Origin of the sequence: Microbispora rosea (assembly GCF_044460045.1) — a bacterium.
In the GTDB taxonomy this organism is placed as follows: Bacteria; Actinomycetota; Actinomycetes; order Streptosporangiales; family Streptosporangiaceae; genus Microbispora; species Microbispora rosea.
The window spans coordinates 1-107112 of sequence record NZ_JBITJO010000015.1 but is presented as its reverse complement, the minus strand read 5'-3'; the positions used below and the strand labels follow the sequence as shown (position 1 = coordinate 107112).

Annotated in this window: 122 protein-coding genes, 2 tRNA genes and 1 pseudogene (1 of these 125 only partly in view); 48 read left to right on the top strand and 77 right to left on the bottom strand. The window is 69.6% G+C overall.

Annotated features, from left to right (window positions below; translation table 11 throughout):
* The 3 genes in view from ACIBK1_RS37855 to ACIBK1_RS37845 are tightly spaced (at most 53 nt apart) and all read right to left on the bottom strand, a layout consistent with a single transcriptional unit that may run on beyond the window.
* A protein-coding gene (locus tag ACIBK1_RS37855; protein WP_030510334.1) for an MFS transporter crosses the window boundary here: on the bottom strand, positions 1-192 show its 5' portion. Its footprint begins 1044 nt before the window's first position; the window shows 192 of its 1236 coding nt (coding positions 1-192); it begins with the start codon at positions 190-192; its stop codon lies beyond the left edge, outside the window.
* A gap of 23 nt (positions 193-215) precedes the next feature.
* On the bottom strand, positions 216-1202 hold the full coding sequence (locus ACIBK1_RS37850) for a hypothetical protein (protein ID WP_396740472.1): 987 nt from the start codon (positions 1200-1202) through the stop codon (positions 216-218).
* A 53-nt stretch (positions 1203-1255) separates the two neighbouring features.
* Positions 1256-4567, bottom strand: coding sequence for a BTAD domain-containing putative transcriptional regulator (locus ACIBK1_RS37845; RefSeq protein WP_396740470.1), 3312 nt, complete (start codon positions 4565-4567; stop codon positions 1256-1258).
* 124 nt (positions 4568-4691) lie between these two features.
* Here ACIBK1_RS37845 and ACIBK1_RS37840 point away from each other — a divergent pair, with 124 nt between their 5' ends.
* Both ACIBK1_RS37840 and ACIBK1_RS37835 read left to right on the top strand, forming a co-directional pair.
* Positions 4692-5231 (top strand): GNAT family N-acetyltransferase, encoded by a 540-nt coding sequence (locus tag ACIBK1_RS37840; RefSeq protein ID WP_357314714.1) that lies wholly within the window; start codon positions 4692-4694, stop codon positions 5229-5231.
* 105 nt (positions 5232-5336) lie between these two features.
* Positions 5337-7184 (top strand): FAD-dependent oxidoreductase, encoded by a 1848-nt coding sequence (locus tag ACIBK1_RS37835; protein WP_396740468.1) that lies wholly within the window; start codon positions 5337-5339, stop codon positions 7182-7184.
* A gap of 64 nt (positions 7185-7248) precedes the next feature.
* On the opposite strand, the gene ACIBK1_RS37830 is transcribed toward ACIBK1_RS37835, so the two are convergent.
* The 3 genes from ACIBK1_RS37830 to ACIBK1_RS37820 form a co-directional block, all read right to left on the bottom strand.
* Complete coding sequence (locus ACIBK1_RS37830) at positions 7249-7638, bottom strand: nuclear transport factor 2-like protein (RefSeq protein WP_030510339.1); 390 nt, start codon at positions 7636-7638, stop codon at positions 7249-7251.
* Complete coding sequence (locus tag ACIBK1_RS37825; protein WP_030510340.1) at positions 7635-8192, bottom strand: MarR family winged helix-turn-helix transcriptional regulator; 558 nt, start codon at positions 8190-8192, stop codon at positions 7635-7637. The genes ACIBK1_RS37830 and ACIBK1_RS37825 overlap by 4 nt, the downstream gene beginning before the upstream one ends.
* A gap of 75 nt (positions 8193-8267) precedes the next feature.
* Positions 8268-8777, bottom strand: a complete 510-nt coding sequence (locus ACIBK1_RS37820; RefSeq protein WP_051762171.1) for a MarR family winged helix-turn-helix transcriptional regulator — start codon at positions 8775-8777, stop codon at positions 8268-8270.
* An 83-nt stretch (positions 8778-8860) separates the two neighbouring features.
* On the opposite strand from ACIBK1_RS37820, the gene ACIBK1_RS37815 reads away from it, so the two are divergent.
* Complete coding sequence (locus tag ACIBK1_RS37815) at positions 8861-9505, top strand: FMN-dependent NADH-azoreductase (RefSeq protein WP_030510342.1); 645 nt, start codon at positions 8861-8863, stop codon at positions 9503-9505.
* A gap of 90 nt (positions 9506-9595) precedes the next feature.
* On the opposite strand, the gene ACIBK1_RS37810 is transcribed toward ACIBK1_RS37815, so the two are convergent.
* Entirely contained in the window at positions 9596-9985 is a 390-nt protein-coding gene (locus ACIBK1_RS37810) for a nuclear transport factor 2 family protein (protein ID WP_076438548.1), read from the bottom strand.
* Between the two features lie 58 nt (positions 9986-10043).
* Here ACIBK1_RS37810 and ACIBK1_RS37805 point away from each other — a divergent pair, with 58 nt between their 5' ends.
* The 3 genes from ACIBK1_RS37805 to ACIBK1_RS37795 all read left to right on the top strand — a co-directional run bounded on the left by ACIBK1_RS37805 (position 10044) and on the right by ACIBK1_RS37795 (position 11842).
* Positions 10044-10991: an RNA polymerase subunit sigma-70 gene (locus tag ACIBK1_RS37805; RefSeq protein WP_396740465.1), complete on the top strand. Its 948-nt coding sequence runs from the start codon at positions 10044-10046 to the stop codon at positions 10989-10991.
* Positions 10992-11008: 17 nt separating this feature from the next.
* Positions 11009-11641, top strand: coding sequence for a DUF1707 SHOCT-like domain-containing protein (locus tag ACIBK1_RS37800; RefSeq protein ID WP_396740463.1), 633 nt, complete (start codon positions 11009-11011; stop codon positions 11639-11641).
* Positions 11642-11707: 66 nt separating this feature from the next.
* Entirely contained in the window at positions 11708-11842 is a 135-nt protein-coding gene (locus ACIBK1_RS37795) for a hypothetical protein (RefSeq protein ID WP_269321810.1), read from the top strand.
* A gap of 141 nt (positions 11843-11983) precedes the next feature.
* On the opposite strand, the gene ACIBK1_RS37790 is transcribed toward ACIBK1_RS37795, so the two are convergent.
* On the bottom strand, positions 11984-12613 hold the full coding sequence (locus tag ACIBK1_RS37790) for a TetR/AcrR family transcriptional regulator (RefSeq protein WP_396740461.1): 630 nt from the start codon (positions 12611-12613) through the stop codon (positions 11984-11986).
* Positions 12614-12790: 177 nt separating this feature from the next.
* On the opposite strand from ACIBK1_RS37790, the gene ACIBK1_RS37785 reads away from it, so the two are divergent.
* The gene (locus tag ACIBK1_RS37785) at positions 12791-13831 is read left to right on the top strand and encodes an aldo/keto reductase (protein WP_396740459.1); all 1041 of its coding nucleotides are present in this window, start codon (positions 12791-12793) and stop codon (positions 13829-13831) included.
* Positions 13832-13940: 109 nt separating this feature from the next.
* Here the strand turns inward: ACIBK1_RS37785 and arsM are convergent, their stop codons facing one another.
* Both arsM and ACIBK1_RS37775 read right to left on the bottom strand, forming a co-directional pair.
* Positions 13941-15188, bottom strand: a complete 1248-nt coding sequence (gene arsM, locus ACIBK1_RS37780) for an arsenite methyltransferase (protein ID WP_081903817.1) — start codon at positions 15186-15188, stop codon at positions 13941-13943.
* Between the two features lie 107 nt (positions 15189-15295).
* A complete protein-coding gene (locus ACIBK1_RS37775) occupies positions 15296-15661 on the bottom strand; it encodes an ArsR/SmtB family transcription factor (protein WP_396740510.1) in 366 nt (121 codons plus the stop codon).
* A 155-nt stretch (positions 15662-15816) separates the two neighbouring features.
* Here ACIBK1_RS37775 and ACIBK1_RS37770 point away from each other — a divergent pair, with 155 nt between their 5' ends.
* Positions 15817-16272: an ArsI/CadI family heavy metal resistance metalloenzyme gene (locus ACIBK1_RS37770; protein WP_030510350.1), complete on the top strand. Its 456-nt coding sequence runs from the start codon at positions 15817-15819 to the stop codon at positions 16270-16272.
* Positions 16273-16398: 126 nt separating this feature from the next.
* On the opposite strand, the gene ACIBK1_RS37765 is transcribed toward ACIBK1_RS37770, so the two are convergent.
* A complete protein-coding gene (locus ACIBK1_RS37765) occupies positions 16399-17064 on the bottom strand; it encodes a DsbA family protein (RefSeq protein WP_396740456.1) in 666 nt (221 codons plus the stop codon).
* 156 nt (positions 17065-17220) lie between these two features.
* On the bottom strand, positions 17221-17760 hold the full coding sequence (locus tag ACIBK1_RS37760) for a GNAT family N-acetyltransferase (RefSeq protein ID WP_030510352.1): 540 nt from the start codon (positions 17758-17760) through the stop codon (positions 17221-17223).
* A gap of 243 nt (positions 17761-18003) precedes the next feature.
* Here ACIBK1_RS37760 and ACIBK1_RS37755 point away from each other — a divergent pair, with 243 nt between their 5' ends.
* The gene (locus ACIBK1_RS37755; protein ID WP_030510353.1) at positions 18004-18222 is read left to right on the top strand and encodes a hypothetical protein; all 219 of its coding nucleotides are present in this window, start codon (positions 18004-18006) and stop codon (positions 18220-18222) included.
* A gap of 257 nt (positions 18223-18479) precedes the next feature.
* On the opposite strand, the gene ACIBK1_RS37750 is transcribed toward ACIBK1_RS37755, so the two are convergent.
* The gene (locus ACIBK1_RS37750; protein ID WP_396740454.1) at positions 18480-19109 is read right to left on the bottom strand and encodes a TetR/AcrR family transcriptional regulator; all 630 of its coding nucleotides are present in this window, start codon (positions 19107-19109) and stop codon (positions 18480-18482) included.
* 171 nt (positions 19110-19280) lie between these two features.
* Here ACIBK1_RS37750 and ACIBK1_RS37745 point away from each other — a divergent pair, with 171 nt between their 5' ends.
* The gene (locus ACIBK1_RS37745; RefSeq protein WP_396740452.1) at positions 19281-20159 is read left to right on the top strand and encodes an epoxide hydrolase family protein; all 879 of its coding nucleotides are present in this window, start codon (positions 19281-19283) and stop codon (positions 20157-20159) included.
* On the top strand, positions 20111-20431 hold the full coding sequence (locus tag ACIBK1_RS37740) for an alpha/beta fold hydrolase (protein WP_396740450.1): 321 nt from the start codon (positions 20111-20113) through the stop codon (positions 20429-20431). Before ACIBK1_RS37745 ends, ACIBK1_RS37740 begins: the two co-directional genes overlap by 49 nt.
* A gap of 736 nt (positions 20432-21167) precedes the next feature.
* On the opposite strand, the gene ACIBK1_RS37735 is transcribed toward ACIBK1_RS37740, so the two are convergent.
* The 4 genes from ACIBK1_RS37735 to cysS form a co-directional block, all read right to left on the bottom strand.
* Positions 21168-21392, bottom strand: a complete 225-nt coding sequence (locus tag ACIBK1_RS37735) for a DUF2283 domain-containing protein (RefSeq protein ID WP_396740448.1) — start codon at positions 21390-21392, stop codon at positions 21168-21170.
* 102 nt (positions 21393-21494) lie between these two features.
* Positions 21495-21567 (bottom strand) — tRNA-Thr (locus ACIBK1_RS37730).
* Between the two features lie 50 nt (positions 21568-21617).
* On the bottom strand, positions 21618-22577 hold the full coding sequence (gene rlmB / locus ACIBK1_RS37725; RefSeq protein WP_030510360.1) for a 23S rRNA (guanosine(2251)-2'-O)-methyltransferase RlmB: 960 nt from the start codon (positions 22575-22577) through the stop codon (positions 21618-21620).
* Positions 22578-22599: 22 nt separating this feature from the next.
* Positions 22600-23994, bottom strand: a complete 1395-nt coding sequence (gene cysS / locus ACIBK1_RS37720) for a cysteine--tRNA ligase (protein WP_030510361.1) — start codon at positions 23992-23994, stop codon at positions 22600-22602.
* 476 nt (positions 23995-24470) lie between these two features.
* On the opposite strand from cysS, the gene ACIBK1_RS37715 reads away from it, so the two are divergent.
* Complete coding sequence (locus ACIBK1_RS37715) at positions 24471-26057, top strand: DUF2637 domain-containing protein (protein WP_081903819.1); 1587 nt, start codon at positions 24471-24473, stop codon at positions 26055-26057.
* A 263-nt stretch (positions 26058-26320) separates the two neighbouring features.
* Here ACIBK1_RS37715 and ACIBK1_RS37710 read toward each other — a convergent pair whose 3' ends face one another.
* The 3 genes from ACIBK1_RS37710 to ACIBK1_RS37700 form a co-directional block, all read right to left on the bottom strand.
* Positions 26321-26590, bottom strand: coding sequence for a GlsB/YeaQ/YmgE family stress response membrane protein (locus ACIBK1_RS37710; protein WP_030510362.1), 270 nt, complete (start codon positions 26588-26590; stop codon positions 26321-26323).
* A 190-nt stretch (positions 26591-26780) separates the two neighbouring features.
* Positions 26781-27239 carry a 2-C-methyl-D-erythritol 2,4-cyclodiphosphate synthase gene (ispF, locus tag ACIBK1_RS37705; protein WP_030510363.1) on the bottom strand — a complete coding sequence of 153 codons (459 nt, stop codon included), beginning with the start codon at positions 27237-27239 and terminating at the stop codon, positions 26781-26783.
* Positions 27240-27256: 17 nt separating this feature from the next.
* Complete coding sequence (locus tag ACIBK1_RS37700) at positions 27257-27739, bottom strand: CarD family transcriptional regulator (RefSeq protein ID WP_030510364.1); 483 nt, start codon at positions 27737-27739, stop codon at positions 27257-27259.
* A gap of 257 nt (positions 27740-27996) precedes the next feature.
* On the opposite strand from ACIBK1_RS37700, the gene ACIBK1_RS37695 reads away from it, so the two are divergent.
* Entirely contained in the window at positions 27997-28665 is a 669-nt protein-coding gene (locus ACIBK1_RS37695) for a copper chaperone PCu(A)C (RefSeq protein WP_396740445.1), read from the top strand.
* Positions 28666-28757: 92 nt separating this feature from the next.
* Here ACIBK1_RS37695 and ACIBK1_RS37690 read toward each other — a convergent pair whose 3' ends face one another.
* Together ACIBK1_RS37690 and ACIBK1_RS37685 are read right to left on the bottom strand one after the other, a co-directional pair.
* On the bottom strand, positions 28758-29447 hold the full coding sequence (locus ACIBK1_RS37690; RefSeq protein ID WP_030510366.1) for a response regulator transcription factor: 690 nt from the start codon (positions 29445-29447) through the stop codon (positions 28758-28760).
* Positions 29444-30634: a sensor histidine kinase gene (locus ACIBK1_RS37685; RefSeq protein ID WP_051762175.1), complete on the bottom strand. Its 1191-nt coding sequence runs from the start codon at positions 30632-30634 to the stop codon at positions 29444-29446. The genes ACIBK1_RS37690 and ACIBK1_RS37685 overlap by 4 nt, the downstream gene beginning before the upstream one ends.
* 104 nt (positions 30635-30738) lie before the next feature.
* On the opposite strand from ACIBK1_RS37685, the gene phoU reads away from it, so the two are divergent.
* Together phoU and ACIBK1_RS37675 are read left to right on the top strand one after the other, a co-directional pair.
* Positions 30739-31398 carry a phosphate signaling complex protein PhoU gene (gene phoU / locus ACIBK1_RS37680; RefSeq protein WP_030510368.1) on the top strand — a complete coding sequence of 220 codons (660 nt, stop codon included), beginning with the start codon at positions 30739-30741 and terminating at the stop codon, positions 31396-31398.
* 117 nt (positions 31399-31515) lie between these two features.
* Complete coding sequence (locus ACIBK1_RS37675; RefSeq protein ID WP_396740443.1) at positions 31516-32961, top strand: hypothetical protein; 1446 nt, start codon at positions 31516-31518, stop codon at positions 32959-32961.
* 53 nt (positions 32962-33014) lie between these two features.
* On the opposite strand, the gene ACIBK1_RS37670 is transcribed toward ACIBK1_RS37675, so the two are convergent.
* The 3 genes from ACIBK1_RS37670 to mshA are packed head-to-tail and all read right to left on the bottom strand — an operon-like array spanning position 33015 to position 35577.
* The gene (locus ACIBK1_RS37670) at positions 33015-33758 is read right to left on the bottom strand and encodes a phosphoglyceromutase (protein WP_396740442.1); all 744 of its coding nucleotides are present in this window, start codon (positions 33756-33758) and stop codon (positions 33015-33017) included.
* A gap of 39 nt (positions 33759-33797) precedes the next feature.
* On the bottom strand, positions 33798-34283 hold the full coding sequence (locus tag ACIBK1_RS37665; RefSeq protein ID WP_396740440.1) for a YbjN domain-containing protein: 486 nt from the start codon (positions 34281-34283) through the stop codon (positions 33798-33800).
* 10 nt (positions 34284-34293) lie between these two features.
* Positions 34294-35577 carry a D-inositol-3-phosphate glycosyltransferase gene (gene mshA / locus ACIBK1_RS37660; protein ID WP_030510372.1) on the bottom strand — a complete coding sequence of 428 codons (1284 nt, stop codon included), beginning with the start codon at positions 35575-35577 and terminating at the stop codon, positions 34294-34296.
* A gap of 130 nt (positions 35578-35707) precedes the next feature.
* On the opposite strand from mshA, the gene ACIBK1_RS37655 reads away from it, so the two are divergent.
* The 3 genes from ACIBK1_RS37655 to ACIBK1_RS37645 are packed head-to-tail and all read left to right on the top strand — an operon-like array spanning position 35708 to position 37871.
* Positions 35708-36508 (top strand): SDR family NAD(P)-dependent oxidoreductase, encoded by an 801-nt coding sequence (locus ACIBK1_RS37655; RefSeq protein ID WP_396740508.1) that lies wholly within the window; start codon positions 35708-35710, stop codon positions 36506-36508.
* Positions 36505-37314 (top strand): class I SAM-dependent methyltransferase, encoded by an 810-nt coding sequence (locus tag ACIBK1_RS37650; RefSeq protein ID WP_030510374.1) that lies wholly within the window; start codon positions 36505-36507, stop codon positions 37312-37314. The genes ACIBK1_RS37655 and ACIBK1_RS37650 overlap by 4 nt, the downstream gene beginning before the upstream one ends.
* A gap of 29 nt (positions 37315-37343) precedes the next feature.
* A complete protein-coding gene (locus tag ACIBK1_RS37645) occupies positions 37344-37871 on the top strand; it encodes a GNAT family N-acetyltransferase (RefSeq protein ID WP_030510375.1) in 528 nt (175 codons plus the stop codon).
* Between the two features lie 17 nt (positions 37872-37888).
* On the opposite strand, the gene ACIBK1_RS37640 is transcribed toward ACIBK1_RS37645, so the two are convergent.
* On the bottom strand, positions 37889-38407 hold the full coding sequence (locus ACIBK1_RS37640; protein ID WP_030510376.1) for an O-acetyl-ADP-ribose deacetylase: 519 nt from the start codon (positions 38405-38407) through the stop codon (positions 37889-37891).
* Between the two features lie 51 nt (positions 38408-38458).
* Here ACIBK1_RS37640 and ACIBK1_RS37635 point away from each other — a divergent pair, with 51 nt between their 5' ends.
* From ACIBK1_RS37635 to ACIBK1_RS37615, 5 genes are all read left to right on the top strand, one after another.
* On the top strand, positions 38459-38815 hold the full coding sequence (locus tag ACIBK1_RS37635) for a BlaI/MecI/CopY family transcriptional regulator (RefSeq protein WP_076438399.1): 357 nt from the start codon (positions 38459-38461) through the stop codon (positions 38813-38815).
* Positions 38812-39726: a M56 family metallopeptidase gene (locus tag ACIBK1_RS37630; protein ID WP_030510378.1), complete on the top strand. Its 915-nt coding sequence runs from the start codon at positions 38812-38814 to the stop codon at positions 39724-39726. The genes ACIBK1_RS37635 and ACIBK1_RS37630 overlap by 4 nt, the downstream gene beginning before the upstream one ends.
* 68 nt (positions 39727-39794) lie before the next feature.
* Positions 39795-40229, top strand: a complete 435-nt coding sequence (locus ACIBK1_RS37625) for a helix-turn-helix domain-containing protein (protein ID WP_076438396.1) — start codon at positions 39795-39797, stop codon at positions 40227-40229.
* A 3-nt stretch (positions 40230-40232) separates the two neighbouring features.
* A complete protein-coding gene (locus ACIBK1_RS37620) occupies positions 40233-40592 on the top strand; it encodes a hypothetical protein (RefSeq protein WP_396740438.1) in 360 nt (119 codons plus the stop codon).
* A 251-nt stretch (positions 40593-40843) separates the two neighbouring features.
* Entirely contained in the window at positions 40844-41182 is a 339-nt protein-coding gene (locus tag ACIBK1_RS37615) for a DUF2516 family protein (protein ID WP_030510381.1), read from the top strand.
* Between the two features lie 22 nt (positions 41183-41204).
* Here ACIBK1_RS37615 and ACIBK1_RS37610 read toward each other — a convergent pair whose 3' ends face one another.
* Both ACIBK1_RS37610 and ACIBK1_RS37605 read right to left on the bottom strand, forming a co-directional pair.
* A complete protein-coding gene (locus tag ACIBK1_RS37610; protein WP_357315656.1) occupies positions 41205-42176 on the bottom strand; it encodes a magnesium transporter CorA family protein in 972 nt (323 codons plus the stop codon).
* A 68-nt stretch (positions 42177-42244) separates the two neighbouring features.
* Positions 42245-42661 (bottom strand): VOC family protein, encoded by a 417-nt coding sequence (locus ACIBK1_RS37605; protein WP_030510383.1) that lies wholly within the window; start codon positions 42659-42661, stop codon positions 42245-42247.
* 112 nt (positions 42662-42773) lie between these two features.
* On the opposite strand from ACIBK1_RS37605, the gene ACIBK1_RS37600 reads away from it, so the two are divergent.
* Positions 42774-44378 carry a DUF2207 domain-containing protein gene (locus ACIBK1_RS37600; protein ID WP_030510384.1) on the top strand — a complete coding sequence of 535 codons (1605 nt, stop codon included), beginning with the start codon at positions 42774-42776 and terminating at the stop codon, positions 44376-44378.
* Positions 44379-44398: 20 nt separating this feature from the next.
* Here the strand turns inward: ACIBK1_RS37600 and ACIBK1_RS37595 are convergent, their stop codons facing one another.
* A complete protein-coding gene (locus ACIBK1_RS37595; RefSeq protein WP_030510385.1) occupies positions 44399-45001 on the bottom strand; it encodes a CGNR zinc finger domain-containing protein in 603 nt (200 codons plus the stop codon).
* Positions 45002-45085: 84 nt separating this feature from the next.
* On the opposite strand from ACIBK1_RS37595, the gene ACIBK1_RS37590 reads away from it, so the two are divergent.
* Positions 45086-45967, top strand: coding sequence for an alpha/beta fold hydrolase (locus ACIBK1_RS37590; protein ID WP_396740435.1), 882 nt, complete (start codon positions 45086-45088; stop codon positions 45965-45967).
* A gap of 11 nt (positions 45968-45978) precedes the next feature.
* Here the strand turns inward: ACIBK1_RS37590 and ACIBK1_RS37585 are convergent, their stop codons facing one another.
* Positions 45979-46920: an asparaginase gene (locus tag ACIBK1_RS37585; RefSeq protein ID WP_396740433.1), complete on the bottom strand. Its 942-nt coding sequence runs from the start codon at positions 46918-46920 to the stop codon at positions 45979-45981.
* 45 nt (positions 46921-46965) lie between these two features.
* On the opposite strand from ACIBK1_RS37585, the gene dtd reads away from it, so the two are divergent.
* Complete coding sequence (gene dtd, locus ACIBK1_RS37580) at positions 46966-47391, top strand: D-aminoacyl-tRNA deacylase (RefSeq protein ID WP_030510388.1); 426 nt, start codon at positions 46966-46968, stop codon at positions 47389-47391.
* 53 nt (positions 47392-47444) lie between these two features.
* Entirely contained in the window at positions 47445-47963 is a 519-nt protein-coding gene (locus tag ACIBK1_RS37575; RefSeq protein WP_363423542.1) for a VanZ family protein, read from the top strand.
* A gap of 4 nt (positions 47964-47967) precedes the next feature.
* On the opposite strand, the gene ygfZ is transcribed toward ACIBK1_RS37575, so the two are convergent.
* From ygfZ to ACIBK1_RS37530, 9 genes are all read right to left on the bottom strand, one after another.
* The gene (gene ygfZ / locus ACIBK1_RS37570) at positions 47968-49035 is read right to left on the bottom strand and encodes a CAF17-like 4Fe-4S cluster assembly/insertion protein YgfZ (protein WP_396740431.1); all 1068 of its coding nucleotides are present in this window, start codon (positions 49033-49035) and stop codon (positions 47968-47970) included.
* Positions 49036-49100: 65 nt separating this feature from the next.
* A complete protein-coding gene (locus tag ACIBK1_RS37565) occupies positions 49101-50684 on the bottom strand; it encodes a fused response regulator/phosphatase (protein WP_030510391.1) in 1584 nt (527 codons plus the stop codon).
* A complete protein-coding gene (locus tag ACIBK1_RS37560) occupies positions 50668-52374 on the bottom strand; it encodes an ATP-binding response regulator (RefSeq protein WP_030510392.1) in 1707 nt (568 codons plus the stop codon). Before ACIBK1_RS37560 ends, ACIBK1_RS37565 begins: the two co-directional genes overlap by 17 nt.
* Entirely contained in the window at positions 52371-53366 is a 996-nt protein-coding gene (locus ACIBK1_RS37555; protein WP_030510393.1) for an ATP-binding protein, read from the bottom strand. The genes ACIBK1_RS37560 and ACIBK1_RS37555 overlap by 4 nt, the downstream gene beginning before the upstream one ends.
* A gap of 7 nt (positions 53367-53373) precedes the next feature.
* Positions 53374-53775, bottom strand: a complete 402-nt coding sequence (locus ACIBK1_RS37550) for an anti-sigma regulatory factor (RefSeq protein WP_030510394.1) — start codon at positions 53773-53775, stop codon at positions 53374-53376.
* Positions 53772-54137 (bottom strand): STAS domain-containing protein, encoded by a 366-nt coding sequence (locus tag ACIBK1_RS37545; protein ID WP_030510395.1) that lies wholly within the window; start codon positions 54135-54137, stop codon positions 53772-53774. The genes ACIBK1_RS37550 and ACIBK1_RS37545 overlap by 4 nt, the downstream gene beginning before the upstream one ends.
* On the bottom strand, positions 54137-54973 hold the full coding sequence (locus ACIBK1_RS37540) for an STAS domain-containing protein (RefSeq protein WP_051762194.1): 837 nt from the start codon (positions 54971-54973) through the stop codon (positions 54137-54139). Before ACIBK1_RS37540 ends, ACIBK1_RS37545 begins: the two co-directional genes overlap by 1 nt.
* Before the next feature lie 81 nt (positions 54974-55054).
* Entirely contained in the window at positions 55055-55468 is a 414-nt protein-coding gene (locus ACIBK1_RS37535) for a Fur family transcriptional regulator (RefSeq protein WP_396740428.1), read from the bottom strand.
* Positions 55469-55853: 385 nt separating this feature from the next.
* Positions 55854-56351, bottom strand: coding sequence for an FABP family protein (locus ACIBK1_RS37530; RefSeq protein ID WP_030510398.1), 498 nt, complete (start codon positions 56349-56351; stop codon positions 55854-55856).
* Positions 56352-56469: 118 nt separating this feature from the next.
* On the opposite strand from ACIBK1_RS37530, the gene ACIBK1_RS37525 reads away from it, so the two are divergent.
* Positions 56470-56832, top strand: a complete 363-nt coding sequence (locus tag ACIBK1_RS37525) for a DsrE family protein (RefSeq protein WP_183534071.1) — start codon at positions 56470-56472, stop codon at positions 56830-56832.
* A 21-nt stretch (positions 56833-56853) separates the two neighbouring features.
* On the opposite strand, the gene ACIBK1_RS37520 is transcribed toward ACIBK1_RS37525, so the two are convergent.
* The 5 genes from ACIBK1_RS37520 to ACIBK1_RS37500 all read right to left on the bottom strand — a co-directional run bounded on the left by ACIBK1_RS37520 (position 56854) and on the right by ACIBK1_RS37500 (position 64661).
* Positions 56854-57561: a type 1 glutamine amidotransferase gene (locus ACIBK1_RS37520; RefSeq protein ID WP_030510400.1), complete on the bottom strand. Its 708-nt coding sequence runs from the start codon at positions 57559-57561 to the stop codon at positions 56854-56856.
* The gene (locus tag ACIBK1_RS37515) at positions 57551-58825 is read right to left on the bottom strand and encodes a MurT ligase domain-containing protein (RefSeq protein WP_030510401.1); all 1275 of its coding nucleotides are present in this window, start codon (positions 58823-58825) and stop codon (positions 57551-57553) included. The genes ACIBK1_RS37520 and ACIBK1_RS37515 overlap by 11 nt, the downstream gene beginning before the upstream one ends.
* Before the next feature lie 93 nt (positions 58826-58918).
* Positions 58919-59473: a DinB family protein gene (locus tag ACIBK1_RS37510; RefSeq protein WP_396740425.1), complete on the bottom strand. Its 555-nt coding sequence runs from the start codon at positions 59471-59473 to the stop codon at positions 58919-58921.
* A gap of 37 nt (positions 59474-59510) precedes the next feature.
* The gene (locus ACIBK1_RS37505) at positions 59511-62600 is read right to left on the bottom strand and encodes an ATP-binding protein (RefSeq protein WP_036408064.1); all 3090 of its coding nucleotides are present in this window, start codon (positions 62598-62600) and stop codon (positions 59511-59513) included.
* 126 nt (positions 62601-62726) lie between these two features.
* A complete protein-coding gene (locus ACIBK1_RS37500; protein ID WP_357313035.1) occupies positions 62727-64661 on the bottom strand; it encodes a hypothetical protein in 1935 nt (644 codons plus the stop codon).
* A 145-nt stretch (positions 64662-64806) separates the two neighbouring features.
* Here ACIBK1_RS37500 and ACIBK1_RS37495 point away from each other — a divergent pair, with 145 nt between their 5' ends.
* Genes ACIBK1_RS37495 through ACIBK1_RS37485 form a run of 3 tightly spaced genes read left to right on the top strand, consistent with a single transcriptional unit; the run spans position 64807 to position 67051 of the window.
* The gene (locus tag ACIBK1_RS37495) at positions 64807-65463 is read left to right on the top strand and encodes a hypothetical protein (protein WP_396740423.1); all 657 of its coding nucleotides are present in this window, start codon (positions 64807-64809) and stop codon (positions 65461-65463) included.
* Positions 65463-66140, top strand: coding sequence for a DUF4352 domain-containing protein (locus ACIBK1_RS37490; protein ID WP_030510406.1), 678 nt, complete (start codon positions 65463-65465; stop codon positions 66138-66140). Before ACIBK1_RS37495 ends, ACIBK1_RS37490 begins: the two co-directional genes overlap by 1 nt.
* On the top strand, positions 66137-67051 hold the full coding sequence (locus tag ACIBK1_RS37485) for a hypothetical protein (protein ID WP_396740420.1): 915 nt from the start codon (positions 66137-66139) through the stop codon (positions 67049-67051). The genes ACIBK1_RS37490 and ACIBK1_RS37485 overlap by 4 nt, the downstream gene beginning before the upstream one ends.
* Here ACIBK1_RS37485 and ACIBK1_RS37480 read toward each other — a convergent pair.
* The 11 genes from ACIBK1_RS37480 to ACIBK1_RS37430 all read right to left on the bottom strand — a co-directional run bounded on the left by ACIBK1_RS37480 (position 67005) and on the right by ACIBK1_RS37430 (position 73812).
* Complete coding sequence (locus ACIBK1_RS37480; RefSeq protein WP_156081088.1) at positions 67005-68306, bottom strand: hypothetical protein; 1302 nt, start codon at positions 68304-68306, stop codon at positions 67005-67007. The genes ACIBK1_RS37485 and ACIBK1_RS37480 overlap by 47 nt on opposite strands.
* Positions 68307-68336: 30 nt before the next feature.
* Entirely contained in the window at positions 68337-68771 is a 435-nt protein-coding gene (locus ACIBK1_RS37475; RefSeq protein WP_396740418.1) for a type II toxin-antitoxin system VapC family toxin, read from the bottom strand.
* Positions 68761-68988 (bottom strand): AbrB/MazE/SpoVT family DNA-binding domain-containing protein, encoded by a 228-nt coding sequence (locus ACIBK1_RS37470; RefSeq protein ID WP_030510410.1) that lies wholly within the window; start codon positions 68986-68988, stop codon positions 68761-68763. Before ACIBK1_RS37470 ends, ACIBK1_RS37475 begins: the two co-directional genes overlap by 11 nt.
* Before the next feature lie 113 nt (positions 68989-69101).
* Complete coding sequence (locus ACIBK1_RS37465; RefSeq protein WP_030510411.1) at positions 69102-69401, bottom strand: DUF1416 domain-containing protein; 300 nt, start codon at positions 69399-69401, stop codon at positions 69102-69104.
* Positions 69401-70240, bottom strand: a complete 840-nt coding sequence (locus ACIBK1_RS37460; RefSeq protein WP_357313020.1) for a sulfurtransferase — start codon at positions 70238-70240, stop codon at positions 69401-69403. Before ACIBK1_RS37460 ends, ACIBK1_RS37465 begins: the two co-directional genes overlap by 1 nt.
* Positions 70237-70647: a DUF4395 domain-containing protein gene (locus ACIBK1_RS37455; RefSeq protein ID WP_076438341.1), complete on the bottom strand. Its 411-nt coding sequence runs from the start codon at positions 70645-70647 to the stop codon at positions 70237-70239. Before ACIBK1_RS37455 ends, ACIBK1_RS37460 begins: the two co-directional genes overlap by 4 nt.
* A gap of 173 nt (positions 70648-70820) precedes the next feature.
* Entirely contained in the window at positions 70821-71186 is a 366-nt protein-coding gene (locus tag ACIBK1_RS37450) for a TlpA family protein disulfide reductase (protein WP_231514065.1), read from the bottom strand.
* 138 nt (positions 71187-71324) lie between these two features.
* A complete protein-coding gene (locus ACIBK1_RS37445; RefSeq protein ID WP_396740416.1) occupies positions 71325-72272 on the bottom strand; it encodes an anti-sigma factor family protein in 948 nt (315 codons plus the stop codon).
* Positions 72269-72781, bottom strand: coding sequence for a sigma-70 family RNA polymerase sigma factor (locus ACIBK1_RS37440; protein WP_030510416.1), 513 nt, complete (start codon positions 72779-72781; stop codon positions 72269-72271). Before ACIBK1_RS37440 ends, ACIBK1_RS37445 begins: the two co-directional genes overlap by 4 nt.
* A gap of 61 nt (positions 72782-72842) precedes the next feature.
* Complete coding sequence (locus ACIBK1_RS37435; protein WP_030510417.1) at positions 72843-73523, bottom strand: LmeA family phospholipid-binding protein; 681 nt, start codon at positions 73521-73523, stop codon at positions 72843-72845.
* A 40-nt stretch (positions 73524-73563) separates the two neighbouring features.
* On the bottom strand, positions 73564-73812 hold the full coding sequence (locus ACIBK1_RS37430; protein ID WP_030510418.1) for a MoaD/ThiS family protein: 249 nt from the start codon (positions 73810-73812) through the stop codon (positions 73564-73566).
* Positions 73813-74059: 247 nt separating this feature from the next.
* Here ACIBK1_RS37430 and ACIBK1_RS37425 point away from each other — a divergent pair, with 247 nt between their 5' ends.
* On the top strand, positions 74060-74767 hold the full coding sequence (locus tag ACIBK1_RS37425) for a winged helix-turn-helix transcriptional regulator (RefSeq protein WP_030510419.1): 708 nt from the start codon (positions 74060-74062) through the stop codon (positions 74765-74767).
* Between the two features lie 54 nt (positions 74768-74821).
* On the opposite strand, the gene ACIBK1_RS37420 is transcribed toward ACIBK1_RS37425, so the two are convergent.
* Positions 74822-76606, bottom strand: coding sequence for a bifunctional metallophosphatase/5'-nucleotidase (locus tag ACIBK1_RS37420; protein ID WP_363524340.1), 1785 nt, complete (start codon positions 76604-76606; stop codon positions 74822-74824).
* A 130-nt stretch (positions 76607-76736) separates the two neighbouring features.
* Between ACIBK1_RS37420 and mshD the strand changes: the two genes are divergently transcribed.
* Positions 76737-77627: a mycothiol synthase gene (gene mshD / locus ACIBK1_RS37415; protein WP_357313010.1), complete on the top strand. Its 891-nt coding sequence runs from the start codon at positions 76737-76739 to the stop codon at positions 77625-77627.
* Between the two features lie 58 nt (positions 77628-77685).
* Here mshD and ACIBK1_RS37410 read toward each other — a convergent pair whose 3' ends face one another.
* The 3 genes from ACIBK1_RS37410 to dcd form a co-directional block, all read right to left on the bottom strand.
* Complete coding sequence (locus ACIBK1_RS37410; protein WP_030510422.1) at positions 77686-78684, bottom strand: inorganic phosphate transporter; 999 nt, start codon at positions 78682-78684, stop codon at positions 77686-77688.
* Positions 78685-79302, bottom strand: a complete 618-nt coding sequence (locus tag ACIBK1_RS37405; protein ID WP_030510423.1) for a DUF47 domain-containing protein — start codon at positions 79300-79302, stop codon at positions 78685-78687.
* A 156-nt stretch (positions 79303-79458) separates the two neighbouring features.
* Positions 79459-80034 (bottom strand): dCTP deaminase, encoded by a 576-nt coding sequence (dcd, locus tag ACIBK1_RS37400; RefSeq protein ID WP_030510424.1) that lies wholly within the window; start codon positions 80032-80034, stop codon positions 79459-79461.
* Positions 80035-80152: 118 nt separating this feature from the next.
* On the opposite strand from dcd, the gene ACIBK1_RS37395 reads away from it, so the two are divergent.
* Positions 80153-80226, top strand: a tRNA-Gly gene (locus ACIBK1_RS37395).
* A gap of 223 nt (positions 80227-80449) precedes the next feature.
* Here the strand turns inward: ACIBK1_RS37395 and ACIBK1_RS37390 are convergent.
* The 5 genes from ACIBK1_RS37390 to ACIBK1_RS37370 form a co-directional block, all read right to left on the bottom strand.
* Positions 80450-81124 (bottom strand): HAD family hydrolase, encoded by a 675-nt coding sequence (locus ACIBK1_RS37390; protein WP_396740413.1) that lies wholly within the window; start codon positions 81122-81124, stop codon positions 80450-80452.
* A 693-nt stretch (positions 81125-81817) separates the two neighbouring features.
* Positions 81818-82282: a hypothetical protein gene (locus ACIBK1_RS37385; RefSeq protein WP_396740412.1), complete on the bottom strand. Its 465-nt coding sequence runs from the start codon at positions 82280-82282 to the stop codon at positions 81818-81820.
* A 482-nt stretch (positions 82283-82764) separates the two neighbouring features.
* Positions 82765-83385, bottom strand: a complete 621-nt coding sequence (locus tag ACIBK1_RS37380; RefSeq protein ID WP_396740410.1) for an SMI1/KNR4 family protein — start codon at positions 83383-83385, stop codon at positions 82765-82767.
* Positions 83386-83758: 373 nt separating this feature from the next.
* On the bottom strand, positions 83759-83980 hold the full coding sequence (locus ACIBK1_RS37375; protein WP_396740408.1) for a hypothetical protein: 222 nt from the start codon (positions 83978-83980) through the stop codon (positions 83759-83761).
* Between the two features lie 227 nt (positions 83981-84207).
* Entirely contained in the window at positions 84208-84384 is a 177-nt protein-coding gene (locus ACIBK1_RS37370) for a hypothetical protein (RefSeq protein WP_396740406.1), read from the bottom strand.
* Positions 84385-84849: 465 nt separating this feature from the next.
* On the opposite strand from ACIBK1_RS37370, the gene ACIBK1_RS37365 reads away from it, so the two are divergent.
* From ACIBK1_RS37365 to ACIBK1_RS37345, 5 genes are all read left to right on the top strand, one after another.
* On the top strand, positions 84850-85350 hold the full coding sequence (locus ACIBK1_RS37365) for a hypothetical protein (protein WP_396740404.1): 501 nt from the start codon (positions 84850-84852) through the stop codon (positions 85348-85350).
* Between the two features lie 57 nt (positions 85351-85407).
* The gene (locus ACIBK1_RS37360) at positions 85408-87006 is read left to right on the top strand and encodes a carboxylesterase/lipase family protein (protein WP_156081090.1); all 1599 of its coding nucleotides are present in this window, start codon (positions 85408-85410) and stop codon (positions 87004-87006) included.
* A gap of 21 nt (positions 87007-87027) precedes the next feature.
* Entirely contained in the window at positions 87028-87606 is a 579-nt protein-coding gene (locus ACIBK1_RS37355) for a hypothetical protein (protein WP_231514058.1), read from the top strand.
* A 136-nt stretch (positions 87607-87742) separates the two neighbouring features.
* On the top strand, positions 87743-88159 hold the full coding sequence (locus ACIBK1_RS37350; RefSeq protein ID WP_396740402.1) for a hypothetical protein: 417 nt from the start codon (positions 87743-87745) through the stop codon (positions 88157-88159).
* Positions 88160-88233: 74 nt separating this feature from the next.
* Entirely contained in the window at positions 88234-88473 is a 240-nt protein-coding gene (locus ACIBK1_RS37345) for a hypothetical protein (protein WP_030510428.1), read from the top strand.
* Positions 88474-88759: 286 nt separating this feature from the next.
* On the opposite strand, the gene ACIBK1_RS37340 is transcribed toward ACIBK1_RS37345, so the two are convergent.
* On the bottom strand, positions 88760-89470 hold the full coding sequence (locus ACIBK1_RS37340) for an SDR family oxidoreductase (RefSeq protein ID WP_030510429.1): 711 nt from the start codon (positions 89468-89470) through the stop codon (positions 88760-88762).
* 58 nt (positions 89471-89528) lie between these two features.
* On the opposite strand from ACIBK1_RS37340, the gene ACIBK1_RS37335 reads away from it, so the two are divergent.
* Positions 89529-89891, top strand: a complete 363-nt coding sequence (locus tag ACIBK1_RS37335) for a MerR family transcriptional regulator (RefSeq protein ID WP_030510430.1) — start codon at positions 89529-89531, stop codon at positions 89889-89891.
* Positions 89892-90894: 1003 nt separating this feature from the next.
* Here the strand turns inward: ACIBK1_RS37335 and ACIBK1_RS37330 are convergent.
* Positions 90895-91353: a MarR family winged helix-turn-helix transcriptional regulator gene (locus ACIBK1_RS37330; protein WP_346021249.1), complete on the bottom strand. Its 459-nt coding sequence runs from the start codon at positions 91351-91353 to the stop codon at positions 90895-90897.
* Positions 91354-91413: 60 nt separating this feature from the next.
* On the opposite strand from ACIBK1_RS37330, the gene ACIBK1_RS37325 reads away from it, so the two are divergent.
* From ACIBK1_RS37325 to ACIBK1_RS37310, 4 genes and pseudogenes are all read left to right on the top strand, one after another.
* The gene (locus ACIBK1_RS37325) at positions 91414-91782 is read left to right on the top strand and encodes a VOC family protein (protein WP_030510433.1); all 369 of its coding nucleotides are present in this window, start codon (positions 91414-91416) and stop codon (positions 91780-91782) included.
* A gap of 103 nt (positions 91783-91885) precedes the next feature.
* Positions 91886-92518, top strand: a pseudogene (locus tag ACIBK1_RS37320) (transposase); the annotation flags it as partial.
* A 110-nt stretch (positions 92519-92628) separates the two neighbouring features.
* Complete coding sequence (locus ACIBK1_RS37315) at positions 92629-93090, top strand: hypothetical protein (protein WP_396740398.1); 462 nt, start codon at positions 92629-92631, stop codon at positions 93088-93090.
* A 250-nt stretch (positions 93091-93340) separates the two neighbouring features.
* Positions 93341-93805, top strand: coding sequence for a hypothetical protein (locus ACIBK1_RS37310; RefSeq protein ID WP_396740396.1), 465 nt, complete (start codon positions 93341-93343; stop codon positions 93803-93805).
* A gap of 410 nt (positions 93806-94215) precedes the next feature.
* Here the strand turns inward: ACIBK1_RS37310 and ACIBK1_RS37305 are convergent, their stop codons facing one another.
* Positions 94216-95004, bottom strand: coding sequence for a hypothetical protein (locus ACIBK1_RS37305; RefSeq protein WP_396740394.1), 789 nt, complete (start codon positions 95002-95004; stop codon positions 94216-94218).
* Positions 95005-95079: 75 nt separating this feature from the next.
* On the opposite strand from ACIBK1_RS37305, the gene ACIBK1_RS37300 reads away from it, so the two are divergent.
* Positions 95080-95316 (top strand): hypothetical protein, encoded by a 237-nt coding sequence (locus tag ACIBK1_RS37300; protein ID WP_396740392.1) that lies wholly within the window; start codon positions 95080-95082, stop codon positions 95314-95316.
* Positions 95300-95974: an HAD family hydrolase gene (locus ACIBK1_RS37295; RefSeq protein ID WP_396740390.1), complete on the top strand. Its 675-nt coding sequence runs from the start codon at positions 95300-95302 to the stop codon at positions 95972-95974. The genes ACIBK1_RS37300 and ACIBK1_RS37295 overlap by 17 nt, the downstream gene beginning before the upstream one ends.
* Before the next feature lie 243 nt (positions 95975-96217).
* On the opposite strand, the gene ACIBK1_RS37290 is transcribed toward ACIBK1_RS37295, so the two are convergent.
* The 4 genes from ACIBK1_RS37290 to ACIBK1_RS37275 all read right to left on the bottom strand — a co-directional run bounded on the left by ACIBK1_RS37290 (position 96218) and on the right by ACIBK1_RS37275 (position 98956).
* Positions 96218-96697 (bottom strand): hypothetical protein, encoded by a 480-nt coding sequence (locus tag ACIBK1_RS37290; protein WP_396740388.1) that lies wholly within the window; start codon positions 96695-96697, stop codon positions 96218-96220.
* Positions 96698-97385: 688 nt separating this feature from the next.
* Complete coding sequence (locus ACIBK1_RS37285) at positions 97386-97811, bottom strand: type II toxin-antitoxin system VapC family toxin (RefSeq protein WP_396740386.1); 426 nt, start codon at positions 97809-97811, stop codon at positions 97386-97388.
* Positions 97808-98053, bottom strand: coding sequence for a hypothetical protein (locus ACIBK1_RS37280; RefSeq protein WP_030510442.1), 246 nt, complete (start codon positions 98051-98053; stop codon positions 97808-97810). The genes ACIBK1_RS37285 and ACIBK1_RS37280 overlap by 4 nt, the downstream gene beginning before the upstream one ends.
* 279 nt (positions 98054-98332) lie before the next feature.
* Positions 98333-98956 carry a DinB family protein gene (locus tag ACIBK1_RS37275; RefSeq protein ID WP_363524291.1) on the bottom strand — a complete coding sequence of 208 codons (624 nt, stop codon included), beginning with the start codon at positions 98954-98956 and terminating at the stop codon, positions 98333-98335.
* A gap of 328 nt (positions 98957-99284) precedes the next feature.
* Here ACIBK1_RS37275 and ACIBK1_RS37270 point away from each other — a divergent pair, with 328 nt between their 5' ends.
* Complete coding sequence (locus ACIBK1_RS37270; protein ID WP_156081092.1) at positions 99285-99965, top strand: MBL fold metallo-hydrolase; 681 nt, start codon at positions 99285-99287, stop codon at positions 99963-99965.
* 99 nt (positions 99966-100064) lie between these two features.
* Here ACIBK1_RS37270 and ACIBK1_RS37265 read toward each other — a convergent pair whose 3' ends face one another.
* Positions 100065-100445 (bottom strand): YccF domain-containing protein, encoded by a 381-nt coding sequence (locus tag ACIBK1_RS37265; RefSeq protein WP_030510445.1) that lies wholly within the window; start codon positions 100443-100445, stop codon positions 100065-100067.
* Positions 100446-100571: 126 nt separating this feature from the next.
* Between ACIBK1_RS37265 and ACIBK1_RS37260 the strand changes: the two genes are divergently transcribed.
* Positions 100572-101399: a class I SAM-dependent methyltransferase gene (locus ACIBK1_RS37260; protein ID WP_396740383.1), complete on the top strand. Its 828-nt coding sequence runs from the start codon at positions 100572-100574 to the stop codon at positions 101397-101399.
* A gap of 4 nt (positions 101400-101403) precedes the next feature.
* Here the strand turns inward: ACIBK1_RS37260 and ACIBK1_RS37255 are convergent, their stop codons facing one another.
* From ACIBK1_RS37255 to ACIBK1_RS37235, 5 genes are all read right to left on the bottom strand, one after another.
* Positions 101404-103131, bottom strand: a complete 1728-nt coding sequence (locus tag ACIBK1_RS37255) for an IlvD/Edd family dehydratase (protein WP_396740381.1) — start codon at positions 103129-103131, stop codon at positions 101404-101406.
* 50 nt (positions 103132-103181) lie between these two features.
* The gene (locus ACIBK1_RS37250; protein WP_030510448.1) at positions 103182-104057 is read right to left on the bottom strand and encodes a carbohydrate ABC transporter permease; all 876 of its coding nucleotides are present in this window, start codon (positions 104055-104057) and stop codon (positions 103182-103184) included.
* Positions 104057-104998, bottom strand: coding sequence for a carbohydrate ABC transporter permease (locus tag ACIBK1_RS37245; RefSeq protein ID WP_036408069.1), 942 nt, complete (start codon positions 104996-104998; stop codon positions 104057-104059). Before ACIBK1_RS37245 ends, ACIBK1_RS37250 begins: the two co-directional genes overlap by 1 nt.
* Positions 104999-105077: 79 nt before the next feature.
* Positions 105078-106478: an extracellular solute-binding protein gene (locus ACIBK1_RS37240; protein ID WP_030510450.1), complete on the bottom strand. Its 1401-nt coding sequence runs from the start codon at positions 106476-106478 to the stop codon at positions 105078-105080.
* Positions 106479-106674: 196 nt separating this feature from the next.
* On the bottom strand, positions 106675-107112 hold a 438-nt coding region (locus ACIBK1_RS37235; RefSeq protein ID WP_396740378.1), incomplete at its 5' end, for an alpha/beta hydrolase.

The window sequence follows — 107112 nt, the reverse complement described above, 5'->3', positions numbered from 1 at the left end:
GACCCCCGCCGCCACCGACGCGGCGCTCGCCAGGCCGGTCAGCAGGCCCATCTGCGCGACCGACCCCGTCACGTGCAGCACGAGCAACGGGACAGCGATGAGGGCGAACGAGTCCCCCGCGACCGACAGCGTCTGGGACGCCCAGAACACGGTGAAGTTCCGGTCACGCCACAGCGATGATCCTTCCGTCACCCCATCATGCTGCCGTATGTCGATCAGGTGCGGGGACGGCGGACGACGGGCACGGGCTGACCACGGCGCCCGGCCTCGGCGCGCAGGCGCCTCCTGAGCGTCCTGCCCTGCCCGGCGAACGACCGGAACCGATCGCGGCCGCTCCCCGCGAGGCTCCAGTCGTTCAGTGCCCGCTCGACCCGTACGCCGAGCCGGTCGCCCGCCCCCGTCGCGGTCCCGACGAGCACCACGTTCTCCTGCCACTCCATCTGCGGGCCGTGCCGATGGAAGGTGAGGCACACCGGCCCTGCGACGGCGTCGACCCCCGCGGGCAGCAGCAGGTCGAAGCCCGCCTCGGTGCGTGCGGCCGATCGGGTGCGCACGGCCAGCGGCATGCCGCCGTCGCCGACCATGGTGACGACGGGCTCGCCGAGGCGGGCCGCACGGTCGGCGAAGGGCCGCCAGTCGGCCGGCGCGGCGGACCGGCTCGGCAGCCGGGGGCCGTTCGGGGCGGGGTCGGAGACGGGCGCGGCCGCCGCACCGGGCCGGGTCCACACCTCCGGTGTCCCGGACAGGTCGCCCTCGGGCCACCAGACGATCCGCTCCGGGGTGACCTCCACATAAATGCGGGCGAAATACCACCCCAGCCGCTTCGTCAGGAACCACGGCATCCCGGCGAAACCGGAGCCCGCCTTGGCCAGGGACTCCCGGACGTACCTGTCGGTGTTGGCCTGCAGATCGGCGTCGCGTACGGCGGCCAGGCCCTGCACGAGGACGACGGGCGGCCGGTCGAGTCCGGTGCCCTCCGCGGAGGAGTACAGGAGCGCGACGCGCGGGTCGCGGCGGGCGCGCTCCGCCTTGTCGGGATAGGTGAGGCCGGTGCTCACGTCGAGCGTGCCGCCCGCGCCGACGTACGGCGTGACCGGCCAGGTGACGGGCCGCCCGTCGCGGGTGAGCGAGGCGTACTCGCAGACGACGGCGCGGTCGAACAGCTCGGCCGCCTCGCGCGGCCAGGTGGTCAGGGTGGACATCATGTCTCCAGGGGTGTGGGCGGCGATGTGGAGACAGCGTGCGTTTCCCGCCCTTATGAGCACTTGTCGAGGGCTTGCCGTGCCCTGAACAGCCAGTAGCCCGCACCCGCCTCCTCCAGGACGCGCACCGCCTCGCGCAGATGGGCCCGTGCTCCCGCGCGGTCCCCCAGCGCCAGCAGCGCCTCGCCCAGGTGGCCGTCGTACGCCCCGTCGACGGTGGTGCAGGTGCCGTTCACGTGCAGCAGGCCGGCGAAGGGAAGGAGCGCCTCGTAGACCTCCCGCACGACGTCGAGCTCGCCCAGCCGGATCGCCGCGTGCAGCCGGCACATGGTGGCCATCGCCCAGTTGTAGTCGCGCCCCGGGAGAGGGGTCTCCCGCAGCAGCCGCAGGGCACGGTCACGCTCGCCCAGGTCCGCCAGCGCGTACGCCAGGACGTAGGCGAGCCCCGCCAGGCCCGTGCGCCGGAACATCTCCTCGATCCATGCCACCTCCGCGCCGAGGCGGTCCTCCTGAAGGAGCGTCTCGGCCCGTATGGCGAGCATGCCCACCTCGTAGTACGCGAGGTCGGAGAAGGACAACGACGCCCTGACCGGCTCGAAGTGGCGGGTCGGCTCCGGCACGCCCTGGAACAGGTCGAGCCCCGCGTGCGCGATCGCCGCCTGCAGCGCCAGCGTCGGGTTGTGCAGGTCGCGCAGCAGCGCGTCGGTCTCCGTCAGCAGCTCGCGCGCCTGCGCCACCCGGCCGTGCTCGACGAGATGAGCGACGAGGTGGAGCTGTGCGATCACCCTGAGCTGGGACGACAGATCCGGCTCCGCCAGCAGGCGCCGCGCGGTCCCGGCCAGCCGGTCGATGAAGTCCGGCCCCTGCATGGCGAGCAGCCGCAGGTGGAGCACGCGCCGCAGCAGCAGGGGGTCGCCCAGGCGCTCCGCCGCCGCCACGGCCTGTGACGAGACCCGGTCGACCAGGTCCTCGCCGCCGGTCTGGGCCAGCACAACGGCCCGCACGGCCTGCGCGGACGCCCAGGCGGGCACGTCTCGCGGCAGCTCGCGCACCGCGCGGTCCATCGACTCCGCAAGGACGCGCACGTCGAGATCATGCCGGAAGGGGACCCAGACACCGTGCCCCATCGCGATGTCGGCGGCCCTGACGGCCCGCTCCAGGTCGTCTCCGGCGAGGGCCAGCGCCTGTTCGATCGCCCTGTAGCCCTCGTCGTATCGCCCGGCGGCGTAGCGGCTGTCGGCCAGGCCGACCGCGAGCTCGAACCGCTCGGCCGCATCCGCCCCGGCGAGCTCGGCCGCCGCCAGCGCCTCCTGCCACGAGGTGGCCGCGTCGTCGGGCGCGTGCCTGCGCATGGCCGCGCGCGCGGCACGTGCGGCGTAGTCCATCGCCATTCGGGCCTGCTCCTGGCCCAGCTCGGCCGCCGCCAGCCAGTGCCGCGCGATGGCCGCCGCCTGGTCGTCCCGGTCCCCGTGCACACGGGTGAGCACGCCGGCGAGCCGCGCGTGCACGCCCGCCCGCCAGAGGCGGGAGCGGCGCGACAGCAACGCGTCGGTCACCAGGGCGTGCGCGAAGGCGTACCCGCCCAGCCTGGCGCCCGACTCGCGGATCAGACCGGCCGCCAGTGCCGCCTCCAGCGACGGCACCAGGTCGCCCAGGTCACGCCCGGCGGCCTCGGCCACGACCCGCGCCTCGAACTCGTCGCCCGCGACCGCGGCCAGCTCCAGCAGGGCGGCCGTCTCCTCCCCCAGCCCGGTCACCCGGTGCAGCACGACGTCGAGCACGCCACGCGGCAGCTCCTCGCCCGCCCGGGCCAGCTCGGCGAGGAAGAACGGGTTCCCCCCGGTGCGGCCGCGCAGCTCCCCGGCCTTCCGGCTGCCCGGGTCGCGGCCGGACAGCTCCCGCACGAGCGCGCGCACCTCCTCGGTCGCGAGCCCGTCGAGCCCCAGCCTGCGCGCGCCGAGCCGGGACAGCGCCGACAGGGTGGCGGTCAGCGCCGACGTCTCGTGCCGCCGGAAGCTGGCCACGACCAGCAGGCCCGGTCGCGCGGTGGACGCGATGTGGACCAGCAGGCGCAGCGTCGCGTCGTCGGCCGCGTGGACGTCCTCAAGGACGACGGCCACCGGGCCGAGATCGGCAAGGAACGTCCCGACCGCCTCGAAGAACCGCAGCCGCGCCCCCTGCGCGTCGTACGCCGGGATCGCCTCCACCCCGCCCGACAGGAACGTGCGGACCTCCTCGGGCAGGACGGCCCCGGCGGCCGCGTCCGCGAGGTCGCGCAGCACCTGCTCCCACGGCCACAGAGCGGGCGCCGTCTCGTGGTCGGGGCTCGACCCCCACCCCACCGGGACGCCGGCGGTCGCGCGGAACCTCCTGAGCAGGCTCGTCTTGCCGACCCCGGGCTCGCCGTCCACGAGCACGACCTGCCGGCCCGCAGCCGCCGTCGTCAGGGCGCCGGCCAGGAACTCCAGCGCGCTCTCGCGTCCCACGAACGGCCCGTCGTCCGCGCGCCGCCCCGGGTCACGTCGCTGCGGGTCGCGTCGTCCCGGGTCGCGTCTTCCAAGGCCTGACCGTCTCGGGGGCGGCGCGACGGGCCTCGCCGCCGCGGTCAGCGCGGCGTCCTGGCGCAGCACGGCGGTCTCCAGCTCGCGCAGCCGGGGCCCGGGATCGATGCCCAGCTCACCCGCCAGCACCTCGCGCACCCTGCGCAGGCACTCCAGCGCCGCCGCCTGGCGGCCCGATCGATAGTGGGCCAGCGCGAGCAGTTCCCAGGCCCGCTCCCGCAGCGGGTTGTCGTGCACGAACGGTTCGAGCCGCGCGACCACGTCCGTGTGGCGGCCCAGCTCCAGCAGCGCCCCCGCCAGCCCCTCGACCGCGTCGAGCCGCAGCTGCTCCAACCGGGCGATCTCCGGCCGCGCCCACTCCTCGGACCGCACGTCGGCGTACGCGTCGCCCCGCCACAGGGCGAGCGCCCCGGTGAGCACGGCCGCCGCCTGCTCGTGCCGTCCCTCGCCCAGGTGCCCCGACCCCGTGGACACCAGGCCGTCGAAGTCCCGTGTGTCGAGGTCGATTCCGCCGGTCATCAGGCCGTACCCGTCCGCCGCGCTGACCAGGACCGTGGCCGGCGCGCCGGCCTTCCGGCCGGGTTCCAGGCGGCGGCGCAGGTTGGAGACGTACACCTGGAGGCTGCCCTGCGCGCTCGCGGGCGGGCTGCCGTCCCAGAGCCGGTCGGTCAGCACGTCCGTAGGGAGCACCCGATCGGCGTTCATGACGAGGAGGGCCAGGAGCGCTCGCTGCTTGGGCGGTCCGGCCGGCACGGCCTGCCCGGCCACGACGAGTTCCATGGGACCGAGGACGTTCAGCCGCACGCGCCAATGCTAGGGAGACGGCGTGAACCGGTCCAGCCGTCACTTTCCCGGCCTGCCGCACGGCACCGGCGGAGATACGATCGCCCGGCGGTGCGGACGGTACACGAGCGGAGGAAAGGGCCATATGGCGGACGAGGAGACCACGATCCGGCTCATCCGGGTGGACGACGCCGAGGTGATCGCGGCGCACCGCGCCCGCGACAGGCGCGCGTACGCCGCCTGGGAACCGGCCCAGCCGGACGAGTTCTACACGGCGGCCGGGCAGCGCCGGCGCATCGAGACGCTGCTCGGCGAGCACGACCGGGGCGAGCGCTGGCCGGCGGTCATCCTCGCGGGCGGCGAGGTCGTCGGCCAGGTGACCGTGAGCACGATCCTGCGCGGCCCCTTCAGGAAGGGCTTCCTGGGCTACTGGGTCGCCTCGGCCTTCGACGGCCGCGGGCACGCGACCCGGGCGGTGGGCCGGATACTCACCGTGATGGCCGGGGAGCTCGGGCTACACCGCGCGGAGGCGCACACCCGGATGGACAACCTGGCCTCGCAGCGGGTGCTGCGCGCCAACGGCTTCCGCCCCTGGGGGGTCGCGCACGCGCACATCCACCTCGACGGCGCATGGCATGACGAGGTGTTCTGGGAACGAACACTGGACGACGCGCCCTCGTCTTGACCATCGCCTGGGACACCAGTTGCACACCCTCGGCGCGTCGCGGGCCGTCGCATGACCATGACCCCCACACTCACCCTCCGTAACCGAATCGCGGAGGAGGAGTTCGTGGTCTCAATCGACCGTCGGGGATTCGCCAGGCTGGCCGGGCTCGGCGCGGTGGGATCGGTCATCGGTCCGGCTCTGGGCACCGCCCCCGCCTCGGCGGCGCGCGCGCCGTACACGGGAGAGCGCTGGCAGACCTGTCTTCGGGTGGCGCGCGACCACCTGCTCGTCGACAAGGACGGCAACGACCTCAAGCACCGATATCTGCAGGTGCTCATCGACAAGGGCCTGCCCAAGGCCCGTACGCCCAAGAAGGTCCTGATCGTCGGCGCCGGGATCTCCGGCCTGGTCGCCGCGACGCTGCTGAAGCGGGCCGGGCACCACGTCACGGTCATCGAGGCCAACGGCAACCGGATCGGCGGCCGGATCAAGACCTTCCGGACGGGCTTCCAGGACAGGAGGCAGTACGCCGAGGCGGGGGCCATGCGCATCCCGGACTTCCACCCGCTGACGCTGGCGCTGATCGACAAGCTGGGGATCAGCCGCCGGCCCTTCTACAACGTCGACGTGCCGCCCGGCGCGGTGCCCCGCGGACCGGTGCCGCCGGTCGTCTACAGCTCATACACGGGACAGGTGTGGCGTTCCGGCCCGCCCAAGGGCGCCTTCACGGCGCCCCCGCGCGTGAACCACACGTTCATCCACGTCAACGGCATCACCCAGCGGCGCGACGAGTACGCCAGGGATCCGCGCAGGATCAACGCGTCGTTCGGTCTCAGGGACGACAGGACCGCCGCCGAGATCCTCGACGCCGCCCTGGACCCGGCGAGGGACTACTTCTCCGTACGCAAGGGCGCCAAGCGGATCGACAAGCCGCTGCCCGAGCAGATCGAGGGCTGGGCCCGCCTGCTGTACGACTTCGACGGCCACTCGATGTACGCCTACCTCAAGGAGCACGCGAAGCTCGGCGACGAGGCGATCGACGCCATCGGCACGCTGGAGAACCTCACCTCCCGGCTGCCGCTGTCGTTCATGCACACGTTCCTCACCCGCAGCCTCGTCAACCCGGCCGTGACCTACTGGGAGATGGCCGGCGGCAGCAGGGAGCTGCCGTACGCGCTGGAGCCGGGCCTGCGGGGCGAGATCCGCATGGACCGCCGGGCGGTGCGGATCGAGACGTCCGGACGCGGCGTGCGCATCGCGACGGTCAGCGAGGCGGGCAGCACGGAGTCGGAGTTCACCCTTCAGACGCCACGGGAGACGTTCGAGGGCGACGTCGCGATCATCACGGTCCCGTTCTCCGCGCTGCGCCACGTCGAGATCGCGCCGGCCCTGTCTTACCGCAAGCGCCGCTCGATCATGGAACTGCACTACGACTCCGCCACCAAGGTGCTGCTGGAGTTCCGCAGGCGCTGGTGGGAGTTCACCGAGGAGGACTGGAAGCGCGAGCTCGGCGGCCGCTACCGTCCCGGCCCGGTGACGCACACTACGGGCGGCGGGTCGGTCTGCGACAACGCCAACCGGTTCATCTACTTCCCTTCGCACCCGGTGCCCGGCAGCGATGGCGGGGTCGTGCTGGCCAGCTACTCGTGGGCCGACGACGCGACCCGCTGGGACTCGATGGACGACGAGGAACGGTACGGCTACGCGCTGCGCGGGCTCCAGGAGGTGCACGGAGACCGGGTCGCGGAGTTCTACACCGGCCGCGGCCAGACCCAGAGCTGGATGCGCAACCGCTACGCCTTCGGCGAGGCCGCGGTCTTCACGCCCGGCCAGATGACCGAGATCCACCCCGCCATCGCCGTCTCCGAGGGCCCGCTGCACTTCGCCGGCGAGCACACCTCGCTCAAGCACTCCTGGATCGAGGGCGCCCTGGAATCGGCCGTACGCGTGGCCCTCGAGGTCAACGGCTGACCCACTACTCCCGCGGGGCCCTTCGTGCCCGGGGCCCCGCGGGTTTATACGAGCGGGCCGGGGGTCACCGCCGGGGGTCCGGCTCGATTTCGGCTCGCATCGGCTGCCAGGGCGACGCGTCGAACACCAGCATGATCGAGACGATCTTGCCGTCGTCCAGGCGGAAATGCTCGGCGGTGCGCTGCGTGCCGGCCGGCGTCGCGGTGTGCACGTCGTAGACGAGCGTCGCCTCGGCTTCGCCGTACAGCTCGCTGATGAGGTCGACCCCGGTCACGATCGACACGAACCCCGGCAACGTCGCCAGATGCCCGGCCCGGTCGCCGGAAGTGAAGAACGGGCTCTGGAACCGGAAGGGCTCCCCCAGGTGCGCCGCGGCGGCGGTCGCGTCCCCGCGGAAACGGGCCTCGTGATATCCGCGTACGGCGCGGCGCGTCTGTTCCAGGGTGGCGGTCATGGCTGGGATCCGATCTGACGGAGGTGGGCGGACAGGCGCTGCTGGTTGGCGGCCAGGCGCAGGCAGAGGTCGCGCAGGACGACCAGCTCTTCGGGCGTGAATCCCCGGAACAGCGCCTTCATGGCGAGCCGTGACGGCGTGCGGAAGTCCTCGATCCACTTCCGGCCGGCCGGGGTGATCTCGGCGAGGACCGAACGCCGGTCACCCGGGTCGGGGACCCGGCGGACCAGCCCGTCGCGTTCGAGGGTGTCCACCAGGCCGGTGACGTTGCGGGAGCTGACCCCGGCGGCCCGCGCGAGCTCGCCGATGCTGATCCCCTGCTCGCGTGCGGCGAGCCGGATCAGCACGTCGAGAGCGCCCGCGCTGACTCCCCTGCCCTCGGAGCCGTGGGAGCGGAGGCGGTCGACCGCGTGAGACGCGGTGCGGACGGCCGCGCTCGCCTCGAACGCGGGCAGATCACCGTCGTCACCGGCGATCCACGCCATCGCCGCCCTGGCTCGCGGGTCGTAAAGGTAGCCGTCGGGATCGTTCTCAAAGGTATCTACATCCTTCATAGTAAGAACATAGATTAGTACGTACTTCCAGATTTTTCGACAGACTGCCGGAAAAGCAGGCCGGCAGGCCCGCTCTCAGCAGAGTGGGACTCCGTCGCAGGCGGCCGCCCCGGCACCGCCGGTGTCCGCCTCCACGCAGGCCGCCTCCACGCCGCCTGTGGCCACCTGCTGGAGCAGGCCGTAGAGAGTCTCGCGCTGGTCGTGGTCGAGCGCGCCGAGCACCTCGTCCTCGACCGCCGCCAGCGCGCACTCGGCGCTCGCGAGCCGCTCCACACCGGCTTCGGTGAGCTCGACGATGTGCCGGCGGCGGTCCTCCGGCGACCGCCGCCGCTCGATCAGCTTCTCGGCCTCCAGGTCGTTGAGCAGCCCGACGACGTTCGTCCCGTCCATCTCCAGCGTGCTCGCGAGCGCCTGCTGAGTGCTGCCGCCCCGGGCCCGCAGCACCGTGAGGGCGACGAGGTGGCGGGGGCGCAGGCCGAGCGGCGCGAGCACCGACTCGGAACGCAGACGCAGACGGCGCGCGAGGTATTCGAGCAGCGCACCGCACCGGTGCACCGGTTGCTCGACGGCGGGCGGGGACGTCATGACCCAACTCTAGCCGACTTGACCTGCGATAGACAGGAGGCTAATCATTGGTCCAGCACCAATCATCTTTGAAAGGTTAAGCGATGCCTCACCTGCTGCACGTCGACGCCAGCATCCAGGGCGAGCGTTCCGTCAGCCGCAAGCTCACCGCGCGGGCCGTCGCCGCCTGGCGCGCCGCACATCCCGGGGGCACCGTCGCCTACCGCGACCTGGGCAGCAGCCCGCTCCCGCATCTCGACCAGGAGGGCGGCCTGGCCCGGGTGGTCCCGCAGGAGCAGCACACCCCCGCCCAGGCGGCCTCGTGGAGATTGACGGAACAGTTGATCGGCGAGGTGAAGCGGGCCGACACGATCGTGCTCGGGCTCCCGCTCTACAACTACGGGGCGCCCAGCGCCGTCAAGGCCTGGGTCGACCACCTCATCGCCCCCGGACTGTCGTACGACCCGACGACGAACGAAGGCCTGCTGGGCGGGCGCGACTTCCTGGTCCTCGCGAGCCGTGGCGGCGGCTACGGGGCGGGAACCCCCCGCGAGGGATGGGACCACGCGGAGCCGTGGCTGCCGCACGGCCTCTCCCTGACGGGCCTGGAGCCGCGCTTCATCACGGCCGAGCTCACCCTCGCGTACGTCACGCCGGCGATGACCGAGCTGATTCCGCTGGCCGACAAGAGCCTCGCGGCGGCGGAGCAGGCGATCGACGGCCTCTGGACTCCCGCCGCCGTCGCTTAAGGGCCCCGGCGGAAGCGGGCGCCGACCGGCGAAGGCCCCTTCCGGGCGAGAGAAGGGGCCTTCGCCGTCGAGAGCGGCCCGATAACCCCGTCAGCGGCCCTGAACGGCGCCGGCCTGGGCCTGCCGGCGGCGGAACTCGTCGAACGGCGTGCGGTCGAAGACGAACCGGTTGTAGACGATCTTCCCGTCGCGGACCGTGACGCACTCGGCCGCGGGTGCGCTCTTCGCCGGGATCGTCTCCGCGTCGTACATCATCAGAGCCCGGTCGTCGTCACCGAACGCCGCGATCATCTCCGTTCTGACGAGGAACCGTTCGGCGAAAGGCGCCAGGAATTCCCGGTACGCCTGGATCCCGGCGAGCCGTCCCGCCGGAGCGTCGAGCACGACGTCGCCGGCGATATGGCCCATCGCGAGGTCCAGGTCGCCGCCGGTCCACGCCCGGTGATAGGCGAGGGCGATCTGCAATGCTGAGCTGGTCATCATGTCTCCTTCCGGTGCTGACTTGTACGACACCGAAGACCCGCGGAACGGAACGCTTGTGGCGGAAATCGCGTTCGAAGAGCTCACGGCGTACCGGCAGGAGCTGCTGCTGCACTGCTACCGCCTGCTGGGCTCGCTGACCGACGCGGAAGACGTGCTGCAGGAGACGTTGCTGGCGGCCTGGCGTGGCCTGGACGGTTTCCAGGGCCGCGCGTCGTCGCGGTCGTGGCTCTACCGCATCGCCACCAACCGGTGCCTCAACGCCCTGCGCGACCGCGGCAGGCGGGTGCCACCCGCGCCCAGCCCGCCGTTTCAGCCGCCCGAACCCAGCCGCCACGGCGACGTGCGGTGGCTGCAGCCGTACCCGGACGCCCTGCTCGAGTTCGTGCCGGACGCCGCCCCCGGGCCCGAGGCGCGCTACACGGCACGGGAGGCGGTCGAGCTGGCCTTCGTCGCCGCGCTCCAGCGGATCCCGCCGCGGCAGACCGCGGTCCTGGTGCTCTGCGACGTGCTCGGCTATCCGCTGAGCGAGGTCGCCGCCATGCTCGGCACCACGCCGACGGCCGTCAAAGGCCTGCTGCAGCGGGCACGGGCCTCGATGGACCATCGTCGTGCCGAGCCACCTGCTCGGGGGTCGGCACCGGAGCGGCATCTGGTCCGCCGCTTCGCCGAGGCCTTCACCTGCGACGACATCGACACTCTGGTCGCCCTGCTCACCGACGACGCATGGCTGTCCATGCCGCCCGCGCCGCACGAGTACCACGGTGCGGCGGCGATCGCCTCGTTCCTGCGGGCGAGCGCCGAGTGGCGGGCGGGCCGGCGCCTGAAGCTGGAGCCCACCCGCGCCAACGGGCAACCGGCGTTCACCTGCTCCCTCGACGGAGAAGCCACCGGGGTCATCGTGCTCACCCTGACCGGCGACGGCGTTCGCGGCATCACCCGGTTCCTCGACGGCCGGCTACAGGAACATTTCGAAGCGAGACGAACTCCCTGTCGGGTCGAATGAGAACTATCGTGACCAGCATGGAAAATCCTCCCCAGCGTCGGGACTCCCCCACGTCTCACCTGCGCGCCTCAGACCAGAACAGGGACCAGATCGCCGCCCTGCTCGGGGAGGCCCTGAGCACGGGTCAGCTGAGCCACGAGGAGTACTCCGAGCGACTGGACAGTCTCTACCAGGCCAAGACCGTGGGAGAGCTCGAGGTCCTCACCCACGACCTCCAGGTCGAGCAGCACCGTCCGGCCGTGAGCCCGGCGTCCCATGCGGCGGGCGGGAGCGCAATTTCGTACGCGCCGAGCGAGAGCACCGAGCCCGACAACGTCGTCGCCATCTTCGGCGGCGCCGAGCGCAAGGGCCGCTGGCGGGTACGGCGGCAGACCAAGGCGCTGGCCGTCTTCGGCGGCATAAAGTTCGACCTGAGCGAAGCCGTCTTCGAGGCGAAAGAGGTCGAGATCACCGTCAACGCCATCTTCGGCGGGGCCGAGATCATCCTGCCGGAGGGGGTCGAGGTGCGCTGCCAGGGCGTCGGCGTCTTCGGCGGCTACGACGTGCACAACAGCCCGGACATCGATCCGTCGGCGCCGGTGATCGTGATCAAGGGAATGGCCCTGTTCGGCGGAGTGAGCGGCAGGTTCCGTCGCCGCCGCGACCGCTGAGCCCCGCCGCGACCGCTGAGCCCCGCCGCGACGGCGCGCACCCCGTTCTGGACCGGACAGGGCGGCATGGCGCACGCCGCGGCCGCCGGCGCCGGAGTCACCGTCCAGCAGGCGCTCGACGAGGTCGTGCCGCAGAGCACGGCGATCGGCACCGGCCGGCTCACCGGGCAAGACTCGGGCGCGGACCGCACATCGCAGTGATCGCAGATCTCGGGCATGGGTCCACGGCCCGAGCGCCGCCGTTGATCTCCCTCGACGTGGATACGTCGCACGCCTGACGGCCCGCCGGCTCCGGTCGCCGGCCGTCCCGCATTCCGCGGACCAGGTGGTGTTCTGAGGCGCTTACTGACTGTAGTCCGCCGGGCGGCGGTAGACGCCGTACCACCAGGTCAGTGCCAACTCGCGGGCGAACGCGGCGTCGCTGCCGGGATCCCCGGCGGTGACGTGGTCGACGAGGGCCCGTTCGCCGCCCATGACGATCACCCGGGTGGCGCTCACCGGGTCCACGCCGGCGGGAGTGCGGCCCGCCTCCTGCTCGGCGCGAAGCACCGAGATCGTCCAGTCCGTGAACTGGTCGAGTTCCGCATTCCAGAAGTCACGCACGGTCGCGTCGTAGGTGGCGACCTCGGCGAGCGCCCGCCGTACGGCGGCATGTTCCCGATAGACCTTCACCACTTGCAGGAAGGCGGCCGCGAGGCGTTCGACGCCGTCCGATGGAGCCCATGCCGAGGTGAGGTCGAAGGATGAGGTCATGAGTTCGGCGGCCAGTCGCATGATCAGATCGATCTTGTCGCGGAAGTGGCTGTAGAAGGTCGAGCGGGCGACGCCGGCCTCGGTGCAGATTTGTTGCACGCCGAGCTCGGTGAAGTTCGCGCCGTTGATCAGGAGACGCTGCGTCGCGGCCAGGATTTCCGCCTCGGCCGAGGTGGGGCGGCCGACATTCGCGGTACGTCGTCGAGTGATCGAAGGCATGTCCGGATCCTAGGGTCGTCACCTTGCGGTTGACGTCACACTACACGTCGCACTACACCTCGCCCGGACACGGTGTAGCGTAATTTCCCGACACGGTGTCCGGACTCGGCGACCGGAAGGGCGTGGGAACGCTCGTCGCCGGCCGAGACCGGACGTATCCACAAGAAGGAGTAGCTGGTGAAATATCGTCTGCTGGGACGTACGGGGGTCTGGGTTTCCGAGATCTCCCTGGGCGCGATGACGTTCGGCGGCAAGGACCACCCGGTGTACCGCACCCATGGAGCACTCGGGCAGGAGGAAGTGGATCGAATCGTCGGCACGGCACTCGACGCCGGGATCAACTTCATCGACACTGCCGACGTCTACGCCGACGGCGAGAGCGAGGAGTTGCTCGGCCGGGCGGTCGGGAGGCGCCGACGGGACGTACTGCTCGCCACCAAGCTGCTCGCTCCGGTCGGGCCGGGGCCCAACGACCAGGGGCTTTCCCGTCTTCACGTGATGCGGGCCCTGGACGACAGCCTGCGTCGGCTGAAGACCGATTACATCGATCTCTACCAGCTCCACAACTACGACCATGTGACGCCGATCGAGGAGACGCTGAGCGCGCTCGACGACGCGGTGCGACAGGGCAAGGTTCGCTACATCGGCTGTTCCAACTTCGCCGCCTGGCAGATCAGCAAGGCGTTGGGCATCTCCGCGCTGCACAACCAGGCGAAGTTCGCCGCCAATCAGACGCACTACTCGCTGGTGTCGCGCGACGCCGAGCGCGACCTGGTGCCCTTGGCCGAGGACGCCGGGCTGAGCCTGACGGTGTGGCAACCGCTTGCCGGCGGATTCCTCACGGGCAAGTTCGACCGCGGCGGGGCGACCACCGAACAAGACTCCCGCCGAGCCCGGAACGGCTTCGACTTCGTGCCTTTCGACGAGGAGAAGGGCTTCAAGGTGCTCGACGTGCTGCGGGCCGTCGCCGCGCGGCACGAGGTGAGCCCCGCTCGGGTCGCAATCGCCTGGCTGCTCGCCCAGCGCGCCGTCACCAGCGTCATCGTCGGCGCTCGCAAGCTGGAACAGCTCACGGACAACATCGCCGCCGGCGACCTGACGCTCACCGAGCAGGACCTCGCCGAACTCGACGAGGTCAGCCGGCCGCCGATCGCCTACCCGAACTGGATTCAGGAGTGGTTCGCTCCGACACGGATCCCGGCCGGCAACCTGGCCTGATCAGAACGTCCGCCGGACCGGCGCCGCCACCCCGCCCGTCGGCTGAGCCGGTCACGGTGCAGCGGGTGCAGAACTGTCAGTCATGTCGTGGGACCAGACAAATCGGCGGTCACAGGCCTGCGACGGCGCTGCGGCGTTCGATGAAGACGACGTCGCGCCAGCGGCCGTGGTGGCGGCCGATGCGGTGGCGGGTGCCGACGACGCGGAAGCCGGCCTTCTCGTGCAGGCGCAGGCTGGCGGTGTTCTCGGGGAAGATGCCCGACTGGATCGTCCAGATGCCCTCGGTCTCGGTGGACTGGATGAGGGCGTTCAGAAGCGCCAGCCCGATCCCGCGGCCGGCGTGGCCGGGATGGACATACACGGAGTGCTCGACCACTCCGGCGTAGACGCAGCGGGAGGAGACGGCGCTGACCGCGATCCAGCCGACGACCTGCCCGGCGGCGGTGTCGACGGCGACGTGCCGGTGGAGCGGCAGCTTCGCGGCGTCGAACGCCTGCCAGTCCGGCGCGGTGGTCTCGAAGCTGGCGTTCCCGCCGTCGAGACCGGCCTGGTAGATCGCGAGGACCTGCGCCGCGTCGCTCTCCCGCATGGGACGGATGGTGACGCCTGACGGCGCTGCGGCCGTGGACGCCCGGACGATCGCCGAGTGGAGCCCTCCGGTCGCGGAATGGGTGCGCGTGATCGTGTACGCGGTGAATCCGGCTTCCGCGAGCAGGGCGCGGTATTCCGCTTCGGTGAGGGTGCCGGCGGTGCAGCCGACGAGGCGTTCGGCCTCGGCACGCTCGGCGGGCCGGAGCCCGTCGTCGGCGATGACGTCGGAGACGCTGAGCCTGCCGCCGGGCTTGAGGATGCGGAAGGCTTCGGCGAGCACACGAGGCTTGTCGGCGGACAGGTTGATGACGCAGTTGGAGATGACGACGTCCACGCCGGCATCGGGGAGCGGGATGTCTTCGATGTGGCCGTGCAGGAACTCGACGTTGGTCGCTCCGGCCTCGACGGCATTGGCCCTGGCCAGTTCGATCATCTCGGGGGTGGCGTCCAGGCCGTACACCTTGCCGGTCGGGCCGACCCTGCGTGCCGAGAGCAGGACGTCGATGCCGCCGCCCGATCCCAGGTCCAGGACGGTTTCGCCGGGCTGGAGGCCGGCGACGGCGACCGGGTTGCCGCAGCCGAGGCTGGCCCGGAGAGCTCCGTCGGGCAGGCCGGTGGTGTCGTCGTAGCCGGCCGCGCCGAAGCATCCGCCGGTGAGCTCCTGCGACCCGCAGTCGATCACCTGCTTGCCTGCCTGCGCGGCTCTGGCCAGTTCGCCGTAGCGGGTGACGACACCCGCTCTGACTGCTTCCACGTTCTCGGACATGAGCTTCTCCACTCAGCAGGGCGGCGAGTCGGGAACGAGCGGCATGTGACGACGTGGGCGCGGCAGGGAAGAACTCGACGCGAAAACCCGCCATTCGACGCCCGTGGTCAGGCCGTACCGGCGAGGGCGGGCGATGCCGGGCCGATCAGGGCCGACATGCGCGCCAGGACGGCGGGCTTAATCCAGTAGTACACCCAGGTGCCCCGGCGCTCGGAGTCGATCAGCCCGGCCTGCTTGAGCACCTTGAGGTGGTGGCTGATCGTGGGCGGGGTCAGGTCGAAGGCCGCCGTCAGGTCGCACACGCAGGTCTCGCCGTCCTCATGGCAGGCGATCAGCGACAGCAGGCGCAGCCGTACGGGGTCGGCGATCGCCTTGAACAGCGGGGCCAGCTCGACGGCCTCGCTCTCCGACAACGGCTCGCACGCCAGCGGCGCGCAGCAGCCCGCCCCCGGTGTGTCCAAGCCTGCGTCCATGCCCGCGTCGATGATCGGCAGCTCTTGCTTCGACATTCCTCTAATTTGACATAGATCTCGGCAAGGGCACAAACTCCGGGTATCCGTTGATTAGAAGCTCATCGAAGCAGGCAGGCGGCTTCGGCCCGCCGCTTCGCGGTTAAGGGAGGACAGCCATGTCCCGCGTCCAACTTGCTCTGCGCGTCGCCGACCTCGAAGGCTCGATCGCGTTCTACTCCACGCTGTTCGGTGTCGAGCCCGCCAAGCGGCGCCCCGGCTACGCCAACTTCGCCATCGCCGAGCCCCCGCTCAAGCTCGTCCTGCTGGAGGGCGAGGCGGGCGAGCCAACGCGGATGGATCACCTCGGCGTCGAGGTCGAGAACAGCGCCCAGGTCACCGCCGCGACCGAACGCCTGAAGGAGGCCGGTCTCGCGACCTTCGAGGAGAACGACACCACCTGCTGCTACGCGCTGCAGGACAAGGTGTGGGTCCACGGTCCCGGCAACGAGCCCTGGGAGGTGTACGTGGTCAAGGCCGACGCCGACACCCTCACCAAGCAGGCCGACCCCGTCTGCTGCACCACGGACGACGCCGAAAAGGAGACGGCGAACGCGGACAAGTCCTGCTGCTAGCCGCGATGGACGACGCCCGGCGGCCGCCGGCAAGGTGATCGCCGGGCGTCGCCGCAGGACCACGGCCCCTCGCCACCGGCTTCTCGGCCTCGCCGAGTGAGGCCGGCGCCGCGGCTCGGCCCCGCGTCATCCCTGTCCCGTATCACGCCAGCTTGTCGTCCAATCGAGGTCCTGGCCCTGATATCGGATCGTGGGGGTGCCTTCCACTCCTCGGCTGAGGGCCAAGTCGGTGACGGCGTCGGCCCGCTCCGCGGTTTCTGGAGATTCGAGACACGCGGTGAACTCCCCGGCCGGAATGCCCACCTTCCCTGCGAGCTGTACGAGCTGCTCGTGGGGGAACCCGCCCTTCTGGAACTCGTCCGGCTGATGGGCGTACAGCTCGTCGTGATATCTCAGCCACGTGCTCGGATCCCGAACGCAAAGCGAGGCGATAAGAGCCCGTCGCGAGTTCTCCCGAGTGATCGGCTTGTCGTCCTGGAAGATGGTCATCGGGTGGATCATGATGGCTATCGCCCCATTGACGACCATTTCTCGCACGAGCGCGTTGTTGTCGCCCTGCTCGAACTCCAGGCACACCGGACACTGGTAGTCCTCGTAGATCTCCAGCGTGGGACCTGCCACGTCGACCTGAGCTATGCGGACGGTGCCATCCTGCTCCAGCGTGACCAAGTCGCCGAGGACGACCGCAGGCACGCCGGCAGGTGGAGCCGCAGCGGGTTTTTCAGGCGTGCCGCACCCCGCCACTACCACCACACACGTAAACGCGACTAATAACCTCAGAAGCCGCTTCAAGCGCGGAGCCATATATACCTTCAAGATCTCTACGAGTGCCGGGGCGGCAACTCTAGTGATCTATGTGCATATGTCTCTACCGGTTTGCGAGAGGCTATCGCGACGACCTCAACCGCACGTCTCGCCGGAAGTGGATCGCGGCCCGCGCTCCCGCCTCTACCTCGGTTCGAGTGCGCGCGTCATCCAGATCGAGTTGCCGCGTTCGGCGTCCTCGGTGATGCGGTCGCTCCGGTGGAAACCGAGCTTCTCGAGGACGCGGAACGAGGGGGCGTTCCACTCCCGCACGGTCGCCCAGAGCCGTCGCCGTCCCGTTCGCGCCGCGGCTTCGACGACCGCACGGGCGGCTTCTGTCGCGTAGCCACGGCCGTGAGCCCGCCGTGCCAGCTCGTACGCGATCTCAGGTTCGTCGAAAGATCCCCGGCCGACGGTCAATCCGCAGTACCCGATGAACTCACCGGTGTCTCGCAGCTCGATCGGCAGCAACCCGAGCCCTCGGTCCGCCATCAGCGGATTGTCGCGGAGCCAGCCGCGCATCTCCTCGACCGTCGGGCGCCCCTCGGCGTCGATCCGCCGTACCGCTCGCGGATCCCGTTCGAGCCACAACCCGCGGTACTCCTCGACATCCGACGGCAGCCACCGCCGCAACCGCAGCCGCTCGGTCACCAGCTCCGCCGGCAGAGCCTCATAGATCCCCATCCGACCAACCTAACCCGGCGCATCCAGCCATCTCATGTCCTCCCGTTTCACGGCCGGCCGCCCTCCGGGGTGAATGACGCCGTTACGGAGATCCCCCAGGGAAACTTTCAGCCCTTGTCCGCTATAGCCGCAGGTCACTTCGCAGGAGAACGACGACGGGCAACGCGACCTGTACCGATATCGTGCGCGCTGCGATGATCCGCAGTGGGAAGTTCGGCACGACATCCACTACGAGGAGAGTAAGTGCGGAAAATCAGAGCTCTAGCCGTCGTCGGCGCCTTGCTCAGTGGGCTGGCGGTCACGGCGACCGCCGTCCCCGCGCACGCCGATACGCTTCGTAACGTCTACTACTCCTCGTCGGACTGCTATCGGTACGGGGACTACGGCGTCCAGAACCACATGTGGACCTGGTATCACTGTGATTACCAGTACAACTTCTGGTTCCTTTACAGCGTGCCGTAAATACCCCACGGCCGCGACCGGATCCAACCGGCGCGGGTCCACTGGTCGCCGGGCGGAAAGAATTCCATCCGGCGACCAGTTCGTTCACGTGATGCTCGACAAAACAATGACCCGGTCGCCGCTGGTGCACTCACTGGCGCACCGAAGCTGACGGCGTGCTCTTCGCCGGCTTTCTGCGAACAGAACAGCCGACTCACCGGACGAGACCCGGCACGGACCACCGGCTCCGGCCACCGGGTCGTCCCGGCAAAAGGTACTTACTCCCCGACGTCCGCCGGGCGGCGGTAGACGCCATGCCACCAGGTCAGTGCCAGCTCGCGGGCGAACGCGGCGTCGCTGCCGGGATCTCCGGCGGTGACGTGGTCGACGAGGGCCCGTTCGCCGCCCATGACGATCACCCGGGTAGCGCTCACCGGGTCGAGGTCGGCGCGGGTGCGGCCCGCGTCCTGCTCGGCGCGGAGCACCGCAATCGTCCAGTCCGTGAACGGGTTGAGTTCCGCAGTCCAGAAGTCACGCACGGTCGCGTCGTAGGTGGCGACCTCGGCGAGCGCCCGCCGGACGGCGGCGTGTTCCCGATAGACCTTCACCACTTGCAGGAAGGCGTCCGCAAGACGTTCGACGCCGTCCGATGGGTCCCATGCCGAGGTGACGTCGAAGGATGAGGTCATGAGTTCGGTGGCCAGGCGCATGAGCAGGTCGATCTTGTCGCGGAAGTGGCTGTAGAAGGTCGAGCGGGCGACGCCGGCCTCGGTGCAGATTTGTTGCACGCCGAGCTCGGTGAAGTTCGCGCCGTTGATCAGGAGACGCTGCGTCGCGGCCAGGATTTCCGCCTCGGCCGAGGTGGGGCGGCCGACATTCGCGGTACGTCGTCGAGTGATCGAAGGCATGTCCGGATCCCTAGGGTCTTCGCTCGGTAGCGAACGTCACACTACACCCCGCCCGGACATCGTGTAGCGTAATTTCCGGACGTGATGTCCGGGCACGGCGGCCGGAAAGGCGTGAGACGCCCGGTCACCTGCATTGAAATATGAAGGTTTCTTATGTATGGGAGTAATCGCATGGCGTTGATACGTCCGTTTCGCAGCGTAACCCGTCCCGAGCAGCTGACTGACCTGCGGGAGCGGCTGGCCAACACTCGGTTCGCGCCGGCACTGTCCGGGCGGGACTGGACGCACGGCACGCCACCTAGCTACCTCGCTGAGTTGCTGGAGTACTGGCGCACCAAGTTCGACTGGGGCGCGGCTGAGGAGCGACTTAACTCACTGCCCCAGTTCCTCGCCGAGGTCGACGGCAACACTGTGCACTTCGTGCACGCCAAGGGAGTGGGGCCGCGCCCGTTCCCGCTGCTGTTCTTGCACGGCTGGCCGGGTTCCTTCTGGGAGGTGCACAAGATCATCGGGCCGTTGACCGACCCAGCCGCGCACGGAGGGGACCCGGCCGACGCGTTTGACCTGGTCGCGCCGAGCCTGCCCGGCTACGGCTTCTCCCCGCATCCCGGCACGCCCGGGATGAGCCTGAAGCCCGTGGCGACCCTTTTCGACAAGCTCATGACCGGGGTGCTCGGTTATTCGCGCTACGGCGCGCAGGGCGGAGACTGGGGTGCGCAGATCACCAGCAGGCTCGGCCGCGACCATGGCGACAGCGTGGCCGGCATCCACTTGAACCTGCTCGGGGAAATGCCGGTGCTGGACGAGAACTCGGCCCCACTCACGCCTGCCGAAGAGGCGTTCCAGGCGGAGGTCCAGCAGTGGCTCGCCGAGGAGAGCGGGTACAGGGCACCCGGCCGTCGACTCTCGCCGCGGGACTGTCCGACTCCCCCGCCGGGCTGGCCGCGTGGATCGTGGAGAAGTTCCGGGCGTGGAGCGATTGCGGCGGCGATGTCGAGTCGGTGTTCAGCAAGGATGAGCTGCTCACCAACATCACCCTCTACTGGCTGACCAACTCCATCGCCACCTCCAACCGCCTGTACTACGAGGCCATGCATGCCGAGGGCATGATGAGCATGCTTGATCCCGGGTATGTCGACACCCCGACCGGGTACGCCTCCTTCGCCAAGGAGATCGTCTCGCCGCCCGAGGAGTGGGTGCGACGCTGCTATAACCTGACCCGGTTCACCGAGTTCGACCAGGGCGGTCATTTCGCGGCGTTGGAGCGGCCGGAGGAACTGGTCACCGATATCCGCGAGTTCTTCCGACCGCTGCGTGCCTAACCCCGATCTTTCGTGAGGTTAACGAAGTTGTCAGCAGGTACACGCGGGAGGCGCGGGAGGGCTGGTGTCCGTTCGCCGGCCCGGGCGCTGGTCAAACGGCCCGCTCACGCGGACTCAGCCGCGGTCAGGAAGTAAGGTCCCCTTCACGCGTGGCGCGGCGTGCGATATCACCGCTCCCCCTCGCAGCATCTGAGCTCGACGACATGCGATCCATCGAGCGGGGAGCTGTTCGACTCTCCCCCGGAAGGGGTTGAATCGCAGTCGACCAACAGCAACTACCTCTCATGCGTCAACGTTGCCGTGTTTCTCATCGCTGTCACGGAACTCGAACAGAAGACACTTTGGGTTCATGCACCTGCGGCGGCGCGGATTCCAATGAGTGGAGCGGTCGTGCCTCAAAAGGCACCAGTGCGTTCCGCACATCCTCACCCTGCACTGATCACCTTGTACGCCCTCGACCCGTCGCGGAGCGGCCCCTGGCCCGCTGGATCCCGGCGGCCACACCGGCGGGATCGCCCTTGCCGAGGTGACTCTCGTACGACAGGCCCCTGTCCCGGCGGCCGCACCGGCCGCCGGGATCCTCGCGGGCGAACCGACTCTGCGGCGGCGATCCCGGCCGCCACGGTGGACTACGACAGGCCCCTGACGAGGTGGCAGGCCGAGCGAGCGCGGCCGAGGTCTTCGCCAGCTCGATCAGGAATTCCGCCTGAGCCCTACCACTGTCAGAGGCGCTCCCCTACCTGGGAGCGCCTTCTTTGTTGTCCCGTTCGCCTGGCCACGTGGCGAGGATCTCGATACCGATCACCCTGCCGTTCTCGTCCAGGTCCAGGTTCACCATCGGCCTGTCTACGGTCACCATTTCAGCGACACCGCCGGGCGGAATCGGGCCGTGCAGGTAAACGTAGGCCGCTCCGGCTTCGGGATCGTATGTCCACGTGCCCGGGTGCTCTTCCAAGGTCATCTGGTCTCCTGTCAGCAGGGGTGTTAGCAAGATCCCAAGATTGTCCAGACAAGCACAAGGCCCCTGACAGCGAAGCTACTGTTCAGGGGCCTGTCGTACGAGAGCCGCCTTGGGGAATCGAACCCCAGACCTTCTGTTTACAAGACAGATGCTCTGCCGATTGAGCTAAGGCGGCCTGCTACCAGACGAGTTTAGTGGGCCCGGGGCCATACCGTCACGGTGAAATCACCGGCGACGGTGTTGGGCGACTGCGTAGAGGGCGATCCCGGCGGCCACACCGGCGTTCAGCGACTCGGCGGCGGCGTTCATGGGGATACGGGCGATCTGGTCGCACGCCTCCCTGACCAAGCGGGACAGGCCCTTGCCCTCCGAGCCGACGACCACGACAAGCGGTTCGCTCGCGAGCTCGACGTCGGCGATGTCCACCGTGGCGGTGCCGTCGAGACCGACCACGAACAGGCCCTCCTCCCGGTACGCCTGGAGCGTCTGCGTGAGGTTCGACGCGCGGGCGACGGGGAGGGTCGCGAGGGTTCCGGCCGAGGTCTTCCAGGCGCCGGCGGTGACGCCCGCCGAACGGCGGGACGGGATGAGCAGCCCGTGCGCGCCGAAGGCGGTCGCCGAGCGCGCGATGGCGCCGAGGTTGCGCGGGTCGGTCACGCCGTCCAGGGCGACGATCAACGGCACCTCGGCGGCGTCCCTGGCCCGCTCCACAAGCTGCTCGGGATGCGCGTAGTCGTACGGCGGGACCTGCAGGCCGATGCCCTGGTGGACGGTGCTCTCGGTCAGCCGGTCGAGCTTGTCCCTGCTGACCTCCAGCAGCGCGATGCCACGGTCGGCCGCGAGCTTGATGGCCTCCCGGACGCGGTCGTCGTTGTCGATCCGCTGTGCCACGTACAGCGCGTTGGCGGGCACGTGGGCACGCAGCGCCTCGACCACGGGGTTGCGGCCGCCGATGACCTCGGGGGCGTCCTCCCGGCGCGTACGGCTCGGCGCACGCGAGGACGAGCCCCCGCCGCCCCGGCCTTCGCGCTCGATCCGCTCGGCGCGGGCCTTGTCCTTGTACCAGTGCCGCATGTGCGCGGGCGGCGTCGCCCCCTTGCCCTCAAGGGAGCGCCTCACCTTGCCGCCCGTGCCCTTGGTCGGCCCCTGCTTCTTCGACGGCTTCCCTGAAGCCCTTCCCGCCATGGTCTCTAGCGTAGGGCCACGCCTACTGTGCCAGCTCCCATCGCGGGCCCTGCGGGGTGTCCTCCACCACGATCCCGGCCGCCGCGAGCTGGTCGCGGATCGCGTCGGCCGCCGCGTAGTCCTTGCGGGCTCGTGCGGCCTGCCGCTGCTCCAGCGCCACGGCCACCAGCGCGTCGACGACATCCCGGAGTCCCGAGTCGCCGGTCGTACGCCACTGCTCCGACCTGGGGTCGAGGCCGAGCACGTCGAGCATGTTCTGCGTCTCGGCGAGCAGCCGGGCGACCTGCTCCTTGTTGCCCTGGGCCAGCGCGACGTTGCCCTCGCGGACGACCTCGTGGACCACGGCGAGCGCCTGTGAGACGTTCAGGTCGTCGTCCATGGCGTCCACGAAGGCCTGGGGCAGCGGCGCGGCGGCGTCCACGTCGTGGATCACCTCGGCCGCCCGCGTGACGAACCCCTCGATACGGCGGTAGCCGGCCGCCGCCTCCTGGAGCGCCTCGTCGGAGTAGTCGATCGCCGAGCGGTAGTGCGCCGCGACCAGGTAGTAGCGGAGCTCGACCGCGCGCACCTTGCGGAGCATGTCGGGGATCAGCAGCGAGTTGCCGAGCGACTTGCTCATCTTCTCGCCGCCGAGCTTGAGCATGCCGTTGTGCAGCCAGTAGCGCGCGAAACCGTCGCCCGCCGCCTGCGACTGGGCGATCTCGTTCTCGTGGTGCGGGAAGATCAGGTCGACGCCGCCGCCGTGGATGTCGAAGGTGCCGCCGAGATACTTGGTCGCCATGGCCGAGCACTCCAGGTGCCAGCCGGGACGGCCCCTGCCCCACGGCGTCGGCCACGTGGGCTCACCGGGCTTGGCGCCCTTCCACAGCGCGAAGTCGCGCGGGTCGCGCTTCAGCGAGTCGGTGTCGGTGTCGTCGGCCGCCCGAAGGTTCTCCAGCTTCTGGTTGGAGAGCTTGCCGTATCGGTCGGCGTAGGACACCACGTCGAAGTAGACGTCGCCGCCCGACGCGTACGCGTGCCCCTTGTCGATCAGCCGCCGCATCAGCTCGATCATCTCGGGCACGTGGCCCATGGCCCGGGGCTCGACGGTGGGCGGCAGGCAGCCGAGATGGTCGTACGCCCAGGTGAAGGCGCGCTGGTTGCGCTCGGAGACGACGAACCAGGGCACGCCTTCCCCGGCGGACACCCTGATGATCTTGTCGTCGAGATCCGTGACGTTGCGGCAGAAGGTCACGTCATAGCCCTGCCGCAGGAGCCACCGGCGGAGAACGTCGAAGTTCACTCCGGACCTGATGTGCCCGATGTGCGGCGGAGCCTGAACGGTCGCACCACACAGATACATCGAGACCCGGCCGGGCTCGACCGGTACGAATTCACGGACCGTACGCGTGCTGGTGTCGTAGAGGTGCAGGCTCACGAAGGCAAGGCTAACGCCTGACAGCGCAGCACAGGGCTAGTTGGGCGTCCGTGAACGGCTTAGTGTGGCCGATCATGGAAACTTCCGACACATAAGTCCCGATATAACCCGAGATAAAACCCGTAACGATCCGTACGGCAGTCCGCATCACGCACGCCCGCCTCTCCCGGGGCCCGGCCGGACACGCAGCGTCGCCGGACCGCCTCCGACAATCGAAGGAACACGCCGCGACCGCCGGCGGAGTCCCCGCCTTGGGCGCCGCATCGCTCTCGCAGCCCACGCCCGCGTGCTCGCCCCGCTCCAGCCACGCGGCCGGACGCCCGACCGGAACCCATCCGACCGGAACGCACCCGACCGGAACGCACCGGGCCGGGATCGCATCGGAGGTTCCCGGCGCAGTCGCCGGTTCCGACACGAAACAGGTGATCACGCGAGTGCGATCGATCGTCACTCCGATTCTGTAGGCTCGAAACGCCATGGACGTGACTCCCCCCGGCGCGGCAGGCACGGCCTCCCGCCCGTCCCAAAACACCCCCTCCGGAATCCCGTTGGTGCTGCGCCGCCTGGCCATCGGCCTCGCGGGCGCCGCCCTCGCGGTGCTCGCGGGGATCGCCTGCGCGCTGTCCTTCGACGACCTGCGGGCTCTGGCCGTCTCCGGGCGCGCCGAGCCGCGGCTCGCCTACCTGTATCCCGCCGCGTTCGACGTTCTGCTGGTCGTCGCCCTGGTCAGCGTGCCGTTGCTGCGGAACGCGCGCTTCCTGGTCCGCCTGCAGGCGGGCTTCGTCCTGCTCGTGCTCCTGGCGTCGGCCGCCGCCGCGAACGCCGCGACCGCCGTCGGCGTCTCCTTCGACCCCGACGCCTCCGCTCTCGTCGTCGCCCTGTCGCCCTGGGTGCTGCTCGCCGTCGGGCTGTGGCTGCTGCTGCTCCTGCTGAAGCATGTGCGCACCAATCGGGCCGACCTGGACGACGACGACGACCCCGACGACGACTCCGATGTCGACCTGGTGCCCTTCGACAGCGCGCGCGAGCCCCGGGCCGCCGTCCCCGCCCCCTATCCGGTGGCCGGGCAGGATGGTCCCGCACCCGCGCACACCGTCACCGAGGAGCACGGCGCGCCACCCCTGCAGCCGGTTCCCGAGGCCGTGGCGCCCCCCGGCTACGTCCCTCCGCTACCGGTCAGCCCGGTCTCCGAGACCGTCGCGCCGCCCGAGTACGCCCCGCCGCTGCCCGTCACCCCTCCGCAGGCCGAGAACGAGGCCGGGCCACGCGTCGTCACCCCCGACACCGACGAGGACGGCGTACGACTGCCGTCCGAGGCGATCACGGAGGCCGTCCCCGAACCCACGCCGGAAACCGAAGCCGTATCCGAGACGAGTCCGGACCAGGCGCAGGACGAGCCCGAGGTCCTGCCGGTCGTGCCTCCGACCGCGGCGCCCCGCACCCCGCCCGTCACGGAACGGGCCGAGCCGGCCGCCGCAGAACCGGTCGTCGCAGAACCGGTCATCGCAGAACCGGTCGTCTCAGAACCGGTGGTGACGGAGCCTGTCGCCGAGACGGCCACGGACGAGCACGCCCGCGACGCGGAGCGCGACGCCGCCGAGACGGCCGCCGAGTCCGCTGCGGAGGCACCGGCAGCTCCCGCCGAAACGGGCGGACGCCTGGCGCAGCCCCGCCGCAACCGTCCCGTGCGCTGGGGCGACCTCGTACGGCCGCACACCGGTGACGTCCTCGTGCACCCCCGCCCCAAACAGGACGAGCCCGCCGACGCCGAGCCGGAGCGGCCCGAAGACGAGGCGGGCGTCGACACCCAGCCGCTCCGCCAGATCAGGGACGTGCCGGATCCCGCCCACGCATCGGACTGCGCCGACCCCGGCGAGCAGGACGGCGTGCGGGGGCCGTACGCCGCGGAAAGCGAACGTCAGGGCACGCTGGAGCCCGGGGGCGCCGAGCAGGACACCACGCAGGACGCTGAAGTGGACGCCGAGGAGGGAACCGGGCAGGGAACTGTCCCGATGGCGCCTCCATCCGGCCGGATGCGCAGCACGCCCCGCCCGCCCGCCTGACAATGCCCGGACTGACAGTGCCCGGACTGACAATGGCCCGCCTGACACTGCCCGCTTCACAGCGCCTGCCTCACACTGCCTGCCTCACGCTGTCCACGCGCACCCCGCGGCCGTTACGCGACCCGTGCGCATCGTTCGCCGGCCATGAGTGGCCGGCGACTCGACGCACTCGGCAGTAGAACGCGCAGGCCCGCCCGGCTGGGGAGCCGGACGGGCCTGCGCGCTATGGGGTGAGGGCGGGGGCCGCCCCACCGAACGAGGGCTTACACCCGCGACCCTCGCTTGAGGCCGGCGACGATGCCCACACCGACGACGGCCAGTACGACCTGCATGACGAGTTCGATCCAGTCGATGCCCGGCGTCGTGTCGACACCCATGACCTGGGCGAGCGCGGTACCGATGAGCGCCGCGACGATGCCGACGACGATCGTCAGGATCCAGCCGATCGGCTGGCGGCCCGGCAGGAACAGGCGGCCCAGAGCGCCGATGACCGCACCGATGACGATGGCGCCGAGAATGGACTCGATTGTCATATCGACCTCCCGATGAGGGTGACCCTTTCATCCTCGGAGTGTGGAGTACCCCATGCGACGGGAATATGCGCGCCATGAAAGAAAAAAGGGGCGGCGACTCGATTCCGCGCCTGGTTCGAGCCGCCGCCCACGCGTTAGTGAGACGCACCGGGTCTCGTTGAGGTTGGCATGTCCGTTTGGAACGGACCATTCACGCCGGGAGGATCAGGGCGGTCGCGATGGCCGCCACGCCCTCGCCGCGGCCGGTGAGCCCGAGGCCGTCGGTCGTGGTCGCGCTGACGCTCACCGGCGCCCCTGCGGCGGCCCCGAGGGCCTTCTCCGCCTCCGCGCGTCGAGGCGCGACCTTCGGGCGGTTTCCAATGATCTGAACGGCCAGGTTGCCGATCTCGAATCCTGCCGCCCGCACCTGGCGGGCCGCCTCCTCCAGGAGGGTCACGCCCGCGGCACCCGCCCAGCGGGGATCGGATGTGCCGAACAGCGCGCCCACGTCTCCGAGTCCGGCCGCCGACAGCAGCGCGTCACAGCAGGCGTGCGCGGCGGCGTCGCCGTCGGAGTGACCGGCCAGCCCGGTCTCCCCCGGCCAGAACAGGCCGGCGAGGTGAAGCTCCCTACCAGATGCGAAAGGGTGGACGTCGACTCCGACGCCCACCCTTGGCGATGTGATGTTCAGGAGTTCAGCACCTCGTCGAGCAGGGCCTCCGCCTTGTCCTCGTTGGTCTTCTCGGCCAGCGCGAGCTCACTGACGAGGATCTGGCGCGCCTTGGCGAGCATGCGCTTCTCACCGGCGGACAGGCCGCGCTCCTTGTCGCGCCGCCACAGGTCGCGCACCACCTCGGCCACCTTGTTGACGTCCCCCGACGCCAGCTTCTCAAGGTTGGCCTTGTAGCGGCGGGACCAGTTGGTGGGCTCCTCCGTGTGCGGCATGCGCAGCACGTCGAACACCCGCTCGAGTCCCTCTTGGCCGACGACGTCGCGCACACCGACGAGCTCGGCATTTTCCGCTGGTACCTGTACGGTCAGGTCGCCCTTGTCGACCTTCAGCACCAGGTAGGTCTTTTCCTCACCCTTGATGGTTCGGGTCGTGATGGCCTCGATCCGAGCAGCCCCATGGTGGGGGTAGACGACAGTGTCGCCGACCTGGAAAGTCATGTGACGAGTACCCCTTCCGCTGTACTCCAGGGTACCACGCGGTTACCGCCTCCCGGAACAGTGAAAGGAACATAACTGCAGGTCAAAGCCTCGTTTTGGGGCTTGACAAGCCATCCACTCTGTGAATCGGCATACAGGACATACCGGATGACCTGCAGTGCTGCGGCCCGTGGACCGGGAGCCGACGCCGGACCGGTGACCGGCGCGGATAAGGTGATTGCTGCCCATACACGTGCGTACCAAGGAGACCTCGAACCGTGACCAGCAGCAGCCGTCGCAGGGCGATCGCCATTGCCGCGCTCCTCGCCGCCGCCATCCCTGCACTGGCCGCGTGTGGCGCCGGTTTCGACGCCAACACCAACGCGCCGTACGCGCCGAACGAGGCGGGTGTCCTCACCAACGGCGACGGCGCCGGCAAGGCATACGGCAAGAACGGCGTCATGATCCCGCAGGCGTTCATCCTCGGGCCGGACTCCGGCCAGCAGCTCGCCGCCGGCGGGTCGGCGTCGCTCTACCTGACTCTCCTGAACAGCACGGGGACCGCCGACCAGCTCACCAGCATCGTCCCCGAGGAGCAGAAGGCCACCTCGGTCAGCGTGCAGAGCCCCATCGACCTCCAGCCGGGCACCCTCGCCAAGACCCCCGGGGTCACGGTCGAGGGCCTGAAGACGCCGCTGCGCGGCGGCGAGAGCATCAAGCTCACGCTCCAGTTCAAGAACGCCGGCGACGTCGCGCTCACCGTGCCGGTCATCGCGCGCAGCCGCGAGTTCGCGACGCTGCCGCCCGCGCCGACCGCCACGCCGACGACCTCGTCGCTCCCCACCGGGAGCCCGGCGCCGACCGACACCGCCGCCTCGGACTCCGCCGCCACCTCGGAGACCACGGGGGCCGCTCCCTCCGAGACGCCCGCCGCGAACGCCGGCTGACGGCCGCGTAGACGCGCAGGAGCCCCTGTCCGGCCGGACAGGGGCTCCTTTCACGTCAGGGGGCCGCGCGAGCCGCACGAGCCCGCACGGACTCACTCGTCGGCGGGGTCGAACTTGTAGCCGAGGCCGCGCACGGTGAGGATGCAGCGGGGGTTGGACGGATCGGCCTCGACCTTGGCCCGCAGCCGCTTCACGTGCACGTCGAGCGTCTTGGTGTCGCCCACGTAGTCGGCGCCCCAGACCCGGTCGATGAGCTGGCCGCGGGTGAGCACCCGCCCGGCGTTGCGCAGCAGCACCTCCAGCAGCTCGAACTCCTTCAGCGGGAGCTGCACCTGCTGGCCGCGCACGGCCACGATGTGCCTGTCGACGTCCATGCGGACCGGTCCCCCGGCCAGGACGGCCGACTCCACCTCCTCGACGTCGCCCTGCCTGCGCAGCACCGCGCGGATGCGCGCCACCAGCTCACGAGACGAGAACGGCTTGGTCACGTAGTCGTCGGCGCCCAGTTCGAGGCCGACGACCTTGTCGATCTCGCTGTCCTTGGCGGTCAGCATGATCACCGGCACCTTCGACCGCTGCCTGAGCGAGCGGCACACCTCGGTTCCGGGCAGGCCCGGGAGCATCAGGTCGAGCAGGACGAGGTCGGCGCCGTTGCGGTCGAACGCGTCCAGCGCGTCGGGGCCGGTGGCCGCCACCGCGACCTCGTACCCCTCTTTCCTCAGCATGTACGACAAGGCGTCCGAGAACGACTCCTCGTCCTCGACGACGAGTACCCGAGTCACTGAGCGGCCTCCTGGGGAATGGTCGTGCTTGGTACGGGGACCGCCTGACCGCCGAACGCGGGAAGGCGAAGAGTGAAGGTCGAACCGGAGCCCTCTTTGCTCCACACCGCGACCTCGCCGCCGTGGGCGACGGCCACGTGTTTGACGATCGCGAGACCGAGCCCGGTGCCGCCGGTGGCCCGGGACCTGGCCGCGTCGACGCGGAAGAACCGCTCGAAGATGCGCTCCTGCGCGTTCTCCGGGATGCCGATGCCCTGGTCGCTCACGCTCAGCTCGACGGCGTTCCCCGCCGGCCTGGCGCTGATCACGACGCGGGTGTGCTCGGGGCTGTAGGCGACGGCGTTGTCGATGAGATTGCGCAGCGCGGTGACGAGAAGCTCCTCGTCGCCCCAGACCTTCAGGCCCTCGGTGCCGCCCGCGACGAGCGCGATGTCCTTGGCCGAGGCCTTCGTGTTGCACCTGTCGATGGCCTCGTGCACGGTCTCGTCCACGGGCACCTGGTCGGGCGCCGGGATGGGCTCGCCGCCCTGGATCCGCGACAGCGTGATCAGGTCCTGCACCAGGTAGGTCAGGCGGGCGGCCTCGTGCTGCATCCGGCCGGCGAACCGCCTCACGGCCTCGGGGTCGTCGGCCGCGTCCTCGACGGTCTCGGCGAGCAGGCTCAGCGCGCCGACCGGCGTCTTGAGCTCGTGGCTGACGTTCGCGACGAAGTCCCTGCGCACCGCCTCGACCCGCTGCCGCTCGGTCTGGTCCTCGGCGAGCACCAGCACCTGCCCGTGGGAGCCGAGGGGAGCGACCCGCACCGCGAACGACGTGGACTCCTGCCCGAACTTGCGGCCTGCCGTCTCTATCTCGCTCTCGCGGATCTCGCCGTCCCTGCGGACCTTCCTGGCCAGCACCAGCAGCTCGGCGGCCATCAGCGACTCCCCGCGTACGAGGCCGAAGGCGCGGGCGGCCGAACTGGCGCGCAGCACCCGGTCCTCGCGGTCGAGGACGACCGCCGAGGAGGGCAGCACGGCGAGCACCGACGCCACCCCTGGGGGCAGGCCGTCGTCTTCTGGTTCCGGCGTGCGGGGCTTGTCCGTCTGCCGTCGGATCGCGAGCATGACGAAGGAGCCGAGGACGAATCCGCCCAACGCCGCCATGCTCGCCAGCAACTCGTTCACATTCAGCAGCCTAGGCGGCATTTCCGGTTCTTCCACCTACCTCACCTGGGACGACGGCCCTGTTTCCGGAAAAGTTCATCCGGCGGTCGAAATTCGTTCATCGACCCGCGCGTAGCGTGGCGGCCATGCGCGACGCCTATCACGAAGAGCTTGCGGCCCTGACCGACCGCCTGGTGGAGATGACCCGCCTGGTGCGGTCGGCCATGTCGAGGGGTACGACCGCCCTGCTCGACGCCGACCTGCAGCTGGCGGAGAGCGTCATCTCCCAGGACAACGAGGTCGACCGGCTGCACCAGGAGCTCGAAGCCTCGATCTTCGAGCTGATGGCCACGCAGCAGCCGGTGGCGGTCGACCTGCGTACCGTCATCACCGCCCTGCGGATGGCGGCCGACCTCGAACGCATGGGCGATCTGGCCGAGCACATCGCCAAGCTCGCCCGGATGCGTCACCCCGAGTCCGCCATCCCGGCCGAGCTGCGTGACACGTTCGTCGAGATGGGCGCCATCGCCGAGAACCTGATCACCAAGGCGGGCAGCTGCATCGCCTCCCGCGACATCGAGCTCGCCAAGGAGCTGGAGGAGGACGACGACGCGATGGACCGCCGTCACCGCCGCCTCTTCCGCGTCCTGCTCTCCAAGGACTGGGAGCACGGCATCGAGGCCGCCATCGACATCACGCTGGCCGGCCGCTACTACGAGCGGTACGCCGACCACGCCGTACGCGTCGCCCGCGACGTCGTGTACCTCGTCACGGGTACGCGCGACGCGGACGCCCTCGCCGGCTGACGCGGCAGCGTACGGGGGCGCGAAAGCCCCGGTCCTCGGGGGGCCGGGGCTTTCGCGTGCCCTCGAATCGCCAGACTCTGGGTCGTTTGTCGCACGCGCCGAATAGTCTTCGCTCCCGTGCCGAGACGATCATGGGTGCACCGCGTCTCCAAGGGCTGGGCGGCGGCGACGCTGACCGCAGTCGCTCCTTCCCTCTTCTTCTGGGTCATATGGACCCTGACCGGCGACTACGGCAGCCGGAGCTACCTGTCGATGTCCTCGGGCTCCTGCCTCGGGTGGGACATCTACGATCAAATCTCCCCCTGGGCCTATCCCGTGAAGGCCGTTCCCCTCTTCTCGTACGGCGGGGCGCCGCTTATCGTCCTGGGCTTCGCGGGCTGGTATCTGAGCGTCCGGAGGGGGCGGGCCGGACTCGGCAGGATCATCGGCCGTTGCGTCGCCGTCGTCCTGCTCGTCCTCGACCTCCCCCTCTTCCTGCTCCCCACCCTCGATGCGGCGCTCGGCCCCGCGTGCGAAGCGATGTGGGGGCCGCCCGAGCTGCTGTCCCGGCAGATCGGGTGGGGGCTCTACGACTGCCTTCCACCGATCCTCGTCCTGCTCGCCGTACGCGCTCCCCGGCGCGCGTTCGTACGGCGCGGCCCGGTCGTCCGTACGGCGGCGGCCGTCCTGGCGGTGACCGCGGTCGTCCTCGTCCCTGCGGCGTCGGCCTCGCCCGGCAAAGTGAGCACCGAACGGGAACTCGACTGTGCCGGATTCGGCGACGGCACGGTCAAGGGGCTGAGCGAGACGGATAAGCGCTTCCTCTGCGCGGTCCGCGGCTACGACCGCCCGTACGACTCCGGCGTGGAGGGGTGGGACGAGGTCTCCGACCAGGACGTCGTGGCCCAGGGGCGCCAGCTGTGCGCGCTGGCGACCCGGCACGGAGGAGACATCCACGCTCGGGCGGTCCAGGAGGCACCCCAAGCGTCCCTGGCGAACATGCTCGCGGGCCTGTGCCCGGCCGTGACCCGCGCGCGGCAGGCGGAGGCCGGCCGTCAGCAGGCGGAAGAGGACGCGTACGTCGCCAAGAAGGAGCGGGCCTGCGCGGCGCACCCGCGGCACCGACCGAAGATCAGGCCCGTACGGCAGCGCCGGGCCACCTTGTGGGCCGAGTTCTGGACCATTGGCGGCGAGGAGGACGGCTACGAGGGCGATCCCCCGGAGCTGGTGGAAAACCTCGTGGGAACCGGCCGGGGCACGCTGGCGATCTGGGCCGCCGACGAGATCGGCCATGCCTGTGTAACGGTCGAGTCCTACACCCGGCGTCCGCCGCTGGAGACCGGAGGCTGGGAGGAGGTGGTCGAGGTCGGGTACGAGAGCCCGACCGGGTCTCTGCAGCTGTACGGCGTTGACGGACCGGTGCTGAAGGACCTCATCACACGCGGCCCGGGTTCGTACCGGGTCCGGGTCCACCTGCGCGGCCGCAAGCTTGTCTACCAGGTGGCCTATCCCCCGGACGGCGCCGTCGAACTCCTGGTCCAGGTGTTCCCCGGCACGGCGAAGAGGCCGGTCGCCTACAAGTGACCGAAGGCCGCGCCCCCACAGCGGGACGCGGCCTTCGTGACAGACGTGAGAGGTTACTTCTTGCCCTGGTTGGCGACGGCCTCGATGGCGGCCTTGGCGGCCTCAGGGTCGAGGTACTCGCCCCTTCCGATCGGACGGAAGTCGGCGTCCAGCTCGTAGCGCAGCGGGATGCCGGTGGGGATGTTCAGGCCCGCGATGTCGGCGTCGCTGATGCCCTCCAGGTGCTTGACCAGCGCGCGCAGGGAGTTGCCGTGCGCCACCACCAGCACGTCGCGACCGGCCGCGAGGTCCGGCACGATGTCGTCGTACCAGTACGGCAGCATGCGCCCCACGACGTCCTTGAGGCACTCGGTACGCGGCACCAGCTCCGAGGGCAGCAGGGAGTAGCGGCCGTCGCCGAGCTGGGAGTACTCGTCGTCGTCGGCGATCGGCGGCGGCGGCACGTCGTAGGACCGGCGCCACAGCATGAACTGCTCGTCGCCGAACTCCGCGCGGGTCTGGGCCTTGTCCTTGCCCTGGAGCGCGCCGTAGTGGCGCTCGTTCAGCCGCCAGGAGCGCTTGACCGGGAGCCACAGCAGGTCGGCCGCCTCAAGCGCGATGTTGGCGGTCCTGATGGCCCGGGTGAGCACCGAGGTGTGCACCACGTCGGGCCGGATGCCGGCCTCCAGGAGCAGCTGACCGCCGCGCCGCGCCTCCTCCTCGCCGGTCGGCGAGAGTGTGACGTCCACCCAGCCGGTGAACAGGCCTTTGACATTCCATTCGCTCTCGCCGTGCCGCAGCAGCACCAAAGTCGCCATGCGGCCAATCCTATCGGCGTGCGGCAGACGTCCCGTTGGTCAGGACTCGACCACCCGCGCGAAGGCCTGGAGGTTGGCCAGCGACTCGCCCCGCTTGACCCGCCACTCCCACTCGCGCCTGATGGACGTCGCGAAGCCCAGCTCGAGCGCGCGGTCGAACGACTCGTCCGAGTAGGTGAGGACGCAGCCGAGCACCCGGTCGATCTCCTCCTCGGTCACCGCGTCCAGCGGCAGCCGGCCGACCAGGTGCACGTCGCCCGTGTCGTCGACGGCGAAGTGGACGCCGTACATCGAGCCGTTCTTGTGGAGCAGCCAGCGGTAGAACTCGGCGTGGTTCTCGTCGGGCTGCCGGCAGAAGAACGCCTCGATGTTGAGCGCCTGGTCGCCGACGACGAGCCAGGTCAGCGTGGCGAGCTTGTGCTGGCCCGGCAGTTTGACCAGGAACGCGCCCGGCTTCGGCCGCTCGTAGGACAGCTCGGCGGACTCCAGCGCCGACGCGATGACGGCTTCCAGATCCGGTCTCATACGCCCCAGCCTACGAGTTGACCGCGACGGGGGTCCGGTGGAGCTGGGCCATGGCGCCGGCGTAGACGTCGGCCAGCCGGGCGGCCGTCGCCGACCAGCCGAAGCCCGTGGCGTGCTGCACGGCGTTGGCGGCCAGCTCGGCGAGCCGGTCCGGACGCCGGGCCAGCGCGGCGAGCTCGCGCGCCCAGTCGTGCGGGTCGTGTCCCGTCACCAGCACGCCGGACACGCCGTCCTTGACGGCCGTGCGCAGGCCGCCGACCGCCGCCGCGACGACCGGCGTGCCGCACGCCTGCGACTCCAGTGCGACCAGTCCGAACGACTCGTTGTACGAGGGCACCACGGTCACGTCGGCGGCCCGATACCAGTCCGCCAGCTCCGGCTGCGGGGCGGGCGGTGCGAGCCGTACGACGTCGGTGATGCCCAGCTCGGCCGCGAGGTCGCTGAGCAGGGAGGGGTGGGCGAGGCCGTTGCCGCTGGGCCCGCCCACGCACGCCACCACGAGCCGCGACCGCAGCGAGGGGTCCTCCACGAGCATCCGGGCGGCGGCCCTGAGCAGCACGTCGGGAGCCTTGAGCGGCTGGATGCGGCCCACGAACAGCAGCACGTGGGCGTCCTGCGGCAGGCCGAGGCGGCGGCGCGCCGCGCCCTTGGACGCGGGCTGGAAGACGGCGAGGTTCACACCCGGGTTGACGACCGCCACCCGTTCGCGCGGCGCGCCGTACAGGCTGATCAGCTCCTCGGCCTCCGCGGCGGTGTTGGCGATCAGGCGGTCGGCGACCTCCACGACCTGCTCCTCGCCGAGCACGCGCATCGCCGGCTCGGGCTTGTCGCCCTCGGCGAGCAGGAGGTTCTTCACCTTGGCCATCGTGTGCATGGTGTGCACGAGCGGCACGCCCCAGCGCTCCTTGGCCAGCCAGCCCACCTGGCCCGACAGCCAGTAGTGCGAGTGGATCACGTCGTAGCGGCCGGGGTCGTACATCGCCTCGGTGCGCAGCACGCCGGACAGGAAGCCGCACAGCTGCCCGGGCAGATCCGCGCGGTCGAGCTCCTCGTACGGCCCCGCGGTGACGTGGCGTACGAGCACGCCCGGGGTCAGCTCGGCGACCGGCGGCAGATCACGGGCCGTGCGGCGAGTGAAGATCTCCACCTCGATGCCCAGCGCCGCGAGCCGCTTGGCGACCTCGAGGATGTAGACGTTCATGCCGCCCGCGTCCCCCGTGCCCGGCTGGTCCAGCGGGGACGTGTGCACGCTGATGGTCGCGACGCGGTTGACCCGACGCCGTAACACCGACACCCGAACCACCTCCGAGAGCGTTATAACCACCAAAATCATCACCGGATTCCCCGACAACGGTGAGCATCGGGTGTCCTGAGAGGATGTCGCCTGCCGAACGAGGCGATGGGGAAGGACGATGGCGGTGACGATGACCAATCCCGCGACCAATCCCGCGGCGAGCGATCCTGCGACCGAGACCGCGGTCAAGACCGCGGTGGTGACCGGCGCGAGCAGCGGCATCGGCGAGGCGACGGCCCGCCGACTCGCCGCGGAGGGATACCGGGTCGTGGCGGCGGCGCGGCGGCGGGACCGGCTCGACAAGCTGGCGGCCGACGTGCCCGGCGTGCGCCCGGTGACGCTGGACGTGACCGACCAGGCGTCGGTGGACGCGCTGGCCGCCTCGCTGGACCGCTGCGACGTCCTGGTGAACAACGCGGGCGGCGCGTTCGGGCTCGAAGCGGTGGCCGGGGCCCGGGTGGACGACTGGCAGCGGATGTACGACGTCAACGTCCTCGGGTCCCTGCGCATGACCCGGGCCCTGCTGCCGAAGCTCATCGCGTCGGGGGACGGCGTGCTGGTGATGCTCACCTCGACGGCCGGGCTGGTGTCGTACGAGGGGGGCGGCGGCTACTGCGCCGCCAAGCACGCGCAGACCTCGATGACCGAGACCCTCCGCCTGGAGTTGTGCGGCGACCCGGTGCGGGTCGTCGAGATCGCGCCGGGCATGGTGATGACCGAGGAGTTCGCGCTGACCCGCTTCCGCGGCGACGCCGAGCGGGCCGCCAAGGTCTACGAGGGCGTCCCCGACCCGCTGAGCGCGGACGACGTCGCCGACGTGATCGCCTTCGCCGTGACCCGCCCGTCGCACGTGAACATCGACAGGTTGGTCGTCCGGCCCCGCGCGCAGGCCGCCCAGCACAAGGTGCACCGGGTCACAGCGGGGACATGAGACCGGTCCGGCCCGTCGGGACGGTCACGCGGGGCACCACCGGGCACAACCGCCTGCGCCGCTGCGACCGCTGGATCGCCGCCGTGTACGGCCCGCTGCTGCGCTCGGCCCGGGCGGGGGCGGCGCCGCTGGTCGTGGACCTCGGCTACGGCGCGTCCCACACCACGACGACGGAGCTGTTCACCCGGCTGCGCCGGGTCTGCCCCACGGTCGAGGTGGTGGGAGTGGAGATCTCCCCCGAGCGGGTCGCGGCGGCCAAGCCGTACGAGCGGGAGGGGCTGACGTTCGTCAGGGGCGGCTTCGAGCTGCCGGTCCCCCGCCCGCCGATGATCGTGCGCGCCTTCAACGTGCTGCGGCAGTACGGCGAGGCCGAGGCGTGGGACCACTGGCACCGGCTGCGGGCCGGCCTGCACCCCTCGGGCGTGCTCGTGGAGGGCACCTGCTCGGAGATCGGCCATCGGGCGACCTGGGTGGCGCTCGGCGCGGACGGGCCGCGCACGCTCACCCTCGCCGCCCGGTTCACCGGCTTCGAGCGCCCCTCCGACCTGGCAGAACGGCTGCCCAAGACGCTGATCCACCGCAATGTGCCCGGCGAGCGGATCCACGCGTTCCTGGCGGACTGGGACCGCGCCTGGGCGGCCTGCGCCTCCTTCGGCGCGTACGGCACGCGGCAGCGCTGGATCAAGGCGGCCGAGCTGCTGTCGCGGGACTGGCCGGTGGAGGCGACCCCGCCGACGGGCGGTCCGGGCCGCTGGCGGCTCGGCGAAGTGACCCTGCCCTGGAGCAGCGTCTCCCCCCGCGGTTGACGGACGGGGCGGTTGATAACGTCCGGCCCATGCGTTTCGTCCTCGACCCGGAGATGACCCCCGAGCTCTTCGAGGAGCTCCTGAGCTGCTGGGCGGAGGTCACCAACGCGGGCGGCGCGGTGGGCTTCGTGCCTCCCGTGACGCCGGACGACGTCAGGCCGACGGCGGACAAGGCGTTCGCCCGCACGCGCGCCGCCGCCGGGCCGGGGGCCCCGGACAGCCTCCTCGTCGGGTACGGCGACGACGGCGCCCCGGGCGCGTGGCTCATCCTGGGCGACAACGGCTCGGGCCTGCGGGCGCACTGGCGGTGGCTGCTGCGCGTCATGGTCCACCCCAAGCACCAGGGCAAGGGCTATGGCAGGGCGCTGCTGCTCGCCGCCGACGACGCCGCCAGGTCGCTCGGCCTGGAGGCGCTGCAGCTGACCTGCCGCGGCGGCACCGGGGTGGACCGCTTCTACGCGAGCGTGGGCTACCGGGAGGTCGGCCGGGTGCCTCGCTCGATCCGGGTGGCCCCCGGCGACGACCGCGACGAAATCTACATGCTCAAGTGGCTCTGAAAATTTTGGCCCAATGCTTATCCGATGTCCCGTAGGGCCGAATCGAACACCGCATAGGCTGCGGTGTTGAACAGCACGAAGCGCACCTCTTCCACCACGGCCGGGGCGGCCCGCCGTACCGCGGTGATCGCGATGCGGGCGGCGTCTTCGACCGGCCACCGGTAGATCCCCGTGGAGATCGCGGGGAACGCCACCGTGCCGACGCCCAGCGCGTCGGCGACGACGAGCGACTCCCGATAGCAGGAGGCGAGCAGATGGGATCGGTCCTCGCTCCGCGAGTACACGGGGCCGACCGTGTGGATCACCCATCGCGCGGGCAGGCGCCCGGCGGTGGTCGCGACCGCCTGCCCGGTCGGCAGCCCCCTTCCGTACCGGGAGGCGCGCAGTGCCCGGCACTCCTCGAGGATCTCGGGGCCACCGCGCCGATGGATGGCTCCGTCCACCCCTCCGCCGCCCATGAGCGACGAGTTGGCCGCGTTGACGATCGCGTCCACTCGCTGCTCGGTGATGTCGCCTTCGACCAGAACGATTTTCATGCCACCCACCTCTCTACAGGACGTAGTACTACCCCAGGTAGGCTGAAAGACGTGAAGGGACTGGGAGAGCTCGAACGCAGCATCATGGACATCCTCTGGGCGGAGAACACTCCGCTCACCGCCCGCGAGGTGGGACGCCTCATCGAGGATCGCGACCTCGCGCCGACGACCGTGATGACGGTGCTCGACCGGCTGGCCCGCAAGGGCTTCCTCACCCGCACCCGCGACGGCCGCGCCTGGCGCTACCAGCCCGCCGCGAGCCGTGACGCGTACGTCGCCGAGCTGATGCTCGAGGCCCTGGACATGACCGGCGACCGCGACGCGGCGCTGACCCGCTTCGCCCGCGCCGTCTCCGGCTCGGAGGCCGAGATCCTGCTGAAAGCCCTCACGGAGCTGGAGGAAGAGTGATCGCGGCGGCGGTCTTAGCGGCGCTCGCGATGATCTGCGCCGTGGCCGCGTGGCGGCTGACGTTCGCGCGCTGGACCTGGCGTGCCCCGCGCACGGCGATCCTGCTGTGGCAGTCGCTCGGGCTGACCTGGGGGCTCGCCTCCATCGGCGCCCTGCTCGCCTTCGCGCTCGACCCCTACCGCAAGGGCGTCGTGCACGGGCTCGCGGAGTTCCTGCTGAGCGTGGAGTTCGGCGCGCGCCAGCCGTACGACTACCTGCGGCTGGCCGCGCTGATCGCCGGTCTGTCGCTGCTCGCGGTGCTGGTGGCGCTGCCCCTCGCGGCCGGAGCGCAGACGCTGCGCGCCCGCCGCCGGCACCGGCTCCTGCTCGCGCTGGTCGCCAGGGACGAGCCGGCCGTGCCCGGCGTGCGGGTGGTCGACTTCCCGGGGGCCGCCGCCTACTGCCTGCCGGGGCTCAAGTCGCAGGTCGTCATCAGCGACGGAACGCTGCACCTGCTGTCGTCCGCGGAGCTGGAGGCCGTGCTCGCGCACGAGGCCGCCCATGTGCGCGAGCGCCACGACCTGGTGCTGCTGCCGTTCGCCGCGCTGCGCCGCGCGCTGCCGTGGTCGAAGCTGGTCCGCGACGCGCAGGCGTCGGTGGAGCTGCTGGTCGAGATGGCCGCCGACGACCGCGCCCGGCAGCGGTGCTGCCCGCGCAGGCTGGCCACCGCCCTGCTGCGCTTCGGCACCTCGGCGGCGCTGCCCACGCCGCAGGGCGCGCTCGGCGTGTCCGCGCCGTCCAGCGTGATGGCCCGGGTCGACCGGCTCGTACGGCCCGAGGTCACGCTTCCGGCCGCCCACCGTTTCCTGATCCTGGCCGGATCGGTGGTGCTCGCCATCAGCGCCCCGCTGCTTTGGCTGCTTCCTGGTTGAGCCTTGGGTGCTAGCTGGAATTACTCACCGCGTTTGCAATTGCAAGCAGCGCGAGGCAGACTGGGGGCATGGAACTGCCCAAGGTCGCCTCGCTCGGTGAGTACATCCGCCAGCAGCGGCAGCAGGCGAAGATCTCGCTTCGTCAGCTCGCCGCGCAGGCCGGGGTGTCCAACCCTTACCTGAGCCAGGTTGAACGGGGCCTGCGCAAGCCGAGCGCGGAGATCCTGAACCAGATCGCGAAGGGTCTGCACATCTCCGCCCAGGCGCTCTACGTCCAGGCCGGTCTCATCGAGGACCGCGAGCCGCACAGCGACGTGCTGGCCGCGATCCGGGCCGACGTCACACTCAGCGGGCGGCAACGCCAGGTGCTGATCGACATCTACGAGTCGTTCCGTAAGGAGAACCGGGCCGACACCGCCCAGCCGCCGCAATCGGCTGAGCATCTCGGGGACGACCCGGTTCTCCCACGCAACGGCGTCACACCGGATTCGAGGGAAGGATAACCGATGACCATCACGACCCAGGCCAAGAAGATCACGGAGTCCAAGCCGTTCTACGCGCTCACCGGCGCCGGCGACATCGCCGTGGAGAAGGCCCGCGCCTACGCCTCCACCATGCAGGGCAAGGCGGAGACCGTCGCGCGCGAGCTGCCGGAGAAGGCGAAGGGCTACGCCGACGCCGCCGCCTCCCGGTTCAACCGGCTCTACGACGACCTGGCCAGCCGTGGCCGCAAGGTCGTCAGCCGGGTGAGCGGCGAGGCCGCGCTGGAGCTGACCGAGGTCTCGGAGACCGCCGAGCCGGCGATCGCCGCCGAGACCACCTCCAAGCGGACCGGTCGCGCCCGCTCCACCGCGGCCCGGAGCTAATCCGCGGCCCACGCGAACGACAGGCGGCGGCCCCCCCCCCCCCCGGGGGGGGGGGCGCCCCCCCCCCCCCCCCCCCGGGGCCCCCCCCCCCCCCCGCCCCCCCCCCCCCCCCGGGGGGGCCCCCCCCCCCCGGGGGGGGGGGGCCCGCCGCCGTCTCACTCCCCTGGGAACCGGCCCTTCGCGCCCGCGCCACCTGTCGGCGCCGCCCACTAGTCTGGGGGCGTCAGTGACTGTGACCGTGTGGGAGAGCCATGTTCGGGCTGTACGGCATCCTCGACATCATCTTCTGGCTGCTTTCCGTCGCGGCCTTCGTGTTGTCCGGCTGGGCGCTGGTGCACGCCCTGCGGATCCCCGCAAGCGCCTTCCCCGCGGCCGGCAAGCAGACCAAGCCGCTCTGGCTGATCATCCTCGGCCTCGCGACGCTGTTCACCTTCGCCGCCGCGATCAACTACCTGGGCATGGGCATGGGGCTGCCCAACATCTTCACGATCGCCGCCGTCATCGCGGCGGGCATCTACCTCGCCGACGTGAAGCCCGCGGTCAACGGCTACCGGGGCGGCGGCAACCAGGGGCCGTACGGGCCGTGGTGACAGACCGGCCCGGGCGCCCGGGTCAGAGCCAGTCTCGGGCCCGGAACACCCGGTAGAGCGCCGCCGAGGCGACGACGATCAGCACGGTGGACGTCCAGAAGCCCAGCGCGTGCCCGAAGCCGGGAAACGGGATGTTCTGGCCGTAGAAGCCGGTGATCAGCGTGGGCACCGCGATGATCGCGGCCCAGCTCGTCACCCGCTTCATGATGAGGTTCATCCGGTTGCTCTGCATGGTCAGGTGCGTCTCGCGGATGTTGCTGACCAGGTCGCGCAGCGACTCCGTCCACTCCGTGGCCCGCAGCACCTGGTCGTACACGTCCTGGAAGTACGGCGCCATCTCGCCGTCGCCGCTCAGGCCGTTGCGGCGCAGGAGCGTGTTCACGGCCTCCCGCATGGGCATCACGATCCGGCGCAGCGTGACCAGGCCCTTGCGCAACTCGAACGTGCGCCGCTGGTCTTCGGGGCCGACCGGCCGGTCGCCGAACACCGTCCCCTCCAGGTCCTCGACCTGCTCGTCCATCGCCTCGACGGTCTCGAAGTGGCTGTCCACCACGTAGTCGAGCAGACCGTGCAGCAGGAACGCGACGCCGTGCCGGGCCAGGGACGCCCCCTCGTCCCAGCGCCGGACCACCTCCTCGATGGAGAAGTCGTCCGACTGGCGCACGGTGACCAGCGCGTTCTTCGTGATGAAGGCGGTGGCGGGGGCGATGCGCACCTGGCCGGACTCGCCGTCGAAGGCCGCCGCGTAGACGCTCAGGAACATGTGGCTGTCGTAGACGTCGAGCTTGGGCCGCTGGCGGTGCTGCAGCGCGTCCTCCACCGCCAGGGCGTGCAGCCCCAGCTCCTCGCTGATGGCGTGGAGGTCCTCCTCGGTGGGGGCGCACATGTCGAACCACACCACGGCCGACGGGTCCTTGACCTTCTCGGAGACGTCGGCGACCGGAAAGCCCTCGGCCTCCAGGGTCCCGTTCCGATACAGCCGGGTGTGTCCCATGGACGGTTACCCTACCGATCCGGCGCCCCCCGGGAAGAGGGGCGCCGGATCCCGGCGGCGCAGCCGCGTCAGCCCTTGCCGAGCTGCTGGAAGCGGACCATGTTGCCGGCCGGGTCGCGGAAGGCGCAGTCGCGGACGCCGTACGGCTGGTCGATCGGCTCCTGCAGGACCTCGGCGCCGGACTCGCGGATCTTCTCGAAGGTCGCGTCGCAGTCGGGGGTGGCGAAGACGACGGCGCGCAGCCTGCCCTTCGCGAGCAGGTCGCTCAGCGCCGCGTGGTCCTCCGGGGAGGCGGTCGGGTCGGCGTTGACCGTCTCGAGGACGATGTTGACGTCCGGCTGGGACGGCGGGCCCATGGTCAGCCAGCGGGCGCCCGCGTATCCGACGTCGTTGCGGAGTTCGAGGCCGAGCACGTCCCGGTAGAAGGCGAGCGCGGCGTCGCCGTCGTCGATCGTGATGTAGCAGTAGTGAAGGGTGAGTTCCATGCCTATGACGCTACGGCCGGGGGTGGTCCCCGGGCTTCTCGATTCCTGACCGGTCCGGCCGGCTCGCATTCGATCCTCAGTTGGAGCACCGGGACCGGTAGGGTTGCGGCTCATGGTGGATCTCGCGCGCCGGCTCGGACTGGCGGCACTGCTCGCCGTCCTCGCCGCCTCCCCCGCGCACGCCGTCACCGCGGCTTCGGCGCCTCCGGCGAAGGACGAGGTGACGATGGAGCTCCGCGAGAACGGCGTGCTCCATGTGAAGGAGACGGTCACCCCCGCCGGCGGGACGGTGCGGCGCACGCCGCTCACCCGGACCCGCTTCGACGACGGCCACGACCGCGTCTACCGCATCTCCAACGTCAAGGGCGGCTCGTACGACGGGCAAACCCTGACGTTCAAGGGCACGGTGGAGTATGACGTGACCGGCGCCGTGACGCCCACAGCCTCGGGCGAGGAGCTGCGATGGTTCGCGGTGTCCGGTCCCGTGCAGGACGCGGTCGTCACCGTGACCGGCCCGGGCCGGGTGCAGAACCTGTCCTGCTTCGCCGGCGAGCTGAGCGCGGCCATCGCCTGCACCAGCGCCTCGGTCGAGGAGACCGGCACCACCTCCACCTTCGAGCAGCAGGGTCTCGGAGAGGGGCAGACGCTCACGGTCGTCGTCGGCTACCCGAAGGGCGCCACGGGGGCCCGGCCGATCCTGGAGCGCAGGTTCGAGCTGTCCACCGCGTTCACGCTGAACGCGGTGACCGGCGGCTCGCTGGCCGCGCTGCTGGTGCTGCTGCTGGGCGGCGTGGGGCTCCTGTACTGGACGCGGGGCCGCGACGCCCGCGTGGTCGGCAGCGAGTCCGGCCCGGTCAGCGGCCACCGCGACGGGCGCTTCAGCCCGCCCGACGACGTGCGCCCCGGGCAGATCGGCACGCTGTTCGACGAGCAGGCCGACGTGGTCGACGTGACCGCGACCATCGTGGACCTCGCCGTGCGCAACTTCCTGCGCATCGACGAGCAGACGCGCCAGACCTACGACACCCCCGACTGGTGCCTGGTCAAGCTGCCCGGCGCCCCGCTCGGCCAGCTGCTGCCGTACGAGCGGGCCCTCTACGACGCGATCTTCGACGGCCGTGACAGGGTGCTGCTGTCGGAGCTGCACGGGTCGTTCGCCGCCCGCCTCACCACGGTGCGCGACGCGCTGTATCAGGACGTCGTGGCGCAGGGCTGGTTCGCCCGGCGGCCCGACTCCACCCGGTCGCGCTGGACGACCCTCGGCCTGGCCGTGGTCGCGCTCGGGGTGATCGCCACCGTCGTGCTCGCCTGGCTTACGACGTACGGCCTGCTGGGACTCGCCCTGATCATCGCCGGAGCCGCTCTGGCCTTCGGCGCCCAGTACATGCCGGCCAAGACGGCCAGGGGTGCCGCGGCCCTGGCGCACACGCTCGGGTTCCGGGAGTACCTGACCGGGGCGAGCATCGACGACGTCCCCGCCGGCCAGCGCGTGGAGCTCTTCTCCCGCTACCTGCCCTATGCGGTGATCTTCGACAGCGTGGACCGGTGGGCGCGGGTGGTCAGCGCGTTCAACGGCAACGGGCGGCAGACCGACCACCTGTACTGGTATCAGGGCCCGGCCGAGTGGGACCTGTCCAGGTTCGCCGACTCGATGCGGACGTTCGTCATGACCACCTCCGGGGCGATCTCGACCTCGCGCCAGTTCCGCTCGCTGTAACCCTCTCTCAGCCGGAGCCGTCAGCCGGAGCCGGCGGCGCGGTGACGCCGGTAGTGCCGGGCGACCCGGGCCCGGTTGCCGCACCGCGCCGCCGAACACCAGCGCCGGCGCGGATGGGCGGGCAGGAACAGCATCGCGCAGTCGTCGGCCGCGCACTTCCGCACGGTCGCGACGGCCGGGTCGGTCAGCAACTCGGCGACCGCCTCGGCGAGCACCGCCGCCAGCCGGGCGCCCGGCGAGCCCTCCCTGCGCGGCGCGGCCGTCACGGCCACGCCGTCCCAGACCAGCTCACGGACGGCGGGCGCCGCACGCTGCGCCCTGTTGAGGCCGCGCAGCGCGTCCTCCGGCGGCCGCAGGCCCCGTCTCGCCTGGTCGATCGCGGCCGCCGCGTGCGCACGCACCTCGTGCACCGCGCTCACCGCCGCGGCGAGGTCGTCGTCGGGCAACCGCGCCTGCCCGCCCTCCGGCAGCACGCCGCCGAGCCGGTCGGCCTGCAGGCCCAGCCAGGCGCGCAGCCCGTCGACGGTGGCGATCAGGTCGACCGGGCCGTCCGGCGTGCTCGGCCGGGTGTTGAGCAGGTCGAGGGCGAGCGGCTCCCCGGTGAGGGGGACCAGATCACTCATGCGGCTAATGCTAACCCAGGCGATTGACACATTAGATGGGCGATGGCTAGAACTAATGCACGGTCGTCCCAAGGAGGCATTAGCATGACGCTGCTCACGGTTCCGCGCACGCTCCACCGGCATGTCGAGGTCGGGGACGTGCGGGTCTTCTACCGCGAGTCGGTGCCGGACGAGGGCGGCGACGACGCCCCCGTGATGCTGCTGCTGCACGGATTCCCGTCCGCGTCACACCAGTTCCGCCGGCTCATCGACGTGCTCGGGTCCCGCTATCGGCTGATCGCGCCCGACTACCCCGGTTTCGGGCACACCGAGGCGCCCGCGGGCTTCACCTACAGCTTCGACACCCTCGCCGGCGTGATGGAGGGCTTCGCCGAACAGCTCGGGCTGACCCGGTTCGTCATGTACGTCTTCGACTTCGGCGCTCCGGTGGGATTCCGGCTGGCGACCCGGCACCCCGAGTGGATCGCCGGTCTCGTCGTGCAGAACGGCAACGCGTACGAGGAGGGCCTGTCGGACGGCGCCCGGGCCTTCATCGCGCTGCGCCCCGACGTCGAGGGCGACGAGGACAGGGTGCGGGCGCTGCTGACGCCGGAGATGACCCGCGGCCAGTACGAGGGCGGCACGACCGACCCACGGCTGGTGGCCCCGGACGGCTGGACCCTCGACCAGCACTTCCTCGACCTGCCGGGGCGCAAGGAGGCGCAGGTGGCACTGGCCTTCGACTACCACACCAACGTGGCGCGCTACCCGCTGTGGCAGGCCTGGCTCCGTGAGCACCGGCCGCCGGCGCTGATCACGTGGGGCCGCGACGACATGTTCTTCCCCGAGCCCGGAGCCCACGCCTACCTGCGCGACCTGCCCGACGCCGAGCTGCACGTCATCGACACCGGTCACTTCGCGCTGGAGGACCGGCTCCCCGAGATCGCTCCCCTGGTCGCGGCGTTCCTCGACCGCGTGTGGAGGTGACCCGCGACCGGTCAGGCGGGACGGACGCGGACCTCGCCGACCGGAACCCCGCCGCCGAACAGCGGGGCGGTGGCCAGCCCGGCCAGCTCGGGAGCGTCGATCCCGGCGGCGCGCAGCGCGGCGACGGTGACCGGCACGCGGGCCCGGCCGCCGCCGTCCACGATCTTCACGGTCCCGGCCCGGCCTTCGGCGTCCGCGAAGGCGTCGAACGCCTCCGCGCCCGCCTTCACCAGTAGTCCGGGAACGGCCCGCATCAGCAGGTTCTCGGCCCGGGTCGTGCCGCTCGTCCACTCGGGGTGCGCGCGCATGGCGTCGGCGACGCGCCGCTCCGGCGTGCCGGCCGGGGCGAGCGTGAGGGTGCGGAAGGCGCGCGCCACCCCCGCCATCGAGACGAAGAACAGCGGCGCGCCGCAGCCGTCCACACCGGTCGCCGCGACCCGCTCGCCGGTGAGCTCCTCCACCGTCGCGCGGATGGCCCGCTGCAGCGGGTGGCCGGGATGGCGGTAGTCGTCGACCGGCCAGCCGTTGACCACGCAGGTGGTGAGCATCGCCGCGTGCTTGCCCGAGCAGTTCATCAGGATCCGGCGGGCGTCGCCGTGCTCCCGCAGGACCTGGCGGCGCGCCTCCTCGTCGAGGGGCAGGTCCTCCGGGCACCGCAGGAAGGTCTCGTCCAGCCCCGCGCCCGCGAGGATCTTCCGTACGCCGTCGATGTGGAAGCGCTCGCCGCTGTGGCTCGCGGCGGCGAGCGCGAGCAGTTCGTCCTCCAGCGGCAGGCCCGCCCGCACCATCGCGAGCGCCTGCAGGGGTTTCACGGCCGAACGCGGCGACGCCAGGCTGGAGGTGTCCCCGCACACCAGGACCGGTGCGCCGTCCGCCCCGATCACGTGCACGCGTGCGCGATGCACCGACTCGACGAACCCCGACCGGACGACCTCGACGACCATTTCCGACATAGCGGGCAGTCTATGGAGCCCCCGGACGTGGCAGAATTCGGGGCCATGCGTGCGGTCGTACAGCGGGTCAGCTCCGCGTCCGTTGTGGTGGATGGTCAGATCGTCGGCGCCGTCGACGAGCCCGGTCTGCTCGTGCTCGTGGGCGTCACCCACACCGACGGGCGCGCCGAGGCGGCCAGGCTCGCCGCCAAGCTGTGGGGACTGCGCATCCTGCACGGCGAGAAGTCGTGCTCCGACATCGGCGCGCCGCTGCTGGTGATCAGCCAGTTCACGCTGTACGGCGACGCGCGCAGGGGCCGCAGGCCCACCTGGCAGGCCGCCGCGCCCGGCCCGGTGGCCGAGCCCCTCGTGGACGCCGTGGTGGCCGAGCTCCGGACGCTCGGCGCACGGGTCGAGACGGGCGTCTTCGGCGCCGACATGAAGGTCACCCTCACCAACGACGGCCCGATCACCCTCGTCCTGGACGTCTGAGCATCCTCGGCGTCTGAGTGCCGCAGTCTCCCCCGGCCTGCCATCATGATCGGATGCGGGAGGCGTGGGACACGTGGGGACACGTCGTCGTCGCGACCGTCTGCGCCGTTCCCGTGGCCGCCCTCGCCGTCCTGCTCCTCTCCCGCCGCCGCGCCCGCCGAGGGCGTCCCGCTCCCCTCCGCGCGTCCGTCGCGGACGTGGTCATGGTGGCCGGGACCGCGCCCTGGATCTGGATGATCCTCACCCCGGGCACGGAGGAGGGCGTGCACGTCGTCCCCCTGGTGGACCTGGCCGGGCAGATCGCGCGCTTGTCACCGGGGGCGGCGGTCGTGCAGATCGGCGGCAACCTCCTGGTCTTCGCCGCGCTCGGCGCGATGCTCCCGGTCCGCTCCGCGCGCTTCGCCTCGCTCGCTGCGGTGGCCGCCGTCGCGGCCACCGCGTCGCTCGGCGTCGAAGTCCTCCAGTACGGCCTGCGGCTCGGGCGGGTGAGCTCCGTGGACGACGTGATCCTCAACGCGGCGGGCGCGGTGCTCGCCGCGCTCTGCACCCGGCGGTGGTGGGCCCGCCGTTAGGGAGCTATCGGATGCGCCGGCGGAGGGCGGGGTCGATCTTCACGTTCCGCCCGGCGTCCGGCGGCACCACGACCTCCTGGCTCGCGGCGACTCCGCCGGCCAGCAGGTCGATGTCCACCGGCACCGTGCGCTTCACGACCGCGAGGGCGATCGGGCCCAGCTCGTAGTGGCGAGCCGACGACCCCACGAAGCCGATCTGGCCCGGCTCGGCGGAGCCCTCGACGGCGGCCTCCGGCTCGGCCTCCACCGGCGTGCCGACGCCGAGGGTCACCGGGGCGCCGTGCGGAGGCAGCTCGTCCACGCTGCCGTCCAGATGCAGGAAGACCAGGCGGCGGGGCGGATGGCCGAGGTTGTGGACCCGGGCGACCGTCTCCTGTCCCCGATAGCAGCCCTTGCTCAGATGGACGGCCGCATCGATCCACCCGACCTCGTGGGGGATCGTCTTGTGGTCGGTCTCGAAACCGAGCCGGGGCGCGTACGCGGCGATGCGCAGCGCCTCGTAGGCCCACAGACCGGCGGGCCGCAGGTCCAGCTCGTCCGGGAGGCCGCCCAGCCGCTCGCGCGGCACGAGCACGTCGCCGCCCATCGCGACGGCGCCCTCCACCGTCACGCCGGTCGCAGCGGGGCTCCCGTCCGGCGCGGGCGGGGCGAGCGTGACCACCGCGTAGTCCGACGTGACGTCGGCGACCTCGACCCGCAGCATGAACCGCATCTTCCCCAGGAAGGCGACCAGCTCGGCCGAGGTGCCGGGTTCCACGTGGGCCCACACGGCCTCGCCGTCGTCCACGAGGGTGAGGTGGTGCTCCACGCGGCCCTGCGGGTCGAGCAGCAGCGTCTGGGTGGGCGTGCCCGGCTGGAGCGTGTCGAGCTTCTGGGAGCTGAGGTCGTTGAGCCAGCTCAGCCGGTCGGGCCCGGTGATCCGCACGACCTCGCGGTTGCTCCGGTCGACCAGCGCACGGCCGCCGGCCAGCGCGCGCTGCTCGCCGTAGGGGTCGCCGTAGTGGGCCGCGACCGTCTCGTCCGGCGCCTGCGCGGCCACCGCACCGGGTGTGTCAAGCAAAGGGCTCCGCATGCGTCCAAGGCTATTCGGTCCCCGGCCGCCGTCGTGGCGGCGGCCGGGTCGCCTGTGGACGACCGTCAGAACGGCACCCTACGGACGGCGACCAGCGCCACGTCGTCCTCACGGGCGCCGAAGGTGGCGATCAGCCGGTCGCAGAAGCCTTCCAGGTCGTCGCCCACGTCCTCGGCCTGCTGGCGGGCGACCTCCAGACTCTCGTCGAGCAGTTTGTCGCGGTCCTCGATCAGCCCGTCGGTGAACAGCAGAATGGTGGCGTCCTCGGGCAGCCGCACCCGGTCCACCCGATAGCGCTCATGGGCCACGCCAAGCAGCAGGTTGCCGAACCGGTGATAGGCCGCCCCCTTGCCGGCCAGCAGCGGCGGGATGTGCCCGGCGTTGACGATCTCGCTCTCCCCCGTCGCGGGATCGATCAGCATCAGGCAGACGGTCGCCGTCATGCCGGGGTGGTAGCGCCGCAGGACGGCGTTGAGCAGGCTCATCGACCCGGCGGGATCGACGTCGTCGATCACCGACGCCCGCAGCGCGTTGCGCAGCTCCGCCATCACGGTGGCGGCGTGCAGCGAGTGGCCCTGCACGTCGCCGAGCGCGACCAGGACCCGATCGCCGAGAGGCAGGACCTCGTAGAAGTCGCCGCCCACCTCCACGTTGTCCACCGCCGGCTGGTAGCGCACGCTGATCCGCAGGCCGGGGATCCGGGGGATCTCGGCGGGCAGCAGGCTGCGCTGCAACGTGAGCGAGATCATGTGCTCCTCCGCGTAGGCGCGGGCCGCGTCGACCGCCAGCGCCAGCGCCTGGCCGAGCTGCCGCAGCAGGCTCAGCTCCTCGCCGTCGAGCGGCGAGCCCGTCTCCACCCCGAGGAACACCGGCGACCGGCCCGTCTTCGTACGGCACAGCACGCCCGCCACGCGCGCGACGATGTCGCTGTCGGGGACGACGCGGGCCCAGGTCGCGCTGTCGATCTCGAACGTCTGCACGCCGGGGGACTCCCCGATGGAGATCGCGCTCAGCCGTTCCAGGGTGTCGGGATGGACCAGCCGCGCCGCGGCGCGCTCCCCCTGCCGGGCGGAGAACCTGCGCACTCGTCCGTCCGAAGGGATCGCCAGCACCCGCGAGTAGCGCTCCAGCAAACGGGAGCAGCCCTCGGCCGCCACCGACAGGAGCCGTTCGAAGTCCTCCGCCTGGTTCATCTCCAGCGTGATCTCGGCCAGCTCGCTCAGCCTGGCCGCCATCCGCTCGGCACGCTGCCGCGCCCGGTAGTAGCGCAGGGTCGCCCGCACGGTCGCGGCGAACTCGTCGGGCTGGATCGGCTCCGAGAGGTACGCGTCGGCTCCGCGTTCCAGCCCCTCGGCGCGGTCGGCCGGGGTGATGGCGTTTCCGGACACCTGGATCACCGGGATCGAGGCGGTCTCCGGATCCGCCTTGATCTTCTCGCACACCTCGATGCCGTCCACGTCGGGCATCCGTACGTCGAGGATGACGAGGTCGGGCTTGAGCGTGCGGACGACGGCCAGCGCCTCCTCGCCGCCGCCGGCCTCGACGACCCGGTGCCCGCCGCGGCGCAGCCAGCTCGCCAGGATGTAGCGCTTGGTGGGGATGTCGTCGACGACCAGCACCGTCGCCGGGGTGTCAGTCATGGGTCCCATGCCCGTCCCCCTCCGCGTTCCCGCCCTTGTCGCGTACGGCCTCCCGGATCGCCTCCAGCAGCTGGTCCCTGCGCAGCCCGTGCTTCGACAGCACCGGGTGCGACGGTCCCGGCTGCTCGGACACCACCGATACGACGACCGCGGGGATGCCGCACAGCGCGTCGTCCTCGGCCATCCTGTGCAGCAGCGCCGTGCCGTCGAGGCGCGGCATGAGCAGGTCGATCAGGACCACCTCCGGGGGCCGTTCACGCATCAGGTCAAGGGCCTCGACGCCGTCGGCCGCCTCGTCCACCCCGGCGGCGAACCCGAAGAGCATCCGCCGGGCCACCGCGCGGAAGCCCGCGTCGTCGTCGGCCACGAGCACCCGGCCCACCTCCGGGCCGGCCATCCGGTGCGGCACCCGCAGCGTGGCCGTGGTGCCCTCACCCGGCCTGCTCGCCAGTTCCAGCGTGCCGCCGAGCGCCTCCGCCAGCCTCCGCGCGTACGGCAGGCCGAGGCCGGTGCCCTTGGCCTTGAGCTGCAGCGCCCCGGGCACCTGGAAGAACTCCTCGAAGACGCGCTCCAGGTGTTCGGGGGGAATGCCGACCCCGGTGTCGGTGACGGTGAAGACGACCTCCGCCATCGCGGAGTCAACGACGGCCGCCAGCCGCACCTCCCCGGACTCGGTGAACTTCAGCGCGTTCGACAGCAGGTTGCGCAGGATGGTGGTCAGCATCGCCTCGTCGACGAGCATCTCGCCGATCTCGTCCGACACGTCGACCGACAGCGTGACCCCGTCGGCCCGCCCGGTGGGCTGAAGGGTCATGTGCAGCCCCTCGGCCAGGGCGACCACGTCCACCATCGACGGATGCGGGTCCAGCCGCCCGGACTCGGCCTTGGCCAGGTCGAGCAGCTCGCCCACCAGCGTCAGCAGGGTCTCGGCGGAAGCGCCGATGAGCGTGATCTGGTGCTCCTGCTCCTCGCTGAGCGGCTCCGCGCCCGAGCCGAGCAGCAGCCGGACCAGCCCGATGATCGAGGTCAGCGGCAGCCGCAGCTCGTGGCTCACGCTGGCCCAGAACCGCTGCCTGGCCTCGGCCGCCTGCCGGAGCTGGGACGACTTCTCGTCCAGCTCGGCGTAGAGCGCCACGACGCCGCGGTTGGTCTCCTCAAGCTCGGTCGACAGCTGGTTGTAGAGCGCCAGGACGCCCTGGTTGGTCTCGGCCAGCTCCGCGTTGAGCCGGAGCACCTCCTCCAGGGTGCCGGCCAGCTCCCTGTTCTGCTCGCGCAGCACGTCCAGAGCCACCGTGGGAGGCGCGCGACGGGCCAGCTCCTCGCGGATACCGTCGAGCGACCCGTGGCTGCGGTGCTCGGGCACCCGCTTCACCAGCGTGACGCGTCCGTCCTCGGCCGACAGCGCGATCTCGTCGACCATGCGCCCGGCCAGCTTCACGCCCTCACTCTGCCGCACGTCGGCGCCGCCGGGATAGTCCACGGTGATGACCAGCCGGTCCTCACGCAGGTCGAAGACGACGACGCTCCCGGCGCCCAGCGCGAGCGCCTCACGGCCGATCTCGCTGAGCGCCGTCGCCACCCGGATCTGATCCTGGGATTCCATCCCGACGAGTTCGGCGATCCGGCGGCCCAGTTGCCGTACGGCGAAGACGTCCTGATCCCTGTGGATCTCCGCGCGGGTGAGCACCTCGCCCGTCACCGCCCCTGTTTGACGGTGACGACGCAGGCGTCGTCCCTGCGGCTGCCCGCGTCGCGCAGCAGGGTCGCGCCCACCACGGCCGGGGAATGGGCGAACAGCCCGGGGAAAGAGGCGGGGTCCCAGCGGTCGGTGAGACCGTCGGAGTGGAGCACCACCGTGGCGTGCGGCGGCAGCGCGTATTCGTACTGCCGGGGACGCCTGCCCTTGTGCCCGGCGATGCCGGGCAGCGAGATCATCCCCTGACGGCCCTCGGCGTGGGCGATCCAGCCCGAGATGTTGCCCAGTCCGGCGAACATGACGCTCTCACGACCGACCCGCACCACCGCGACCGCCCCGCCCCGGGTGTGGCCCAGCCCCCGGTGCAGGCGTTCGAGGGCGGCGGCCGGAAGGGCGTGCGGGTCCTCCATGAAGATCCGTACGGCCTCACGGGAGGCGTGCGCGGCGAGGCCGCCGTGGCCGAGCCCGTCGCAGACCAGCACGCTGATCGCGTCGCCGTCGTCGGCGAAGGCGAAGGCGTCGCCGCACACGCTCTCCTCGCCGATGGGGCGGCGCAGCCCGCTCACCCGCAGCGGCGGTCCGGGCAGCCCGTCCGGGGTGAAGTGCAGGACCAGCACCGTGCCCCTGCCGGGCACCGAGTAGACGTCCCAGCCGGTGGCCATGCGGGCGATCGCGCCGAGGCCGATGCCGAGAGTGCCCGAGGTGGAGTAGCCGTCCCGCAGGGCGCGGCCGAGGTCGGCGATTCCGGGGCCCTTGTCGACGGCCACGAGTTCGACCGCGCCCGGCCGCTCCAGGTGGGGGCGTACGAGCACGACCCCGTCCACCGCGTGCTTGACCAGGTTCGAGACCGCCTCGGTCACCGCCACCGCGACCTGACCGGTGTGGTTCTGGTCGAACCCGGAGGCCGTGGCCAGCGCGACCGCCGTCCTGCGCACCCCGCCGATCACACTCGGGTCGGCGGTGGACACCCAGACGTCCTCGTACCGGTGGGTCATCGCCGTGTCACCGGGCCCACTTGGTCACCGTCACGCGGGTGCCCTCGCCGGGAGCGGAGACGAGGTCGAACTCGTCCACGAGCCGCCGCGAGCCGCTCAGCCCGAGTCCCAGCCCCCCGGCGGTGCTCCAGCCCTCGGTCAGCGCCTGCTCGATGTCCGGGATGCCCGGCCCCTCGTCGGTGAAGACGAGCCGCAGGCCCGGCCGCCGCCCGCCCTCCAGCACCTCGATCAGCACCCGGCCTCCGCCTGCGTGCACGAGGGCGTTCCTGGCCAGTTCACTGGCTGCGGTCACGATCTTCGTCTGGTCGACCAGGGAGAGCCCTATCTCCGCCGCGAGGCTTCTGGTCTGCTGGCGCACGACGACGACGTCACCGTTGGTGGCGATGGGCAGCTCCCGGGGCGCGCTCACCCCGCGGCGCCCCTGACGTGCTCCAGCATCGCGACGCCCTTCTCCAGGTTGAGAGCCGTGCGAACGCCCCCGAGCGACAGGCCCAGCTCGACCAGGGTGATCGCCACAGCGGGACGCATGCCGACCACGACGGTCTCCGCGTCGAGCATGCGGGTGATCGCGGCGATCGTGGAGAACATGCGGCCGATGAACGAGTCGACGATCTCGACGGCCGTGATGTCGATGATGACTCCGCGCGCGCCCGAGGAGACCACCATGTCTGCCAGGTCCTCCTGCAGGGCCAGCACGCTCTGGTCGTCCAGGTCGATTTGGATCGAGACGATCAGGATGTCGCCGAGCTTGAGAATCGGCACACGTTCCATCAGGCGCGCTCCGCCCTGACCGCGATCCGCGTCTTCGCCGCGCCCGCGATCTCCACGCCGCTCCGCCTCAGCGCGTACGACAGCGCGTCGGCAAGCGAGGCCTTGGTGACGATGTCGCCGAATTCGATGCCCAGTGTGACGATCGTGTGCGCGATCTGCGGGCGGATGCCGGAGATCACGCATTCCGCGCCCATCAGACGGGCGGCGACGACGGTCTTGAGCAGGTGCTGGGCGACCTGCGTGTCCACGGCCGGCACGCCGGTGATGTCGATGACGGCGTGCTCCGAGCCCGTGTCGACCAGGGTCTGGAGCAGCTTCTCCATGACGACCTGGGTGCGGGCCGAGTCGAGCGTGCCGACGAGCGGCACAGCGACGATGCCCTCCCACAGCTTGACCACGGGGGTCGACAGCTCCAGCAGCTGCTCCGTCTGGTCGAGAATGATCTTCTCTCGGGCGGCGCTGTAGGTCTCGAAGGTGAACAGGCCCAGGTCGTCGACGAGCCGGGAGAACCACACGAACCCGCGTAGCGCCTCCGGGCCGCCGTCCGCCTCGGCCACCTCGTACAACGCCTCTTTGAGCGAGAAGACGAGCCGCGCGGTGTCGGAGGGCGTGTGCCCCTGCCGGGCCCGGGCGCGGGAGAGCTCGGCGAGCAGCCCTCGTACGTCGGCGAAGTCTCCGTCCTCACTGCCGAGAGCGGTACGCAACGCCTGATAAAGGTCCCGTAGTTCGTCGGGAGACGCTCCGGACACCTGAGTCCACCGCTGGAGCAACCGCTCCTCGCTGGACAGAAAGAGATCAACTATGCGCCGCCTGGCGGCCTCCGCGGGAACGGTCACCTTCATCTCCTGACGATCGGCATGATGCGCCACTCGTCACGCTACCGGCCCCGAGCATAGCCCCAAAACGGACCACAATAGTCAAAGGCGGCATTTACCGCAATACCCAAAGACTGTGAGATGGCGAACGTCGGTCGCGAAGCCCAATTCGTCGTCGAGGGCCGAGACGAGGCCGTCCACCATCGCGGGGGCCACCTCGGTGACCTCGCCGCACCCCCGGCAGACGAGGTGGACGTGGTCGGCCTCCGACGCGAGGTGATAGGTGGGAGCGCCGTGGCCGAGATGGGTGTGGGTGACCAGCCCGAGCTCCTCCAGGAGCTCCAGGGTCCGGTAGACGGTCGAGATGTTGACGCCCCTGGCCGTCTGCTGCACCCGGCAGCAGATGTCCTCGGGGGTGGCGTGTCCCAGCTCGGTGACCGCCTCCAGCACGAGCTGCCGCTGGGGGGTGATCCGGTAGCCGCGGGCCCGCAGCTCCTCGTGCCAAGTCTCGGCCATGCCCAGAGTGTAAGTCGTGCCCCGCCCGGGGGGAGTCCTCCCGGCTGCCGCGGGAAGGGCGCGGACTTCATCGCATTAATCGTTTGCCCCCGCGCGGGGCCCTCGCATAGCGTGAAGGCACGCAGAAGGGAGGTGGTCCAGACAATGGTTGATCATTCTTGGGCTAGCGAGGTGGCTGTCCGCTAGGACTCGTCCATCTGGACCTTCCGTCTGGATGTCGGACGACATCCTGGCGAATCCTCGACAGACACCGGAACCCCGGGCAGCCGGCGGCTGCGGACGACTTCCGTCCCGGCCATGGTCCAGCCGGCCCGCCTCGTTATGAGGCGGAGCGCGCCCGGGGTTCTTTCTTTCTCCGCTCGGATATTCGCCGGCGTTTTATTCGTCAGTTCTGTTCGCCGGAGTCGCCGACCCGCTTGAGCTCCGCCGAGGCGTGCGACTGCAGCGGGTGCCCCATCGCCGCCATGTCGTAGGCGTACATGAGGTTGCCGTTGACCAGGCCGTAGAGCCGGTGGCCCGCGTTGTACTCCTTGGCCGTCGTGGTCCGCGCGACGACGTCCGTGTGCAGCTCGATCTTGTGGAAGACGACCTCCCCCACGTAGATCTCCACGATGCCGGTCGGATGCGCGAGGCACACCTCGATCTGGCGCTCGGGCTGCATCCGCCAGAACCCCGTCTCGGTGGACAGAGGCCGGACCTTGCTGCCCTCGGCGTCGAGCAGCCACGTGCGGCTCTCGTAGGTCAGGAACGGCTTCCCGTTGTGCCCGAAGACGATCTCCTGGCCGAAGTTGGCGCTCTCCATGGTGGGATAGCCGATCACCCCGGCCCCCTCCCAGCGGCCCAGGAGGAAGGCGATCGGCTCGAGGTCGGGATGTACGTCCATGGAGACGAGCTTAGAGGCGCGCGAGCGGGCCCTCGCACCATGCGCTGCATGCCCCGATTGCCCAACTTGTACGGTATGCGGCGGCGCGGCGGCGACCCCGGCGGACTAGGCTCGCAGCATGGCACGATCACTGGTGATCAAGGTGACGGCGGGGGCGGACGCCCCGGAGCGCTGCAACCAGGCGTTCACGGTCGCGGCGGCCGCGCTGGCGAGCGGCGTCCCGGTCTCGCTGTGGCTGACCGGCGAGTCCTCGTGGTTCGCGCTGCCGGGCCGGGCCAAGGAGTTCGCCCTGGCCGAGGCCGCCCCACTGGAGGACCTGCTCGACGCCGTGCTCGCCGCAGGCCGGGTCACGCTGTGCACCCAGTGCGCCGCCCGCAGGGGCATCACCGTGGACGACGTGATCGACGGTGTGCGCATCGCCGGGGCCTCCACGTTCGTCGAGGAGGCCCTGGGCGAGGGCGTGCAGGCGCTGATCTACTGACCGGGCCGGATGCGCCGGGGGTCAGCTCGGCAGCACCGCGCGCAGGCGTTCGTCGCGCAGCGCCTGATACCAGCTGTCCTCGATCGGCGGCAGCGGTCCGGTCACCCAGCTCAGCAGCAGGTCGGCCAGCGCGGGGTTGCGGGCGAGCGCCGGCCCGTGCAGGTAGGTGCCGATGACACGGCCCGCGTAGCAGCCCTCCGTGCCGTCGCCGTTGCCGATGCCGGTGAGGGTCCGCGACAGCGGGCGCACGCCGGGGCCGAGCCTGGTCACGCCCATGTGGTTCTCGAAGCCCGTCAGCGTGGGCAGGCCCAGCGCGGGGTCCACCTCGGCGGCCAGCTCGCCGACGGCGCGTCGCTCGCCCCGCCCCGAGCTGATGTCCAGCAGGCCGATGCCGGGCACCGGCTGCCCTTCCTCGCCGCCGAACACCGTGCCCATGATCTGATAGCCGGCGCAGACCGCCAGGAGGGCGGCGCCGCGCTGGATCGCGGCGTGCAGGCCGCCGTCCCGGCGCAGCCGCTCGGCCCCGAGGATCTGCGGCCGGTCCTCGCCGCCGCCGATGAGGTAGATGTCGCCCTGCTGCGGCACGGGGTCGGACGACCGTACGTGGACGGTCCTGGTCTGGATGCCCCGGGCCCTGGCCCGCTGCTCCAGCACCAGGACGTTGCCCTGGTCCCCGTACGTGCTGAGAAGGTCGGGATAGATCCAGACGATGGACAATTCAGACTGCACGGCCGAACTCCGCTCGGATCTGCTGGAACGCGGTGTAGTTGGCGATCACGTCGATCTTGCCGGGCGCGAGGAGGCCCACCGCCTGCTCGAACGAGTCGCAGAGCTGGAAGGGGACCCCGGCCACGGCCAGCCGCAGCGCGAGGTCGAGGCGGCGCTCGCCGGTGACGAGGACGGGCCTGCCGCGCAGGATGCGGTAGTCGACGTCCCACAGCCAGGAGGTGTCGCGGCCGTCGGGCCCCTGCGCGTTGACCGACAGGATGATCGGCAGCGCCGGGTCGGCGACGTCGAACGCCTCCAGCCAGCCGGCCGGGTTCTTCGCCAGCAGCAGCCGCAGCGACCGGCCGTCCCGCTCCACGGTCGTGTAGCGCCCGGCGACGGAGGTGACCATCCGCAGCCTGGGCAGCGCCCTGGCCGGGTCGAGGCCGAGGGTCTCGGCGACCGCCAGCGCCACTGCGGCGTTGGCCCGGTTGGCCTGGCCGGGAAGCTGGATGTCCAGGCGCCAGTGCTGTCCCCGGGGGTCGGTCACGTACTCCCCGTCGAGCACCCAGCTCGGCTCGGGCCGGCGGAAGGTGCACTCACGGCACGCCCAGTTGGTGTCGGCCATCTGTGCCGCGGTGAGGCCCTGACCGCCGTTGCCGAAGCCGGAGCGGTCGAGCGGGCCGCCGCACTCGGGGCAGCACCAGGAGTCCTCGCGCCAGCGCTGCCCGGCCGCCACCCAGGTGACCCGGGCGGCGGTGGACGCGCCCCAGGTGACCAGCGGGTCGTCGCAGTTGGCGATCACGTGCACGGGTCTGCCGGCCAGGGCGCGGCGCCACTTCTGGGCGAGCAGCCAGATCTCGGCCGCCCGGTCCATCTGGTCGCGGCTCAGGTTCATGAGGCAGACGAGGCCGGCGTTGGTGGTGTCGAGGACCTCGGGGAGGTACTTCTCGTCGACCTCCAGCACGCCGTACGGCGCGTCCTTGTTGGAGGCGAGCGCCGACACGTGCCCGGCGGGCATGTTGGCGCCGAAGGCGTTCGTCGCCACGTCGCCGAGTTCCTGCAGCGCAGAGGTGATCAGACGTGTCGTCGTGGTCTTGCCGTTCGTGGCGCTGACCAGGACGAGCTTGCGGTCGGCCGCGAGCTTGCGCAGCAGGTCGGGCTCCAGCATGAGGCCGACCCTGCCGCCGATCACCGAGCCGTCGCCACGCCCGGTGGCCCTGGACAGCGTCGCGGCCGTGCGGCCCAGGGCGCTGGCGAGCTGCGCCCGCAACGGAAGCTGACTCATGCCGAGATCCTAACCGCGCCCGGAGCCTGCGCCGACGTAGCGGTGCCCGCCGTGCCCCCGCGCCGGTCGTCTCGCCGGCGGCCTCCGCCCGCCCTACGCCGTTCCGGGAGAACCGGGCCGCCGGGCTCGGTAGAGGTCGCGGAGCAGCGCGACCTCGGCCCCATGGTGGATGACTTCCCGGTTCACGTGCAAGATCACTTCGGCGAAGGGGAAGCGGCCGTCGAGCGTCCCCGGGGGACCGTCGCTGCGCCGCGTGAGCATGCCGTCGTCCGCCGCGGCGAGGCCGGCGGTCCAGCCGGCGTACGCGCCGTCCAGCCAGGCCAGCCCCTCGGCCGCGGTCGGCCCCGGCCACCGGATCCGATCCATCGTCAGCGTGCCGTCGCCGAAGTGGAAGTCGGCCCGCTGCGCGAGCGTCTGGCCGATGTGCGCCAGCCGCCAGGCGATTGTGGTCAGCGGCGCCGGGTCGGGCGCCGGGAACGCCCAGTCCAGCGCGTAGGCGCCGTCCGGCCGCGCCCGGATCGACCAGCATCCCTCCACCGGCTCCCACAGGTATTCGGCGTCGGTGAGGCCGGACAGGCGTGGCCGCAGCTGGTGCTCCCAGTGCCAGGTGAGTTGGGACGCGAGTCGCTGCAAACGGCTGGTCGGCATGGGGTCTCGGGCTCCCTCGTGGGGTCGGGGGGTGGGATCACGCTCCGAAGGACAGCTCCGCGGGGGTGTCGCCGTCGAACGGCAGGACGAACCGGCGCGGCCAGGACAGCACGGTCTCCACCCAGCCCGCGCTCATCGTCTGGGCCACGTATTTGACCCGTTCGCGCGGCTCCACCCCGATGGCGACCGTCGTCACGTCGCGCTGGATGCCCTCGTGCTCGTCGTCGCCCAGGATGACCCGCCAGGCCAGGGCCCGGTTGCGGTCCACCTCCATCGACAGCGGGTGGTGGCGCAGCGCCTTGGCGCGGTGGCCGAGCAGCTCGGTGCGCACGCCGACGGCGACCCCGCCCTCGGCCGGCTCGGCGCCGTTGACCCCCTGGTGCGGGTACGGGCGACCGGCGGGGTCGGTGCCGAACAGCGGATACTCCATCGCCGGGGCCGGGCTGCGCAGGTTGGGCGCCGGATGCCCGAACGGGAACAGCCGGTCCACCTCGTGCAGCCAGCGGACCTGCGGGATCACCCAGGCCGCGCCCGGCCGCTCGCCCGCCCGCATCGGCGGCTCGCTCTCCCCGCCGTCCGCCTGGCCCGCCGCGAGCAGCCCGGCGGCGACCTCGGCGGCCTTCTCGGTGAGCAGCGCGGGATCGAACCACGTCCGCAGCGACCAGGCGCGGCGCGCGACCGACCGCTCGACCAGCGTGGCCAGCAGGCACTCGCGCCGCTTGGCCGGCAGCTCCGCCCAGATGTCGGCGAGCACGCGCGGCACGCCCGGCAGCGACCGGTTCGTCACGAACGCCAGGACGACCGTGTCGGTCCAGATCCGCAGCCACGCCCACTCGGGGGCGACCGCGAGCAGGTCGGCCTCGCGCAGCTCGACCAGCGTGCACGCCTTCCCCGTACGGCACTCGCGCCCGCAGGCGGCCGAACGCCGCCCGCAGATCGGCGGCACCGGGCCGAGCGTCTCGCGTTCGCGGTCCTCGCCCAGCGGCACCTGGACGCGCAGCGGGCGGTCCATGCCGTCGGCGAACACCGCGGCGAAGCCCGGCTGGAGGGACACCACCTGGCGCGACTGGTCCTCGCTCAGGTTCATCGCCGCGCCGACGAGCGCGCGGTCGTCCTCGGCCGGAAGCCGGTGCACGACCTTGAGCGCCGTGTTCTTCACCACGTCGGAGACGAGCTTGGTGGGGATCTGCTCGGCCACGATGATGCCCTCGCCGTACGCCCTGATCTCGGCGAGCATCCCGGCCAGCAGCTCGACGGCGTGGGTGGAGGCCCGCTGGGAGCCCCGGTCGCGCAGCAGCCGGTGGGCCTCCTCGATGACGATGACGTGCCGCAGGCCGCCCGCGCCGTCCTCGCCTCGCGGTTCGGAGCGGGCGCGCATCCGCAGGTGCTCCACGATGCGGATGATCAGCGTGCCCATGAGGAACGCCTTGTCCTCGTCGTTGGCCACGTCCTCGATCGCGAGCACGACGTTGCGCTGGAGCAGGCCGCCGATGTCGGCCGGGTGGCCGCCCTCGAAGAACCGGCCCGCGCTGCCGACGCGCAGGCTGCGCAGGCGCAGGCTGATGAAACCCTCGACGTCGGCCTGAACCTCGTTGCCGTACCCGATCTCCTGGATGACCTCCAGCGCGTGCTGCTGGAGCTGCTCCAGGGTGGGCACTGCCGGCTGCACGGCGGCCCCCGGGATGCCGCCTCCGGTGACCACGTCCCAGCCGTTGGCCTCGTAGACGCGCTGCAGCGCCAGCGACATGATCTGCGGGAACGGCTCCTCGGCGTCGAACGCCGCCATGAACAGCGCCCTCACCATGTCGATGTGGGCCTGCACGGGATAGCCGGGCTCGGGCGCGAGCGGGTTGACGCTGATCGGCACGTTGTCGGGCGCCGAGGGGTTGATGACGGTCAGCGGCGCGAGGTGCTCCACCCGGCCGGCCATCGCGGCGTACTCCGACTTGGCCGGCTCGATCGCCAGCCACGGGATGCCCGCCTTGGTGAGCTGCTCCAGCAGGTGACGCACGGTCTGCGACTTGCCCGAGCCGGTGGCGCCGGTGACGAAGGCGTGGCGGTTCAGCGTGGCCAGCGGCACCCGGAAGGTTCCGACGGCGCGGTCCTGCCCGTCGACGATCGCGCCGAGGTCGACGGTCTCCGCCGAGCCCTCGACCTCGGCCTCGCTCGTCACGTCGAAGAAGCCCGCGTCGAGCACCCGGACCCCCGGCACCTCGCGGCGCGGCAGCCCGGCGAGCGCGGCGAGCGCCCCGGCCGTCGCCGCGAACGGCGCCGCCGCGCCGTCGGCCGAGTCCTGCAGGTTGACGGCCAGCGCCTCGCCGAAGCCGTAAACGGATTCGCAGGTGCCGTCGCCGGTCAGGGCGGGCAGCGACATCGCGCTGCGCAGCCGGTAGGGGTGGTGGCTCATCTCCACCGAGCCGACCAGCACCGGCGCGATCTGGCGCAGTTCGTCGGGGCCGGCCGCCCCGGCCAGCACCCGGACGTTCCACAGGCCCGCCTCGCGGAAGGCGTCCAGCTCCTGCATCCTGCGCTCGGCCCGCTCGGCGTCGAACCGCGACCGTTCCGAGGCGTCGCCATACTGGCGCAGCACGTTGAGCTGGGTGCGCAGGTGGGCCACCTCGGCGTCGAGCAGGTCGGTCGGCTCGGCGACCACCACCCACGCGAACGGCCGGGACATGAGCGTGACCAGCGTCGACTCGAACAGCGTGGGCCGCTTGGTCTCGTCGGGCTCCGGCTCACGCCTGCCGTAGAGCGGCGGAGCCTGGCGGCCGGGGCACGGCGTCCACACCAGGTCGGCGAGGTCGGCCAGCCACTCGTCGCCGATCTCCACGCCGCGCGCGCCGCCGGGGAACAGCAGCGGCTGCGGGCCGGTGACCGGCGGCTCCGGCGTGGTCGCCGCCCGCTTGGGCGGCTTGGGCGGTGTGAGCGGTCCCGCGTTGGTGATGAGCTCCAGCGGCGCACCCGAACCCCGCGACAGCCAGCCGATGACGAACGGCCGGTTGCGCTGCGCGGCGGACAGGACCGCGGGGAGCACCGTGACGAAGTCCCACTCCGCGGACGAACTACGCGATGGGGCGGTGATCGCCTGAATCCGGTACCACGGCCCGCTCAGGGGAAACGGCTGCATCAGACCCCTCAGGTGACGACGAACAGGGGAGAGACTCCTCGAACGATCACGCCCGCACACCCCGGTTGACGATGCCCTTACCGACAGCGGACGGTGTCATGGGCGCGTACGACGTTTCGGAGGCGGTCATGACCGCTTGCGCCAGTCGAGGCGGGGCGGCGGCGGGCCGAGGTTGGGCGGCACATCGGGCAGCACGGGCTCCTCCGGCTCCGGTTCGGGCTCCGGCTCGGACTCCGGGGGCGTGAGAGCGGCCCGCCGGATCTCCTCGAACTCCCCCAGGGTCGTCTTGGGAAAGGTGAGTATCGCCGGGTTCGCGTCCGCGAGGCGCACCTGGCGTCCCTCCGCCGTCGAATAGGTGACGATCACGGAGGTCGTCGGGAGTTGCTGGAGCTGGTGCGGCTCGACCAGGAACTCGCGCGACCGCTGCAGGACCCCGTCGGCCACGGTGGGCGCGCGCCGCCCCCACTCGGTCGACTCGGTGATGTCCTCGCGCAGGTCGCCCTCGCTCTTGTCCTCCCCCTCCGTACGGCTGTCGCCGACGGTGGAGGTGTAGTAGCCGCTCGGGCCGTTGACCGCCGTGCTGAACGTCTCGGTGAGCTGGGCGAGCTCCAGGCGGTGCTCGGTGCCGACGTGCTCGCTGGCCACCCGGGCGTCCTCGGCGTTGCCCAGGCGCATGAACGCGACCGCCGCGTGTCCCCGGCCGAGCCGCTCCCGCACGGTCGGGGTGAGGCTGCGGTAGGTCAGAACGAGCCCGGTGCGCGAGGTCTCGCAGGCGTCCATGAGCCGGTCGAGCACGTCACCGCGCAGCTTGTCCGCGCCCGCCACGATGATCGTGTGATACCAGGGCCGCTCGCTGGCCGGCGACTGGCGCAGGATGTGCGTGAGCGCGGTCGCGACGTACGTCCCGAGCACCCGGTTGCCGAAGACCCCCGCCTGCCGGTCCATGCTGACCACCCGCAGCCGCGCGGGCGGCAGCCGTACGGCCTGGGAGCCCAGCGTCTCCAGCTTGCGCAGCTGCGACTCCAGCGCCCAGGCCCGCTCGATGACCACCCGGTCGGCCACGCCCCGGCCGAACAGCGTGCCGATGCGTTCCAGCTGCGACGCCGTGAGCAGGCCGCCCTTCATGTCGTCGCGAGGGTCGCCCACCTGGGCCAGCGCCCGCAGGGCGGCGGTGACCTGGCTGATCGTCGCGTTCTCGCCCAGGACCTCCAGCACGCGCTCCAGGATCGCGTTGTCGAAGCCGATGTCCCTGCTGGTCTCCTCGCTGACGCTCACCACGTGGGCGAGCACGTCGGCGAACGCCTCGGGCTTGAGCGTCGCGCCCAGGTCGAGCCGGGGCAGGTCCACCGGGAGCACCCAGACGAGCGGGTCGTCCCCGCCCCTGCGTGCCAGCTCGATCAGGTCCTTGGCGATCGCGCCCTCCGACAGGTCGAGCACGGTCAGATGCCCGCCGCTGTAGAGCCGGGTCGCGCCGATCAGCGTGACCAGCGCCGACCAGCCGGTCAGCGTGCCCCCGGCCACGTCGACCCGGTCGATGTCGTCGGGCACCGCCACGGCATACCAGGTGATCTGCCGGTCGAAGCGGTTCTTCTTCTCGGCCCAGTCGCGGTATTTCGCGGCGTGCTCCTCCTGGGCCGTCACGATCTCCCGCTGGCGGCGCTCCTGCTCCCGCAGCGCCTTGCGGCGGCGCTCGTCGAGCCGCTCGTTGACCGCGCGGTCGCCCTGACGGATGGCGTAGGTGCAGATGGCGGCCACGCCGCCCGCGGCGACCAGGCCCAGCATCACGAACGACCAGGTGAGCAGGCCGGTCACGCCGAGGATCAGGATGCCCGCGGCCACGACGGCCATGAACGTACGGAAGATCTTGACCGGGCGGTTGAGCAGGTCCTTCTGCAGCCGCTCCCGGTGGACCCACTCGGTGTCCACGGGAGCCTCGGTGACGTCCTCCCTGGCCGGTCGCTTCGGCGGCGGCCCGGGATCGGGGTACAGCAGTGCGTACTGCCAGCCCAGGTAGATCCGATCCGCCTGCAACTGGGCATGCTCCGGGTGCGGGTCGCCCACGGGCCCTCCATGTCCGCCTCGGTCACAGCGTAGGAGCTGGAAGCCCTGTCAGGGCGCGCTTCTCGCCATTCGGACGTATTTCCGCCCGGGGGACCGAACCAATGCGACCAATGGGGCAACTGTGGTCGTACTACGATCGCTTGCCATGACGTCATCCCCCAATGGCGCCCGCCGACGACGCCCGGTCCTCGTCCCGGTCGCCTCCGCGCTGGCCGTGGTGGGCATCGGCGTCACCGCCGCGCTCGGCGGTTTCAAAGAGGCCCCGGAGAAGCCCCCGCCCACGGTCTCGCCCGGAGACGTGATCGACCAGGGGCGGTACCACACCCAGTTCATCAAGGCGATCGACACCACCGAGAAGGGCGACTTCGGCACCGACAAGCGCTACCTGGAGCTCGTCCTCAAGGTCACCAACATGGGCAAGGAGACCGCCTCGGTCGGCGTCATGCCGGACCCCGGGAAATACTCGCCGTTCGGCTCCTTCGCCGGCTCTCTCCTGCGGACCCGCCCCGAGATCAAGACCAAGTACGGCCCCGAGGTCTCCGTGCTCAGCCTCGGCGTCGAGAGCCACCAACTGCAGCCCGGGATCACCACCACGGTCGTGGTGAAGTACGAAATCGAGCCCACCGCGACCGCGCCCCCGGAGATCAGCCTCGACGTGGGCTCGTTCGTGTACGAGCAACTCGGGCTGATGAACCAGGGCTACGACTGGATGCTCGCGGGCGCGTACAAGGACGACAAAGGCCCCTTCGAGCCCGAGGTGGCCACGCGGATCGCCCTTCCCGTACGGAAGGAGAGCAGCTGATGGCGGTCACCCAGGTGGAGAGCCGCACCGCGCGGCGCGCGGCGCGCAAGAAGCCGCCACAGCGCGGTGTGGGGCGGCGGATCGCCGCAGGAGCGGCCGGGATCGTGCTCGCGGCGGCGGCGGTCTACGCACAGCAGAACTTCTCGATGTCCTTCGAGCAGCGCACCTCCTATCTGACCTACAAAGGCCGGATCGGCGAGACGGTGGAGACCAAGCGCTTCACCGTCAAGGCCCTGTCGGTCACGGCCGCTCACGCCGTGGACACCACGGACTACTCCAACAAGGTGTCCAAGGTGGCCACGAGCAACCTGTTCCTCCTGATCGACGTCTCGGCGATGAGCGCGCGCGAGCCTTTCAAGCTGAGCAAGCTCAGTCCCCCCGTCCTCCTGACGGCGGACGGCCGGCGCTACCAGCCGACGGACAAGGTCAACGACGCACTGACGCTGTTCAACAAGTACATCCAGCCCGGGTTCTGGTCCAGCGGGCTGCTCGTCTTCGAAGTGCCCGAAGACGCGGTGCCGGGCGCCGACCTCGTCTTCATCCCTCCCGTAAGCCCGCTGGTGAGCGACAACTACGCGCCTGAGGCGCAGATCGACCTGGGGCTGTCCGGCGCCGCCGCCGGCCGGCTGATCTCACAGGCGGAGGACCACCACTCTCTCGTGAGCGAGAGCCGATGACCGAGACGCCCATGGACGGAACCCCGCCGAGGAACGGCCGAGACGCCCGCGACTGGTTCGCTCCTCCGGCCGAGCAGCCCTCCGACATCACCTACAGCGGCCCGCTTCCCGCGCCCATACCGACGGCTCCGCCCTCCGTGCCCATCCCCGGCACGCTGAAGCCGCCGACGGACCTGCGTGTGTGGCCGCCTCTGGAGCCCGAAGGGGAGGACAGGTCCACGCAGCCCTTCCCCGCGCTGCGGACGAACCGGCAGCCGCCTCCCGCGGCGCTCGCGCCCGTTCCCCCATCCCCGGAGCCCCCTGCGGAGCCCCCCGCCGAAGTGCCCGCAGAGGAGCCCCCAGCGCCCAAGCGGCGTACGGGCCTGCTCGTGGGGGGAACCGTGCTGTCCGTCGTGCTCGCCGCCGGCGCCCCGACGGTGTTCGGCTACCAGGCGTACAAGTACGGCCGCCCGGACGACACCGTCCAGGTCGTGCAGCCCGGCCAGGCGGCGGTCTGGCAGCACGTGTCGTGGCGGGCGACCGTGGAGAAGATCAAGGATCCCACCGGCAAGCCGGAGCGATCCGACCGCCAGTGGCTGAAGGTCGTGGCGACCAGGACCGCGCTCGACGCCGAGGGCGCCATTCGTCACGGGGAGCCGGCGGAGGTCAGGTTCACCGACCGAGCCGGGCGCACGTGGCAGCTGGAGATGGTGAACAACGAGACGCCACCCGACGTCAAGGACAACAAGATCGGAACACCGTATCGGCTGGAGATGATGGGCGTGGTCCCGCCGTCCCTGGCCGGCGAAGTCGAGGTCGTCCTACGGCCGAGCACCTACCGGGACGTGCCCGATCAGTCGGCCGAAGACTTCGTGAAGGCCGCCTTCACCTCGCAGGAGAAGAACGATCGTGTTCTTCGGTTCCGCCGGTGAGCCTGCGGCGGGTCGCGGCCAGGTCGAAGGTGGCGGCGATCAGGCACATCGTCACCAGGGTCACGACCAGGTCCACGACGTAGACGACCGGCTCACCGGTCGCGAACCACAGGTACGGCTCCTCGCTCGCGGTGAGGTAGCGACCGGCCCTGAGGAGGTAGTCGCCGCCGATGTGCAGGCCGACGTAGCAGAGGGCGAACAGCCCGAACAGCGGGGCGCCGCCGCGCACCGTCAGGCGCAGGGAGTTGAGCAGCGGGATCCAACGAGCGGTCCAGCCGGCGCTCAGCTTCGCGAGGGCGAGACGCGTCCAGTTGTGGGTGCGTTCCAGGTGGACCGCCGCCTGCTCCAGGCGCGTCCCCCTGATCGTGGTCCGGGTGTCCTCCGCGTAGGCGCCGTAGACCAGGATGCCGATCGTCAGCCACGTGAGCGGGATGGCGAGGGCGTCGATGACGTACGGCCAGACGCCGCCCAGCCACTCCGCGACCGGCTTCCACCCCGGGACGCTCTCCTCGGCGTTGGCCGCGAAGTCGTGCCAGGCGGCGATGGCGGACCGCTGACCGATCCAGTCGGAGCGCGCCCCCGCGGCGGCGGCGATCGCGTTGATCCCGAAGAACGCGAACGCGAGTTCCCCGAACGTGGCGAGCACTCCGGAGAAGCGGCCCTCCCCCGCCTCGTGGCGGCGGCCGAAGTACCACTTGACCACGTAGGCGACGATCATCGTCGCCAGGGAGACCTTCGGATCGAGGTTGAGCAGCCCGGCCGCCACCCCGCTGTCGTCGCCGCTGCCGGCGTCGAGCACATACCGGTCCGGCTGCCGCATCATGTCGATGCCGGCGAACTCCCGGGCGTCGTCGGCGACGAAGCTCCATGTCGTGTAGATGCCGGCGAAGACGAGCGCGGTGCGGTTGAGCGCGTTGAACAGGCTCTCCTTGGCCTCGCCTCCCACGCGCCGGGCCTGGGTCTCCTGCAGCGCCTCGCGGACGACGTACAGCATGCCGACGGTCGTGGCGAGGGACGTCATCACGACGAGCGTGAAGAGGAACATCGTCAGGACCAGCCTGGCCTGATACCACGAGCCGTGCGAGACGGTCGCGGCCAGCAGGAGCAACGCCCACCGCACCAGCCGTCCGGCGGAGAACCAGAGGATCAACGGCAGGGCGCATTTGGCGAGGATCCGCAGGGCGTTCAGCGGCAACGCGTACGGCGACAGCGTCCAGGAGGGGCGAGGGGCGGCAAGTGCGGACGTTCCGGACACCTGCCGCATGCTATCGGCTCTCGCTCCTCCCTACGGAGCGATGAGCTCGACTGTGGGGAAGTAGATCCGGTATCGGGTGGTGTCGCGGGTGAGTAGCCGGTATTTCCGCACCGCCGCGTGCGCGCCGATGAAGAAGTCGGGCAGCGGCGACCTCTTCTCACCCCCGCGCTTGCGATAGGCGAGAAATGCCTTGCCTGCGAGGAAAGCCGCCTCGAAGGGCACGTCCTCACGCTCGTAGTCCTCGGGCGGCAACGCCTCGTCGAGGCTCTCGATGCTCGCGAAGCCGACCGACACCTCGGAGTACACCACCGGATTGAGGATCAGCCGTCCTTCGTCCAGCGTCCGAGCCAAGGCGTCGGCGGACCAGGCCCCCCATTTGGGGTCGTCGGTGGCGACGTCGAGCAGAACACAGGAATCCACGAGGGTGGCCTGCTCGCGGACGACACGCAGAGTGCTACTCGTCACGCAGCAGTCCCATGATCTCGTCAGTGGTCATGGACGTCGTCGCACTGCCACGAAGTCGCTGCGCGGCCCGCCGGCCCCGCGTGCTGCTGCTCTCCCGGCGCACGATCCGCAGGGTGTTGCCCACTTCGATCACGTCGACCTCGTCGCCGGGGTGCAGGCCGTACTTCTCGCGGATCTCGGCGGGAATGGTCACCTGTCCCTTGCTGTTCAGTCGCATCGCGCTCGTCCCCATTACGTATTACAAGTAGCACGTAATACTAGCCGCCCACAGGAAAACGCAGAAGGCCGGTGCGTTCGCGGGAACGCACCGGCCTTCTGTGAAGCGGTGGATCAGACGGCGACCGAGAGCTGGGCGACCTCGCCGAGCTTGGCCTCGACGGGGACGTCCTTGGTGACGCCACCGCCGGCGATGATGCGGACGGTCCACTGGCCCGGCGCGGCGAAGAAGCGGAAGATGCCCTCGTCGGAGACGACGACCTCACCGGTGAACTCGCCGCTGTGGTCCAGCAGACGGGCGTATGCCGTGCCGGCGCCGGAGACGACGCCCTGGATGACGGCCTGGTTGGACAGGTCGATGCCGGCCGGCAGCGCGACGGTCTGCTCAGGAGCAGCGCAACCCTGCGTGGTCATCAGCGGGCCTCCCCCAGCTCGATCGGCACGCCCACGAGCGAGCCGTACTCGGTCCACGAACCGTCGTAGTTCTTGACGTTGGGCTGGTCGAGCAGCTCGTGCAGCACGAACCAGGTGTGCGCGGAGCGCTCGCCGATGCGGCAGTAGGCGATGGTGTCCTTGGAGAGATCCACGCCGGCGCCCGAGTAGAGCTCGCGGAGCTCGTCGTCGGAGCGGAAGGTGCCGTCGTCGTTGGCCGCCTTCGACCACGGGATGTTGCGGGCGGTGGGCACGTGGCCGCCGCGCTGCGCCTGCTCCTGCGGCAGGTGGGCCGGGGCGAGCAGCTTGCCGGTGAACTCGTCGGGCGAGCGGACGTCGACCAGGTTCTGCTTGCCGATCGCGGCGACGACGTCGTCGCGGAAGGCGCGGATGTCGTTGTCGGGCTCCTGGGCCGCGTACTGCGTGGCCGGGCGCTCGACGACGTCCGTGACCAGCTCGCGGGACTCCAGCTCCCACTTCTTGCGGCCACCGTCGAGCAGCTTGACGTTCGCGTGGCCGTAGACCTTGAAGTACCAGTAGGCGTAGGCGGCGAACCAGTTGTTGTTGCCGCCGTACAGGACGACGGTGTCGTCGTTGGCGATGCCGCGCGACGACAGCAGCGCCTCGAAGCCGGCCTTGTCGACGAAGTCGCGGCGGACCGGGTCCTGCAGGTCGGTCCTCCAGTCGATCTTCACGGCACCGCGGATGTGACCCTTGTCGTAGGCGCTGGTGTCCTCGTCGACCTCGACGAGCACGACACCCGGTGTGTCGAGGTTGGCCTCGACCCAGTCGGCGTCCACCAGAACGGCGGAGCGGCTCATTGGATTCTCCCAGGTTGTAGACGGCGAATAAGCAGGTACATTTCGCAGCCCAGGCAGAAGCCGAACGCTGCGTTGAGGAAGGCGGCCAGCAGTGCCGCTGCTGTCGCACCCAAGGCCAGTGCGGTGATCCCCGTCACGAATCCGATCAGTCCCACCACCGCGAACCCCAGCCCGACGGCCTGCGCGAACCGCGGCGGCGCCGCGTCCTCCGTCTCGGCCGGCGGGCCCAGCCTCGGCCGCACGAACCGGCGGAAGACCAGCCCGTACGGCGACGCGTCAGCGGCGCCGAGCGCGAAGACGACCGCCTGCGCGGCGAGCAACCAGGGATTCTGAGTGACCAGTACGACCGCGAGGACCACACTGGTCACCGCCGCGCCGAAACGCGGGCCACGAGGGTCGATCTGCATCGTGGGGATGCTCCTGAAGGATTCTTTGGACGCGGCACGAAGCCGCAGGAATCACCCTCAGGCCATGCGACAGAGCGATGTCGCGACGCGGCAGAAGTCCACCGCGCGCCGCTTCGTGAGCAGCTCTGTCGTGGGAGTCATGACCACGACAGTACCTTCCGTCTCGGCATCTGTCACACCTTGTCCGATGGTTGAGACGGCCCGTGAGACGCGCCGTCCACGGCGGCGCCGAGCGCGGCGATGACATCGGCCTTGCGCGGCAGGCCGGACGCCCTCTTCACCACGTTGCCCGCCGCGTCGAGGACGAGCACGGTCGGGGTGCGCAACACGTCGAAACGCCTGACCAGATCGAGGCGCGACTCCGCGTCGATCTCCACGTGCCGGACGCCGGGGACCATGCCGGCCACCTCGTCCAGGACCCGCCTGGTCGCGCGGCAGGGCTGGCAGAACGCGGTCGAGAACTGCACCAGCGTGGCGCGCTCACCGAGGTCGGCGCCGAGATCACCACGCGTCACGAGGGCGTGTTCCACGACCCGCATCCTTCCGTCGCGCCGTCTCAGGAGCAGCCCGAAGACCACGCCCAGAACGAGCGTGGCCACGAGGGTCGCGATCCCTGCCATCACCGTCTGCAACCGTACGCCCGGTGCGGTCGATTCCCGCGCCGGATCACGGCCAGGTCACAGCCTGGCGGTCGCCAGGACGCGACCGGCGGAGTCGGCGAGCTCGATCCGGTCGATCTGGCCGGGGCGCAGCGCCGTCGAGCCTTCGAGGACCATCTTCTGACCGCGGAACTCGCCCCTGCCCACGGTCCAGCTGCCGAGGGTCGAGACCGCGCCGTCCTTGGCGACCGCGCGCAACGTCAAGACCGTGCCCGCCGGGACGCCGGCGACCCTGGCGACGACCTGTGTCCCGCCGTCGTGAGGCACGAGCCGTACGACGATCCGTACGTCGCCGCTGCTTCCGCGCGCCTCGGACGGCACGGGCGACGCGGTGACGGGCGTCTCGGCGGCCGGCGGCTGGACCTTCCTCGCCACCGCCCCCGCGGAGGACTGGGCCGAGGGCGTGGGCGGCTCTTTCGCCGCGAAGGGCTCCACAAGCGCCTGCGCCGACTGATCCTGCGCCGGCTGATCCTGCGCCTGATCCTGGGCAGCCCCGTCCGGGGCCGCGCGCCCTTTGGCCATCTCTCCCTGACTCGCGCGGCTCGCCTGGGCCGGGGCCGCCGCCGTGGACTCCGCCCCCCTCTGCGCCGCCGACACCCACGCCGTGCCTCCCACGGCCGCGACGACGACGGACGCGGCGAGCGCCAGCAACACGCGGGACCGGCGTCCGCGCCGCGCGGGCGCCGCAACCACGGCCACGGTCACGGGCACGGGCACAGGCGCGGGCTCGCTCGCCGCCGCACCCGCGAAGACGCCGTCGAGCACGGCGCGCGGCGGCGCGGCGGCGCGCTCGATGTCCTCGGCCGACACGCGGGCCAGCAGCGGCGGCAGCCCGGACAACTCGGCCAGCTCCGCCCGGCAGGCCGCGCAGGTGTCCAGGTGGGCCTCGACCTCGGCGGTCTCCTCGGCGTCGAGCGCCCCCAGCACGTACGAGCCGAGCGAGATCCGCACCTCCTCGCAGGTCATGGTGCAAGCCCCCGTTCCTCCAGGGCGAGCTTCAGCGCCCGGAGGGCGTAGTAGGTCCGCGACTTCACCGTTCCCGGCGGGATGCCGAGGATCTCCGACGCCTCCTTCACCGATCTCCCCCGGTAGTACGTCTCAAGAAGCACCTCGCGGTGCTCCGCCCTGAGCGAGGCCAGCGCCTCCGCCACCCCCCACGACTCGACGGCGCGTTCCAGCTCGTCGTCGGCGGGCAGCACGGCGAGCGCCTCGTCTCCCGTCTCCGGCGGCCTGGACTTGCGGGCCCGGTGCTGATCGACGACGAGATTGCGGGCGACGGTGAACAGCCACGCGCGGACAGGGCGTCCCTGGAGCCCGGAGGGATGCCGCCAGGCCCGAAGCAGCGTCTCCTGCACCACGTCCTCCGCCCTGCCCGGATCACCGGTCAACCGCAGTACGTAGCCGTACAGCGGCCCTCCGTGATCCTCCCAAAGTGCGCGTATGAGCTCCTCGTCGGCGGTTCCGGCTGGACTCACACCCTCATCACGTACGCCGGGACGCGACGGTTCGGCGGTGTGACCATCGTCACGCGGGACCTCATCGGAGGGGGACATCGGACGCGGTGCCCTGGACCGCGAGCCCTTCGCTCGTCGACTTCACGCGGGTGATCCTGAGGTTGAGCGGCAGGTTCTTCACCGGCACGGTGAACGAGATGAGCCGCTCGGGGTTCGGCACGGGGATGCCGCCGGCGATCTTCACGTTCGTGGGCGTGAGCCGTATCGCGCCCTGGACCACCTGGATCTTCATGTCGGCGGTGATCGGCACCTGGTTTCCGAGCACGGGCACGTTGCCGGAGACGCGGAGCTCGTCGTCGCCCGTGCCTTCGACCTTGATGCCGCGCGGCGCGCGGGCCGACAGCGTCTGCCTGGAGATGACCACGGTCCCGGTCACGCGGTCGGCTCTGATGTCGGTGGTCGCGGCGTTCTGGATCAGGTCGGAGAGCGGGGCGGTCACGCCGTACAAGGTGGCGTCGATGCGCTCGAGCTGGACGCCCTCCCGCTCCACCTTCCCGATGCCGATGCTGATCTCCTCGTATCGGCCCGAGATGGCCTGGGTGAGGAACGGCACGCCCTTGACCTGCACCGAGGGGGCCTCCGCGAGGTCGTACTTGGCCTCGATCTGGCGGGCGATCTCACGCTGCACCCCGACCACGGCGACCCGGTCGAGCACGACGAGCACGATGGCCAGCAGGGCCACGGCCACGACCAACTTGCGCATCCGACCCCTCCGAAGGCGCCTTTGCGATCAGAGTAGTGGCTCATCCCCCGGCGAAGGGGGGTAAAACCTCGACCACGCCGCCTTCCGGAAGGTCGATCGTCGCCGGATCGCGCGTGCCGACGGGCGCGCCGTCGACGAGGAAGGAGCACCGGCGCAGCACGCGCTCGACGGCCGGGTTCCGCGAGATCCCCGCGAGCAGGTCTCCCAGCGTCTCGGCGTCGAACGGCTCCTCGGGCACGCCGGCGGCCTCCTTGGCCGCCGCCCAGTAGCGGATGGTTCCCCTGGCCATGACGTGCCGCTCCCCTCACTTTCGCCTCACCCTGCGGAAGCTCTCCGTCACCGTCACGTTACGGCGGTAAACCACGTGACGTGTTGTTCACACGGGTGACGCACATTGGACGCAAACTTCGTGTGGGCTACCCTACGAATTAATGGACTCGGGCGATGTGGCCCCCGGGTCCTTACGTGTTTGTACGGCTGTCGCGGTTTCCAGTGCTGCAAACGGCGCCGAGCCGACATGGTGCGAGGAGGCTCATGTGAGCAATCTGCTCCTGCTGACCAACGCTCTGGAGCCGTCGGCGGAGGTGCTCCCGGCACTCGGACTGCTGCTGCACTCGGTGCGGGTCGCGCCCGCCGAGGCCTCCGCGCTGATCGACACACCCCCGGCGGACGCCATCCTGGTGGACGCGCGCCGCGAGCTCGTGCAGGCCAAGAGCCTGTGCCGGCTGATGCGCACGACCGGCGTCACCTGTCCGCTGATGGTGATCGTGACCGAGGGCGGCCTCGCGGCGATGACGGCGGAGTGGGGTGCGGACGATGTGATCCTCGACACCGCGGGGCCGGCGGAGGTCGAGGCCCGGCTGCGGATGGCGGTCGGGCGGCTGTCGCTGGCCGCCGCCGACGAGGTCCCCGACGAGATCCGCAGCGGCGACCTGTCGATCGACGAGGCGACCTACACGGCCCGGCTGCGCGGGCGCGCGCTGGACCTGACCTTCAAGGAGTTCGAGCTGCTGAAGTACCTCGCCCAGCACCCGGGCCGGGTCTTCACCCGCGCCCAGCTGCTGCAGGAGGTCTGGGGCTACGACTACTTCGGCGGCACCCGCACCGTGGACGTGCACGTACGGCGCCTGCGGGCCAAGCTCGGCGCCGAGTACGAGGCGCTCATCGGAACGGTCCGCAACGTCGGCTACCGCTTCGTCCCCGACCGCGGCGAACAGAACGAGGCAGAACCCGCCAGACGCTGACGGCCCGCCCCTGAAGGGGGACGGGCCGCCGCTGTTTTTGCGATTACCGCGCGATCACCGGATGAGGTTGATCCGGCCGGTGGCCGGCGGGGCGATCGGCGAGTGCGCGCCCATGTAGGCCACGAACGCGTCGATGTCCAGCGGGCCGCTCCACAGGTCCGTGCCCTGGGTGAAGACGGTGAAGCCGTCGCCGCCGCCGACGAGGAAGTTGTTGGCGGCCACCCTGATCTGCTGGGTGTCGGTCACCGCGGTGCCGTTGATCTTGATGTCGGAGACCCGCGAGCCCACCGGCTTCGTCGTGTCGAAGGTGTAGGTCAGCGACGAGGACGGCTGCAGGATCCGCTGGGTGATGCCGCCCGTCGCCGGGTCGACCGTCCAGATCTGCTGCTCCAGCAGCGCCTTGAGCTGGGCCCCGGTGAGCGTGACGACCTGCATGAGGTTGTTGAACGGCTGCACCTGGAAGGCCTCGCCGTACGTCACGACGCCGTCGCCCTCGGAGCCGCTCTGCGCGTAGCTCAGGTCGGTGCGGACGCCGCCCGGGTTCATCAGCGCGATCTCCGCGTTGCCGCCGTCCTTGGTCGCCTCGAGCTGCGCGTCGGCGATGAGGTCACCCAGCGGAGTCTCCCCCACGTTGCTGCCACGGCCGATGTTGGCCGTGATCGTGCCGATCTGCTTGTTGGCGACGGTCGAGACCCGCTCCTGCCAGGTCTTGATGTACGCCTCGGTGTCGGCGTCCGGGGTGACGGTGCGGGTCACCACGTTGTTCTTGGCGACGACGCTGGAGCGGATGACGTCCTTCGTCTTACGGTCGATCCGGAAGTCGATTTGGGTGATCGCGCGGCCGAACGACGAGCCCTGGGTGTAGACGCGGTCCTGACCGGCCGGGTCCTTCACCTTGCAGACGTACGCCTGGTGGCTGTGGCCGCTGATGACCAGGTCGATCTGCGGGTCGAGGCCGGTGGCGATCCGCGAGCCGTTGCCGGGGACGACCGGGCACGAGCTGGGGTCCTGGTTCGGGGTGATGTTGTCGCCCTCGTGGACCAGCACGACCTGCGCCTTGACCCCGCGCTTGGCGAGGTCCTTCGACACCTTGTTGGCCGCCGCGACCTCCTCCGTGAACTTCAGGCCCTTGATGCCGGCGGCGGTGACGATGTTCGGGGTGGTCTGGGTCACCAGGCCGATGAAGCCGATGTCCACCCCGTGGATCTTCTTGACGAAGTAGGGCGGCAGCGCGTAGTCGCCGTTGCTCTCCTTGAGCACGTTCGCCCCGAGGTAGTCGAACTTCGTGCCCTTCCACTCGCCGGCCGGGGAACAGCCGTCGACCGGGTGGCAGCCGCCGTTCATGATGCGGTTGAGCTCGTCGATGCCCTCGTCGAACTCGTGGTTGCCGGCCGAGGAGGTCGTGAGGCCGAGCTTGTCGAGCAGGGCGGCGGTCGGCTCGTCGTGGTAGGCGGCCGACAGCAGCGGCGAGGCGCCGATGAGGTCGCCCGCGGCCACCAGGAGGGTGTTGGGGTCGCGCAGCTGCTTGAGGTGGGCGGCCAGGTAGGACGCCCCGCCCGCGATCGAGTACTTCGCGCCGGCGATGCCGGTGAGCGAGCCGTCGGTGTCGGTGTTCGCGCCGTTCGGGTCGAGGATCCGGGAGCTGGACCCGGTCGGGGGCTCCAGGTTGCCGTGGAGGTCGTTGATGGTCAGCAACCGGATGGGAACGGAGGGACCGGGCTTGTCAGGCTTGGGAGGCTTGGGACCGGGAGATGCGGCTGCCGTGCCCATCGTGAGGGCCGCGGCGCCGACCATTGCGGCGCCGGCGATGGCCAGTCGCGTCAGGGATGCTCGGGTCATGACCTCCGACAGTAGAGCCGGGATCTAAGCGGGAAATGGCGCAAAGATAACGATTCAGGGGGTGAACCCATGGCGTCTATTGCCGAAGCCCGGTAGGGAGATCGCCGGGCCTTCACCTATCGTGCCAGACATGGACGTACGCGTGGAGATCACGGAACGGCTCGACGACGAGCAGGTGGCGGCGGTGCTCGCCCTGGTGGAGGCGGCCGCCGAGGCCGATGGTGTCGGTCCGCTGAACGAGCACGTGATGCTCCAGGTGCGCCACGGCGCCGAGCCGGGTGCGAGAGCCGTGCTGCTGTACGAGGACGGGAACGTCGCGGGCTTCGCCCACCTGGATCCCGCGGACCCGGTCGAGGGGCCGAGCGGCGAGCTCGTGGTGCATCCCGCCTTCCGCCGGCGCGGCCTGGGCCGGCGGCTGCTGGGCGAGGCGCTGGAGGCGAGCGGGGGGAGGCTGCGCCTGTGGGCGCACGGCGACCTGCCCGGCGCCGCCCGTCTCGCCGCGAGCGCGGGCCTGGCCCGGGTGCGTTCCCTGTGGCAGATGCGCCGCCCGCTGTCCGAGCCCCTGCCCGCCGCCGCCCTCCCCGAGGGCGTACGGCTGCGCACGTTCGAGCCGGGACGCGACGAGAAGGCGTGGCTGGCGCTCAACGCGCTGGCCTTCGCCACCCACCCCGAGCAGGGCTCCTGGACGCCGGCCGACCTCGAACTGCGGGAGCGGGAGCCGTGGTTCGACCCCGCCGGCTTCTTCCTCGCCGTACGGGGAGACACACTGGCGGGCTTCCACTGGACCAAGGTGCACGGCGGCGACGAGCCGATCGGGGAGGTCTACGTGGTGGGAGTCGCGCCCGGCGAGCGCGGCACGGGCCTCGGCCGCGCGCTGACGCTCGCGGGGCTCGAACACCTGCGCGCGCTCGGCCTCGCCCAGGTCATGCTCTACGTGGACGAGGAGAACACCGCGGCTGTCCGGCTGTACGAGGCGCTCGGGTTCACCCGATGGAAGACCGACGTGATGTACCGGCGCTGAACGCCGACGGGCCGGTCCCCTTCGGGGGCCGGCCCGTTTCGGATGGAGAACGTCTCCTCTATCCGAGGATGAGGTTGAGGAGGAAGTAGCCGAGCGCCGCGACGACGGCCGCGGCCGGGATCGTCAGGACCCACCCGGTCACGATGTTGCCGGCGATGCCCCACCGCACGGCCGACAGCCGCCGCGTGGCGCCCACACCCATGATCGCGGAGGTCATGGTGTGCGTGGTCGAGATCGGGGCGCCGAACCCGATGGCGGCGGTGTAGAGGACCGACGACGCGGCCGTCTCGGCCGCGAAACCGCTCGGCGGGTCCAGGTGGATGATCCGCCTGCCCATCGTCCGCATGATGCGCCAGCCGCCGGAGTAGGTGCCGAGCGAGATCGCCGTGGCCGAGGCCGTGATGACCCACTCGGGAATGCCGCCCTCCGGGGAGGCGTATCCGCCGACGACGAGCGCCAGGAAGATCACGCCCATCGTCTTCTGCGCGTCCTGCAGCCCATGGCCGAGCGCGATGGCGGCCGCCGACACCGGCTGGATGTATCGGAACCCCCGGCTGGTGCGGTGCGGGTTGGACTTGCGGAAGAGCCACAGCAGGATGATCATGATGATGCCGCCCAGGATGAACCCGATGACAGGCGACAGGATCATGGGGATGACGACCTTCTCCACCACTCCCGACCAGTGCACGGTCGCGCTGGCGGCCAGGGCGGAGCCGACCAGCCCGCCGATCAGTGCGTGACTACTCGACGACGGCAGGCCGAAATACCAGGTGATGAGGTTCCAGACGATCGCTCCGATGAGTGCGCCGCCCACGATGAGCAGTCCGCTGGTGCCGTTCGGAGCGTCGATGATCCCCTTGCCGACGGTCTGGGCCACCTCGGTGCCGAGATGGGCGCCGATGAAGTTCATCACCGCGGCGAGGAGGAGTGCGACCCGGGGTGTCAGCGCCCGGGTGGAGACGGAGGTGGCGATGGCGTTCGCCGCATCATGGAAACCGTTCGTGTAGTCGAACGCCAGCGCGATGACGATCACGCCGATGACAAGCGCGAGCTCCACTTAGCTTTCCTTGACCGCGATCGTCTCGATCGTGTTCGCCACGTGCTCGAAGGCGTCGGCGGCGAGCTCGAGCTGCTCGATGACCTCGCGCATCTTCATGACGGTGAGGGCGTCGTACTCGCCGCTGAACAGCTTCGCCAGCAGCCTGCGGTAGACCTGGTCGGCCTGGTTCTCGAGCCGGTTGATCTCGATCCAGTATTCGTTGAGGTGCTGCATCGAGCGCAGGCGCGGCATCGCGTCCGCCGTCAGCTCGGCGGCCCGTTCGAGGACCTCCACCTGGCGTACGACCTCCTTGGGCAGGTGGTCGATCTGGTAGAGGACGATCAGGTCGGCGGCGGCCTCCATGTAATCCATCACGTCGTCGAGATTCGACGCGAGGCGATAGATGTCCTCGCGGTCGAAGGGCGTGATGAAGCTCTCGTTGAGCCGGTTCATGATCGCGTGAGTGCGCTCGTCGCCCGCGTGTTCGCAGGCGCGCATCTTCTCGGCCAGACCCTCCCGGTCCGAACCGTCGCTGATGATCTCGACCAGCAGACGCGATGCGGTGACGAGGTTGTTCGCCGAGTCGGCGAACAAGTCGTAGTAGCTGTCCTCACGGGGCGTGAGACGCAGGCGCACGTCGTTTCTCCAGATGTGCGGGGACGGTCCGCAGAGAAGGGTACGGCTTACCAGTGGAAATGCGAAGTTCAGGCCACACAAGCCCGCTTGTAACCTACTCTTCCCCTTCCCGCTGCCCAGAACGTCTCCCGTAACACACTTGTTGCCTGAGCCGCTTCAGATCTTGGTGCGGTGGAAGTTCAGGAACGACCTGCTCGGGGTCGGGCCCCGCTGCCCCTGATAGCGCGAGCCGTACCGGTCCGAGCCGTACGGGAACTCCGCGGGCGAGCTGAGCCGGAACATGCAGAGCTGCCCGATCTTCATGCCCGGCCACAGTTTGATCGGCAGCGTGGCGACGTTGGACAGTTCGAGCGTGACGTGCCCCTCGAAGCCGGGGTCGATGAACCCGGCCGTCGAGTGCGTCAGCAGGCCCAGCCGGCCCAGGCTCGACTTGCCCTCCAGCCGTGAGGCGATGTCGTCGGGCAGGCTGATCACCTCGTACGTGCTGGCGAGCACGAACTCCCCCGGGTGCAGGATGAACGGCTCGTCGCCGTCCGGCTCCACCTGCCGGGTGAGATCGGGCTGCTCGATCGAGGGGTCGATGTGCGGGTAGCGATGGTTCTCGAACACTCGGAAGTAGCGGTCCAGCCGCACGTCGACGCTGGACGGCTGGATCATCGCCGGGTCGTACGGGTCGAGCTTCACCCTGCCCGACTCGATCTCGGCACGAAGGTCACGATCGGAAAGCAGCACGGGTGCAAGGCTAGTAGGCCATTTCAGCGCCGGGTGTCCGGGATCTTCGCGTCGGGACTGCAGGAGCACGCCCCGAATCCGCTACAGTAGGGGCAGCGACAGGCTCCAAGCCGGTCACGCGGGTGTAGTTCAATGGCAGAACATCAGCTTCCCAAGCTGACAGCGCGGGTTCGATTCCCGTCACCCGCTCCATCCACGAAGGCCCAGGTCAGAGGTAGTTTCTCGACTCGGGTCTTGATTTTCGTTAGGGCTTTTTCTCACTCGCGTGCCAGATCAGTCGATCTTGGCTCCGGCGAGGGCGGATCATTGTCGTCGTCCTTCGCACCGAGTCCTTGCTTGACGGTCTCGCCTATCGTCAGCGATCGCAAGATCCCTGCCCTTGGCAGCGCTGGACGACGGTTGAGTTCTCCCCTCATCAGGGATCGGGTGTCTCCACGGGGCAGGTTTGTGCGAGGAGCGTCGGGAGTTCGCGCATGTCATCGAAGATTCTGGTGTTCGGTCCTTCGAGCCATTCCGCGGGTGTGAGTCCACCGGCGTAGCCAAGAGCGCGCATCCCCGCTGCGCGGGCAGCCTGGACCCCGTATTTGCTGTCTTCGACGACGACGCAGGCCGAGGGGTGGACGCCCATTTGCTTGGCGGCGTGCAGGAACAGGTCGGGGGCCGGTTTGCCGTGGAGGACCTCGCTTGCGCTGAAGATGCGGCCTTCGAAGTACGGGTAGATCCCGGTGTGGCCCAAGGTGTGGCGCATCGTGTCATGGCTGCCGCCAGAGGCGACGCAGCTAGGAAGTGTGAGGGTGTCGAGGACTTCGAGTATGCCGTCGACCGGGGCGAGTTCGGCATCGATGGCCGTGCGGTGCAGTTGCTTGAATCTCTCCTGCCAGAGCGCGCCCAGGCTCGCCCCTACTCGGGCAATGATTTGTTCGCCGTTGGCGAGGGGCGACCGGCCGATGAACCTTTCGATTACCTCGGCTTCGGTCAGCGGCCAGCCCAACTCAGCGCCCACGGCTACGTGGATGCGCACGGCTATGCGTTCGCTGTCGACGAGCACACCGTCGCAGTCGAAAATCACGAGTTCAATCGGAGTGACCATCTGGAGAGCCTAATCCGATCGCGGTGGTTCCCGGCGCGCAGGATCCAGAGACTTACTGAGCATCGGCGCTGGTCCTCGGCGGACGCCGTCCCGATTCTCCCCCGGGCCCGAAGCCATCCGCTTCCTCGATTGGGTTAAGCACTGGCAGACCGGTGCCGGCTGGTGCGCCTGAGCAGATGCCTTGACGGCCTGCCGTGCCCCTTGCGTGCCCGTACGGTCGGCGAGCAGCGGGGCATCACGGGGACTCACGGTCACTCGACCCACATATGCCCAGGTCAGCGTTTTCCCAGCTCAAGTCGCATGATGTTGAAAGACTTCCAAGCTGATGGGTGCCTTGGCTGTACAGCCACGAGTACAGCCAAGGGGGCGAACGACGGCAGACCCCGGCGGACGTACGCAGACACCACATCTCCAGGCCAGCGCTCCGGACTTTGATCGAGGCCTCTTCTTTTATTCCGCGTTGCTGGATCGATTGCTGCCCTGGCAGACAGGGTGGTGACGGCCTCCGCTGCTATCCAGCATCCTCGGCGTCGTGCCCGATCGCCTACGACTTGGCGTACCAAACAAGCCGTACCCACGCGGAGAGGTCAAAGGCCACCTCCTAGGTGTACTGCCCAGGGAAGTGGCCTTTTGCGTGCCGTACAGCAGCGAAATACAGCGATGGCTCAGATGGCCGACCAGGGCGAGAGCCCATCAGTTCCAGAACTGGATCTTGTACAGTTCCACCCGGGCGATCGCGTAGGGGAAGCCGGCCTCCTGTTCGGTCTGCAGGATCTTGGTGGCCACCCGTGCAGACCAGGTCGTGTCACTCCGCCCCAGGTCGAACTCCACATCGTGTGCGTAGCTGGACGCCCATGCTCCAGCGCCGACCAGCCCCGACTTCGACAGGAGCCGCCCGGTCCACAGCTCTTCCCAGGCGTCCACCGGTGGAGGCCCGTCCCACAACTCGAACCGGACATGCACCGGGTCCATGGGGTTGGTGTATTCCGCCTGGATGATGAGCCCGTCGTCGCCCGCGGCGACCCGGTCATCTCCTGGTGGTTCGATCTCCCCGTTGACCGCCGATCCCGCCAAACGGCCGTTGAGGACCTCGGCCACGCTGAAGACTCCGTCTTCGGGGCTCACTCCGTCTGTGACCGCGCGGAGGGGGCTACTCATGGTTTCCATCTTTCTTCGATCTCCGTCCGCGGATTTCCAACGCGGTGATCACGAGGAGCAGGAGAAGGAGAGCCAACTGTAGTTGATCTAAACCGCATGCGCTGATCGTAGTGATCGGCTGCATCGCGGACAGATTCTCGTTCGTGATCCACTTGACCTCCATGCTGAAGGCCACTCCGGTTAGGGGAGGCGCCGCGCGGAAAGAGCCAGGCCGCGGGCTGATCGTCGTGCAATTAGCGTGCGATTAAGCAGGGTGACGAGGGGACAACCACGGTCACTATGACCGACCCGACGCCCAGGTCAGCGCCCATACCGGCCGCGATCCATGCAATTCCCAAACTGACAGCGCGGGTTCGATTCCCGTCACCCGCTCCACACACGAAGGCCCAGGTCGGGACGCGAAACCCGAGATCGCCTCAGCCCAGATCGTGGTAGAAGCGCTCCTCCTCGGCTAGGCCCGTACTCACTACGAAGCCAACTCGTCAGTCATCGGACATGTGACGGCGCTTCCAAGCGCCGACCTCCCTACCCTTCACCCACACGGGCGGCGAGCACAGGCACGGTCCCTCCTCTTCCCCGATGGTGCTCACGGCGATCTCTGCCTCATCTTGCACCGAGACCTCGAAGTAACCGTCATAGAACGGCTCAGCGAAATCGCGGCCGATCGACTCCGCGAGCCACGACGCGAAGGTGATGTCCTGAGGGAAGAGCGCATGATCCAAGCAGCACAGATTGGGATCCCATCCCCACATCGCGCCCTCGGGATCGCGGCAATCCAGCAGTGACGCGATTGCACACCCCCAGTCCAGCAACTGGATCATCCCCGTGAATCGTCCGCCGGGCTCGGCCCGAAACGCCAGAGCAGATTCAGTGATGTCCTCGAAGATGTCGCTCTTCCAGAAGTCGTAGCCCCGTACACCGATGATGCCACCGTGAGGACCGAAACCTCCGTTTCCCACCTCCAGATACAACCGCCGCAGCAGCGATGGAAGCGGGTAACCGATGGCCTCTTCAGCCTCAGCGACCGCCTCGGACGAGGCCACCCGTCGCACATCAGGCCCAGGGTCTGACCGTATCGCTTCGAAGACCTCGTCCTCTGTCATGATCGGCACTCCGCGTGCGGGGACCGCTGGAGGAAGAGCCAGAAGTTGTCCACGTCCATAAGGCAGCATGCTGCCAGTTTCGACCGACAAATCCGCAACACAGAAGCATCGTTCGCGTGCCAGATGCGTGCCAGAACGGACGGCGATCAGTGGTGAACCGCGGGGACTCACGGTCACTCGGCCAACTCTGACCTGCACCCCTGTTTTCCCAGCTCAGCACGGCAAGATCAGCAGCCTATTCCCAAGCTGACAGCGCGGGTTCGATTCCCGTCACCCGCTCCACCCACGAAGGCCCAGGCCAGGACAGCAATCCAGACCCAGGCCTTGATCATTTCTGGCCACCTTTTCGATCTTCCGTGCAATTAACGTGCAATTAGCCCACGGGGACCAGGACGACCGCCGACCCGCCCTCGTCCTCGTCACCGGCCCCGCTGATGTGCCGGTCGATGGCATCCGTGATCGTCTTGTCGGCACCCCGTACGGCGTGCTGGTAGATCATCGCGGCTCGGACGTTGTCGTGACCCATCCGGGCCATCAGGTCCTTGAGCCCCGCGCCGGACTCTGCCGCGAGCATGTTGCCTGTGACGCAGATCATGAAAGTGGAGACCGAGGAGACCCATCTCCTTGACCACATCCACCCAGCGCGTACGGGTGTTGTAGCCGCTGCGGCGTAGAGGGCCGCCTTTGGCACCGGGAAAGAGCAGCGCGCCCGGCTCGTCCTGGACGTAGGTCGCCAGGTGCTCGCGCAGGGCCGGAACGATGCCCTGAGGGATGCCGACCACCCGTCGCCCGGCCTTGGACTTGGGCGGCCCGATGACCAGTTCACCCGTGGAACTTTCTCTCCAGGTTCGATCTCCACGCTACGGGGGGCTCAGACCCCTCTCGGGCGAAGAGCGAGCCGGAGTTCAACGCCTCCAGGTGCATCAACGCGAGGCCGCAGACGTCGCCGAGGGCCGTGACCCCGGAGATGATGTGGACCACTTCGATGATCCGGCGCACGCGTGGTAGGCAGCATGCGGCCATCGTTTCCACAGCCCTGGGCGCGCACATCGTCCCATGGGCGGCGGCCCGTCTACGCCCGGTGCGGTACCGGCGCGATTGGGAGCCCATTTCAGCGGGATGCGGGATCGCCTGCCGGGCGTCCCCGTTCCGCTACAACGAAGCGCGCTCACCTCTCCCCATCGCAAACTCGCGAAGGCGGTGAAATCGGTACGGCTCAGAGCGAAGGAGGTGCTCGGTGCATGAGTGTGGCGGGAGGCTGGCCGTATGAAGATTCTCGTACTGGGCGGTTCGTCGTTCCCCGGGCATGCCTACGTCTCCGAAGCGCTGCGGCCATGAGATGACGACCTTCAACCGGGGGCTCAGCGGGCCCGACCAGCCAGGTGCAGAAGCGCCGTACGGGGCGACCGCACCTCCCCTGCCGACCTGGAACGGCTGGCCGGGGGCCGGAGCTGAGATGCGGTGGTGGACACCTCCGGGGAGCAGCCGAGCGACGTACTGCTCTCCGCCGGGCTCCCACGCGAGCGCGCCGGCCACTACACGTTCGTCTCCTCCATCCACGCGTTCTCGGACTGGGGTGAGCGCCCCGTGAACGAGGACTCCCTCACGTGCCCCTGTCCTGCCGACACCCCGCCCGGCCAGCCCGCAGGCAACCACTTGAAGGCCGGGTGCGAACGCGCGGTGCTGGAGCGTTTCGGCGCGGACCGCTCGCTGATCCTCAACTGCGGCCTGCTCGTCGGCCCGTACGAGAACGTGGGCCGCCTGCTGTGGTGGCTGGACCGGATGGCGCGGGGCGGCAAGGTGCTGGCCCCCGGCGACCCGGACCGCGCCTTCCAGATGGTCGACGCGCGCGACTTCGCCGCCGGCCGCACCCCCTGCGCGCATGCAGGTGATCAGGAAGGCCGTGCGGAAGATCGTGCGCGCTCTCGGAGCCGTCCCCTGTTTCGCATACGACAGGAGACGTAGTCGCGGGACCGCCGACGAGACGACGCGGAACAACCCGGAAGCCGAAAGTCTGGCCGCATGCGTAGAAAGCCGCTGTTGCTTGTCCTCGCCGCCGTCCTGATGGTTCCGCTGGGCGGAGGCGTGGCCCATGCACGGGTGGCAGGCGATCAGGATCCGGCCCTCGTGCGAACCGCCCAGGGCGCCGTGCACGGTCTCCGCGGCTCCGACCACCGGACGTTCTCTGGGATCCCGTACGCGGCGCCGCCGACCGGCGATCGGCGGTGGCGGGCACCGGGCCCCGCGCCGACGTGGGCAGGCGTGCGTGACGCCACCAAACCTGGCAGTCCCTGCCCCCAGCTTGACGGAGGCGGCCCCGATCGGCCACCGCAGCCGCTCGGCGATGAGGACTGCCTGTTCCTCAACGTCACCACGCCTGCCTCCCGGCCGGACGAGCGGCTTCCCGTCATGGTCTGGATCCACGGCGGCGGGTTCGTGGCGGGCGCGGGCAGCGAGTACGACCTGAGCCGGATGGCCACCCAGGGGAAGGTCGTCACGGTGACACTCAACTACCGGCTGGGAGCCCTGGGCTACCTGGACCATCCGGCCATGAGCGACCCGTACGAGGGCAACTACGCGCTCGCCGACCAGCAGGCGGCACTGCGCTGGGTGCGGCGCAACATCGCGGCCTTCGGCGGCGATCCCGCCAACGTGACGATCTTCGGCCAATCGGCGGGCGGTTTCAGCGTGTGCGCCCATCTGGCAGCGCCTGGATCGCGCGGCCTGTTCCAGAAGGCGATCGTGGAGAGCGGCCCCTGCGGCAACGCCTTCGTCACCCGGGCGGCGGCGCGGGCGCGGGCCACGAAGATCGCCGCCGACCTCGGGTGCGCCACCCGGACTGCGACGTGCCTGCGGGCCAAGCCCGTGGCCGAACTGCTCCCCATCGGCTCCGATCAGGTCTTCACCGCGACCGCCCGCATCGGTGACATGCCCTGGATCTTCACGGCGGGCACGCCTGCGCTGCCGACGCAGCCGCTGGAGGCGTTGCGCCGCGGCCTGGCCGCGCCGGTCCCCCTCCTTCAGGGGGCTACCCATGACGAGATGCGGCCTTTCGTGGCGGTGCAGTTCGACGCGCAGGGCCGACCCGTGACGGCACAGCAGTATCCGGAGATTCTCGCCGACCTATTCAGGGACGACGCCGACGCCGTGCTCGATCGTTATCCGGTCGCCGGCTTCCCCACACCGAGCCTCGCACTGGCCACCGTGCTGACCGACTGGGGCGCGAAACTGGGCGCCTGCTCGCAGCTTCCGGCGGACGACGCGGCGGCCTGGCGTGCCCCCGTCTATGCCTTCGAGTTCGCCGAGAACTCGGGGCAGGAGATCGTCGGCCTCCCGCTCGGAGCCGGGCACGCGGCCGAGCTGCCGTACCTCATGGAGGGCCCTAACCCGCCTCTGGCGCTCTCTCCCGCACAGGAGAGGCTGTCACGCGACATGATCGCTTACTGGACGCGTTTCGCCGCGACTGGCGATCCCAACCTGCCGGGGCTACCCCACTGGGCGGCCTACCACTCCGGCGGTACGGTCCTCTCGCTCGCGTCCGGTCCGCAAGGTGTGCATCCGGTGAACTTCATGAGCAGTCACCAGTGCGCCTTCTGGCGCCACCCGCAGCACGCGTCGTGACCGACCAGGAAGGGACCTCCAGTGAACAGCACCGCCGACCCCCGGTTCCCAGAGCAGGCGGGAGAACGGCCGGCAGGCAGGCGTGAGCCCCACGGCCGGCCCAGGATGCGGTTGTCACCGCCTTGGCGCAAGGCCCTGCGGATCGTGCATGTGGTCGCCTCGCTGGGACTGCTGGGTGCCGACGCCGCCGTACTCGCTCTGGCCGTCGCGGGGTGGCAGGGGTCGAACCCGCTGACCGTCTATCCGGCCGGATACATGCTCGGCGAGTTCCTCGTCCTGCCCCTGGCGCTGCTCGCCCTCTCCACCGGCGTCGCCTTGGGGTTGCTCACCCCGTGGGGGCTGCTGCGCTACTGGTGGGTGCTCATCTCGCTGGTCTTCACCGCGGGCGGCACGCTGCTGGCCGTGTTCGTTCTCGTGCCCACGCTCTCCACGGCCGCCGGTGTGGCACTGGCCGGAGGAGTTCCCTCAGACACCTACGGGCTGGTCGAGGACTCCGGGGGAGCTTCCGGGGTGCTGCTCGTGACCATCCTGCTCAGCTACTACAAGCCCCTCGGCCGGACGATGCCATCGTCCTGGCGCCGCGGCGGGCCGGAGCGGTGAGAACCTACCGTGATTGCTTGTTCACAAGTCGACCGACAGACCTCAGGCACAGGGACCGCTGACGAGGGGTCGGCCCCGATTACTCACAACCGGCCCCACCCAGGTCAGCGGCCCTATATGGCCGGATCCGCGCCAGATGAGTGCCAGAACGGGCGGGGAACCAGGGTGCATCGGGACCTTGTGCAACCTCACCGGTACGCCGTACGGCGACATCGCGTCCTTCGCAACGACCACGGCCCCCGAAGGGCTGCTCGTCTACATCGAGGCGTCCGCCGATGACGCGGCGACCATCTGCAGGAACCTGCACCGGATGCGGATGGCCGGATTCTTCACCAACGCGAACGCCGTGCTCGTCGGCCGCACCCGGGCCCCGGGCATCGACTCGCTCACCCAGCATGAGGCGGTGCTCGACGCACTCGGCGGCCTCGCCGTACCGATCATCGCTGATGTCGAGTGTGGCCATGTCCCGCCGTACGCGCCTCTGGTAAACGGGGCCCGCGGCCACGTGCTGTACACCGAACACCATAATGAACTCACGCAGACACTCACGTAGATCCTGCGCGCGGCCCCCGCGTCTCCAAGACGGCCAGGATCGGGGGCGCTGACGGTCAACAGTTCAGTCTCTGTATGCCGATCTACGTCATCCACATGCCGCTGCTCGCCCTGCTGCACGGGTTCCTCGTTGGTCCGATGGCCGGGCTGGGTGGCGACGGACAGGCGCTTACGGTGGCGGAGTATCCGATTCTGCTGACCGCCGTGGTGATCGGCCTGAGCCTGGCGATCCACCGTGGGCTGCTCGCAGTGCGCGCGACGTGGCTGTTCGAAGTTCCCCGACGGTGGCGACCGGCCGCACCGCGGCGGACCTGAGCGCTTCACCCGTGGAGCGCTCGACGAAGGCCGCCCGCACACGCACGATCCCGGCGTCCAGATCAAGGCGGCGACTTGGGTCGCCCAGCGCACGTCCACCATGCCGCCCCCGACGCACTCGCCGCACACAACGCCGCACCGCCACCTACGCCGGTGCGCGCCGCGCGGAAAAGAGCCAGGTCACGGGCGACGAACGAAGCTCACTGCCAAGCTGCACGATGACCCTGCCCTGGCTGGGAAATCAGCATCCTCCCCGGAGATTGCCGCAGTTCAGAGGGAAAGGGTGTCAGCCGAAGAGGGAGGTGGCGATGTCAGCATAAAAGAGGGCGGGGTCGCGCGAGAGGGAGGCCTTGACGTTGGCGGTGGGACTGTCGGCGATCACTTCGAGTTTGCCCGCTTCCAGACCGTCCAGGGCCATGGTGACCACCTCGTGGGGTGGGAGTTTGGGTATGTCGTAGGCGGCCATCATGTCGGTGTCGGCTATGGCCAGGGCCAAGGCGGTGACCTGGGTTTTCTGGTCGGCCAGTTCAAGTCTGACGCCGTTGGTGAGAGACCATTCCGCCGCTTTTGATGCGGCGTAGCCGTTGCTGGCGGGGGCGAAGGTGTACCAGCTCAGCGCCGAGATGACGTTGAGGATCGCGCCGCCAGCAAGTCTAGGGGCGAAGGCCCGGGTGACGTTGAGGGTGCCCCAGAAGTTGGTCTCGAACTCGCGGCGGACGTTTTCCGTGGAGGGGCCGAGCAAGGGGGCGTCTGTGGAGATGCCGGCGTTGTTAATGAGGATGTCGAGCTCGCCTACCTCGGTGGCCGCGGCTTCGATGGACGTCGGATCGGTGATGTCCAGCTGGAGGGGCACGACGCCGGGGATGTTGATGTGGTCGGGGCGGCGGGCGGTGGCGTAGACAGTGATGGCGCCGCGGGCGAGGAGAGCCTCGGCGAACGCCTTGCCGAGTCCGCGATTGGCGCCGGTCACGAGGGCTTTTGTGCCGTTGATCTGCATGTCACTACGCTAAAACCTAACGTTGACGTCAGAGGCAAGTATTGTGAGGGGGATCACTGTGCGGATCGGGGACCTGGCGAGCATGACGCGCGTGAGTGTGCGGGCGCTCCGGTACTACGAGGAGCAGGGGTTGCTGGCCTCGACGCGTAGTGAAAGCGGGCAGCGGCTCTATGAAAACGCGGCGGTCAACCGCGTGCGGCTGATTCAGCAGTTGTACGGCGCGGGACTGTCCAGCAAGACGATCGCGGAGCTCTTGCCGTGCGTCGACGCCAAGGTGAGCACGCCGGAATCTCGGGAACGGCTGGCGGCGGAGCGGGACCGGATCAACACGCAGATCGCCGAGCTGATTATCGCCCGGGACAGGCTCGACGACATCATCGACGCGACGTCGAGGCCGAATCCGGAGTGCGACTACGTATGAGCCTGGGCCCGCGATCCAGCCCGATGCCCAGACAGTGGATCACCAGCCCCCAGGATGTTGCGGTTCGCATGGTGCAACGTCCGCCCCGCCTTATCAGGCAAATCGACGGGTCATCCGGGGTCTGCGTCGTCAGCAGCCGCCTGCTCTGTGCTCAGCCGTCAGTGGTTGTCAGAGCCATGACGGCTCCTGCGGTCCCGCAGTGTGAGTTCCGCACACCGACCCATGTGCACGAACCCGAGAGGGGCGCCTATGAGGCATAGGTGGGGGTGCTTCCAGCCCGAACCGGACTTCGAAGCGTACACAGATCAGGACGGACATCGAGTCGAAATCATCCCCGCAATCATGCAGCGGGTAGAGCAAGCAGCCGACACCATGCGCATCAGGGCTAGTCCGAGATCTGCTCCGCAGCCTCGCCCGAGGTTGGATCGTCGAGGAGTAGCAGACGGCCGGCAGTTCACCGCAGCCCAGCCCACAGGCAGTTCGCCGGGCCATTAGCGGGCCATCAAGGAGAGTAACGAGGGGGCAACCACGGTCACTCGTGACCGACCCCAAGCCCAGGTGGTGCCCCTAACGGCCATGATCCATGCAATTCCCAAGCTGACAGCGCGGGTTCGATTCCCCTGCGTAGCGCGAGGGAGCGGCTTGACGACGTCGCCCTCGAGATACTCGCGCGACCAGCCACGAGCTTCGATCAGATCGAGGACCGCCTGCCAGTCCTCAACCGAGGCATTCGCAACCCACACATCCGGCAGCGTTCCCATCAAATCAAGATCGAAGAAACTCCTCACCTCATCCCACACCAAGTCCGACACACTGCCATGGTTCCCGCCGATGTGAGCCAAGCCTGGGGGCCGGTCCCTGCCGCCGGCAGCTCGGGCCCTCCGACTGGAACCACCTACCAATGTGGCTCATCGCAGAAGACGGTTTTCGAGGTCGCCTGCAGGGATTTCATGCTCGGCTGCACTCCTATCCGGGCGCGACGAGACGTGCGCCGGGGAACGAGCTATGCACCGTCGTTGCCATCGCGCAGGGAACGGATCATGCTCTGCAGGATCCGGAACGCGTCTGACTGCTCGGTCTCGGTCATGCCGGCCAGCATTCTGACCTCGACGGACCGGACCGCTATGGTCGCCTTCTCGAGGCTCCGTCGGCCGCGAGGCGTGAGCCGCGTGGGAAGAACCTTCCCGACGGGTGCCTCCGCAGGCCTGGTCACGTAGCCGTCTCGTTCCAGGGCCTGGAGCAGCACGTTCATCGTCTGCCGTGTCACGAACGCGCCCCGTGCGAGCTCGGAGTTCGACAAGCCCGGTCGTTGAGCCAGCAGCTCGAGGCAGGAGTAGTGCGTCACGCTCATCCCGAGCGGCCGCAGCACCTCCTCCATGGCTGCGCGGAGCGCGCTCGAAGCCTCTTTCAGCAAGTAGCCCAGTGATTTGTCCAGGTCGATGCCGACACCGTTTTGACTCATGTCAGTATCCTGACATAGGTTAGGCCGTGTCAGAAAACTGACACGAAGAGAAGGAGCATCATGCCCGCCACCGGCCCCGACTTCATCTCGCTCCAAGCGCGCGACCTCGACGCTTCGCAGGCGTTCTACGAGCAGTACCTCGGCCTCGTCCGCTCGCAGGCCGGACCTCCGCACGCCGTCGTCTTCGAGACGAAGCCGATCGCGTTCGCACTCCGCGACATCGTTCCCGGCACCGATCTCGCATCCGCTGCTCAGCCCGGCATCGGTGCCGCGATCTGGCTCCACGCCACAGACGTCCAGGCCATTCACGATGCTCTCGTTGCCGACGGTCACACCATCGTCTCCGCACCGATCGACGGCCCCTTCGGTCGGACATTCACCTTCGCCGACCCCGACGGCTACCAGATCACTCTCCACGACCGCGCCTGACAGGCCAAACGCCACCGGACGATCACCGCCCCAAAGTACCGCGGTTGCGCCCGAGGCTCGATAATCCGGGCGACGTTTGTTTACCCGGGGTGATCACCTGTCCGGCTCTTCACGATCGCCGCGGGACACCGTGACCAGGCGCCTTGCTCACGAGCCGTTCGGGTGGCGTCCCACGATGTTGCTGGTCACGATCCGCCGTTACCGGTGCGTCGGCTGCGGGCACGTGTGGCGACATACCCGCCGCGGCGACAAGTACGTCGCCGTGATCACCGAGCTCACCGGGATCCGTGACGGCACCGGACCGGCGCGGCTGCTGGACATAGTCGAGGGCCGCTCCAAGCAGGCGTTCAAGACCTGGCTGGCCGAACGACCCAAGGCTTGGCGCGACGGGGTCGACGTCGTTGCGATGGACGGGTTTACCGGCTTCAAGACCGCCACCGCCGAAGAGCTCCCTGACGCGGTCGCGGTGACGGACCCCTTCCACGTCGTGCGGCTGGCCGGTGAGGCGCTCGACCAGTGCCGGCGCCGGATCCAGCAGGGCATCCATGGCCACCGCGGCCGCAAGGACGACCCGCTCTACCGGGCAGGCACCAGCAACGGACCCACCGAAGCGATCAACGGACGACTCGAACACCTACGCGGCTCCGCTCTAGGCTTCCGCAACCTCACCAACTACATCGCCAGGTCCCTGCTCGAGACCGGCGGCTTCAGGCCGCGACTACACCTTCGTCTGTGAAGAGCCACCAATGTCCATTCATCAGCTGAGCCGCGGCCTGCAATGCCAGGCCGCCCTGTGGCCAGTGCAGTAATGACAGTAAGCCCCTGTTCCTGGCACTCTGCCCGACCATGGGAGTCTTCTTCGACTACTTCAGGGCAGCCACGGACGACGAAGCTGCGGACGTCTACGACTGGCCAGCAGGTCCCACCTGCCCGCCCCCCGGCATAGAGCCGAAAGACAGCGCCGAACTCAAGAACATCGACCCGCACGTGATGATGGGGACCCTGGAGGCACTGCTCACCGGCAGCCGATACGAGGACGTCACCGCGCGGCCCAGGCACGCCGCCATGCTGAGATTCAGCGACGACGGAGGACAGGGAGTCCTGACCGTTACGGACGAGTTCACCTCAGCACTCGCCACCGCCACCGATGACCAGATCCGCGCTGTAGCACACCCCTGGTCCCAGACAGAGGAGTTCTGGGGCCTCGCAGACCCGGCCGAACTCACCGAGCTACTCCAAGATCTACGCGGCCTGGCAGTACGAGCAACCCAGCACCGCCACCATCTGTACTGCTGGACATCTTTCTGACGCCACAGCAGATGCAGCCTATGAACGCCTCCGGCGAAGGCGCTTCGGCTCCGGGGTGATCGCCAAGGCTCGCCGCCCGACCTCTGGCCGTAAATGGCTGAGGTAGGGGGCTGATCATTCGCCCGCCATCGACCCGGGACAAGCCGAGCAGACAAGGCCGTCGGGTCCGCTTCCCCTTCGGGCGGGTCGACGGCACACGGGATGATCAGGCAGCCGGAGGCTTGCGCGCCGCGCATGAGAAAGTGACCTCGTGGTCGACGATCCTTCCACCCTCATCAACTACTGGCTCGGCGTCTGGGAGTTGAACAACTTCTACGCCCGTCAACCCGAGCGGGGCGAAGGACAGCGAGTGTGGGCAGAGACGGCCATGTACGCGCTTGGCAGAGCCGAGGCCGCAGGTCTAGATACGACCAGCGCCAGCGTAAGCCGCTTCTACCTGCGCGCAGGTTTGATCAGCGACCTCGGCCCCATGGGCTCATCCCTGTGGAACCCCGACGCACTCGCCTCTGACATCCTGGCGGCCCTCCCTCTGCAACTGGAGCAAGCCACAGAGTGGGCCACCACCTGGCGACAGCGGCCCCGGACAGAGATCCTGGCCCTCCGCCGGTGCAAGAACCTGCTGGGGCCAGCCCAGTACATCCGGGACTATTTGTCGACGACGCCGGCGGCGAGAAGGCTTGACCAGTGGCTGACGCTCCGAGAGCAACTTCCCTAGCTGATCGAACAGCGACGGATTGATGCACTTGATCGTCGTGCAATTAGCGTGCAATCAGCCAGGGGAACGAGGGGGCAACCACGGCCACTCATGACCGGCTTCGCGCCCAGCTCAACGCCCGTACGGGCCGTGATCAATGCAATTCCCAAGCTGACAGCGCGGGTTCGATTCCCGTCACCTGCTCTCACAGCGAAAGCTCACTTGCCCGAAGACCGGCTTTCCTGATCGTCTTCCCAAACCCTCGCGTGACCGCGACGGAGCGAAGCTGCGCTCGGTGCTGGCCACGAAGACCAGACCGTCAGGCTTCTCCTCACTGACTCGCTGGATGCGCCGCTGACCGACGAACCGTCTGGAGGTTTCGCTTCGGCCGAAGCCGTCGCCCGGCCTTCGAAGCCGTCGCCGACCCTTTCCTACGGCGACCTCAGACGACGGATGCCGGGCAGAGGGCGTACGGCGAGGGCCAGGGCGGCGCAGTAGACCGGGGGCAACACCTCCCAGATGTCGCCGGCAGCTGCGGGCAGCGCGGGGTGCAACAGCGCGTACACGATGCCGAAGAGCAGCGCGGCGAGAGGATAGAGCAGGGGCCACCGTACGGCCGCCTCGCCCGCTTTCCATCGGATGACCAGGGATGCGAGCACAAAGGCGGCGGCCACCAGGACGATGACCAGGGTGATTACGATCGACGGGTATGGAGGGAGCCGCAAGAACATCAATACCGGGTTGTAGCCGGCGCCTCCATCGCTACGCGGCCAGTTGTAGGTCGCGACCGTGAACGAGGTCATCACGCTGGCGAGAATCGAGAACGTCACGGCGATCGGCAGCGCCGGACGCCCGTCAGGGAAGATCGCGGTCGCGAGCAGCAGCGGAGCCATGACCTGCGGGACCCAGATCCAGTAGTGCAGCCACTCCTCCCAGCTCGCGGAGGTTCCGTCAGACACGATGACGAGGCCCGGAAGCTCGCACATCAGCTGGACGACGCCCAGCACCCCGCTGAGCAGGAGGATCCGCCCGATGCCGCGGCTTTGGGCCCGGCCGCCCGCCCACGCCCCCGCCAGCAGCATCACACCCGCCCGGAGGACCTCCCAGACGGGTACGCGTACGGGAGTGAGATCACCGGTAGCCTGCGTGACGATGACGATGGCGGGGAGGGCAGCCAGTCCCAGCAGCGCAGTCCCCCAGTAGCGGAGTGAAGCCCACATGGCGGACATGATTCGTTCGTGACGGTTCGGCCGCCACTCGTTTCGCCTTCGTCGAAACTTCGCCTGGCGTGAGCTATGGAGCCGCAGAACCAGGGCGCCGACGGCATGAAGGGGCTTGATCGTCACACCGTCAAGCGCATCTTCGACCGGCTGCTGGGCGAGCACCAGGCGGCCCAGGTGTCGTATCAGATGGTGCCTACGTCGCACAGCTACAGCCGGAGATCTGGCGCCCGGCGCCGAGCAGCAGGTCGCGAGCTGCGCGCACCACTCGGAGGTTGGCTTCTTTCAGGAGTCATTGAGCAACTGCAATGATCAGCAGGTGTCCGCTGCCTCTCCGCCTCAGCGACCCGCGAGATGCGTCTTCTTCGACGTCGATGGCACGTTGATCGATGCTTTGGACAACCAGCGTCGCGTCTGGAAAATGTGGGCGGCGCAACATGCTCTGGACCCCGAGGAGGTCTACCGTGTGGCGCTTCGGACCCGGCCGATGGAGACCTTCGCCGCTGTCGCACCAGACCTGGATCCCCACACCTGCCTGATGGCACTGCACGCGTTGGAGGACGAAGACGTGCGTTCCGGCGCCTACACGGGCTTCGACGGGGCGTCCAGGCTTCTGCACGGACTACCGACTGGATCATGGACGCTGGTGACCTCGAACTACGCCCACAGGGTCCGCGGGCGGTTCCTTCGCACCCGGCTACCGATACCGGAGGTGATCGTGGACGCGGCCGCGGTCGAGCAGGGCAAACCATCACCCGATCCCTACCTGCTGGCCGCCGGGCTATTCGGTGTCGCACCGGAGCACTGCCTTGTCGTCGAAGACGCTCCTTCCGGCGTGCAGGCCGGGTTGATGGCCGGGATGACCGTGTGGAACGTCAACACGCCTGTTGCCGTGGACGGAGCGCACCGTCACTTCGGCAGGCTGTGCGACGCGGTGGACGACATCATGGCATTCGTATCCGGAGGATGAACCCCGGTTAGCGGAGAGTGGGAAGGCGCCGCCCTTTCGCCATCGACCCAGGTCAAGTGGTCGCCTGCCGCCTACATCTCGCCTTCGCAGGGCTTGATCAGACCGGCGACAGCGCTCGACCTCCTCGGAGTCTCCATGTACCAGCGCATAACCTCGTTCGGGATGGCACGCGCCCTCCGGTAGTGCCCGTTCGGTTGGCACGCAGCGGGAAGCCGCGGGGATTCACGGCCACTCGACCGGCCTTCATCCAGGTGAACCCTTCCCCAGGGCAGAGGGCGTGATCTCGGAAGGTTTTCCAAGCTGACAGCGCGGGTTCGATTCCCGTTGGCCCGTGGCGGCGTCGGGGTCGGTCTGCACGATGCGGTTGATCGCGGCGTGAGAGCGGCGGGCGTGCAGATCGGCTTTATGCAGGAGATCAACCATCCGTCTCATACGCTGCCGAACCTCGGCCAAACGCGCCTCCGGGTCGGTGTCGCCGGTCGTATCGCGCAGAACGTACCGCTTCCCCAGGGTCGCGCTCTCGGCTTCCACACGAATGGCCAGGGCGGCGGCGGTAAGGATCACCTCGCTCAGCACACCACCGATCTCATGCAGTTCGGCCAACTCCAGGGGGCGCAGCTCGGCTGCTGCCTGGACGAGCTCACCGAAGCGGGTCAGGGCTTGGTTGTCCATCGGCAGGCTTTTCGGCGAAAGCGATCGGGAAGTGTCAAGATCCTCCAGCATCGAGCAGACGCCGGTCTTGACGCCCAGCCTTCCTCCATAGACGCAGCGGCGTTGCCGAATTGTTCACATAGATCAAGGGCGGCGGCGGGCCTACGGCTTGAACCTTCCAGGGCTCTCGCACGCAGCCGTGACATCACCACCGTGAGCGGGTTCGCATTAAGATCCACACGCACAGGCACCGGCGCCACCTCCGGCACGTACTCGTCGAGCAATCGCAAGGCCCGCCACTCGCGTTCAGGCTCACCGTAACTTCATGATCGGTATCGCTTGACCACAACATCGGTGCCCAGCTCAACGATGTCAGTGCTCGTTCTGCCCCGCATGTGCCCTCCCAAGCCCTTACTCCTCGCCGCTTCGCAGCAACCGCCTCGACACATCGAGGCTCTCAGTTTGTGCCTCCGGCGGGGGCGCTCCGGCTCCTGGGTGATTGCCAAAGGCCCGCTTCTCGTGGCCGGCCATTGTTGGCTGAGGTAGGAGCCCGATTACCTCGCCCGCCATCGACCCGGGACAAGCCGAGCAGGCCTTGGCCCGCTTCTCCTTCGGGCGGGTCGACGGCAGACGGGGCGATCAGGAGGCGAAGGCGTGCGCGCCGCTGACCGGTACGCGTAGGACAGCCGCTCTACGAGGCGTGATCAATGCAATTCCCACGCTGACAGCGCGGGTTCGAATCCGTCACCCGCTTCAAGATCTAAGCGAGCACCTCTGGCAGCAGCTTGAACGCCGCCACATGCCGGGGCCGGATCAGGCCGAAATCGCGCCGGTCGATCGTCGCGATTTGTGTGATTCCCAGACGCTCGGCGATTGCGACCACGGATACATCGGCAGGATCGAGACGAGCGTCTTTGTAGAGCCGGACGAGTTCGGCCATACGTCGTACGTCAGCGGCAAGCAGATCGACCAGCTCGAACTCCTCCGTGACGAGATCAAGGAACTGCGCCTGTACGGCCGGTCCCATATGTCTGTTGATCGTCCAACCAGCCTCGATCAGGATGGTCGAAGGAAGGAGCAACGGCCCTGCCAACTGCTCGAGGAGACGCACACACGAGGCATGGTGCTTGTCGTCGCGATCGACAACGGCGATCAGCGGCCCTGTGTCCAGGAGCGTAGCGGTCACACCGACCGATTGAATCGCTCCGCCAGCAGATCTTCGACCCGTTCCGACAGATCGCCCTCTCCAGATGCGCCGATCCCCGCGATCGACAGCCGGCGACGCCGTACCGGTTCCGGCAGATCTTCGTTCGCGGCCTCAGCCAGTTCCGGATCTGTCTTGACCAACCGCAGCAGCCGGCCCGCCTGGTCCGGCGACAGCCGGTCAACCAGGTGATGAAGCTCCTCATGCGCATGCCCGGCGCTCATGTCCCAAGTCTACGCTCGCGATATCGCCAGCGGCAGGGACGCAGCGCGGCGTGCCCGTTGCGTGCCCGTTCGGTCGGCGATCAGCGGGAACTATCGGGGACTCACGGTGACTCGGCCAACTCTGACCTGCACGTTCCCAGCTCGGACAGCAAGATAAGTAGCCGCACTAAACGAAGGCCGCGGTCAGAAAGCGCGTCCCGGCCTGGGCCTCGGCCGTTTCCGCGGCCCTTCGCTCGTCACGGGCAACTGGCTTTCGGCCATACCTCTGTCCAACGGCGCTTACTGGCCGACACGGCCGTCGATGCGCTCGCGAAGGAGGTCGGCGTGGCCGCAGTGCCGTGCGTACTCCGCGATCTGCGCGACCAGGATGTCGCGAAGCTGCAGGTTGGCCCCGTCGGGGCCGAGGTCGGAGACGCCTGCGTTCCAGGTGCCGAGGTCGGCGACTCCGGCCACGAACTGGTCGGTGAGCTCTACCTCGGCTCGCCACCGCCGCCAGGCGTCCTCCACGACTGCGGGGTCGGCGATCGCGCCGTTCCAGTCGCCGTCACGGTCATCGTCGGTGCAGTACAGCTTCGGCGCGTCTTCGCCGGCCATGACCCGGCGAAGGTGTCTTTCCCCCTCGGTCAGGTGCCGCACCAGCCCCAGCAGAGACATCGTGGACGGTGGTACGGATCGTCGGGCAAGCTGCTCGGCATCCAGGCCCGCGCATTTCATTTCCAGGGTCAGCCGGTAATGGCGCAGATAGTCGAGAAGTACGCCGCGTTCGTCGACCGCCCCGACATCGGTCTCGCGGGGGTCGTCGTCCGGGTCTACCCACATGTCGAGGTACACCGTCGACTTCGTCCACCGCGCGGGAGCGGATTCATTCGCATCCGAGGTAGTCATTACCGGATCGTCTAGCACTCGGCCTCCGGATGCCACCGAATTATGATGCTGGACCACGTGCCGGATACGTGCCAGAACGAACGGTCATCAGCGGTGTTTCACAGGAACTCACGGTCACTCGGTCAGCGCTGAGCTACGTCCTCGTTTCTGATCACAAGGGGAAGTTCCCTAACCGATTCCCAAGCTGACAGCGCGGGACCGATTCCCATCACCCGCTCCACGTGTGCAAGCTCAGGCCAGGGAGACGGCTGGCACGGTCTGACATTCTTTGCAGATGCGACAAGTCAGCGTCCTCGGCAGTTGTGGCGCCTTTCCCGAACCGGGTCGTGCCTGTAGTGGTTTCGCAGTGGACTGGGACGGTTACCGCTTGGTGCTCGACCTCGGTTACGCCACGCTGCCTCGGCTACTCGCACACTGGCCAGACGGTGCAATAGACGCCGTCGTCATCACCCACGAGCACCCTGACCACTGCATCGACCTGCATGGGCTGTTTCGGATGCGGTTGTACGGTGACACCGGTGCACCGAAGTTGCCGTTGTACTGCCCGCCCGGCGTGCTCGACCGTATCGGCGGCCTGGAACCCGACGTCGACCTGCACGCGGTCTTCGACGTGTATCCGCTGCCCGGAAGCTACCGGGCGGGTCCCTTTGACCTGACAGGACTGTCGCTCCCGCACTACGTACTCAATGCAGGAATCCGCTTAGAGGCGGGCGGAATTGCCCTGGCCTACTCCGGGGACACCGGCCCCACTCCCCTGTTGGCCGAACTCGGCCGCGGCGCCGATCTGTTCATCGTCGAGGCCACCGACCGGGACGGCGAGACCAGCCGCCCCGCACGCAATCTGCTGACTTCCGCCGAGGCAGGTCATTGGGCCAGCCGGGCGGGCGCCCGCCGACTGATGCTCACCCACTTTTGGCCTGGCAACGACCGGGGCGCTTCCGTGGCCGCAGCTCAACTCGCGTTCGGCGGTGTCGTGCTGGCCGCGGAAGAGGGCCTCAAGATCCCTATCGGGACATCGGACCGCTGAAGATTACCCGTCATGACGTGCCTGTTGCCGAGCGCCTTGGCCCAACACCTTCGGCAGGTCGGTCGTTCCCGGGCACGGCGCGCGGTTGATCCCCGACACCTAGGTGCGGCTTACGGGAACGATGTCCTTGCCCAGCGGCATCAGCGAGATCGGGATCATTTTGAGGTTCGCGATCCCCAGCGGGATGCCGATGATCGAGATGAACAGCGGGATCGCGGTGACGATGTGCCCGATCGCCAGCCAGATCCCGGCGACGAGCAGCCAGATGACGTTGCCGACGACCGACCATGCGCCGGCGGACGGCTTGTCGGCGACGGTACGGCCGAACGGCCACAGGGCGTAGCCCGCGATCCGGAACGACGCGATGCCGAACGGGATGGTGACGATGAGGACGCAGCAGACGATCCCCGCCACGGCGTAACCTATTGCGAGCCACAGGCCGGCGAAGATCAGCCAGATGACATTCAGGACGGTGTTCATACTGCTCACTGTCCCACCCGACCGGCTCAGCAGGTAATCGGCCGGAAAGGGCGTATATTTCCGGCGACCGGTTGCGGATTCCGGGTATGGCCGACGTGCCGATGTCGGCCGGAAGGGCGCGGCTCCATGACCTCCGCCGACATCGCCGCGGCAAGCGCGTACTGGACGGCCGCGGTACGCGCCCGCGAGACGGCTCGCCCCGACCGCCTGTTCCAGGATCCGTGGGCGAGCGCCCTCGCGGGCGACCGCGGCCGGGAGTTGTTGCGGCGTAAGGAGGCACGTGACCAGCGCGAAGACGTGCTGCTTCCGCTGCGCACCCGGTGGTTCGACGACGCCGTCGCCGCCGAGCTGACGGAGCGGACCGGACAACTGGTCGAGCTCGGCGCCGGCCTCGACACACGTCCCTACCGGCTGCAGCTGCCCGCCGGTACGCGTGCGTTCGAACTCGATCAATCGTCGGTGCAGCAACACAAGGAAGCGGTGCTGGCCACGATGCCGACACCGCTTCGAAGCGTCACCGACGTCACCACCGACCTGGGCGGCGACTGGTCACGGGATCTGGTCCACGCCGGGTTCGAGCCGTCTCGCCGCTCGGTGTGGGTAGCCGAAGGGCTGCTGATGTACCTCGACCATGGCGCGGCGACTCGCCTCTTGCGCACTGCCGCAAGTCTGTCCGCACCAGGAAGCGTGCTGATCCTGGACACCCTCGCGCGCTCGGCGCGGAGCGCCGCTCGGGTGGCCGGCACGGGCGCGAAGTTCCTGCCGGACGATCTGCCGTCTCTGCTCGCCACATGTCACTGGACCCAGCGTGAGCACACGACGATCGCCGGACCCGCCCGCGCCTACCGCCGGATACCCGATCACCCGCGATTCGGCGAGAAGCCGGCCGACGTCACCTATCTCCTCGTCATCGCCGACCTCGCTCTCGCCGAGGACCACGATCACCGGCGGTGACCGGTCAGTGTGAGTGACGGGGCGGGGCGCTGCCGCTGCCGCCGACGAGGAAGTCCAGGTCCGCACCCTTGTCGGCCTGCAGCACGTGCTCGCTGTACAGCCGCGCCCACCCCCGGGTGGCGGCCGGCTGCGGAGGCTGCCAGGCGGCGCGGCGCCGCTCCAGTTCCGCCTCGTCGACCAGCAGGTCCAGACTCCGCGCCGGAACGTCGACCCGAACCAGGTCGCCGGTACGCACGAGTGCGAGCGGACCGCCCACGGACGCCTCCGGGGCCACGTGCAGGACGCAGGTGCCGTACCCCGTGCCGCTCATGCGGGCGTCGGAGATCCTGACCATGTCGGTGACCCCCTCCTTGAGCAGCCGCCGCGGCATGGGCATGTTGCCCACCTCGGGGAAGCCGGGGTAGCCGCGTGGTCCGGCGTTCTGGACCACGATGACCGTGTCGGCGGTGACGTCCATGTCCGGGTCGTCGGCCGCGGCGACGTAGTCCTCGATCCGGTCGAACACGAGCGCCGGTCCGGTGTGCTGGAGCAGATGGGCCGAGGCGGCGGAGACCTTCAGGACGGCCCCGGACGGCGCGAGCGACCCGCGCAGCACGACGGTCCCCGAGCCGGCGGCCTGGAACGGCTTCTCCATGGTGCCGATGACCTCACGGTTCCAGCACTGGGCGCCGCTGATGTTGTCGGCCACGCTCTTTCCGCTGACGGTGACATGGTCCAGGTGCAGCAGAGAGGCGATCTCCTGCATCACCGCCGGCAGTCCGCCCGCGTACGCGAAGTCCTCCATGAGGTAGGCGCCGGAGGGCATGAGGTTGACCAGCATGGGCACCTCGGCGGTGAGCGTGTCGAAGTCCTCCAGCGACAGGGGGACGCCGAGGCGCCCGGCGATCGCGAGCAGGTGCACCACGGCGTTGGTGGAGCCGCCGATCGCGGCGTTGACCCGGATGGCGTTCTCGAAGGCTTCGCGGGTGAGCACGGTGGACAGCCGCTGGTCCTCCTCCACCATGGCCACGATCCGGCGCCCGGCGGCCTGCGCGAGCGCGTACCGCCGGGAGTCGACGGCCGGTACGGCCGCGGCCCCCGGCAACTGGACGCCCAGCGCCTCTGTCACGCAGGCCATCGTGGAGGCGGTCCCCATGGTCATGCAGTGCCCCCGGCTGCGGGACATGCAGACCTCCGCCTCGGCGCAGTCGGCCGCCGTCATCCGGCCGGCCCTCATCTCCTCGGTGAAACGCCAGACGTCGGTGCCCGACCCGATGTCCCGGCCGCGGAACTTGCCGTTGAGCATCGGGCCACCGGTGATCATCAGAGTCGGCAGATCGACGCTGGCCGCGCCCATGAGCAGCCCGGGTGTGGTCTTGTCACAGCCGGACAGCAGCACCACCCCGTCGAGCGGGTTGGCCCGGATGAGCTCCTCCGCCTCCATGGCCAGCAGGTTGCGGTAGAGCATGGTCGTCGGCCGCATCAGCGGCTCCCCCAGGCTCATCGCCGGGAACTCAAGCGGCAGGCCGCCGCTCTCCCACACCCCGCGCTTCACCGACTCGGCAAGGTCGCGCAAATGGGCGTTGCACGGCGTCAACTCCGACCATGTGGTGGCGATGCCGATCACGGGGCGGCCGTCGAAGACGTCGTCCGCGAACCCCTGGTTGCGCATCCACGATCGATGGATGAACCCGTTGCGCCCTTCCGCGCCGAACCACTCCTGGCTGCGCAGCGGGCGATTGCTCATCGACATCGGCACACCTCTCTGTCATTTCTGATCAACTGCTGGACGACCGGCCGCGGCTATCTCAGGCCTCCGACGGACAGTCCGCCGCGCCAGTGCCGCTGGAGGGTGAAGAAGGCGATGACAAGCGGGATCACCGACACGAGCGCGCCCAGGATGATGAGGCTCCAGAGGGAGGTACTGCCCGAATTGTTCGCCGAGGCGATTCCCTGCCAGAGGCCGAGCCCGACGGTGACGGGGAAAAGGCGGTTGTCGGAGAGCATGGCGAGCGGCAGGAAGTAGTTGTTCCAGGACGCCACTGCGGACAGGAGCAGCACCGTGACCACCGCCGGCCGCATCAGCGGGAAGGCTACCTGAAGAAACGTCCGCAGCTCACCCGCGCCGTCGACCTTCGCCGCGTCGAGGATCTCGTCGGGAACCGCGTCGCGCGCGTACACGTGCATCAGATAGACGCCGAACGGGTTGAGCAGCGACGGGAGGATCACCGCCCAGATCGTGTTCGTCAGGCCGAGCCCGGAAAACATCATGAACGTGGGGATCACCAGGGCGGTCGCGGGCACCATCAACGCGCCGAGCAGGACCGAGAAGCTGAAGCGCCTGCCGGCGAACCGGTATTTGGCGAATCCGTAGCCGGCCATGACGGCCAGGATCGTGGCGCCGATCCCGCCCGCGAACGCGTACAGCGTGGAGTTGAGGATCCACCTGCCGTAGATGCCGCCGTCGTAGGTGAACAGCCGCTGAAGGTTGCCGAAGTAGTCGACCTGGTCGGCGAACCACAGCGTGTTGCTCCCGCCGAACAGGCCGGGGGCGTCCTTGGAACTGTTGACGATGACCCACCAGAACGGCACCAGGAAATACACGACCAGGAAGCCGAGGAAGATCTGCAGGGGAAGGTGGCGCTGGGGACGGCGGCGTGCGCCGGCGCTGCCGGTCATCAGAAGAAGCTCCTACGCTTGCGGGTGAAGAACAGGAACGCGTAGACGCAGACGAACACGACCCCGCCGAGCGCGAAGGAGATCGCCGATCCGTAGTTGAAGTTCGCGAGCCCGAACGCCTGCTGGTACGCGTACATGTTGGGAGTGAATCCCGGTGCGATCGTGCCGGCCGCCAGATATCGCAGGATCTGTGGTTCGTTGAAGAACTGCAGGGTGCCGATGAGCGAGAAGACCAGGATCAGCAGCAGCGCGGGGGCGATCAGCGGGATTTTGATCCGGAGCGCGATCTGCCATTTCCCGGCGCCGTCCATCCGGGCCGCCTCGTAGAGCGACGGGTCGATGCCCTGGAGCGCCGCGTACAAGATGATCATGTAGTAACCGGCCCACTGCCAGGTGACGACGTTGATCAGGCCGTAGAAGATCAGGTTCTTGCTGAAGAAGTCGGGCGCGGGGGCCCCGAACAGTCCGAAGAAGTCGGTGAGCGGCCCGAAGCTCTTGCTGTACAGGAATCCCCACATGACCGCCCCGATGACCGTGGGAATGGCGTAGGGGAGGAAGATCATGAGGCGGGAGAACCGGGTGAACAGCGAGGTCACGGCGTCCACGATGAGGGCCATCGCGAGCGCGATGAGGATCTGCAGCGGGATGGCGACCAGGGAGAAGCGGACGACGAACCACACCCCGGAGAGGAAGGTCGGGTCGGTGAACGCCTTCACGTAGTTGCCGAGGAAGACGAAACTGGTGCCGCCGATCAGCTTCTTCTGCCAGAGGCTGAGATACAGGGCGTACCCGAGCGGCGCGATGAGCAACGCCAGGAAGACGATCCCGAATGGCCCGACGAAGAGCCACCCCATGAGGTGCTCACGGAGGCGCACCTTTCCGCGGACCTTGTGCGCTTTTTCTTGAGTGCTCGATGCACTCTCCTCGATCAGGAGGGTCATCTTGGGCTCCGAGGGGGTCGATGCTGGGGAGTGACGGGTGGGCCGGCCGGTCGAGGACGGCGTGGCCCACCCGGGTTGTCTACTTGACGGTGAAACCTTGCTCCTTGGCGTAGTTCACCACGTCTTCCTGGATTTTGTCGGCCGCCTGCGCACCGGTGACGGAGCCGTCGATGACCGCGCTGATCTGCTTCGTCATGGAGTCGAAGTAGTACTGGCCGAACGGGCTGTAGGTCATGCCCGTGTAGGCGTTCGCCGCAGGGACGTAGACCTCCTTGTTCGCCTGCTGACCGTCGAAGAAGTTCACCTTCAGGTCCACGAACTCGGGACTGTTGAGCGCCTTGAGGTTCAGCGGGAAGATGATCTGGTTGGTCCAGCCGTCCTTGAGCGACTCGTCGTCGGCGTAGAGGCCGTACGCCGCCTTCGCCGCGAGCTCGGGGTTCTTCGCCTGGCTCGTCACCGAGAAGGCCGACCCGCCCCAGTTCACCTGCACCGGACTGGCGGAGTCCCACTGCGGGAGCGGCGCCACCGCCCACTTGCCGGTGTCCTTGCCCTTGCCGACGCCCGCGCCGGTGAGGTATCCGGGCGCCCACGCCGCCGAGATGTACGTCGCGTACTTACCGTTGACCACACCGGAGATGTACTCCGGCGTGAACTGGTCCTGCGTCCCGACCAGGCCCTTCTTGGCGAGGCTCCCCCAGTAGTCCAGCACGTCCTTGGACGCCTGGTCGTTCAGCGCGATGCCGATCGACTCGGGCTGCGCCGGGTCGTAGGTGTACGGAGATGCGCCCTTCTGGATCTGCAGCGCCATCATGACGGCCGGCACGTTCGCGCCCAGGTCGCCGAACAGCGGGCCCCCGGCGTCCTTCACCTTCTGCGCCGCCTGCTCGTACTCGGCCCACGTCTTCGGCGGCGTGATCTTGTACTTGTCGAAGATGTCCTTGCGGTAGATCATCGCCATCGGGCCGCCGTCGACCGGCACGCCGTAGACCGCGCCGCCGATCGAGACGTCCTTCCACGCGCCGTCGCTGTAGTTCGCCTTCACCGCGTCGAAGCCGTAGTTCTTGATGTCGACGAGCGCCTTCTGGATCTGGAAGGTCGGGATCCGGTCGGCCTCGATCATGATGACGTCGGGCGCGCCGGTGCCCGCCGAGATCGCCGTCTGGAACTTGTCGTACTCGTCACCGCCCTGGCCGACATTGGTCCAGCAGACCTGCACCTCGTTGTTCTGCTTGTTGAAGTTGTCGACGACGAGCTGCATGTTGGGGTACCAGCCCCAGAAGGTCACGACCGGCAGATCCTTCTTGGTGATCGTGTTCGTGCAGTTGCTCGCCTTGTTTCCGGTCGTGTCGTTTCCGGCCGCGTCGTTTCCGGCGTTGGTCGCGCTCGCGCTGCTTTGGCTCCCCGCGTCGGGGGAGCAGGCGGCAAGCACGCACGCGGCGGCGAGCGTGGCTGCGGTGGCAAAGAGTCTTTTCGTCTTCATTGACATAATTTCCCCTCCGGGATCACTGCGCACAAGGGTCATGCGCCGCCGCTGCGGCCGGGTGATCGGCCGGGACGAGGCGCGGATGGCACGATCCGCGCCCCGTCCTTCGGGCCGATTCTCATGTGAGCGCTAACACGCTCACGTGCGCGACGAGCGTCACCGGTGACCCGGTGCTTTCGCCGCTATGGGCTGATCAGCGCTTGAACAAGCGCGGTGCCAGGTCGATGAGGTTCTTCTGCCATACGTCCCAGCCATGGGGTCCGGGGGTGATTCCGTCGAACTCGTAGTGGACACCGAGGTCGTTCATCGTCGTGAGTCCCGCCATGAACGACGGGTACACGAAGTCGGTCACGTCGCCGACGTACACGCGGAACAGCTTGGTCCCGTTGTTGATCGCCGCCACGTCGACGCCGGTGCCGCCGCCGAACCCGGCCGAGAACGCCGCGACATAGGCGAACTGGCCCGGGTACGCCTTGAGCACCCCGATCGTCTGCCCACCGCCCATCGAGAGGCCGGCGAGGGCCTGCTGCGACGGGTCGCTGGAGACGTTGTAGTGGGAGCGAGCCGCGGGAACGATGTTCTCCAGCAGCTCCTTGTTGAAGTTGGACGTGTTGCCGTTGCCCATCACGAC

What these genes read in the sequence shown, in the direction of transcription:
- ACIBK1_RS37850 (WP_396740472.1), bottom strand. Translation starts at nt 1,202, where the DNA reads ATGTCCACCCTGACCACCTGGCCGCGCGAGGCGGCCGAGCTGTTCGAC.
- ACIBK1_RS37840 (WP_357314714.1), top strand. Translation starts at nt 4,692, where the DNA reads ATGGCGGACGAGGAGACCACGATCCGGCTCATCCGGGTGGACGACGCC.
- ACIBK1_RS37830 (WP_030510339.1), bottom strand. Translation starts at nt 7,638, where the DNA reads ATGACCGCCACCCTGGAACAGACGCGCCGCGCCGTACGCGGATATCAC.
- ACIBK1_RS37825 (WP_030510340.1), bottom strand. Translation starts at nt 8,192, where the DNA reads ATGAAGGATGTAGATACCTTTGAGAACGATCCCGACGGCTACCTTTAC.
- ACIBK1_RS37820 (WP_051762171.1), bottom strand. Translation starts at nt 8,777, where the DNA reads ATGACGTCCCCGCCCGCCGTCGAGCAACCGGTGCACCGGTGCGGTGCG.
- ACIBK1_RS37815 (WP_030510342.1), top strand. Translation starts at nt 8,861, where the DNA reads ATGCCTCACCTGCTGCACGTCGACGCCAGCATCCAGGGCGAGCGTTCC.
- ACIBK1_RS37810 (WP_076438548.1), bottom strand. Translation starts at nt 9,985, where the DNA reads ATGACCAGCTCAGCATTGCAGATCGCCCTCGCCTATCACCGGGCGTGG.
- ACIBK1_RS37800 (WP_396740463.1), top strand. Translation starts at nt 11,009, where the DNA reads ATGGAAAATCCTCCCCAGCGTCGGGACTCCCCCACGTCTCACCTGCGC.
- ACIBK1_RS37795 (WP_269321810.1), top strand. Translation starts at nt 11,708, where the DNA reads ATGGCGCACGCCGCGGCCGCCGGCGCCGGAGTCACCGTCCAGCAGGCG.
- ACIBK1_RS37790 (WP_396740461.1), bottom strand. Translation starts at nt 12,613, where the DNA reads ATGCCTTCGATCACTCGACGACGTACCGCGAATGTCGGCCGCCCCACC.
- arsM (WP_081903817.1), bottom strand. Translation starts at nt 15,188, where the DNA reads ATGTCCGAGAACGTGGAAGCAGTCAGAGCGGGTGTCGTCACCCGCTAC.
- ACIBK1_RS37775 (WP_396740510.1), bottom strand. Translation starts at nt 15,661, where the DNA reads ATGGACGCAGGCTTGGACACACCGGGGGCGGGCTGCTGCGCGCCGCTG.
- ACIBK1_RS37770 (WP_030510350.1), top strand. Translation starts at nt 15,817, where the DNA reads ATGTCCCGCGTCCAACTTGCTCTGCGCGTCGCCGACCTCGAAGGCTCG.
- ACIBK1_RS37760 (WP_030510352.1), bottom strand. Translation starts at nt 17,760, where the DNA reads ATGGGGATCTATGAGGCTCTGCCGGCGGAGCTGGTGACCGAGCGGCTG.
- ACIBK1_RS37750 (WP_396740454.1), bottom strand. Translation starts at nt 19,109, where the DNA reads ATGCCTTCGATCACTCGACGACGTACCGCGAATGTCGGCCGCCCCACC.
- ACIBK1_RS37745 (WP_396740452.1), top strand. Translation starts at nt 19,281, where the DNA reads ATGGCGTTGATACGTCCGTTTCGCAGCGTAACCCGTCCCGAGCAGCTG.
- ACIBK1_RS37735 (WP_396740448.1), bottom strand. Translation starts at nt 21,392, where the DNA reads ATGACCTTGGAAGAGCACCCGGGCACGTGGACATACGATCCCGAAGCC.
- rlmB (WP_030510360.1), bottom strand. Translation starts at nt 22,577, where the DNA reads ATGGCGGGAAGGGCTTCAGGGAAGCCGTCGAAGAAGCAGGGGCCGACC.
- ACIBK1_RS37715 (WP_081903819.1), top strand. Translation starts at nt 24,471, where the DNA reads ATGGACGTGACTCCCCCCGGCGCGGCAGGCACGGCCTCCCGCCCGTCC.
- ACIBK1_RS37710 (WP_030510362.1), bottom strand. Translation starts at nt 26,590, where the DNA reads ATGACAATCGAGTCCATTCTCGGCGCCATCGTCATCGGTGCGGTCATC.
- ACIBK1_RS37700 (WP_030510364.1), bottom strand. Translation starts at nt 27,739, where the DNA reads ATGACTTTCCAGGTCGGCGACACTGTCGTCTACCCCCACCATGGGGCT.
- ACIBK1_RS37685 (WP_051762175.1), bottom strand. Translation starts at nt 30,634, where the DNA reads ATGCCGCCTAGGCTGCTGAATGTGAACGAGTTGCTGGCGAGCATGGCG.
- phoU (WP_030510368.1), top strand. Translation starts at nt 30,739, where the DNA reads ATGCGCGACGCCTATCACGAAGAGCTTGCGGCCCTGACCGACCGCCTG.
- ACIBK1_RS37670 (WP_396740442.1), bottom strand. Translation starts at nt 33,758, where the DNA reads ATGGCGACTTTGGTGCTGCTGCGGCACGGCGAGAGCGAATGGAATGTC.
- ACIBK1_RS37665 (WP_396740440.1), bottom strand. Translation starts at nt 34,283, where the DNA reads ATGAGACCGGATCTGGAAGCCGTCATCGCGTCGGCGCTGGAGTCCGCC.
- ACIBK1_RS37655 (WP_396740508.1), top strand. Translation starts at nt 35,708, where the DNA reads ATGACCAATCCCGCGACCAATCCCGCGGCGAGCGATCCTGCGACCGAG.
- ACIBK1_RS37650 (WP_030510374.1), top strand. Translation starts at nt 36,505, where the DNA reads ATGAGACCGGTCCGGCCCGTCGGGACGGTCACGCGGGGCACCACCGGG.
- ACIBK1_RS37645 (WP_030510375.1), top strand. Translation starts at nt 37,344, where the DNA reads ATGCGTTTCGTCCTCGACCCGGAGATGACCCCCGAGCTCTTCGAGGAG.
- ACIBK1_RS37640 (WP_030510376.1), bottom strand. Translation starts at nt 38,407, where the DNA reads ATGAAAATCGTTCTGGTCGAAGGCGACATCACCGAGCAGCGAGTGGAC.
- ACIBK1_RS37625 (WP_076438396.1), top strand. Translation starts at nt 39,795, where the DNA reads ATGGAACTGCCCAAGGTCGCCTCGCTCGGTGAGTACATCCGCCAGCAG.
- ACIBK1_RS37620 (WP_396740438.1), top strand. Translation starts at nt 40,233, where the DNA reads ATGACCATCACGACCCAGGCCAAGAAGATCACGGAGTCCAAGCCGTTC.
- ACIBK1_RS37615 (WP_030510381.1), top strand. Translation starts at nt 40,844, where the DNA reads ATGTTCGGGCTGTACGGCATCCTCGACATCATCTTCTGGCTGCTTTCC.
- ACIBK1_RS37610 (WP_357315656.1), bottom strand. Translation starts at nt 42,176, where the DNA reads ATGGGACACACCCGGCTGTATCGGAACGGGACCCTGGAGGCCGAGGGC.
- ACIBK1_RS37605 (WP_030510383.1), bottom strand. Translation starts at nt 42,661, where the DNA reads ATGGAACTCACCCTTCACTACTGCTACATCACGATCGACGACGGCGAC.
- ACIBK1_RS37600 (WP_030510384.1), top strand. Translation starts at nt 42,774, where the DNA reads ATGGTGGATCTCGCGCGCCGGCTCGGACTGGCGGCACTGCTCGCCGTC.
- ACIBK1_RS37595 (WP_030510385.1), bottom strand. Translation starts at nt 45,001, where the DNA reads ATGAGTGATCTGGTCCCCCTCACCGGGGAGCCGCTCGCCCTCGACCTG.
- ACIBK1_RS37590 (WP_396740435.1), top strand. Translation starts at nt 45,086, where the DNA reads ATGACGCTGCTCACGGTTCCGCGCACGCTCCACCGGCATGTCGAGGTC.
- ACIBK1_RS37585 (WP_396740433.1), bottom strand. Translation starts at nt 46,920, where the DNA reads ATGTCGGAAATGGTCGTCGAGGTCGTCCGGTCGGGGTTCGTCGAGTCG.
- dtd (WP_030510388.1), top strand. Translation starts at nt 46,966, where the DNA reads ATGCGTGCGGTCGTACAGCGGGTCAGCTCCGCGTCCGTTGTGGTGGAT.
- ACIBK1_RS37575 (WP_363423542.1), top strand. Translation starts at nt 47,445, where the DNA reads ATGCGGGAGGCGTGGGACACGTGGGGACACGTCGTCGTCGCGACCGTC.
- ygfZ (WP_396740431.1), bottom strand. Translation starts at nt 49,035, where the DNA reads ATGCGGAGCCCTTTGCTTGACACACCCGGTGCGGTGGCCGCGCAGGCG.
- ACIBK1_RS37565 (WP_030510391.1), bottom strand. Translation starts at nt 50,684, where the DNA reads ATGGGACCCATGACTGACACCCCGGCGACGGTGCTGGTCGTCGACGAC.
- ACIBK1_RS37555 (WP_030510393.1), bottom strand. Translation starts at nt 53,366, where the DNA reads ATGACCCACCGGTACGAGGACGTCTGGGTGTCCACCGCCGACCCGAGT.
- ACIBK1_RS37545 (WP_030510395.1), bottom strand. Translation starts at nt 54,137, where the DNA reads ATGGAACGTGTGCCGATTCTCAAGCTCGGCGACATCCTGATCGTCTCG.
- ACIBK1_RS37535 (WP_396740428.1), bottom strand. Translation starts at nt 55,468, where the DNA reads ATGGCCGAGACTTGGCACGAGGAGCTGCGGGCCCGCGGCTACCGGATC.
- ACIBK1_RS37530 (WP_030510398.1), bottom strand. Translation starts at nt 56,351, where the DNA reads ATGGACGTACATCCCGACCTCGAGCCGATCGCCTTCCTCCTGGGCCGC.
- ACIBK1_RS37525 (WP_183534071.1), top strand. Translation starts at nt 56,470, where the DNA reads ATGGCACGATCACTGGTGATCAAGGTGACGGCGGGGGCGGACGCCCCG.
- ACIBK1_RS37515 (WP_030510401.1), bottom strand. Translation starts at nt 58,825, where the DNA reads ATGAGTCAGCTTCCGTTGCGGGCGCAGCTCGCCAGCGCCCTGGGCCGC.
- ACIBK1_RS37510 (WP_396740425.1), bottom strand. Translation starts at nt 59,473, where the DNA reads ATGCCGACCAGCCGTTTGCAGCGACTCGCGTCCCAACTCACCTGGCAC.
- ACIBK1_RS37505 (WP_036408064.1), bottom strand. Translation starts at nt 62,600, where the DNA reads ATGCAGCCGTTTCCCCTGAGCGGGCCGTGGTACCGGATTCAGGCGATC.
- ACIBK1_RS37495 (WP_396740423.1), top strand. Translation starts at nt 64,807, where the DNA reads ATGACGTCATCCCCCAATGGCGCCCGCCGACGACGCCCGGTCCTCGTC.
- ACIBK1_RS37490 (WP_030510406.1), top strand. Translation starts at nt 65,463, where the DNA reads ATGGCGGTCACCCAGGTGGAGAGCCGCACCGCGCGGCGCGCGGCGCGC.
- ACIBK1_RS37485 (WP_396740420.1), top strand. Translation starts at nt 66,137, where the DNA reads ATGACCGAGACGCCCATGGACGGAACCCCGCCGAGGAACGGCCGAGAC.
- ACIBK1_RS37470 (WP_030510410.1), bottom strand. Translation starts at nt 68,988, where the DNA reads ATGCGACTGAACAGCAAGGGACAGGTGACCATTCCCGCCGAGATCCGC.
- ACIBK1_RS37465 (WP_030510411.1), bottom strand. Translation starts at nt 69,401, where the DNA reads ATGACCACGCAGGGTTGCGCTGCTCCTGAGCAGACCGTCGCGCTGCCG.
- ACIBK1_RS37460 (WP_357313020.1), bottom strand. Translation starts at nt 70,240, where the DNA reads ATGAGCCGCTCCGCCGTTCTGGTGGACGCCGACTGGGTCGAGGCCAAC.
- ACIBK1_RS37455 (WP_076438341.1), bottom strand. Translation starts at nt 70,647, where the DNA reads ATGCAGATCGACCCTCGTGGCCCGCGTTTCGGCGCGGCGGTGACCAGT.
- ACIBK1_RS37450 (WP_231514065.1), bottom strand. Translation starts at nt 71,186, where the DNA reads ATGCGGGTCGTGGAACACGCCCTCGTGACGCGTGGTGATCTCGGCGCC.
- ACIBK1_RS37445 (WP_396740416.1), bottom strand. Translation starts at nt 72,272, where the DNA reads ATGACCTGCGAGGAGGTGCGGATCTCGCTCGGCTCGTACGTGCTGGGG.
- ACIBK1_RS37435 (WP_030510417.1), bottom strand. Translation starts at nt 73,523, where the DNA reads ATGCGCAAGTTGGTCGTGGCCGTGGCCCTGCTGGCCATCGTGCTCGTC.
- ACIBK1_RS37430 (WP_030510418.1), bottom strand. Translation starts at nt 73,812, where the DNA reads ATGGCCAGGGGAACCATCCGCTACTGGGCGGCGGCCAAGGAGGCCGCC.
- ACIBK1_RS37420 (WP_363524340.1), bottom strand. Translation starts at nt 76,606, where the DNA reads ATGACCCGAGCATCCCTGACGCGACTGGCCATCGCCGGCGCCGCAATG.
- mshD (WP_357313010.1), top strand. Translation starts at nt 76,737, where the DNA reads ATGGACGTACGCGTGGAGATCACGGAACGGCTCGACGACGAGCAGGTG.
- ACIBK1_RS37390 (WP_396740413.1), bottom strand. Translation starts at nt 81,124, where the DNA reads ATGGTCACTCCGATTGAACTCGTGATTTTCGACTGCGACGGTGTGCTC.
- ACIBK1_RS37385 (WP_396740412.1), bottom strand. Translation starts at nt 82,282, where the DNA reads ATGAGTAGCCCCCTCCGCGCGGTCACAGACGGAGTGAGCCCCGAAGAC.
- ACIBK1_RS37380 (WP_396740410.1), bottom strand. Translation starts at nt 83,385, where the DNA reads ATGACAGAGGACGAGGTCTTCGAAGCGATACGGTCAGACCCTGGGCCT.
- ACIBK1_RS37375 (WP_396740408.1), bottom strand. Translation starts at nt 83,980, where the DNA reads ATGATCTGCGTCACAGGCAACATGCTCGCGGCAGAGTCCGGCGCGGGG.
- ACIBK1_RS37360 (WP_156081090.1), top strand. Translation starts at nt 85,408, where the DNA reads ATGCGTAGAAAGCCGCTGTTGCTTGTCCTCGCCGCCGTCCTGATGGTT.
- ACIBK1_RS37350 (WP_396740402.1), top strand. Translation starts at nt 87,743, where the DNA reads ATGAGTGCCAGAACGGGCGGGGAACCAGGGTGCATCGGGACCTTGTGC.
- ACIBK1_RS37345 (WP_030510428.1), top strand. Translation starts at nt 88,234, where the DNA reads ATGCCGATCTACGTCATCCACATGCCGCTGCTCGCCCTGCTGCACGGG.
- ACIBK1_RS37340 (WP_030510429.1), bottom strand. Translation starts at nt 89,470, where the DNA reads ATGCAGATCAACGGCACAAAAGCCCTCGTGACCGGCGCCAATCGCGGA.
- ACIBK1_RS37330 (WP_346021249.1), bottom strand. Translation starts at nt 91,353, where the DNA reads ATGAGTCAAAACGGTGTCGGCATCGACCTGGACAAATCACTGGGCTAC.
- ACIBK1_RS37325 (WP_030510433.1), top strand. Translation starts at nt 91,414, where the DNA reads ATGCCCGCCACCGGCCCCGACTTCATCTCGCTCCAAGCGCGCGACCTC.
- ACIBK1_RS37315 (WP_396740398.1), top strand. Translation starts at nt 92,629, where the DNA reads ATGGGAGTCTTCTTCGACTACTTCAGGGCAGCCACGGACGACGAAGCT.
- ACIBK1_RS37305 (WP_396740394.1), bottom strand. Translation starts at nt 95,004, where the DNA reads ATGTGGGCTTCACTCCGCTACTGGGGGACTGCGCTGCTGGGACTGGCT.
- ACIBK1_RS37300 (WP_396740392.1), top strand. Translation starts at nt 95,080, where the DNA reads ATGGAGCCGCAGAACCAGGGCGCCGACGGCATGAAGGGGCTTGATCGT.
- ACIBK1_RS37290 (WP_396740388.1), bottom strand. Translation starts at nt 96,697, where the DNA reads ATGCTGGAGGATCTTGACACTTCCCGATCGCTTTCGCCGAAAAGCCTG.
- ACIBK1_RS37280 (WP_030510442.1), bottom strand. Translation starts at nt 98,053, where the DNA reads ATGAGCGCCGGGCATGCGCATGAGGAGCTTCATCACCTGGTTGACCGG.
- ACIBK1_RS37265 (WP_030510445.1), bottom strand. Translation starts at nt 100,445, where the DNA reads ATGAACACCGTCCTGAATGTCATCTGGCTGATCTTCGCCGGCCTGTGG.
- ACIBK1_RS37260 (WP_396740383.1), top strand. Translation starts at nt 100,572, where the DNA reads ATGACCTCCGCCGACATCGCCGCGGCAAGCGCGTACTGGACGGCCGCG.
- ACIBK1_RS37255 (WP_396740381.1), bottom strand. Translation starts at nt 103,131, where the DNA reads ATGTCGATGAGCAATCGCCCGCTGCGCAGCCAGGAGTGGTTCGGCGCG.
- ACIBK1_RS37250 (WP_030510448.1), bottom strand. Translation starts at nt 104,057, where the DNA reads ATGACCGGCAGCGCCGGCGCACGCCGCCGTCCCCAGCGCCACCTTCCC.
- ACIBK1_RS37245 (WP_036408069.1), bottom strand. Translation starts at nt 104,998, where the DNA reads ATGACCCTCCTGATCGAGGAGAGTGCATCGAGCACTCAAGAAAAAGCG.
- ACIBK1_RS37240 (WP_030510450.1), bottom strand. Translation starts at nt 106,478, where the DNA reads ATGAAGACGAAAAGACTCTTTGCCACCGCAGCCACGCTCGCCGCCGCG.